This is a genomic window from Bacteroidia bacterium, assembly GCA_026932145.1.
In the GTDB taxonomy this organism is placed as follows: Bacteria; Bacteroidota; Bacteroidia; order J057; family JAIXKT01; genus JAIXKT01.
Genome location: JAIXKT010000057.1, coordinates 1 through 89240, shown reverse-complemented (window position 1 = coordinate 89240; position 89240 = coordinate 1). Strand labels below are relative to the sequence as shown.

61 protein-coding genes are annotated in these 89240 nt (G+C 39.2%); 44 read left to right on the top strand and 17 right to left on the bottom strand.

The genetic code is table 11. The features are described 5' to 3' along the window. The first annotated feature begins 2139 nt into the window (after positions 1 to 2139). The gene (locus LC115_13380) at positions 2140 to 3570 is read left to right on the top strand and encodes a PKD domain-containing protein (protein MCZ2357661.1); all 1431 of its coding nucleotides are present in this window, start codon (positions 2140 to 2142) and stop codon (positions 3568 to 3570) included. Between the two features lie 2321 nt (positions 3571 to 5891). After that, positions 5892 to 7538, top strand: a complete 1647-nt coding sequence (locus LC115_13375; protein ID MCZ2357660.1) for a PKD domain-containing protein — start codon at positions 5892 to 5894, stop codon at positions 7536 to 7538. 62 nt (positions 7539 to 7600) lie between these two features. Here LC115_13375 and kdsB read toward each other — a convergent pair whose 3' ends face one another. From kdsB to LC115_13360, 3 genes are all read right to left on the bottom strand, one after another. Further along, positions 7601 to 8356 (bottom strand): 3-deoxy-manno-octulosonate cytidylyltransferase, encoded by a 756-nt coding sequence (kdsB, locus tag LC115_13370; GenBank protein ID MCZ2357659.1) that lies wholly within the window; start codon positions 8354 to 8356, stop codon positions 7601 to 7603. Next, positions 8347 to 10980, bottom strand: coding sequence for an alanine--tRNA ligase (alaS, locus tag LC115_13365; GenBank protein ID MCZ2357658.1), 2634 nt, complete (start codon positions 10978 to 10980; stop codon positions 8347 to 8349). The genes kdsB and alaS overlap by 10 nt, the downstream gene beginning before the upstream one ends. 144 nt (positions 10981 to 11124) lie before the next feature. Further along, positions 11125 to 12501: a T9SS type A sorting domain-containing protein gene (locus LC115_13360; GenBank protein ID MCZ2357657.1), complete on the bottom strand. Its 1377-nt coding sequence runs from the start codon at positions 12499 to 12501 to the stop codon at positions 11125 to 11127. Positions 12502 to 12846: 345 nt separating this feature from the next. Between LC115_13360 and LC115_13355 the strand changes: the two genes are divergently transcribed. The 5 genes from LC115_13355 to LC115_13335 all read left to right on the top strand — a co-directional run bounded on the left by LC115_13355 (position 12847) and on the right by LC115_13335 (position 24675). Continuing rightward, positions 12847 to 13611, top strand: coding sequence for an IS5 family transposase (locus LC115_13355; protein ID MCZ2357656.1), 765 nt, complete (start codon positions 12847 to 12849; stop codon positions 13609 to 13611). 240 nt (positions 13612 to 13851) lie between these two features. After that, entirely contained in the window at positions 13852 to 21609 is a 7758-nt protein-coding gene (locus LC115_13350; GenBank protein MCZ2357655.1) for a proprotein convertase P-domain-containing protein, read from the top strand. Positions 21610 to 21679: 70 nt separating this feature from the next. Further along, positions 21680 to 22501: a hypothetical protein gene (locus LC115_13345; protein ID MCZ2357654.1), complete on the top strand. Its 822-nt coding sequence runs from the start codon at positions 21680 to 21682 to the stop codon at positions 22499 to 22501. Positions 22502 to 22517: 16 nt separating this feature from the next. Next, a complete protein-coding gene (locus tag LC115_13340; protein ID MCZ2357653.1) occupies positions 22518 to 23351 on the top strand; it encodes a hypothetical protein in 834 nt (277 codons plus the stop codon). A 94-nt stretch (positions 23352 to 23445) separates the two neighbouring features. Then, complete coding sequence (locus LC115_13335; GenBank protein MCZ2357652.1) at positions 23446 to 24675, top strand: tetratricopeptide repeat protein; 1230 nt, start codon at positions 23446 to 23448, stop codon at positions 24673 to 24675. A 70-nt stretch (positions 24676 to 24745) separates the two neighbouring features. Here the strand turns inward: LC115_13335 and LC115_13330 are convergent, their stop codons facing one another. Both LC115_13330 and LC115_13325 read right to left on the bottom strand, forming a co-directional pair. Then, a complete protein-coding gene (locus LC115_13330; GenBank protein ID MCZ2357651.1) occupies positions 24746 to 25732 on the bottom strand; it encodes a lytic transglycosylase domain-containing protein in 987 nt (328 codons plus the stop codon). Between the two features lie 5 nt (positions 25733 to 25737). Next, positions 25738 to 26424, bottom strand: coding sequence for a TIGR00730 family Rossman fold protein (locus LC115_13325; GenBank protein ID MCZ2357650.1), 687 nt, complete (start codon positions 26422 to 26424; stop codon positions 25738 to 25740). A 248-nt stretch (positions 26425 to 26672) separates the two neighbouring features. Here LC115_13325 and LC115_13320 point away from each other — a divergent pair, with 248 nt between their 5' ends. From LC115_13320 to LC115_13280, 9 genes are all read left to right on the top strand, one after another. Continuing rightward, positions 26673 to 28340 carry a S41 family peptidase gene (locus LC115_13320; GenBank protein ID MCZ2357649.1) on the top strand — a complete coding sequence of 556 codons (1668 nt, stop codon included), beginning with the start codon at positions 26673 to 26675 and terminating at the stop codon, positions 28338 to 28340. A gap of 50 nt (positions 28341 to 28390) precedes the next feature. Next, a complete protein-coding gene (locus LC115_13315; protein ID MCZ2357648.1) occupies positions 28391 to 28726 on the top strand; it encodes an STAS domain-containing protein in 336 nt (111 codons plus the stop codon). Positions 28727 to 28728: 2 nt separating this feature from the next. Next, a complete protein-coding gene (locus tag LC115_13310; protein MCZ2357647.1) occupies positions 28729 to 29151 on the top strand; it encodes an ATP-binding protein in 423 nt (140 codons plus the stop codon). 90 nt (positions 29152 to 29241) lie between these two features. Further along, positions 29242 to 30216, top strand: a complete 975-nt coding sequence (locus LC115_13305) for an NAD-dependent epimerase/dehydratase family protein (protein ID MCZ2357646.1) — start codon at positions 29242 to 29244, stop codon at positions 30214 to 30216. A 3-nt stretch (positions 30217 to 30219) separates the two neighbouring features. Further along, positions 30220 to 30897, top strand: coding sequence for a response regulator transcription factor (locus tag LC115_13300; protein MCZ2357645.1), 678 nt, complete (start codon positions 30220 to 30222; stop codon positions 30895 to 30897). 1 nt (position 30898) lies between these two features. After that, positions 30899 to 31525 carry a D-sedoheptulose 7-phosphate isomerase gene (lpcA, locus tag LC115_13295; protein MCZ2357644.1) on the top strand — a complete coding sequence of 209 codons (627 nt, stop codon included), beginning with the start codon at positions 30899 to 30901 and terminating at the stop codon, positions 31523 to 31525. 7 nt (positions 31526 to 31532) lie between these two features. Further along, positions 31533 to 31850: a DUF3467 domain-containing protein gene (locus LC115_13290; protein MCZ2357643.1), complete on the top strand. Its 318-nt coding sequence runs from the start codon at positions 31533 to 31535 to the stop codon at positions 31848 to 31850. A 59-nt stretch (positions 31851 to 31909) separates the two neighbouring features. Further along, positions 31910 to 34216, top strand: a complete 2307-nt coding sequence (locus LC115_13285) for a histidine kinase (protein ID MCZ2357642.1) — start codon at positions 31910 to 31912, stop codon at positions 34214 to 34216. A 167-nt stretch (positions 34217 to 34383) separates the two neighbouring features. After that, complete coding sequence (locus LC115_13280) at positions 34384 to 37485, top strand: DUF2723 domain-containing protein (protein MCZ2357641.1); 3102 nt, start codon at positions 34384 to 34386, stop codon at positions 37483 to 37485. Positions 37486 to 37676: 191 nt separating this feature from the next. Here LC115_13280 and LC115_13275 read toward each other — a convergent pair whose 3' ends face one another. Further along, positions 37677 to 38213 (bottom strand): GNAT family N-acetyltransferase, encoded by a 537-nt coding sequence (locus tag LC115_13275; GenBank protein ID MCZ2357640.1) that lies wholly within the window; start codon positions 38211 to 38213, stop codon positions 37677 to 37679. Between the two features lie 165 nt (positions 38214 to 38378). Between LC115_13275 and LC115_13270 the strand changes: the two genes are divergently transcribed. The 5 genes from LC115_13270 (at position 38379) to LC115_13250 (ending at position 48300) form a co-directional block, all read left to right on the top strand. Continuing rightward, the gene (locus LC115_13270) at positions 38379 to 41834 is read left to right on the top strand and encodes a hypothetical protein (protein ID MCZ2357639.1); all 3456 of its coding nucleotides are present in this window, start codon (positions 38379 to 38381) and stop codon (positions 41832 to 41834) included. Positions 41835 to 42126: 292 nt separating this feature from the next. Continuing rightward, a complete protein-coding gene (locus LC115_13265; protein ID MCZ2357638.1) occupies positions 42127 to 42516 on the top strand; it encodes a DUF1616 domain-containing protein in 390 nt (129 codons plus the stop codon). Between the two features lie 231 nt (positions 42517 to 42747). Beyond that, positions 42748 to 43731 carry a pyruvate dehydrogenase complex E1 component subunit beta gene (locus LC115_13260; GenBank protein MCZ2357637.1) on the top strand — a complete coding sequence of 328 codons (984 nt, stop codon included), beginning with the start codon at positions 42748 to 42750 and terminating at the stop codon, positions 43729 to 43731. 344 nt (positions 43732 to 44075) lie between these two features. Next, positions 44076 to 47786, top strand: coding sequence for a GEVED domain-containing protein (locus LC115_13255; protein ID MCZ2357636.1), 3711 nt, complete (start codon positions 44076 to 44078; stop codon positions 47784 to 47786). A 112-nt stretch (positions 47787 to 47898) separates the two neighbouring features. Then, the gene (locus LC115_13250) at positions 47899 to 48300 is read left to right on the top strand and encodes an STAS domain-containing protein (protein MCZ2357635.1); all 402 of its coding nucleotides are present in this window, start codon (positions 47899 to 47901) and stop codon (positions 48298 to 48300) included. A 2-nt stretch (positions 48301 to 48302) separates the two neighbouring features. Here LC115_13250 and LC115_13245 read toward each other — a convergent pair whose 3' ends face one another. Genes LC115_13245 through LC115_13230 form a run of 4 tightly spaced genes read right to left on the bottom strand, consistent with a single transcriptional unit; the run spans position 48303 to position 51819 of the window. Then, entirely contained in the window at positions 48303 to 49544 is a 1242-nt protein-coding gene (locus tag LC115_13245) for an ABC transporter permease (GenBank protein ID MCZ2357634.1), read from the bottom strand. Then, complete coding sequence (cdaA, locus tag LC115_13240; GenBank protein ID MCZ2357633.1) at positions 49541 to 50332, bottom strand: diadenylate cyclase CdaA; 792 nt, start codon at positions 50330 to 50332, stop codon at positions 49541 to 49543. The genes LC115_13245 and cdaA overlap by 4 nt, the downstream gene beginning before the upstream one ends. A gap of 9 nt (positions 50333 to 50341) precedes the next feature. After that, positions 50342 to 51082 carry an ATP-binding cassette domain-containing protein gene (locus LC115_13235; GenBank protein ID MCZ2357632.1) on the bottom strand — a complete coding sequence of 247 codons (741 nt, stop codon included), beginning with the start codon at positions 51080 to 51082 and terminating at the stop codon, positions 50342 to 50344. Further along, the gene (locus LC115_13230) at positions 51079 to 51819 is read right to left on the bottom strand and encodes an ABC transporter permease (GenBank protein ID MCZ2357631.1); all 741 of its coding nucleotides are present in this window, start codon (positions 51817 to 51819) and stop codon (positions 51079 to 51081) included. Before LC115_13230 ends, LC115_13235 begins: the two co-directional genes overlap by 4 nt. Positions 51820 to 51952: 133 nt before the next feature. On the opposite strand from LC115_13230, the gene LC115_13225 reads away from it, so the two are divergent. The 18 genes from LC115_13225 (at position 51953) to LC115_13140 (ending at position 75549) form a co-directional block, all read left to right on the top strand. Next, positions 51953 to 52783: a polysaccharide biosynthesis/export family protein gene (locus tag LC115_13225; protein ID MCZ2357630.1), complete on the top strand. Its 831-nt coding sequence runs from the start codon at positions 51953 to 51955 to the stop codon at positions 52781 to 52783. Positions 52784 to 52800: 17 nt separating this feature from the next. Next, positions 52801 to 55299 carry a polysaccharide biosynthesis tyrosine autokinase gene (locus tag LC115_13220; GenBank protein MCZ2357629.1) on the top strand — a complete coding sequence of 833 codons (2499 nt, stop codon included), beginning with the start codon at positions 52801 to 52803 and terminating at the stop codon, positions 55297 to 55299. Between the two features lie 225 nt (positions 55300 to 55524). Continuing rightward, positions 55525 to 56448, top strand: coding sequence for an SDR family oxidoreductase (locus tag LC115_13215; GenBank protein MCZ2357628.1), 924 nt, complete (start codon positions 55525 to 55527; stop codon positions 56446 to 56448). Positions 56449 to 56458: 10 nt separating this feature from the next. Continuing rightward, the gene (gene purD, locus LC115_13210; GenBank protein MCZ2357627.1) at positions 56459 to 57730 is read left to right on the top strand and encodes a phosphoribosylamine--glycine ligase; all 1272 of its coding nucleotides are present in this window, start codon (positions 56459 to 56461) and stop codon (positions 57728 to 57730) included. After that, positions 57720 to 58583 carry a sigma-70 family RNA polymerase sigma factor gene (locus tag LC115_13205; protein MCZ2357626.1) on the top strand — a complete coding sequence of 288 codons (864 nt, stop codon included), beginning with the start codon at positions 57720 to 57722 and terminating at the stop codon, positions 58581 to 58583. Before purD ends, LC115_13205 begins: the two co-directional genes overlap by 11 nt. A 2-nt stretch (positions 58584 to 58585) precedes the next feature. Beyond that, positions 58586 to 58903 (top strand): hypothetical protein, encoded by a 318-nt coding sequence (locus LC115_13200; protein MCZ2357625.1) that lies wholly within the window; start codon positions 58586 to 58588, stop codon positions 58901 to 58903. Positions 58904 to 59034: 131 nt separating this feature from the next. Beyond that, positions 59035 to 60261, top strand: coding sequence for a peptidoglycan DD-metalloendopeptidase family protein (locus tag LC115_13195; GenBank protein ID MCZ2357624.1), 1227 nt, complete (start codon positions 59035 to 59037; stop codon positions 60259 to 60261). Positions 60262 to 60347: 86 nt separating this feature from the next. After that, complete coding sequence (locus LC115_13190; GenBank protein MCZ2357623.1) at positions 60348 to 61328, top strand: DUF3078 domain-containing protein; 981 nt, start codon at positions 60348 to 60350, stop codon at positions 61326 to 61328. Between the two features lie 166 nt (positions 61329 to 61494). Then, positions 61495 to 62370, top strand: coding sequence for a cation diffusion facilitator family transporter (locus LC115_13185; protein ID MCZ2357622.1), 876 nt, complete (start codon positions 61495 to 61497; stop codon positions 62368 to 62370). Between the two features lie 260 nt (positions 62371 to 62630). Next, a complete protein-coding gene (locus LC115_13180) occupies positions 62631 to 63305 on the top strand; it encodes a response regulator transcription factor (GenBank protein MCZ2357621.1) in 675 nt (224 codons plus the stop codon). Next, complete coding sequence (locus LC115_13175) at positions 63293 to 64615, top strand: HAMP domain-containing histidine kinase (GenBank protein MCZ2357620.1); 1323 nt, start codon at positions 63293 to 63295, stop codon at positions 64613 to 64615. Before LC115_13180 ends, LC115_13175 begins: the two co-directional genes overlap by 13 nt. Positions 64616 to 64688: 73 nt before the next feature. Next, on the top strand, positions 64689 to 65129 hold the full coding sequence (locus LC115_13170; protein ID MCZ2357619.1) for a PepSY-like domain-containing protein: 441 nt from the start codon (positions 64689 to 64691) through the stop codon (positions 65127 to 65129). Next, complete coding sequence (locus LC115_13165) at positions 65122 to 67545, top strand: TonB-dependent receptor family protein (protein MCZ2357618.1); 2424 nt, start codon at positions 65122 to 65124, stop codon at positions 67543 to 67545. Before LC115_13170 ends, LC115_13165 begins: the two co-directional genes overlap by 8 nt. A 413-nt stretch (positions 67546 to 67958) precedes the next feature. Next, complete coding sequence (locus LC115_13160) at positions 67959 to 69212, top strand: TolC family protein (protein ID MCZ2357617.1); 1254 nt, start codon at positions 67959 to 67961, stop codon at positions 69210 to 69212. 12 nt (positions 69213 to 69224) lie between these two features. Beyond that, on the top strand, positions 69225 to 70007 hold the full coding sequence (locus LC115_13155) for a PorT family protein (GenBank protein ID MCZ2357616.1): 783 nt from the start codon (positions 69225 to 69227) through the stop codon (positions 70005 to 70007). 123 nt (positions 70008 to 70130) lie between these two features. Continuing rightward, the gene (locus LC115_13150; protein MCZ2357615.1) at positions 70131 to 70478 is read left to right on the top strand and encodes a YbaB/EbfC family nucleoid-associated protein; all 348 of its coding nucleotides are present in this window, start codon (positions 70131 to 70133) and stop codon (positions 70476 to 70478) included. Positions 70479 to 70544: 66 nt separating this feature from the next. Then, positions 70545 to 72716 (top strand): RNA-binding transcriptional accessory protein, encoded by a 2172-nt coding sequence (locus tag LC115_13145; protein MCZ2357614.1) that lies wholly within the window; start codon positions 70545 to 70547, stop codon positions 72714 to 72716. A 292-nt stretch (positions 72717 to 73008) separates the two neighbouring features. Further along, positions 73009 to 75549 (top strand): T9SS type A sorting domain-containing protein, encoded by a 2541-nt coding sequence (locus LC115_13140; GenBank protein MCZ2357613.1) that lies wholly within the window; start codon positions 73009 to 73011, stop codon positions 75547 to 75549. Between the two features lie 75 nt (positions 75550 to 75624). Here LC115_13140 and LC115_13135 read toward each other — a convergent pair whose 3' ends face one another. Then, on the bottom strand, positions 75625 to 76557 hold the full coding sequence (locus LC115_13135) for a magnesium transporter CorA family protein (GenBank protein ID MCZ2357612.1): 933 nt from the start codon (positions 76555 to 76557) through the stop codon (positions 75625 to 75627). On the opposite strand from LC115_13135, the gene LC115_13130 reads away from it, so the two are divergent. Then, positions 76556 to 78598, top strand: coding sequence for a hypothetical protein (locus LC115_13130; GenBank protein MCZ2357611.1), 2043 nt, complete (start codon positions 76556 to 76558; stop codon positions 78596 to 78598). The genes LC115_13135 and LC115_13130 overlap by 2 nt on opposite strands. Positions 78599 to 78738: 140 nt before the next feature. Here LC115_13130 and LC115_13125 read toward each other — a convergent pair whose 3' ends face one another. Then, positions 78739 to 79314 (bottom strand): GAF domain-containing protein, encoded by a 576-nt coding sequence (locus tag LC115_13125; GenBank protein ID MCZ2357610.1) that lies wholly within the window; start codon positions 79312 to 79314, stop codon positions 78739 to 78741. 6 nt (positions 79315 to 79320) lie between these two features. Then, on the bottom strand, positions 79321 to 79734 hold the full coding sequence (locus tag LC115_13120) for a hypothetical protein (protein ID MCZ2357609.1): 414 nt from the start codon (positions 79732 to 79734) through the stop codon (positions 79321 to 79323). A gap of 330 nt (positions 79735 to 80064) precedes the next feature. Here LC115_13120 and LC115_13115 point away from each other — a divergent pair, with 330 nt between their 5' ends. The 4 genes from LC115_13115 to LC115_13100 are packed head-to-tail and all read left to right on the top strand — an operon-like array spanning position 80065 to position 83813. Beyond that, entirely contained in the window at positions 80065 to 81546 is a 1482-nt protein-coding gene (locus LC115_13115; GenBank protein MCZ2357608.1) for an NADH-quinone oxidoreductase subunit N, read from the top strand. A gap of 3 nt (positions 81547 to 81549) precedes the next feature. Continuing rightward, positions 81550 to 82602 carry a M20/M25/M40 family metallo-hydrolase gene (locus LC115_13110; GenBank protein ID MCZ2357607.1) on the top strand — a complete coding sequence of 351 codons (1053 nt, stop codon included), beginning with the start codon at positions 81550 to 81552 and terminating at the stop codon, positions 82600 to 82602. Positions 82603 to 82614: 12 nt separating this feature from the next. Further along, entirely contained in the window at positions 82615 to 83364 is a 750-nt protein-coding gene (locus LC115_13105; GenBank protein ID MCZ2357606.1) for a hypothetical protein, read from the top strand. Continuing rightward, complete coding sequence (locus LC115_13100) at positions 83364 to 83813, top strand: hypothetical protein (GenBank protein MCZ2357605.1); 450 nt, start codon at positions 83364 to 83366, stop codon at positions 83811 to 83813. The genes LC115_13105 and LC115_13100 overlap by 1 nt, the downstream gene beginning before the upstream one ends. 9 nt (positions 83814 to 83822) lie before the next feature. On the opposite strand, the gene LC115_13095 is transcribed toward LC115_13100, so the two are convergent. Genes LC115_13095 through LC115_13080 form a run of 4 tightly spaced genes read right to left on the bottom strand, consistent with a single transcriptional unit; the run spans position 83823 to position 89122 of the window. Further along, the gene (locus LC115_13095) at positions 83823 to 84752 is read right to left on the bottom strand and encodes an FAD binding domain-containing protein (protein ID MCZ2357604.1); all 930 of its coding nucleotides are present in this window, start codon (positions 84750 to 84752) and stop codon (positions 83823 to 83825) included. A gap of 13 nt (positions 84753 to 84765) precedes the next feature. Continuing rightward, positions 84766 to 87600 carry a molybdopterin-dependent oxidoreductase gene (locus tag LC115_13090; protein MCZ2357603.1) on the bottom strand — a complete coding sequence of 945 codons (2835 nt, stop codon included), beginning with the start codon at positions 87598 to 87600 and terminating at the stop codon, positions 84766 to 84768. Between the two features lie 41 nt (positions 87601 to 87641). After that, positions 87642 to 88379: an SDR family oxidoreductase gene (locus tag LC115_13085; protein ID MCZ2357602.1), complete on the bottom strand. Its 738-nt coding sequence runs from the start codon at positions 88377 to 88379 to the stop codon at positions 87642 to 87644. Beyond that, positions 88376 to 89122, bottom strand: coding sequence for an XdhC/CoxI family protein (locus tag LC115_13080; protein MCZ2357601.1), 747 nt, complete (start codon positions 89120 to 89122; stop codon positions 88376 to 88378). The genes LC115_13085 and LC115_13080 overlap by 4 nt, the downstream gene beginning before the upstream one ends. Positions 89123 to 89240 lie beyond the last annotated feature (118 nt).

Below are 89240 nucleotides of genomic sequence, written 5' to 3'. Positions count from 1 at the left end.
AATTCAAAATCAAATAGTTAAATATTTTTATTCTTTTTGTCGTGCAACAGGCTCAATTTATTCTTTTTTGTTTTTTCTCTAAATTAACAAATTTAGGTTATATTGTTTTTGTGATTGGTATAATTTTCGCCAGAACCCAAAAAATCACTAAGAATGAGAAAAAAAACTCCACTCAACTAAGGAATTTTGACTAAAAAAGTTTTTTGTGAGAACTAAAAACAGTTTGTTTGTATTTTTACGCGGTTTCAATAGTTGAGTTTAAAATTACAAATGAGGCGATACTTCTTACTTATTTTTGGATGTTTATTGTGGTTGGCTTTCACAACACAAGTAAACGCGCAGCAGTGCTCCGTTATTTATGTAGCTCCTAATGGTGCTACATCGGGCATAGCCGGAACACGAAATAACCCGGCAGAAATTAACTACGCGGTAAATTCACTGATGAACAGCTCTATCAGAAAAATATTTTTAGCCGTTGGGGATTATATTTTGCATAACACTTTTCCGCTAAATGATAGTATGACCTTTGAAGGAGGCTTTGACCCTACATTGAATTGGGCAAAAACCAACGTTCGGGCTACCCGTGTTTTGCGAGATACTTCTAATATGGCTTCAAACCCCAATAGAATTATAGCTATTTCAGCATCAAATAGAAAATCTATCCGAATTCAAGATGTAGAAATCTATGTTCAAGATGCGACTCCGATGGGAAGAGGTGTTTCTGTTTATGGTGTTTATCTAAATGGATGCTCTAACTATACATTTAACAGATGCAAAGTAGTTGCGGGAAATGGGGCTAACGGAATTTCCGGCCAAATTGGTACAAACGGTTCAGGCGGTGCAGATGGTCAAAACGGACAAGACGGCAGCGAAGACGGTTCCGGCAATAACTTAGGAGGATCCGCCGGAAATGGCTGGTCAGGCGGTGCCAATAGAGGTGGAGCAGGAGGAAAAGGCGGAGACAAAGGCGGTTGTAACTGCTCTTGTGTATTCAGCCTCTGTACAAGAGTTTGCACCAATGACGGCAATCCGGGTAATGACGGAACCGGAAACGCCTCGCCTTCTTGCCCCTCCGGCAATGGTTGCGGCGGAATAAAAGGACTCGGAAATAAAGAGCCTCTGGTTTCTTTGGGTTGTTCCAACCAAGGTAATGAAGGCTATAATGGCAAAGATGGTAAGGCCGGCGTAAATGGAACGAATGGAAGCGGCGGAGCGAATGGCAATTATTCCCATAATAGCGGCTTTTTTCAGAATGGTGATGGATCTACTGGGGTTGCCGGTACTTCTGGCGGCGGCGGCGGCGGCGGCGGCGGCGGCGGAAGCCAAGGAGGTATGTTATGCGTAGGTAATACCGGCGGATCGGGTGCCGGCGGCGGTGGCGGCGGCGAAGGTGGACAAGGCGGACAGGGCGGGCAAGGCGGACAAGGCGGCGGCGGATCCTTTGCCGTCTATGTAGCAAATAATGGCGCTAATGGTTTTTTCCGTGATTGCAAACTGCAAGCAGGCCAGCCCGGCTTCGGCGGCAGTGGAGGACCAGGCGGCAGAGGCGGTAAAGGCGGCTACGGCGGTATCGGTGGACCAATAAACGTACCAGATAGCCCCTGCGACATCGGTGCCGGCGGCAGCGGAGCACCCGGAGGCAAAGGCGGAAACGGCGGAAATGGCGGAAACGGCGGAAACGGAATAGCAGATACATTATATGTAGCCGGACAACCAATAACTGTGCAACGACTTAAAAAAGATAATGAACCCGTCATCTATCTCGAATCAGGAGGATGCACCGGCACAAAAGTGAACGCAAAAGTTAGAACCAGCGGCAGCGTTGTATGGTTCTTTGGCGTTGGAGCAAACCCAACATCAGCAAACGGAGACTCCGTATTCGTAGAATATAACCTTACAGGAAGAAAAACAATAACAGTAGTCGTAAATGGAGAATCATTTACTTATAATGAATTTTTAGACATCCGCTTACCCGGAACACCTGACCCTGTTATTATCTCAACGGATTCAAGTATTTGTCAGGGGCAATCTCCAAACTTCTCGTCAAGTTTATCTGCAAATGTTTATTATTGGGATTTTGGAGGTGCTGCACCGGCACAGTCAGGAGCTAACCTTCAAACGATTAACAATATTCCGTTTATGACACCCGGTAACTATAAAGTTACCTTAAAGCTAAACACCGACTGCTGCGGTTTTTCTGATGTAGATACTTTTTCTGTAACGGTTCGCCCTACACCAATCCCAGCAGTTTCAATAGAAGCTGTTAATCAAGTATTAACGGCTTGTTCCGGAGATGTATTACGATTTGCTGCAACGGCATCAAATGCGGGAGTTTCACCAACTTATACTTGGAGTATTAACGGAGCAAATCTTCCTAATGCTAATGGGCCGCTTCTTATCGTGAATAATTTATCAAACGGAGATACCGTTACTTGTGCTGTTTTATCAACCCTCAACTGTGCAGGTGGCCAAACCGCATATTCCAATCCACTTACGGTAATTGTTTACAATCGTCCTACAATTACGGCAGGTTCGATTTCAGTACCGGCGTTTACCACACCTAATACAGTAATTCCAATAAGTGCAAGTGCTTCAGGCGGAGTACCTCCATACACCTTTTTCTGGGATTTCGGAAACGGGTCGGGTGGAACCGGTTCAAATACATCAACACTATTTTCAGCACCCGGAACTTACCACATAAAACTTAAAATTCGTGATGCTAACGGCTGTGAAAGCGTAACAGACTCTACTACAATTCAAGTTCAATTCAGCACGATTGCGAGTTTTGTTCCTTCGATAGTTTCCGGCTGCGAACCGCTGAATGTTGCTTTTGATAATCGTAGTTTATATGCAATCAGTTATTTGTGGGATTTTGGGGACGGTTCACTTGCTACCACAGAGCCTTCACCGATACATACTTTCCGCTTTACAAGCCCCGGTGTCTATAAGGTTAAACTCATTAGTATTGGAGGTGTAAATCAAGATACTGTAATTCAACAAGTTGTAGTATATCCGAAGCCAACTGCAGATTTTAGGGTTACGCCAAGCATCTTATGGCACGCAGAAGATACGGCATTTTTTGCCAATACATCATTTGGTGCCCGTCAATGGCTTTGGAATTTCGGAGATACTGCTTCTATCAACAATTCTTCAACTGAACCAAACCCATTCCATATCTATGAAAATATGGGAACTTATACCGTAAAGCTAATCGTTACCAATGAATTTGGATGTTCAGATACCATTACAAAAGAAAGTATTGTTCGTCAGACTTTAGATAGAGAGGAATTATTGAATAGTAACGGACTTATTATCAATCATGTTTATCCAAATCCATTTTCTTCTTTTTTTGATATAAGACTTACGGCAGAGCGCACTACTTCGTTAAAGATAGATTTAGCCGAAATGACGGGGAAGCGTATTGCTACCGTTTTTTCGGAAAATATTCAGCCCGGTAGCCATACCGTTCACTATACTACTCCCGAAAATCTCCCTGACGGGCTATACTTACTGCTTATTCAAACAGATAAACAACAACATTCAGCTAAACTGATACATATTCAACATTAAAAAACAATCAAATGATATTACGAAATAGGCTTTTTAGGATTAGCTGCATATTACTAACGTTATTTTGGGTTAATACTTGGAATACCCAAGCGCAGAATTGCGGTATTACTACGCCTTCATCGGAGATAGTTTACGTAACTCCAACGGGTACAGGCGTTGGTACACAAATAGATCCGGCCAGTTTAGCAACAGCATTAACTACAGCAAACTCATCTAATGGGTTTACAATCATTCGTTTAGCATCTGGAAACTATACAATCAATAATCCGATTGTGATGCAAGACTCTTTGATATTAGATGGAGATTATGATCCTTTGAATTGGGAGAAAAAATCAAATTTAGTAACTAAGATTTTACGAACAGCTCAAAATCCTCAAACAAACCCCAGCCGATTGGTCGCTTTTGAATGCATTGGAAAAAAAGATTTTTCGGTACGTGATATAGATATTTATGTAGCCAATGCAACGGGAAACGGGATGTCCACTTATGGCGTGTATCTAAATAATTGCCAGAATTATGATTTTTCCCGTTGTTATATTGAAGCCGGTAATGCTTCTGATGGTCAGAATGGGGTAGTAACACCAGTGGCTGCTAATGGCGTTGCAGGTGGTAATGGGCAATTAGGTTGCCGGAGATGTGCCGGCTCTAATCCAAATCAAAATAACGGTGCCGGTGCCGGCGGTGTTTCATGGTCAGTAGGCACTAATCGTGGGGGCGACGGTGGTAATGGTGGTATTGGTTTGGGTAGAACCAATGCTCCACTTTCCGGCTTATGTGACCCTCCGGCGATAGCCCAAGATGGCTTTGTTGGAAACCCCGGAATTGGTACCGGAGGCACAACACCCGGATACGGAGGAAACGGCGGAAGACATGATTATGTATGCCCTGTTCAGCTATCAGCTACCGAAGTGGCAAATTTCTTAGGAAACTTAGCTACATACTTTACGGTTTGCCCATCCAATGATGCCATTAACACTGGCAAAGATGGGGGAGACGGAGCAGACGGCTATCCGGGAACAAATGGTAATTCCGGTTATAATCAATTTTTAGGAGGATATTTTATGCCTGGTGATGGCTCAGATGGTCAAAATGGCTTACCCGGTGCCGGCGGCGGCGGCGGCGGCGGCGGCGGTTCTATTGGCCTAATACCAGAGTCTATTGATATTATCATAACCACAGTAAATGTTGGTACTTACAACAGCCATGGTGCTGGCGGCGGCGGCGGCGGTGAAGGTGGCCAAGGCGGCTTTGGCGGAAAAGCCGGAACCGGCGGCGGCTCATCATTTTCGGTATTTGTCTGGAATAATGGGCAAAATGGTTTTATCAGAGACTGCCAATTAGTTTCTGGGTTACCTGGTATCGGGGGCACTGCAGCATTGGGCACTGGCGGCGGTAATGGCGGAACCGGCGGAACCGGCGGCTTTGACGGCACTACCGTTGGTTCTAGCGGTTCAGGCTGTGAAGGCGGTAAAGGCGGCAATGGCGGTAAAGGCGGCAATGGCGGTAAAGGCGGCAACGGCGGCAATGGTGCCAACGGAGCAACATACTCACTATACCAAGACATCGTAAATGGAGGCCAACCCGTAAATACAATGTCCTTACGTTCACCCGTAGAACCAATTATCATCGTGTCAAATTCCGTATGCCAAAACGCAAAAGTAATCTGCATATTCCCCAATAGTTTGCCATCAGATATTATTGAATGGAGATTTGACGGCAACGCAAGACCCGCTTTCGCATTTGGAGATACAGTAGAAACCTATTTCACTACCAATGGAGAGAAAAATATCGTCATAAACTATAACGGAATTACATTTCGATACACAGCGTTTGTTCAAATTGGGTTGCCAAACCCACTACCAAACATACAGAACCCTACCAGCCGTGATACTTTCTGCGCAGGCGCGTCCCCACAGCTAAATGTCGTATATCCCAACGCACTTAACTATAACTGGCAAGTTTCTGGCCCAAATGGATTTTCTTTTTCTGGAACTAATGCTAACCTTTCTTTGCCTTCTTTAAGTAATGTAGGAACCTATGTAGTAACCTTACAAGTTGAAACTCCTTGCTGTGGCTGGTCGTTAGCAGATACTATGCGGTTGTATATTGTTCCAACACTGACTCCTGATGTTGTTGCTATAGCCACTAATCCGGCGAATTGCCCCGGTGTACCTGTTAATTTTCAGATAACCTCCATCGTTAATGGCGGTGCTAATCCAATTTTTATCTGGAAGAAAAATGGAGTTCCTTATCCCGGACAGCCACATGGTGCCGGATTTACAGCCACCGACTTGCAAAACGGCGATGTAGTAACTGTAACCATGATACCGGATTATCCTTGCCTTACCGTAGATTCTGTAACTGCAACGCCGGCTTACGGAATTTTACCCAAACCAGATATTCATGCGCTGCAAGCCCCAGATACAGTAGTAATTGGAAACCCCGTAACAATAACCACCTTTGTAGCTTCTGACGGAAATCCAAACCAATCCCTAACGTATTTCTGGAACTTTGGAAATAGTTTAACGAACCAATTTACCACTTCGGATACTATTGTGAGTTCTACAACGAGTTATGGAACAGAGGGGACTTACACCATAACGGTAATTGTTCAAAATATGCAAGGATGCCGTGATACAATTACCAGAACTCTTTATGCCGTAACTCCGCAGCCGTTAGCCGTTGATTTTACTTTTGCCCCTACACAAGAGTGTGGAAGTTTAACCGTTAATTTTACGGCACAAGTGTTGTTCGGGAACCCTACTATTTATCATTGGGATTTTGGGGACGGAGCCTCTGACTCTACTACTAATTTAACGATAAGCCATACATACGCCCCGGGTTCCTATTCCGTAACTGTACGGGCATCTAACCGGTTTTTTGCTGACACTGTTGTAAAGTACAGCATTGTACAGGTTTTTGAAAAACCCACTGCCGTGATTGCAATACATCAAATTCCCTGCGAAGATGTTCCTGTAGAATTTTTTGATGCCGGCTCCGGCGGTTATCAGCGTTTTTGGGATTTTGGAGACGGAACAACCAGCACACAATCTTCACCCTCTCATGTTTACACGCAAACAGGCCAATATACTGTTAAGTTGCGAGTCAAAAACTATAATGGACTTTGTGAAGACTCTACAAGTTTCAGCATTTTTGTAAATGCCAGACCACGTGCTTCCTTTACTGTAAATCAGGAGAAAATATGCAAGCCGGGTATCGTAAGTGTTACCAATACCACAGACGAGCGAGGAGACAATAACACAACCTATATTTGGGATTTCGGTTTAAGAGAAGGTTTTGCTGATACCTTAACTACAAGAGATGCTACGTTTACAAATTGGGAAGTAGGAACATATAACATTACTTTGGTGGCAACTTCTTCTTCAGGTTGCAGCGATACTTTCCGAATTGATAATGCTTATGAAGTTGCCCAGCAGCCGGAAGCCCAAATCTACGCAGAACCCAATGACGTAACACTTCCGAACACAACAGTAACCTTTAATAACAGCAGCCCACTCTCAGGCCAACTTTACGAATGGTGGATAGACGGAGATAGCACTATTGATTCAAGAGATCAAACACCTCCACCATTTACCTATGCCGTTCCCGGAGAATATCTTGTGCGTATGCGCACCTATGACCTAAATGGTTGCGAATCAACAGATTCTGTTCTCGTCATAGTTAGAGAAGCCGGCGGCTTGTTTATCCCTAATGTCTTTACGCCAAATGGAGACACTAAAAATGACCAATTAATGATTTCTCATGTTGGTTATGAATACACTATCGTGGTTTATGACCGATGGGGATTACCGGTGTTTTCCAATGCTGGAAATGGAATATTGTATTGGGATGGCCGTAACAATGGCGTAGATTGCCCTGAAGGAGTTTATACTTATCATATAAAAGCAACTTCTATTTCCGGTGAAAATCCAACAGAGCGTTTCGGTACAGTTGTATTATTGCGATAAATACCAAAATAACATAAGTGAAGCGGGCAGTTTTTTGAACTGCCCGCTTCACTTATAAATCTTTATAGCTCTTTTTGATGGTTTAAAATAGCTCGTTGTATATCTTCCGGCACGTCAATAGCCGTACTGTAGTTTTCTGTGATACCAACACGAATGGGAATACCCGCCTCTAACCAACGCAACTGCTCCAAGGATTCAGCTTTTTCTAATTCACTTACAGGGAGTTGAGAAATTTCTTGCAAAGAAATTCTATGGTAGCCATATAAGCCGATATGTTTTAAAAAGAAATTTTGGCTCATTAATTTTTGGGGTTCTTTGGAAAATGGTATCGGAGAACGGCTAAAATAAAGTGCTTGTTTCTGCTTATCTAACACTACTTTAACGCTATTTTCTTGGAAAAGCATTTGGCTATCTCGAATAGGGCTGGCCAAAGTAGCGACACAAGGATTATTGGTATCTTTCAAAATACCAACAACTTGTTCTATATCTTTCGGGTTAATAAAAGGTTCATCTCCTTGAATATTAATAAAATATGTACTATTTGGGAAATGCTGCATTACCTCGATAATTCTATCTGTACCGCTTTGGTGGTTTGGGTTTGTGAAAATATAGTTTCCTCCAAATTGTTTTACGGCTTGAGCTATTCTTTCGTCATCAGTAGCTACCACTAAGTAATTTAGGGTAGTAGCCATAGAGGCACGCTCATAGACACGCGCTATCATTGATTTTCCGGCAATATCGGCTAACGGTTTACCGGGAAATCTTGTGGAAGCGTATCGGGCAGGTATGATACCAACAATATGATTTGCTAAGACCATAGTTGGTGGGCGTTTTGTAGTGCTATTGGGATGCCGGCTATATTTTTCCCGCCGGCTGTGGCATAAAAAGGCTGCCCGCCGCCGCCACCTTGAATGTCTTTGGATAATACCTTTGCAAGCTGCACGGCACTTAATTCAGTTGTAGGTACAATATCTTCACTAAATACGATGCTCAACAACGGTTTTTCGTTAATGACTGCGCCAATAACGAATACAGATTGCTTTGAATTTTTTCGTAGTTCAAAACAAAGGTTTTTTACAGCATCAGCCGTATTTAACTTTGTTTCTTGGGAAACCAAAACCAACGGATACTTAGATGCTACAGGGGCTGTTTGCGCAATGGTTAATAATCTATCGCGCTCATGGAGCATCAATTCATGTTGGGCATTTTCTAAAAGAAATTGCTGGCGTTTGGTTAGATTTTGTAAATCTTGAATAGCTTTTTCAAGGTGTTGGGGATTGCCAAGAATGTTTTTTACTTGTTCAATTTGTTCTAACTGATTTTCATACCAGCTTCTGGCTTCTTCATGTGTAACGGCCTCTATACGTCTGATGCCTGCTGCAATAGCGGATTCACTGATTATCTTGAAGATACGGATTTCTTGGGTGTTGTTTACATGGCATCCGCCGCAAAGTTCTGTTGAAAACTCAGCCCCAAATCGGATAACTCGAACTCTATTTCCATATTTTTCCCCAAAAAGAGCAATAGCTCCCATGTTTTTAGCAACCTCCATAGCTACGCTACGGCGTTCTTCTAAAATAATTGCATCGGCTATTCTTTGGTTTACAAAGGTTTCTACTTGGGTTATTTCTTCTTTGGAGAGTTTATTGTAATGAGAAAAATCGAATCGTAATAGTTTATCTGAAACAAAAGAGCCGCGTTGTTCTACGTGTGTGCCCAACACTTTTCGCAAAGCGGCGTGTAGCAGATGGGTAGCAGAATGATTAGCACTAATTTTTGCCCTACGGTCTGAATCAATAGTTGCTATGCAGGTTTGGTCTTCTTGGGCAGGAACGGAATCCGTGATGTGCAAAATAGTGTCTAACTCTTTCTTCGTATCTAAAACATGGATAATCTGGTTTCCAATAACGATTGTGCCGGTATCGCCTACTTGCCCACCACTTTCTGCATAAAAAGGTGTTTCTGCCAGAATTATCTGATACTCAATGCCTTTTGTTGTTTTAACTTGCCGATGGCGCAAAATAGTGGTGGTAATAGAATGCTGCTCATAGCCCACAAAAGTTGTTTCTGCTTGCTTTATATTCCCTTGCCAATCAGATACTTGTATAAAAGCTGCATCTTTACTTCGATTTTTCTGCTCGTCTAATAACCGTTGAAATTGAATTTGATCTACTGACCAATTATTTTCTTTGGCCATGAGTTCGGTTAAATCTAATGGAAATCCGTAAGTATCATAAAGTTCAAAGGCAAAACTACCCTCAATAACTTTTTGTGGGCTGTTTTTTTCCATATATTCTTCAAACATCTGGGAGCCTCGAGCCAAACGATTCAGGAAGTTTTGCTCTTCTTCTTCAATAATTTTTTTGATAAAATCCTGTTGTTGAATAACTTCTGGAAATATATCTGCAAATTGATCGGCCAAAATAGGCACTAAACGGTGTAAAAATGGTCTTTTTTGATTTAAGTAACTAAAACCGTACCGAGAGGCTCTGCGCAGTATTCTTCTGATAACGTAACCTGCACCGGTATTGGAGGGTAATTGGCCGTCTGCAATTGCAAAAGTTATCATCCGAATATGGTCCATTACAACTCGCATCGCAATAGATTCTTTCTCAGACCTATCATAGTGGCAAGCAAGAGTTTCCTCTAAAAACGTTTTTAAGGGTAAAAAAATATCGGAATCATACGATGATTTTTTGTTTTGCAGCACCATACAAAGCCGTTCAAATCCCATTCCGGTATCTACGCTTTTTTTGCTCAGTGCTTCCAGATTTCCATTTGCTTTTCTGTTAAATTGAATAAAAACGATATTCCAGATTTCTATTACTTCCGGGTGTCCTATATTCACCATGAGATGCCCGGGTACTTTGGCTATATCCTCATCACTTCTTAAATCAATGTGAATTTCGGTACAAGGTCCGCAGGGGCCTTGGTCGCCCATTTCCCAGAAATTATCTTTTTTAGAAAATTTTAAAATTCTATCAATAGGTAAATATTGCTTCCATATCTCGATAGCTTCATTATCGCTCGCTAAGCCTTCTGAATCATCGCCGCCAAAAACGGTTACGTATAATTTTTCAGGATTGATTTTGTATATTTGGGTAATAAGCTCCCAACTCCAAGCAATAGCTTCCGGTTTAAAATAATCCCCAAAAGACCAATTTCCAAGCATTTCAAAGAAAGTGTGGTGGTAAGTATCGTAGCCAACTTCCTCTAAATCATTGTGTTTTCCGGAAACGCGAATACATTTTTGGGTATTGGCTACGCGGGGATGTTCGGGGGCTTTGTCGCCGGTAAAAATCAACTTAAACTGATTCATCCCTGCATTAGTGAAATGAAGTGTCGGGTCATCTCGGTTTACGGAGGGAGCAGAGGGAACAATTTGATGACCTTTGGAGGCAAAAAAGTCTAAAAATATTTTGCGTATTTGACTGCTATTCATAAAGTCCGCAAAATTACTAAGACTAACCAGAAAATTACCTTTTTTTTCAGTTTTATGCTAATCCTGAAACTGATCTGAAACTAAAAAGCGCAACCTACCGGAATTTAATCCGGTAAGTTGCGCTTTTTTTATGTAAGTGATTTTTTATTGGAACGATATTTTCCGTGTTCCAACGCCGGATGGAGTATAGATTTGTAAAGTATAAATACCTGCCGGTAAGTTATTTCGATAGATAACTTGTGTTTGGCTATGTGCCTCCGGATAGTATGAATAAACTATTTTTCCAGAAATATCAATCAATTCTATTTTTTGGATAGTTAATGCTTCTTGTTCAAGGGAAACATACAATTTGTCGTTTGCAGGATTTGGGAATACTGACCAAGTGTTTGCGGCGATTTCATGTTGGCGCCCGGATACGACATCCATCATAACGCTATCTAAGTGCAGAACTTTAAAAGAGCGTGGTAAGAAGAAACTCATCAGCGTATCGCAATATTTCTTAGCAGAATCTACGCCGACCGTTGAAGAGGCTGAGTGCCAATTCCATGGTTCAAAACCTACTCCGTTAAGTGGGTATAACCCGGCTGCCGGCTGGTCATTAAATCCGGCATTAATCAGGGGAGCTTGTATTCCCAAACGCTGAGCTGCTTTATTTAAGTCTAAGCTACCGCTTACTTCAATGATGGGCTGACCTGTTCCGGCGGTAGTTACCACAGCAGTTCCATACGGCGTGGTGGGATCTTGAACCCCATGCAAAGAAATCACCGGAACGTCTGTTGCCTCTAAAGCAACGGTATCTCCAACAGCACCGCCAAAGTTAAAAACTAATTGAATATTAGAAGGATAGCCAGGTGTTCCGCTATTTCCTTCTACGCCCCCTAAGGCTACGGTATCAATAAAAGGAACGCCTAATCCATCTAAAAATTTGGGGAGCAACGTTTCGGAGGATTTATTCAGATAAGCAACGTGAATGCCTACGTAAGCACCTGATGACGAACCGCCCATCGTGATTTTATCAGAATCTATACGATAAGTAGAGGCGTTTGCGCGGAAAAAGCGTACGCAAGCACGGCCATCTTGAATTGACCGCCAAACAGCTTGCATAATCCCCTTAGAACGAGCCTCTTGTGAAGCAGCTAACGGATTCCAACCCAAACGGTGATCCATAGATACAGCGACCCAGCCTCTACGAGCAAAACGCTTACACAACTCTACCATACAACTATCTGTCTTGCGCCCGTAGGTAGTTCCGGTTATATCCGGGCTGATAAAACTACCGGAATGTACTAATATTACTAATGGCCTCTTGGAAACTGTGTCTCCAATAGGCTCGTAAATATCCATCTTTAAATCTACTGGGGAAGAACTTGCATAAGGGATATTACTTCCATAAACAACATTGGGGGTTACTCGAACGCCCTCAAACACTTCTTGAATGTAACGCAACCGCTGCTGGCTATAACCAGACAGCGCATTTAGCACAAATAATGCAACTGCAACTTTGGATAATAATTGTTTCATAACAATTGGTAAAAACTGCTCGCAATATAATATTTTTTATGTGCCTTAGAAAAACATTTTTTACGAGGGGGCATAACCCTGTCTTAAACCGCTTAGCTATGGTTCGGAATAAAGAACAGAAAAAGGCGGTTAAGCCAGAGAGGTAAATCTTGCAAATAGCTCATTACAAGTTAGAAATAGGAAATTAGTCAGGAGAACTACTTGCCTTCCTAAGAAACTGAAAGGCCATTGTACCTTAGAGGTTGTTTAAAAATGGTGTAAAAATTGTTAAATTATTTAATATCACATGGTTAAATACATATTTATTTGTATATTGCTGATTATTAATCAGATAATTAAGCAAGTATGAAAGCCTACCCAACCAACCTAACTGATATTCAGTACGAAGCTATTGAAAAAATAGTAAATGATAACAGGAAAAGAAAGCATCCTTTAAGATGTATTGTAGACGCATTATTGTACATCACCAAAACTGGTGTTCAATGGAGATTGCTGCCTAAAGATTTCCCTAAGTGGCAACTCGTTTATTATTATTTCAGAAAATGGACAGCAGAAGGGCTTATTGAAGAAATACATGATTTTTTGCGTGATAAGTTAAGAAAGGAAAAAGGAAAACATGTTTCACCAAGTCTTGGATTAATTGATAGTCAAACTGTTAAAACTTGTTCTTTCTCGTTATCAAACGGTTATGACGGAAACAAGAAAATTAAAGGAAGAAAAAGACATATTATTACTGACACATTCGGATTTATTATAGCTATTGTGATTCATAACGCTGATATTCAGGACAGAGAAGGAGCTAAATATGTTCTTGAAGAATTAAGATATAAGTACCCTAGATTGACAAAAATATTGGCAGATCAAGGTTATACCGGTAACTTAGCTGAATGGATTTTAAAAAGTTTGAATTACACTTTGGAAATTGTAAAAAAAGTGGCAGGAATTAGTGGATTTAATGTCTTACCCAAGAGATGGATAGTTGAACGAACTTTTGGATGGCTTGGTTTTCAACGAAGATTGGTTAATGACTATGAATTCCACCCCGAATGCAGTACAAGCTTTGTGCACTTAGCTATGATTAGAATTATGCTTAACAGAATAAAAAAATAAATTTTAAACAACCTCTTAATTGCAATAATGTTCTAATAATGAAACTGTAGTTCATACTTTCAGAACTATAAGCCTAATTTTGCTAACCAAAATTCATAAAAAGCGATTTACTTTATTTTTTTTACCAAATAATTATATTTCTTTTTGCAGAATAAAAAATTGTATAAATTCGCAAGTTCGTGAATACTTTAAGTGTTATTAAGTATTTACGGTAGGTATAAATTTTTTAAGGGTAATTTTATGAAACAGATTTACAAAATCAGATTGCTTTTAGCGACAGTGTTTCTAAGTTCGTGCTTTTACGGACTCTATGCGCAACGTAACGGAAATGTTACAGATTTGGATGTTTTGGTAAAGAGGAAGCTGGCTTTAGTAGATAGCTTAAACAATTTACCGGATAATGTGAAACTTCCGGGTAACTTTTCATCATTTGTAACCGGCCCGGAACAAGACTGTAGAAGTGCTCTTCAGGTGTGTAATCAGTATTACATTCAGCCAAACTCCTATACAGGTTATGGCTCTACACGAGAATTTAATGGGGGAACATGTCTCTTAGCCGGCGAACGTCAATCTGTTTGGTACGTTTTTACGGTACAAAACAGTGGTACTTTTGGCTTTACTATCTCTACTACGTATGACTATGACTTTGCGTTATACAACCTAACGGCAATTGGTGGATGTTCGGCTGTTCCGGGAGCTACCCCGGTACGCTGTAATTTTGCTGCACCTCCCGGCACTACAGGCCTGCGCACACCCCAAAGCCCGCCCGGCCCTGCTAATGGAGCTACTTCTCCAGTCATCCCGCTAAATGAAGGCCCCGCCGGAAACCCTTGGATGCCAGGAATTAACGTAACCGCAGGAACAACTTATGCCCTTATTGTAGATAACTACACACAAGACCAAACAGGCTACCGAATAGACTTCTACGGAACTGCCCAAATCTTCGATAATACTCCACCTGCCTACAATGGCTCATTACCTCCTGTATTTAATTGCGCTACAAATCAAATTACAGTTAATATTAATGAAGATGTATTTTGTAGCTCAATAGCTGCTAATGGTTCTGACTTTTCAATCACCGGCCCCAGCTCAGTAACGATTTTGAGTGCCGTTGGTGTAGGGTGCGGCTCAGGAAATAACTGGACTCGTCAAATTATCTTAACCATTGATGCTTCTTCCCAAATTAATACCGGTGCTTACACAATTAGTTCAAAAGTCGGCACAGATGGCAACACCCTGTTAGACAAATGCGGAAATGCTTTTTCAGTAGGAGCTACTGCCGGATTTACCTTTACCCACACAATGCCAACCTTTACTTCTACCTCCGTTGCTTGTTCACCTTCTCGAACCATTAGAGTAAACCTAAGCAGCCCGGTAAAATGCTCGTCTATAGCTTCTAATGGCAGTGATTTTACATTAACCGGCCCCGGCTCAGCAACTGTTACCGCAGCATCCGGTGTGGGCTGCCCTGGTTCAGGATCAGTAACTGCCATAGATTTAACTTTTACTGCTCCCACTGTTAGCGGGTCATACACACTAAACTTAGCTTCAGGAACAGACGGTAATACGCTCTTAGCAGCTGCTTGTAATCCGGGATTTCAAATGACGACAGGCGCAATAGGAAGCGTAAATCTACTTGGAAACATAACCGTTACCGGTACAACCAGTATTTGTTCAGGAAGCAACACTACATTAACCTTAACCAATGTTCCTGCTGGTGCTACGGTATCATGGTCTCCTGCCTCTGGAACTCCCGGCGGCTCTCCCTCAGGAACTACCTATAATGTAACTCCATCTGTTACAACCAATTATACAGCAACGATTACCTACGGTACTTGTATTGTTGCTGTTACCCAAGCTGTTAGCATAGTTCCGCCACCGGTAGTTTCGGTTTCTCCCAAAAACCCAAAATTGTGTACAGGTGGTACGGTAAACTTAGTAGCTGCTGCTACCGGTGCTGCCGATAACCTCTATACCTTTATCTGGAGTATGTCTCCGGGAGGGGCTTCTGTTCAAACAAATACAGGTGTTGCTACCTCTACCTATGCAAATGCCGGAGCCGGAACTTACTACGTTCGTGTAACAGCAACAACAACTGGCTGCGTAGGTAACGAAACATCTACGCAAGTAACTACTACAGGCGCAGCCCCAACCCCAACTTGTAACGTTTATTATGTAACCACAGCAGGCGGTGGCAATGGACTCTCTTCAAGCAGCCCCACTGATATTGTTTCTGCCGTAAACGCAGCCCAGTGTACCGATGCTGTTATCAAGATGGCGGTAGGAGACTATACCATAGATGCACCACTTAATATAACAAGTTTTATGACCGTTGAAGGTGGCTACAACTCCACTTTTACTACCAAAACATCATCTACCTCAACAAGTGGTGCTTTTCCCAACCGTGGTACCAGAATCATCCGTAGAAACTCATCAAGTACCTCTACACGAACCTATTATGGATGGAGACCCGGTACAATGTTTGGCAGTGATGACTTTACCAATACCAACATTGCCACGATAACTCAAAAAATATACGTCTATGGCCAGCCAACCAGTTTGGACGTAACCAATATGACCCTTGCTTTTCGGGTTATACATACTTATTGCGCAGATATGCGTATTACCTTAACATCACCAGTCGGCACCACAATGAACCTTGTTTGGGATAATGGAGGCAGCTCCGCTGGCTTTAACGTTACTTTCGTAAACTCAGGTGGCAGTGGAACCACTGCTTCGTGGCCGGGGTCAGGAGCTATGATAACAGGCTCTTGGAGACCGCAAGCAGGTAGTTTTGCCGCATTCGCCGGTCAAAACCCAAACGGCTACTGGACAATTACTGTAAACGATAAAGATATTACAGTGGACTGGGGGCAAGTGATGGAGGCTATATTATCCTTTGGTGCTATACCAGTTCCAAACCTGTGTGACCCTGGAACAGCTACTGGGATGCTCTTACTACCTAATCCATATACACCCGTTAATAGTGGTCTAAGCCCAAGAGTAAGTGCTTTTACAACCTCTCCGGGTGCAAAATACTTTAGACTTCAAGACCTAACCGTAGATGTTGCCGAAGGCACACATGGCTATCGCATCACGAACTATGGAATATACATTGGACAAGGATCTTCTGATTATGATATTACCCGTTGTGTTTTTAATGTAGGCTCAGGCTCACCCGGCGTACCCGGCGAGAATGGCGTGCGTGGGCGCGGTAGAGGCTGGAATGGTGAAGCTGCAACAGATTATTCAGGGGTAAATGGCTATAGTAACTCATGGATGAATGGCGGTACACGAGGAAGTAGCCCTGTTAATGACGGTGGAGCCGGAGGTAACGGAACTGATGCGAGTGGTACCCCACAAAGACAAGATGGTGGTGCGGGTGCAGGCCCAGCCGGAGGTGCCGCCGGTGCCAAAGCAACAAATAATGCATTTTCAGGAAATTGCTGTGCCTGCACAAATACCAACACAGGAGGAGCTAATGCAGGTAGTAATGGCGGTGGTGCTACCGCAGCCGGTGCTAACGGGGCTTCTGCCGGAACAAACGGTTCAGCATATAGTTATGCCGGTTACTTTATAAACGGTACTAATGGTACGAACGGAGATAGTGGTGCAGATGGTTCCGGCGGCGGCGGCGGCGGCGGCGGTGCCAGAGACCAAGGGTGCGATTGTTTGGCTTGTTTCTGTACTTGCGCCGATGAAGGTAACGGCGGTGCCGGCGGCGGCGGCGGCGGTGAAGCAGGAACCGGCGGAAAAGGTGCCATAGCAGCCGGTGCCAGCTTCGGCGTATTCTCATGGAACAAAGGAGCAAATGCCAATGTAACAGACTGTATTATCAATGCTGGAACAGCTAATGGATCATTAGCAGCCGGTACTTCCGCTTTGGGAGGTACGGCTGGCATCGGTGGTACTCGCACTAACGGCAGCGACGACGGTGGCTGGGGCGGTAACGGCGGTAATGGCAGTAACGGCGGTAACGGCCAAGCCGGCGGATCCGCAGCAGGAGCTACTGTTGGGCAACTATGCGACCTAAATGCAGCCGGAAATACCGCAACCATAACTGCCTATACCAACTTCACAGCCTTAACTTCACAGCCTGTATTGCAAACAGATAACAAATCTTGCACACAGGTAACCAATAACTTTAATTTACTTTCTACCCAAATATGGAACAGTTTGGGCGGCGGAGATTCGCTAACAACTCCGGTACTTGGGTCTAATTCAGTAAATATTGCTACTCGATATAAATATAATCAACTTGGCTGGAAGTCCCCTGTTATTACCACAACTACAACAAACACATTATTAAGTGCTAACTTAGATGCAGCACCCAGTGGCTGGATTACTACCATAACCAATAATCCGAGGGGAACTGCGCCAGCAATTGATTATATCGGCACAACGGTTAATCCGGGTGGCTACGCTCCCGCACAAGGAACAGGAATGTTACGCTTTAACTCGTATTCCTGTGAAAACGGTGATGCTATCAGACTTAGAAGCAGCTCCTTCTCCACATCCGGCTATACCAACTTACAGTTAACTTTTAATTGGTTTCAAAACAACAGATACCCCGGTAGTAACGATAATGTTACTGTTCAATACTCAACGGATGGAGTTACCTTTACCAATATTAATACCTATTATCGTTACAATGCTGCAACCGGCTGGACTACCCAGACAATTACATTACCGGTTGCTTGCAATGGCCAAGCAACTCTCTATTTAGGTTTTCTCTTTAACTCTCTTTGGGGGGATGATTGCCACATGGATAATATTACACTGACTGGCCAAACTACCGCAACCCAAACATATACTGGTTTCAAGCAGTTGGCTACTAATCCGCCTATTAATGACAGTATTTCGGTAGATGTTCCGGCAGTTTGCCCGGGTGTGCCGGCTACCTTTACGAGTGTACGCTATAACGGCGTTACCGGGTATTCTTTTGCGTGGTCTGTACCTTCCCCTCCTGTAGGTGTTACGGCTCAAATTACCTCTCCTGCATCAGGTCAAACCGGCATTACTTTTACCAATGCTAACGCTACTCCTCAAACGGTTACGGTTCAGTTAATTACTACGTCTCAATGTTGTGGTCCCTTAACTACTATGACTAAAACGATTACGGTAAACCCGAGTGCAGGAGTTCCGGTTACGGTGAACGTACCGGCATGTGTAGGAGGTTCTTTTACGGCATCGGTAACTAGTTCTGGCAGAACGTTCTTTAACAGTTTACCGGCAGCGATACCGGATAATAGTTGCGTGGGAGCTACCAGCACGATAACGGTTTCTGGAATGGGTGCGGCAGTACCATCAGATAGAATTTCTGTGATGGTAAACCTTACCCACACATGGGACGGCGATTTAGAGTTGTTCTTAGTAACGCCGGGCGGCCAACGTCTTGGACTATCTAATAGACGTGGCGGTAGTGGTGATAACTATACGAATACTGTGTTTACGGACTCTGCCATAACCGCTATATCTTCAGGATCAGCACCATTCACGGGAGTTTATAGGCCGGAAACAGCTACTTATGGTGGCTGCACAGCTTCTACAATAACAACTTTTGGTGCTATTGGCGGAGGAACTATTGTACCTAACGGTAACTGGAGTTTGGTCGTTTACGACCGCGCCGGAGGCGATGTTGGCACCGTAATTTCATGGTACATCAGTTTCCCTGGTTCGGTAACGCCTGCAGGAGAAACCTACAACTGGTACACAACTTTAACCGGCGGAACTTCTATTAAAAATGGAAATTCATATACCATTCCTTCTATAGCTTCCGGAGCCAACGTTTACTATATAGAGGCACAAAGCTCCGAAGGTTGCCCAAGTCCTTATCGCCAGCCAATAGTAGTTTGGGGCGTTCCGATGATAGCTCCTACCGTTACAGTAACGACTACTCCTTGCTTGGGTAGCAATGCTGTATTGACGGTATCTAACGATGCAGCGATACAAACACAGTATCCCGGTGCAATTTACCGTTGGTGGGATGCAGCCTCAGGAGGAACCAACATAGGTACAGGAACGCCATTTACAACGGCTGCAACGATTTCTATTCCACAAAATTTCTGGGTTGAAGCAGTTTCCTCTAACGGTTGCGTTAGTCCACGAACACAAGTCGTAGTAACCCCAACCCAAACCAGCCCTACCATTGCTAATGGAACTGCCTGCGCACCGGGAATCGTTACCATGACCGTTACGAATCCTCCTCAAGCTTCCGTAGAATCCTTTAATTGGTACACAGCAAATATAGGAGGCACTTTATTGCAGTCTTCCCTCGTAAATACCTATGATACGTTACTAACCGGTATGACCACAGCTACTTTGTATGTTTCTGTAAAGATGCCGAGTTGTACGGAAGGCCCTCGTGTAGCGGTAACAGCTACCGTAACAGCTACACCTGGAACATTAACTTGGACTGGTAACGGGCTTACCGGAGCCAATAACTGGATTGACCCCAATAACTGGGGTGGTTGTGTGCCATCTTGCGCAACCAATGTAATAATCCCCAATACTGTTGGAAACCCTGTAAATAACCCCCCCAGAATTGGTTTTAACCCATCCGCTGCAGCTTGTAATTCTATAACAATTCAGAATGGAAACTCACTTCGTTTTGAAGACGATAAATCAGAACTAAATGTGTGTGGTGATTTCAACCATAATGGCCAAATTATAGCACTTGCCGGTGGAAAAATCAGATTTACCGGAGCTGTTACTCAAAACTATAATAAAGGTATATCCGCAACAGGCGATCTACCGGATGTAGTTATTAACAATACTGCGCCAAGTATAGCTAATCGGAAGATAATTGTAAATCAAACAATGCGCATTCAGTCAACAGCTATTTTAGCCTTTATCTCTGGCTGGATAAAAGTTGTTCCTGCTGCTGAAGTATATTTATTGAATAGTGATACCTCTGCAATTTCGGGATACAATATAAACTCCTATGTAGCAGGAAGTTTGAGACGGACTACGGTTGCAACAGGTAAATATGACTTCCCAGTTGGCTTAGACCATGAAGGTGCTGGTGGCGTTGGATACCAATTAATGACTCTAAACTTTACAGCTACCAATAATGCTGATAATATTCGGGTTGATTTCAAGCAATATATGACTCTACCGTCAGCTTTGGGAGTATCAGCATGCGGAGCAAACTTTAATATGCAGCCTCTAAACAATGGAATGTGGACAGCAGAGCCATTCAATGCTGCATTAGTTTTGATTCCAAATGCTTCATACACAGGTGTGTATAACGCAACTTTACGTGGGCGCAACTTTAATAATGCCGGTGGAGCTACTTCTTCTGCATTATCTAAAACTCCAACCGGAATGGGAACATGGGCACTAAGCGGAAGCTGTATATCAGGGTCTGTTCCTGGAAATACAATGTGCTCCGGATTAAATTCTTTCTCGGATTTTAATGAAAACCCATCTGCTGACCCGCTACCGGTAGTATTATTAGACTTACAGGCAGCTCCCAGAACAAACTTTATAGCAGTTACGTGGGAAACTTCTTCAGAATTTAATAATGCCGGTTTTGACTTAGAACGCAGCTTAGATGGTTCACATTTTACGAAGATAGCATGGAAAGATGGGCATGGAACTACAACAGCACCCCAAAAATACTTCCACGATGACTTAAATGTGAAACCTAATGTACGTTATTATTATCGGTTACGCCAAGTTGATTTAGATGGTAGATTTAGCTATTCTAATGTTGTGGAAGCTATCATTGCGGATGAACACGCTTTTTCAGCAATACTATATCCAAACCCAACCGAAAATGAACTGAATGTAGCTCTCGTACTACCGGAAGATGACCAAATTGACTTTACTATCTATAATAGCATTGGGCAGAAAGTTTATACTACTACTCGGAAACTTCGCGCAGGTACTCACGAGGTAAAACTTGACCTATCAGAACTTGCCGTAGCTACCTATCAGATTAAAATAAAAACCAGTTACCGTGAATTTATAGACAAATTAGTGAAAGTTAAATAAAATATTCAAAAACGATGCTAACTTAGCATCGTTTTTGTTTTAATTAAAAACATTAAAATTCATTAAAATCATGAAAACGAAGATTTTTCTTTTAGCTATTGGATTAGCTATGTTTTCTTGTAAAAAAGAAAGTAATATTGTGCTGAACCCGCAGGAAAATGTCAATGCAGCTATTGACAATGCTACTGCCGAAGACGAATCTAATAAGATTCGAGATTTAACCGGCCATTTGGCCGCAACTAACGGATATAAAGTTTCCGGAACCTTTGTTCCAGTATGCGCTACGGTAACTTTGGATAGACCAAACAAAAAAATGACAGTAGATTTTGGTACTTCTGGATGTGTCTGCACTAATTGGGACAACAGAACAAGAAAAGGTAAAGTATATATCCAATTTACCGGAAACTGGGGACAAGCCGGCTCAACCTATTCTGTAACTACTGAAAACTACTATGTTAATGGAAATCAGCATATTGTGCACGAAGTGGGTACCTATAAAGGGTTAAACTCAAATAGCCAACACTATTGGGAGGTTACTGCTGATGATTCGGTGAAATTAAATGGAACTTCTCCCATAGTTACTTGGAAATCAACACAAACCAGAACATGGATAGCAGGCAGCTCCACAGTAGCAGAATATTCTGACGATAAATATTCTGTTAAGGGAAATGCTTATGGCGTTAATCGTGACGGTAAAAATTATACAATTACTACAACCAAAGACGTTATTGTAGATTTAGGCTGCAGCCCAAGCACGGTCAAACTTACCACCGGCACTTTGGACATTAAAGTAGATAATAGATCAATTATCCTTGACTACGGTAACGGCGTTTGTGATAATAAAGTTTCCGTTACCGTAAATGGCCAAACTTTTGAAATCGTTATTCAATAAATTCATACCATAAACAATGAAACCATTACGTATTGCTTCCATCTTCTTGATACTCATAATGATAGTATCTTCGTTTAACTCTTGCAAAAAAGAAAAAGATAGCTTTGATGATAATATTCAACCGGCTACTGACCAAAGTTTAGCGGATAATGAGTTGAATAAAATAGGAGATATGATGGATAATGTCGCCCAGAATCAAAGCCTAAAAACCCAAAGTTCATTTCTACCAACTTGCGCTGTTGTAACTATTGATACTTCTTCTGCAACCCGCTTGATTACCGTAGATTTTGGCACAACCGGCTGTTTATGTACCAATTGGGATAGCAAAGTCCGCAAAGGCAAAGTCTATCTTTCTTACACAGGAAGATACCGCCAAACGGGATATTCTCATTCTATTTGGACTGAAAACTACTTTGTAAATAATAACCAGCACATTATCCATAAAACGGTTGAAAACCGTGGACTAAACGCATCTAACCAATCTACTTTCAATATAACCGTTGATGACACCATTATCTTTACTGCAAATGGAGGCGTATTTACATGGAAATCAAATAGATTACGTACTTGGATAGCCGGTGAATCAACTATTGGCCTTTATTCAGATGACATCTATTTAATTGAAGGCCAGGGTTCTGGAATTACCAGAAATGGCAAAAACTACACAGTTACAATAACAGAACCAATCCGTGTTGATTTAAGCTGCACAGGTAGCCACCGAACTGCCGGCAAGATTACCATTGATGTTTCCGGAAAAAGCCCTATCTACATAGATTACGGTAACGGAAATTGCGATAACGTAGCAACCTGCACCATAAACGGACGCACTTACACATTTGACCCAAGGTAGTTTATGATTAACCTACTCTGTAAAGGCGGAAAAGAAACTTCTTTTCCGCCTTTACTTTAAACTAATTTTGGCTATCAATATTTTTATTATCACTATGTTAAAAAAAATATTGACAATAGCAGGAGTTCTTTTTTATCTGACTTCATGTACTCGCACACCTGAATTTTATATCCAAAAAGCAAATATAGCGATGAACTCCCAAGATTATTATCATGCCGTAAAGTATTATGATAGAGTAAAAAAAGACAAACTAAATATTGAAGCTATTCAAAATCAAGGATATTGCTATATGAAACTGTATAGGTGGAAAGATGCGATAACTTGCTTAGATAAGGTTATTTTGCTGCAACCCACGCAAAAAACAGCCTATAACAATAGAGGTCTTTGCAGAAGAAATTTAAAGCAACATGAATCGGCGTTGCAGGATTTTACAACTGCATTGAGTTTAGACACTCAATTTTGGGCTGTTTATCTGAATAGGGGAACTCTGTATAAAGACTTAGAACGTTATGAAAAAGCCTTGGCAGATTTTAACAAACTTATCCAACACGATTCTACTTTGTATAAAGCATGGAATGCACGCGGAACAGTATTTTTGGCTCTGAAAGACTACAAATCTGCACTGACGGACTTTGATTTTAGCATTCGCATAAACCCTCAATATGCACCTGCATTTCATAACAAAGCGTTACTTTGTAAACAACAACAGGCTTATTCAGAGGCAATTAATTTTATCCAAACCGCAATTCAATTAGAGCCGAATGAGCCGGAACACTATAACTTACGGGGCTTAATTAAACAAAATAAACAAAACTATATCGCTGCCCACTCAGATTTCGACCAAGCTATTCGGCTAAACTCCCAAAAGGCAGCTTTTTACAATAATCGAGGCTTGAACTGGTACTATCGAACAAATTATTTTGCAGCACTTTCAGATTTTTCAATAGCACAATCTATTGACCCTGAAATGGTTAGTATCTATCTGAATCAAGGAGATTGCTATACAGAATTATTGGATTATCACACAGCAAAAATTTGTTTTGAAAAAGCAATTCAACTAAAACCCTCAATGTCAATTCCTTATAGTAAATTAGGAATCGTATTCTTTTACCTAAGAAAATACTCGGATTCATTGCGAAATTTAGAAAAAGGGATTAGCCTTGAACCATTTAATTACTTTGGATACAAAGCTCGCGCACTATACTATTTCGGGCTGGAAGATAATCTTTCCGGCTGTAAAGATGCCCAACAAGCATACGAACTCAGTGAAAATAGAGACACTGACTTAAAAGATTGGCTAATTAAATATTGTGCTAAAAATTAGATAATATATTCTGTATTAAATAATTATACTAATTTAACAAATATTGAAAATAATAGATAATCCTAAAGACTTACTCTGCTTCTGAATCTGAATCAGGAGTTGGGATGGGCGGATAAGCATCTTCATCTAATGCACTTTTAGGATAACCTTCCCCAGGTAGTAGCAGTGCATAACTTTTCCCGACACCAATAGGCAAAACATCTTTTAAAATCCAAGGATTTAGATATTTTATCGTTTTAAGACTTGTTCCATAATATTTTGCAAACTTTGATAAATCCGGAATCGTTTCAGTAATTAAAATGGATTTAGTCGGTAATTTTGGATATAAATCTCCTTCATAAATTTTATAGCCGTAGTTTTCTGAGTCAGAAAGGATTAATTTTAAGGCTAAAATTCTGAATAAGTACCGGGACGTTTCCTGATTTAGGAGCAAATCATAATAGTTACCTTGCTGTTGTTGATCCAAAACGCTTTTAACGCCGCCAACACCCATATTGTATGAAGCGGCAACGAGAGTCCAATTTCCGAACCGCTGGTAAGCATCTTTTAGGTAACGGCAGGCAGCTTTAGTGGCCAACGTTACATGACATCGTTCATCAACAAAATCAGAAACCTCTAATTGATAGTGCTTTGCAGTAGCCGGCATAAACTGCCAAAACCCTCTTGCCCCTTTAACAGACGTACCGTTTCCAAAATGACTCTCTGCTGCCATTAAATAAAAAAAGTCTTCAGGGATGTTTTCTTCCCGAAGTGTCTTTAAAACATCATCTTTCCAGCGGTTAGCACGCTTTAAAATGAATATTGTTTGTGCATAATTGTAAACCACGTTAAGTAGCTCTCTATCAAAACGTTCTCTTACTTCAAAATCTTGAAGAGGTACTTTTTCACCGGCAAAAGTTACTTTTGCCGGAATAGGAGGGGCTACTAATACCGAATTTTGACGCAGATCTTTGGTCTTAACAACCTTTAAACTATCTTTGAAAGAAAGCATCCATCCTGCAATAACCGCTAATAAAAGCCCCACACCAAATCCAATATGCCAGCCCGACCGCTTCATAATGTTTAAAAATTAGGTTGAAGAATATTTTTATTATAAAAATTATCAATAAACTCGCATACTTCTTCGGCAGTATCCACAAGGGTGATAAGTTCTCTATCTGTGGGAGATATGTAACCTTCTGATATTAAAGTAGTTTCAATCCATTCAAAAAGACCACTCCAGTATTTTCTGCCGACTACAATGATTGGGAACTTTCTGATTTTATGGGTTTGAATAAGCGTTAGGGCTTCAAACATTTCGTCTAAAGTTCCAAAGCCTCCGGGTAAAACCACAAAACCTTGTGCATATTTCACAAACATGACTTTTCGGACAAAAAAGTAGTCAAAATTAATGTTATGCGCCGAGTCTATGTATGGGTTATGGTGCTGCTCAAAAGGGAGTTTGATATTTAGGCCAACCGAAGTAGCACCGGATTCAAAAGCACCTTTATTACCGGCTTCCATGATGCCGGGACCTCCTCCGGTAATTACTCCATAGCCATGCTCCCCTAACTTTCTGGATATTTCGACTCCTAACTCATAGTAAGGCTGGCCGGCTTTAGCACGGGCAGACCCAAAAATAGACACACAAGGCCCCGTCTTTGACATCCGCTCAAACCCCTCCACAAACTCAGCGATAATTTTGAATATCTGCCACGTATCTACCATACGCTTTTCTTTCCAATCTTTAAGATTATGCGCTGTGCCCATCGGGTTTATTTCCTGTATCATAAATGATTAGCTTGATAATTAAGACTTTAAAAGATATTATGATTTTAACCCGCTAAGATAGTGCTTATTTGAGTAAATTCAGCTAAAAAAACGGATACATTTTAAATTTACAAAGCCACTAAATGTTATATACTGCAAAAAAAACATCATTTTTTTGAAAACTCTTTAACTTTATTTTGAAAAAAACTCCTTTGTTAAGTTAAAGCACTTAACTTTGCGAATCACTTATGAAGAATACCCGAAAAACCTTATATGCGATTTTCTTTGGGGCTATTTTCTTGGGAATTGTTGGCTTCCGCCAGCAAGATGTCTATTTTGAAATAGCTAAAAACTTAGATATACTAACCCGTTTATACCGTGAACTTCACAATAACTATGTTGATGAAATAGAACCCAATCAATTATTCAGAGAAGGCGTGGAAGCAATGCTATCCTCGTTAGATCCTTACACAAACTACATAAGCGCCTCAGAAGTAGAAGATTATAGATTTTTGAGCACCGGCCAATATGGCGGAATAGGAGCTACTATCGTAGAAAAAAATGGCTCTTATTTCATAACAGAAATCTATCAAGGAACACCAGCCCAAACCGGCGGCATAAATATAGGTGATGAAATTGTAAAAATAGATAACGAAGAATTGGCAAAAACAAAGTTAAAGTACGAACAAGTCAGAGACCTTTTACGCGGCCAACCTAAAACTAAAATCAATGTAACCGTTAAACGCTACAAAACTCCCCAACCGCTTAGCCTTACCCTAACAAGAGAAGAAATTAAAGTAAAAAATGTTCCGTTTTCAACTGTTTTTTCAGACAAAATCGGCTACCTACATCTCAATAGTTTCACCAATGACGCTTCGGCAGAGGTAAGATCAGCTATTGAAAGTTTTAAAAATAAAAATCCTGATTTAAAGGGAATTATCTTAGATTTACGCGGAAACCCCGGCGGACTGCTAAATGAAGCTATTCAAATAGCCAACTTGTTTATTCCACGTAACGAAAAAGTAGTAGAAACCAAAGGACGAATGGAGGGTTCTAATGTGATATACACCGCCAAAGACCACCCGTTAGATATTAATATTCCCTTAGCTGTACTTATTAACGGCCAAAGTGCCAGTGCTTCGGAGATAGTTTCCGGCGTAATGCAAGACTTGGATAGGGGCATTATCGTAGGGCAACGCTCCTATGGAAAAGGGTTGGTACAAAAAACAGTTCCATTAAGCTATAACTCTCAGTTAAAATTAACTACGGCTAAGTATTACACCCCAAGCGGTAGGTGTATCCAAGCACTTGATTATCAGCATCGTAACGCAGCAGGGGAAGCCGTTAAAATACCAGATAGCTTAATTCACGAATTTAAAACCAAAAATGGACGCATTGTAAAAGACGGCGCAGGAATCCTACCGGATATACAAACCCCCTTAGTAGAATACCACCCAATTACAAAAGAATTGGTAGAGCAAGGAATTGTATTTGAATTTGCTACCCAATTCTATTATAGCAATCCATCTATACTACCAGCCAAAGACTTTTCAATAACCCAAGAAGTATATCAGCAGTTTTCGCAATTCGCTCATAAAAAAGGATTTAAATACAAAACTAAAAGCGAAGAGGACTTAATTAACCTACGAGAATCTGTCAAAAAAGAATCTTACCATGAAAGTGTAAAACAACAGTTAGCTGTTTTGGAAGAACAAATACAGAAAGAAAAAGAAAACGATTTTACCGACTTTCAAAGTGAAATCAAAAATATCTTAGCACAAGAGATAACGCTGCGTTATTACTTACAGGCCGGGCGTACCGAAAATACCTTAGCACAAGATACAGAAGTACAAGAAGCCAGAAAGACACTCTTGAACCAAGAACGTTATGATAAAATACTTCAAAAAAGTAAATAAATACGGAAACAATTTAAACACGATAATCGTACAAACCGATACAGTTAAATATGACCATAACCGAAACATTAATAGATAAAAGATATGTCAAAATTTCTTTAGAAGGGGAGCTTGACGCTGCTTCTTCTATTCAAGTAGATGAGGTTATACAAAAATGGCTACAAGAAAATACTACATTTTTTCATATTGATTGTAGCAACCTTACCTATATATCCAGTGCCGGATTAGGAGTCTTTATGTCTTATGTAGAAGAAATAAACCAAAACGGCGGAAAAATGATTTTTTCAGATATGAGCCCCAAAGTATTCAATGTATTTGAACTATTAGGGCTTAATCAAGTAATGACAATAGTGGGAACAGTCCAAGAGGCTGAAAAATATTTATAATTATGAACTCATCCGGCATAAAAGTTCCCTGCACAAAGTCCAGCTTAGCTCTTATAAGAGAGTATATAGAAAACTCCCTTCAGAGTTTGCCGATTGATGATATTATCCGAAACCAAATTACGCTGGCTGTTGATGAAGCAAGTGCTAATTGTATTATTCATGGGAACAAATGCGATGAAACCCACTCAATAGAAGTTATTTTGACATTCATAGAGAATGAGATCAGGGTTGAGATTTTTGATTCTGCACCTCCCTACCAGATTCAAACCCACCAGCCTATTCCCATTCAAGAAAAAATAAAATGTGCTGCCAAAGGCGGTCTTGGTATTTCCCTAATTCTCAAAATAATGGATGAGGTAGATGTAAAAGACAACGGATTCGGCAGTACCTATAAACTAATTAAGCGGGTAGTTTTAGGCTTATAGCAATGCTGCTTAATAAGTTTAGAATACCTAAAAAAATATTGCTACTTTTGCGTTTTTTTGCAACTTTGCAGTGATTTTTAACATAGAAGAATGCGGCAGTCTGGAAACATTTTAGTCATTGGTGCCTGCGGGCAATTAGGTACAGAACTTGTCCCGTACTTGTGCGCACGTTATGGTAGCCATAAAATTATTGCTGCCGATATTCAGAAACCCTTAGCCCCGTTTCCTTCTGATTTTGTTTTGTTAGACGTTTTGGATAAACAATCTCTGGGAAAAATCATAAAACAGTATGATATTCAAGTAGTTTACCATTTAGCAGCTATTTTATCTGCTAAAGGCGAGCAAGACCCTGCATTTGCATGGAAACTAAATATGGATGGATTGTTTCATGTATTAGACACCTGCGTAGAATTACAAGTAAAGCAACTATTTTGGCCAAGTTCAATAGCCGTATTTGGCCCAACTACACCCAAAACGATGACTCCACAACGCTGCGTGATGGAGCCGACCTCGATGTATGGCATCACGAAGCTGGCCGGAGAACGCCTATGTGAATATTATTTCCAAAAGAAAAATTTAGACATCAGAAGTTTACGCTATCCTGGGCTAATTGGCTGCAAAGCAGCACCCGGCGGCGGCACAACAGATTATGCCGTAGAAATTTTTCACCACGCAATTTTGTATGGAACATACCAGTGCTTCTTAGAACCAGACACTTACCTCCCGATGATGTATATGGATGATGCCATACGCGCTACCGTAGAACTTATGGAGGCTGACCCAAAATGTATATCAATACGCTCCTCCTATAATATTCAAGGAATGACTTTTTCACCTGCCGAAATTTCAAAATCAATTCAGCAGCTACTCCCTGAATTTACAATAACGTATCAGCCAGACTTCCGCCAGCAAATTGCAGACTCATGGCCAAAAAGTTTAGATGACACAACTGCCCAAGAAGATTGGAACTGGAAATCAGATTTTGATATAACTAAGCTAACGCAAACTTTTTTACAGTACCTCCAACAAAACCAACCAACCCCAATAAGTAAATTAAATAACTAAACCATGTCAAAACCGATTCGTATTATTATTGTTGATGACCACCAAATTGTCAGAGACGGACTTCGCTTTCTTATTTCTGATGAACCCAATATGACCATTATAGCAGAGGCTGAAAATGGCCAAGATTTATTAGATAAGTTAGCGATTGAGCAGCCGGATATTGTCCTTTTGGATATTCGTATGCCCGTTCTGAATGGAATTCAAGTAACCGAAAAGATTCATAGACTATATCCGGATGTTAAAATCATCATTTTGTCAATGCATGATGAAGAAGAATATATCACAAAAGCATTGCAAGCCGGAGCACAAGGATATTTACTCAAAAAAACAGGTAAAGAAGAGCTTCTTAGAGCAATTCATACCGTAGTGGGGGGCACAAATTACTTTAGTAATGATGTGTCTGCCAAAATGTTAAGCCGGCTAATGAACCGTAAAAGCATGAATAAGCCAATGGATGGCCATAAAAGTTCCTCTACAAAAGAAATCCCCTTAACGTCCCGTGAAATTGAAATCATTCGCTTGATTGTTCAGGAATACACGAATGCAGAAATAGCAGAGCGTTTGACCATAAGCCCGCGTACCGTAGATACCCATAGACGAAACCTATTGCAAAAAACAGGCGTTAAAAATACAGCCGGCCTCGTTAAATTTGCGATGATGAACGGGTTATTAAACGATTAATATGGCTGTTGAAATGGTTCAGGCAGCCTTTGATGAAATGGCTGATGCCCTTAAACGTTTTTCTACTACAGATAGTTTTCAGAAAGTAGATATAGCAGCTACGATTATAGCTCGCGCCATAGTAGGAGGGAATCGAGTTTTTTCCTGCGGAAATGGCGGCTCAATGTGTGATGCAATGCACTTTGCAGAGGAACTCTCCGGAAAATTTCGTAGAAACCGCCCCGCTTTACCGGCAATAGCTATCTCTGACCCCAGCTATCTCTCCTGTGTGGCCAATGACTTCGGATACCAAGCCGTCTTTTCAAGGTACTTAGAGGCATTCGGAAAAGAAGGCGATATTTTACTAACCTTATCAACCAGTGGAAATAGCCAAAATGTCTTAGAAGCGGCAAAAGCAGCCCAAAAACTCGGTATATTTGTTATCTCTCTCACCGGAAATGACGGCGGAAGGCTTGCACTCCAAACTGACTTAGAAATAAGAGTTCCCCATAACGGCTATGCCGATAGAATCCAAGAAATTCATATTAAAATCATTCATACTCTTATTCAACTGATTGAGTATAAAATATTTGGGGACTTAAATCTTTATAACCCCACGTCTATTCCCAAAACATTACAGCATTCATAAAGAAATAATGGAAAATAAAGAGCAGCAGATAAATATTGAACTACCGGAGGAGATTTCTGAAGGTGTCTATTCTAATTTGGCGATTATATCTCATTCTCCTACCGAATTTATCATAGATTTTGTTCAGGTTTTACCCGGATTGCCCAAAGCAAAAGTTCGTTCACGCATTGTAACTACCCCAAGCCATGCCAAACGATTGTTATTGGCTCTTTCTGAAAATATAGATAGATACGAGAAGAGCTTTGGCACAATTAACGTAGGGCAAAATCAGGAAAATGATTTTCCGTTAGGGGGCTTCGGTGGGTCAAATACCGGCTACGCTTAATCCTAAATATAAGATTTGCGGATAGGGTTCGTATGAAATAAGTTGTTAAATTTTATGTAATGAGCCAAATATTGCGTTCAAACTTATGGAACGCGGGAGTTTTGCTCTGGGTATGCTGGATGTGCTGGGAAATACATCAGTATTTACCAATAGATATTTCTGGAAATATACCGGGTACAGATTGGATACATTGGATAAAAAAAGACAACCAAATAATTTCTAAGGAGGTACTCTATCCGGCCAAAGTCCATGAATCATGGCATATAGTTTATCCTGAACGTGGTAGTTCTATCAAAGCATTTGATTATCAAAATGTTATTGATATAGAACTGTTGCAAAAGCTGGTTCGAAATACACCGGTAGGTAGCTATCGGGTATATTCACTTGCGCAGCCTGAATCCCCTCAAAATATCCAAACCAAACTTATTCAGATACACTCTAAACCCTTATTAGAGCCAATTTCGAGTGAATTAAGTTGGAATATTCGGCTGTCTTTATACTGTATCTTGCTCGTTGGAGGGGCAATGCTTATTGCTTTACAATATCCTTTTTTAAGATACCAGCCGGAAACCTTTACTCCACTGTATATTCAAACATGGGTATTCACAATATTGATAAGCCTACATGGCTTACAATTAGGGCTTTGCCTAACTGATTTACCGGTGCAATTTGCTTGGATATGGCCTTTTTTGCTGGTATTACAATATATTTTGATATTTATTTTAACCACAGTTTGGCAATGGAACTTGCTACCTAAATGGCAGTTTGGATATGATTTACTTATTTGGGGAGCTTTAGGTGGGGTCGGAGTATATTTTTGGATGAACAACCGGTTTTTAGCAATAGAGCCAATTTTTGTACGAATTGTGGTTGGTTTTTCAGCATGGAAACAGTTGCAGTTTTTAAGTTCACTAACAAAGCCAAAATCTAAGTTAATCTTTGGGGCGGCTTTGCTTTTAGCGGCATTTTTTATTGCGATATTGACAATGTGTTCTGTTGATTTTGGGGGAGATTTTTATCAATATTTAGAGCAATCCCATCCTTTGACGTATGCTTTTCTGTTGGCAGGCGGTATGGGGCGCGTTATCCGTTTTGGTAATATCCGGCGCGTTTTGATACAATCCGGCGCAGTGTTGGTGGCATCTATTATCATTTTGTTCATTTGGGTAGGTATTCATAAGTTATTGAAACAGATAAACTTATCCGATGATAGCGGAGTAATAGACATCGTTTTACTGATACTATTACTGATTTTGGTAGAGCGTGTATTTTTAAGCGGAAACCCTAAAGGCTGGGATTCTATCTTGGATAAATTACAGTTATCTGACTCCAAAAAATGGGAACAGTTTTTGGCTGAAATTCCCAAAACACTGAATAAAAAGACACTTATTGGGGATTCCTGCAATAAAATCCAGTATTTGTTGGATGCAGAAAGTACCCAAATTATCTTGAAAGATGAAAATAGTGCTGATTTAACAGCTATATTTCAGGATATTCAAGAATGGAAAGATGATTCGCATTGGTCGGCTATTTCGGCGCTATCTACACAAGATTTACCCACAAAAGCAGCCCCATTATATTTCCAACAAAAAAATTATGTATTAGTTTTACCTATACGATTTAGCTCCGGAATAGCAGGATTTTTAGCATTAGGGAAAAAACGTATGGGTGAATATTCCATAACAGACTTAAGTTATTTAAAACAAGCGACTAAATCCATTCAATCTTTTCTGGAAATCATTCAGCTGTTAGAAAAAGAAGAGACCCTGAGTAAGAAAAACTTAGAGGCAGAACTAACAGCTCTACGTGCCAAGATTAATCCCCATTTTCTGTTCAACACATTAAATTCAATTTCTGAATTGATTCATACAGCCCCTGACCAAGCCGAAGACATTGTTCAAAAACTTGCCTTTGTTTTTCGGCATACATTGGAGTTTTCATCCCAAAACTTTGTTACATTAGAGTCTGAATTACAATTGGTTCAGAATTATCTTGAGATAGAAAAAATGCGTTTTGGAGAGAGACTTTCTTTTAGCATTGATACAAACAGCGATGCCAATGAATGTTTGATTCCTTCGATAATGATTCAGACTTTGGTAGAAAATTGCGTAAAGCACGGTATTTCTAAGTTGGTAAAGCAAGGTGTCATTACCCTAAGATTTTGGGTTGAAGAGGGCGTTTTGTTGGGAAAAGTTACTGATAATGGCCCCGGAATAGATAAAAGCAGAGTAAAAAAAGGAAATGGATTAAACAACGTTTTAACACGTTTAGAGACACTATTTCCCGGCCAAAATACCATTCAATTTGAAAATACCAATCAGGGAACGGTCGTTTTGTTTTCCATTCCCCAGCAATCAGAAAGCTAAAAGATTGTAGCCAAAAGGTAGGTATGCAAGGCTATCACATGGTTGTTAGGTATTTACAGCCGGCTAATTTTTTAAGAATAAGCCGTTATCCACAATCATTTATGGATGATTTATACAAGTTTTGCAGCAAAGAATAATATTTACTGTAACTTCGCGGCAGTTTAGTTATGATGAATTATCGGAAGTTAAATAACATAACTGGTTGGGTGGTTTTTGCTATTGCATTGTTATCGTATATGCTTACGGTAGCTCCTACGGCCAGTTTTTGGGATTGTGGTGAGTTTATTGCGGTAGCGAATGAATTAGAGGTGCCACACCCGCCGGGAGCACCTTTCTTTTTGTTGGTAGGCCGTATTTTTGCAATATTTGCGCCAAGCCCTGACAAAGTGGCTTACTTTGTAAATTTAGTAAGTGTTTTTAGTGGAGCATTCACCTCCTTGTTTGTTTGCTGGACTATCACAATGTTTGCCAAAAAGGTAATTGCCCCAGATGAGGAAAACCCTAGCCTTGACAAGATCTTAGCAATATTATTTTCGGGCGTTGTAGGTGGTTTAGCTTGTACCTATGCAGATTCAATTTGGTTTAGTACAGTTGAAGCAGAGGTTTATGCAATGAGTGCTTTTTTTACGGCAGTACTATTTTGGCTTATGCTAAAATGGGAAGCCCGAGCCAATGAACCCAATAATCTGCGTTGGATAATCCTGATTGCTTATACGATTGGGCTTTCTATTGGAGTTCACCTGTTAAACCTGCTGGCTATTCCGGCAATAGCCTTGATTTACTACAACAAAAAATACAACTTCAGCCCAATGGGAGCACTTGCTGCTATTGGCATTTCATTTGTAATCTTAGCTGTTATCTTATTTGGAGTCAATCAAGTAACATTTGATATAGCTTGGGGCTTTGAAAAGTTTTTTGTGGGCACCGAAAATACTGACGGCGAAACCTCCGGATTAGGAATGCCTTTTGGTACCGGAATAGTTGTTTTTATTATTATGTTATTGGCTTTGCTGGCTTTTGGGATTCATTATACCCACAAAAAGAAGTTCGTTTTGGCAAATACAGCAATATTAAGTTTAACAATGATTTATTTAGGATTTTCATCGTATGCAATCATTTTTATTCGTTCCAAAGCAAACACACCCATTGACGAAAATAACCCGGAAAATATAGTTGATTTTCTAAAGTTCTTAAAACGTGAACAATACGGTGAAACCCCGGCACTCATGTATGGCCCCATGTATAATGCACAGGCTGTTCAAGAAAAAGATGGTAAAATGAACTATGTAAAAATCTTACATAAAACTCGTTATACCGAAGAAGGCTACCGCAAAGAATATGAATACACACCCGGTTCCAAAAAACTTTTTCCACGTATGTATTCATCAGCTCATTATGATTCCCCTCTAAATGGATATAAAAACTTCGTTCGGGATAAAGGAGATGACGAAAATAGCCCTTATGACGATAACCCCACTCTGGGAGATAATATCCGATACTTTTTTCAATACCAATGTTATCATATGTATCTGCGGTATTTCTTATTCAATTTTGTGGGGCGCAGCAGCGATATTCAAGATAGTGATTGGGAGAGCGGCTTAAATTTTGTAAAGACAGCTAAGATGCCGGAGTCTATGCGTAAAGACCCTACCCGAAATCACTACTACGCTCTTCCCTTACTCTTAGGGCTACTGGGGCTTGTTTGGCAGTATAACTATGCCAAAAAAGACTTTTGGGTGGTTATGTTACTGTTTCTATTTACCGGCCTGATGATTATTGTGTATCTCAACACTCCGCCGGCACAGCCCAGAGAGCGAGATTATGCCTTTGCAGGATCATTCCAAACGTTTACAATTTGGATTGGGCTTGGCGTAGTCGGCTTAACCGAAATAATCCGAAAATTTTTGAAGGACAAAGCCTCCTTGGTTTCCGGAGTATTAAGCCTAATACTCGTTCCTGGAATTATGGCCAAAGAAAATTGGCACGACCATTCACGCGCAGGAAACTATGTTGCACCGGATTCCGCCTATAATATGCTTAATTCCTGTGCCGAAAATGCTATTATCTTTACCAATGGCGATAACGACACTTTCCCGCTTTGGTATATTCAAGAAGTAGAAAACGTCCGTCCGGATGTCCGCGTGGTAAACCTCAGCTTATTGAACACAGATTGGTATATTCATCAACTTAAAAACCAAAAAAGCAATCAATCTGACCCATTACCTATATCTTTACCAGAAAGTTATTATATCGGAGAACGTAATGCTTATGCTCCATTTAAGAAGCAGATAAAACGAGTACCCGTTGATAAAGAGTCATTTATCAAAAATCAAAAAATAGATATACCGAGTTTAGAAAGTGGTAATATGGAATGGGAAGTTGCCCCCAGAGGCGGAGGCGACCAAACCTACTTGTTAAAACAAGATTTACTGATTTTGGATATGGTTGAAACAAATGCAAAACAAGGTTGGAAACGCCCAATTTACTTTGCCATTACGATTCCTACATCCAGTTTTGTATCTCTTTCAGATTTCTTCCAGATGGAAGGAATGGCCTACCGCCTAACTCCAGTGCGTTTTTCAAAAAGCGGCAATCCTTATGGTGGACATATCGCACAGGATATTATGTACGAAAACCTCATGAAAAAATTCCGGTTTAGAAACTTAGATAATCCAGATATATTTTATGATGCAAACGTAGTGCGGATGGTTAGTAACTTCCGAAATAACTTTTACAGACTCGTTAATGACTATGTAGAAGAGGTTAACCGCTTAGAGAACGAAAATCTTGCATTGGCAGCAAGCGGAAATGCTGGGGCAGAGAGATTAGCCGCTAATAAATCCCGTATCGAATTTTTAAAACAACGCGGTATCGAAGTTAATGATTACTCCATGAAAGTTATTGACGATAGAGCCGTACAGGCAGAAGCCTATTTCTTAGCACTCATGGCAAGAAACTATAACCGCTTAGGCAGTAAAGATAAATCCGACAAACTGTACCAAATAGCAAAAGATAGAGCAATCGAAAAACTCAAGTATGCTAAAGATACAAAAACAGCACTACCGGAAGACGATTTGAACCTATATGCTCTGCAAGTAATGATGCAACTGCATAATGACGACCAAGAGTTTACCAAAGCTGCTGAAATGGCTAAACTATACGCAGAGTATAGCGGTGATGCTCAGTTCCTTGAATATGCCCGGCAAATAGAAGCACGAGCAAAACAAACGGATACAAGCAAAATTACAGATTCAACACAGAACAAATAACAACTATTCTGAAAGAATATTACCCACGCGAGAAAGACTAACCTCCTTTCTCGCGTTTATTTTTCCCGATAGCCAAAACGCAATTTTTAATTTTTAATTTTAATTTTTAAATTTTAATTTTAATTTTTAATTTTAATTTTAATTTTTAATTTTTAATTTTTAATTTTAATTTTAATTTTTAATTTTTAATTTTAATTTACTAAAGAAGGAGCGTATTTTACGTAGAAATATTCGTCTTTTACTTCATTTTCTTTAAAGATTCCAAATCGGTGTATTGCTTCTAAATGATAGCCTGATTTCTCTAAAATTCGCATAGAAGGTTCATTTCCGGCTATTACCGGTGCTTCTATACGAGTTAAATGATAGTTTTGGAAGCCCCATTCTGTTAGATGCTTTAAACAGGCAGTAGTGATTCCCAATCCCTGATAGCTTTGCCCAACCCAATACCCAATTTCTGCCCGAAGAGTATAGATATCATCTTTAAATATAATTCCAATACCACCTATGGCAATTTCCTCATACACAATAGCAAAGTTAAGTTGTGAAGAAGCATATTGTCCCGTTTCAACCCAAAAAGCTGCATCCGAATAAGTATAGGGATGGGGAAAAGTATTTCGTAACCACTTCCAAATTAAATAGTTATTTGCATTTAATGTTAGGGAGTCAATATCTGTAACCTTCCATTCCCGCAGGTATATTCGATCATTTATTGGAATTATCGGGTGCATAAAGTAGGTAGAAACACAAAGTAAAAACTTTCTGAGCTACAACCAAAATTCAACTCCTATTTTCACCGGAAAAGTATCATACCTTAAAAATATTGGCACCCACTATCCGGAAATGTTATTTCGGAATAAAACAAGTTAAGTTAGCTATTTTTGCAAAGTGTATGTATGCGGATTTTTGCAGGGCTGATTTTTTGTTGGGGAATAATTACAATACTGCCTGCGCAAGGGTTTTATGGCTCTGGTTCTGCAATAAGCATAGACACAATAGTTGTTTTTCAAGATTCTACACTACTAACCCACGCCGGAATTATCCCTGAAACAGTTCGGTTTTTGCAAGGAAATTCGGCGCATTATCAGGTTGATTTGATGCGCGGAATGTTAATCAAGCAACCCAATAGCCCCAAATCAGATACTCTCGTGGTTAGTTACCGCTACTTTGTTCCGGAAGTTTTTTCCTTACGCTCTCAGCATATTTTGCTAACCAAAGATTCCGTAGCTATTGATGAACTTTTGCCGGAAACAAAGCCTAATTCAGGGTTTGACTATTCGCAGTTACAACGCAGCGGCTCTATTGCCAGAGGAATAACGATTGGCACAAACCGAGATATTGCCATAAATTCGGCTTTTCGCCTAAATCTAAATGGCCGAATCAGCGATGACGTTAGCGTATTGGCATCCATTACAGATGAAAATATTCCGATTCAGCCAAGCGGAACTACACAGCAACTATCTGATTTTGACAAGGTTTTCTTGCAATTTAACCTCAAAAAAGCATCCGTAATGTTAGGAGACTTAGAACTAAGAGAAAGTAACAGTCGTTTTATGAGTTATGGTAGAAATGTTTTGGGGCTTCGGGCAGAATACCGTGATACTGCGCAAAAAATATATGTGATTGGCTCTGCTTCTAAGGGCAAGTTTAATTCCAATTCATTTATGGGTGAAAATGGAAAACAAGGCCCATATCGGCTATCAGGGAAAAATAACGAACGGTTTATCATCGTTTTAGCGGGTACCGAAAAGGTTTATGTGGATGGAAAACGTATGCTTCGCGGTGAAAATAATGATTATATCATCGAATACAACACCGGAGAGCTGCGGTTTACCTCTTTTCGGTTGATTACCAATAACAGCCGTATTGTGGTGGATTTTGAATATACAGATAGAAATTACAGCCGCTCTCTGATTGGGGTGGGGTATAGCTATACCGACACTGCCGGAAGATGGTCAATTAGAGCTACTTACGCACGGGAAGCAGATAACCCTTCCGCACCTATTGATGTACAACTATCGGATACCGTCCGCCGAATCGCAGCAGATGCCGGAGATGACCCTAACTTAGCAATACTCTTTGGCGGAGATTCAGTAGGCTGGAACCCAACCCAAATACGATACCAACGAAAAGACACCATAACAAACGGAACCTCTTTCCCGCAAATATTTGTATTCTCCAAAGACTCTACCAAAGCATATTGGCAAGTCTCCTTTGTGTATGCAGGCCCTAATTCTGGATACTATACCAAAGACCAATCCACCCTCAACGGAAATATATTCCGTTGGGTTGCACCGGATAGCTTAACCGGAAAATTAAATGGTGATTATCAGCCAATTCGGAAAATACCGCTACCAACTTCCACCCAAGTAGCTAACCTCTCAGGAAACGTCCAGCTCAATAAAATCTTTTCTATAGATGCCGAAATTGCGTATTCTTATTATGACAAAAATCGCCTTTCCAAAAAACAAGATGAAGACAATGGTGGCTTAGCTGCTTTTACCCAGCTAAACGCCCGTAAAATCCCTATTGGAAAAAAAATCGCACTAAACTCTTTTTTTAACAGCCGAATGGTAGAAGCACGCTTTCAAGGCTTAGATAGAGTTTATCAGATGGAATATGGACGGGAATGGAACTTTAATGACTTAGGCGAAAGAACCCGCGAATTTGTATCGGAAGGTATGACAGAATTAGTTGGCTACGGACACCGAATCCGCTATCAAGCTGGATTTCGAAATACTACTGACGCAAATTATGCCGTCAAACATACTTTACAGTGGGAAAGCCAAGATTCCAGCACAATACTTGGCAATATACAAACTACTTACATCACCACCCATAATGACTCCGCCAAAACCATATCCCGCTGGTTTCGTAGTAATTCAGACTTTTACCGACTCCTCTGGCTGAACAAACTGAAAATAGGCACAGAACTGTGGGGCGAAGATAAACGCATCAGCAATTCTGATTCCGTATTAAGCACAAGTTTCCAATTCCTATCTGTAAAACCATACTTAAAAATCAGCCCCAGCACTGCTTGGACTGTTGAAATAAACTACGACACCCGAACTGATAAAGAAGTAGTGCAAAGTTCTTATCTGAATAAATCTCTCTCCGGAACTACTACGGCCAAAATCAGCTATCAAAGTTTAGATAATCTCAGCATCTTAGCTACCGCTACCCACCGAAGCTTTCGTGTATTAGATACCACCTTTATCAGCAGAGGCTTGGTCAATCAAAATACTTTTTTGAGCAATTTGCAAGGTAATTGGCAAAGTAAATACCGCATTTTTCAGGTAAATATAATTTATGAAACCCTTACCGAACAGATTGCGCGTAGGCAAGTGTCTTATGTTGAGGTAAATGCAGGGCTTGGGCAGTATGAATGGATAGATTACAACAAAAACGGACTTCAAGACTTAGACGAATTTCAGATTGCCGTAAATCCCTTACAGGCAAACTTTGTCAAACTATTATTACCAACCCAGCAGCTATTCCCGACCATCAGCAGCTCTTTGAGTGGCGTTTGGCGTATAGAGCCGGGCAGCCGAATCAAAAAAATAGATGCCAATAAACAAAAATGGCTACAAGCTATCCAACTGCAAACAACAGCCCGAATTGAGCAAAAAAAAGATGCCCTAACAAATCAACTGTCTAATTATACTTTTTCCCTAAGACGAACAGCGTGGGATAGCACATTGCTTTCTGCACAATACCAATTTAGGCAAGAATTATTTTTGTTCCGAAACTCCCCCAAAGGAGATGCTTCCGTAGCTTACTCAACTAATGCGTACCGCCTTTTCTTAAATTCCGGCAATGAATACCGACAAAACAACCAGTGGCAAACCAAAGGACGTATCAACTTTTCAGCAAGTCGCAGCATTGAAACAGCAATTCAGCTTGGAAATAAGCAAAGTACAGCAGAATTACTCCCAGAAAGAAATTTTAACATCCATTATCTACAAATAAATCCCAGTTTTAACTGGCAGCTTTCACGTAAGATCCGCTGGAGTATTGGGTATATTCGGGCAGATAAAAAAGATAACTCTGTGGTTTCAAGCCAAGTAAAAACCAATAAAATAACTACTGACTTACGGGCAAACCTTGGAGGCAGAAACACCCTATTCGTTAAGTTAGATCTATTTAACCATAGCCTTACCGGAAATCCCAATACATCCACCCGTTTTGAACTATTAGAAGGAATGCAGCCCGGGAAAAACATAACAGCCAACGTTCAACTTGTTCAGTTCATTACCAAAATGTTAGAGCTTACCATCACCTATGATGCCAGAGTGAGTGAAAACAACCCGATTATCCACGCCGCCCGAATGCAACTTCGAGCACTGTTTTGAAAAATAACTATACTTGCGCCTCAGAAGGCATAAAAACTATGTTTCGTTAGTGAATTATTATTGCCATCATAGAAACACGGGGATTTTTGGTTTCTTGGAAAAGCAGGCGGTACACAAGTAAATCTAATCCCTGTTCTTTTTTTACCCATTTTTAGATATTTTTGCGTTTTGGAAATGAGGGTAGATAATCGTTATTTTGACTCTTGGCATAGACGATAAAGTTACTCATTATTGCCAAAAACTTCATCATACTTTCTGAACCACAACCGTATCAATACAAATTTGAAATAGTATGAAGGTTTTAAAGATTATACAAACAGGACTACTAACACTTTTGGGAACAGTTTCGGTATTTATGACTGTTTCTATCATCTTTGATTTATTTGGCATTCGAGAAAAGGAAGGAAATTACGTTTCATTTGTTGTATATGCTAACTTAGTTTGTGGAATCTTGTATTTATTTGCTGCATACAGTAGCTGGAAAATCCCTAAATGGAGTAATTATAGCCTGAGTTTCGCCTTAACTATTCTAATAGTTGCCTTTGTAGGCTTGCTACTGCATATCAATAGTGGCGGCATCTATGAAACACGAACCGTTAAAGCTATGATTTTTAGAACAGTATTTACTATTGTGATGCTTTCCATCGGAATTTTTATGTCTAAAAAAATCCCATTAAGCTAAAATAGCTACGAAACAAAAGTAGAAACTATTTACTGGCTGAAAAATCAGCATCAAAATGTCTAATTAAAGAGTTATGTTTCAACTATGTTCTGCTGGATTTTTCTAAAAACAGGATACTGAAAGAGTATAAGTATTCAGCTATTGAGTTATAGCTTTAAAAGTAGAAAAATAATATTGGCATAGACTTCAAGGATACTCGAATTTAGTTAGCTTTGCGGCAATTGTATTGAAATGGCAAGAGAGATTCAATTTCGGGAGGCACTTCGGGAAGCAATGAGCGAAGAGATGCGCAGAGACCCTGCTGTTTTTTTAATGGGCGAAGAAGTTGCAGAATATAATGGAGCTTACAAAGTCAGTGAAGGAATGTTGGCAGAATTTGGCCACGAACGTGTGATAGACACACCGATTGCTGAATTGGGTTTTGCCGGAATAGGCGTGGGTGCTGCAATGGCAGGACTACGGCCTATTATCGAATTTATGACGTTTAATTTTTCCTTAGTAGCTATTGATCAGGTCATTAACTCGGCAGCTAAAATTCTGTCTATGAGTGGCGGACAATACAACATCCCGATTGTATTTCGGGGAGCAAGCGGGTCTGCCGGCCAATTAGCCGCACAGCACTCACAGTGCTTTGAAAATTGGTATGCAAACTGCCCCGGCCTTAAAGTCCTCAGCCCTTCAACACCCGCAGATGCTAAAGGATTACTCAAAACAGCTATCAGAGACTCTGACCCAGTTATATTCATGGAATCCGAAGTTATGTATGGCTTAAAAGGAGATGTCCCTGAAAGCGATGAATTTCTAATCCCAATAGCTTCAGCAGATATTAAGCACGCCGGCGATGACGTTACCATCGTTTCCTTCGGGAAAATGGTGCACGTAGCATTAGATGCTTGCCACGAACTATCCAAAGAAGGAATTTCTGCCGAAATGATAGACCTAAGAAGCCTAAGACCTATTGATTACCAAACAGTTATCCAGTCAGTAAAAAAAACAAACCGCTTAGTAATTGTAGAGGAGTCTTGGCCATTAGCCAGCATTTCTTCAGAAATAACATTTATGGTTCAGAAATACGCCTTTGACTACTTGGATGCTCCCGTTTTACGAGTTACCGGCAGAGACGTTCCGCTACCCTATGCTCCAACACTCATCCAAGCCTACCTCCCCAATACCCACCGCACCATCGAGGCCGTAAAACACGTTATGTACCGCTAAGCCTAACGAAGATGTTTAGATGTTTGCTAAAATAGGACCAACAATAAAATATAAATTTTAGAGATTGATTTTAACTATAAAAGGCTTACCTTATAGTTAAAAAAAACAAGAAAATGTTTTGTCCATAGTCTCTAATAAGTACGTCAAATCACTCAAAAAAAGAAGGTGAGTGGGGAAATATTTTCACGCTTCCAAAGACTAAGTAATGATTTGAAATTAATTTATCAAATTAATTATTAGCATCTAATACAAAAACAGGATATTTTTTTAAAAAAAAGTCATGAAATACTTTATTTTGTATTAATTTTGGCGTATGGAGTTTCAAGTAACTCTGAATATTTTTTATGTATAGTTTTATTATTTCACGATTGCAAAGCTGGCGTTTGGTGCTGGTGCTTGCTGTGGTTGTGTGGAGCTTAGCTTCTTCCGCCACAGCTCAGGTAAATGCATATACCACTACTACCGGTACGGGAGGCACTTGGTATGATTTAAGCAGTGGAACAGTCATCATGTCTGCTGAAAATGATGACGACCCCTCCGCGGTTCAAGATATTGGCTTTGATTTTAGCCTTGGAGCTACTGTTTACACTCAGTATTCTGTTTCGCCGGACGGATTTTTGAGGTTTGGCGGAATAGCTGCTTCCTATCAGTTCAATAATACAAATTCCAGTAGAAACCAACCTAAACTATTTCCTTGGTGGAATAATCTATCGTTGGGAGCTTCTGGTCAAGGCGGGGAAATAAGGTATCAGCTTTTTGGTACTGCTCCTAACCGAGTGTTGGTAATCCAGTGGGGGGTTACTATCCCTTGGAGTTCTAATGCTGCCAATGCTACTTTTCAGGTTTCACTTTCAGAGGGTACTAACACCATTCAATATGTATATGGTTCACCGAATACGGCAACGGATGGAAGCTTTGGCGCTTCTATCGGGATTTCTACAAGCACTACTGATTTTATCACTTTAGATGCTGCTCGTGTACCCAGCACAACCGTTTTTACTACCAATATAACTAACTATGATGGGACAAATTATCCCTATGTGTTGTTTACCCCGCCACCACCATGTACAAATCCACCTACTGCCGGTACATCGACCAGCTCTGTGCCTAAGATTTGTGCTAACGTTGCGTTTTCCTTAGATTTAACTGGCCAGTCCGGAGGGTTATATCAGACATATCAATGGCAATCTTCGCCTGATGGCTCTACTTGGTCAGATATTAGTGGTGCTACGTCTGCATCTTATAGTGGGATAGAGCAAACTTCCGCTACGTATTATCATTGCAATGTAACCTGCGGTACAACAGTTGCTTCTTCATCTGTATTTGTAGATATGGAAGATATAGATAACTGCTACTGTACGCCTGAGTATTCAGACGGCTGTACTGATGATGATTATATTGCCAACTTTACTTTTGCCGGTATTAACAACACGACCACGTGTTCTCCCGACCCGTATTATACATATTATCCTAATTTAATAGCCAATGTTAATCAAGGAGGTTCCTATTCTGTATCTATTACATTGGGTAACAATCTTTATAGTGAGGTTTGCAGAATTTGGGTGGATTTCAACGATAATGGTAGCTTTGAAGATTCAGGAGAGATGATTTTAGCCCAGCGGGGAGTAGGTTCAATGAGCAATGCAATAATTATCTCGAATAATGCACCGCTGGGAACTCACCGGATGCGCGTTCGCGGTGTTTACAATAACTCTAATTTCACCTCTTGTGATTATCAATATTACGGAGAAACGGAAGATTATAAGATTAATATAACGCCAGCACCCCCTTGCCAAGATCCGCCTATTGCCGGCACTGCTAATAGCCTTTCAGCTAATGTTTGCAAGAATATTTCTTTTAAGCTATATCTTACTGGTAATTCTAACGGACTAAACCAGACTTACCAATGGCAATCTTCACCGGATAACTCTATATGGACGGATATTAGTAATGCTAATACTACAATATTCTATGCTACACAGGCTGCTGCTACTTATTATCGTTGTAATGTAACCTGCGGCACAACAGTTGCCTCTTCCGCTGTATTTGTGGGTATGAAAGATATAAATGATTGCTACTGTACTCCCTCATTTACAAGTGGATGCAGTGGAGGTGATGGAATTTTCAGATTTAAGTTTAGCGATATAAATAACGCCACAAGCTGTTCCCCATCACCTAACTATTATACAAATTACTCCGGCTTAACAGCTAATGTTCTTGCCGGATCTTCTTATAGCCTGTTTGTTGTATTTGGATATAGTGATGAGTTTTTAAAAATCTGGGTGGACTTTAATGATGATGGCGACTTTGACGACCCGGGTGAAGAGATATTTGCGCAGGCCGCCTCCGGTTACAGTATTAGTAAATTAGTAGCTATCCCGGGAAATGCTCCTGCTGGAGTTCATCGGATGCGTGTTAGATGTGTTTGGAACAATTCTGCTTTTACCACCTGTTCAAATCAAGCGTATGGAGAAACAGAAGACTATAAAATCAACATCATGATACCCCCTCCTTGCCAAAACCCACCTACTGCCGGAACTGCAAATAGCCCAGTAACAGTTATTTGCCCTAATATTTCTTTCCCTTTGAATTTAACTGGTAACTCTGCAGGGCTAAACCAAACCTATCAGTGGCAGTCTTCTCTGGACGGTTCTTCTTGGACAGATATTAGTAATGCTACTGATACCTTAATATATGTTTCCCAAACTGCAGCTACGTATTATCGCTGCAACGTAATTTGTGGAACAACTGTTGCCTCTACACCAGTGTTTGTAGATATGGAGATACCTACAAAATGCTATTGCCAACCCTCTCATAGCGTTGGTTGCGTTGTTGGAGATTATATAAGTAATGTTACTTTTGCCGGTATTAATAATACAACAGGCTGTTCTGATCAACCTTACTACTATACATACTACCAGAATTTAACAGCTAATGTCGTTACGGGAACAACCTACCCCATATCACTTAGTTTTCAACATGAAGTACAGTATTGTAAAATTTGGGTGGACTTTAACGATGATACTGACTTTGACGACCCGGGAGAAGTCCTTTTTGAAGACTTTGCTAATGCTAATTATTATCTTAATGGTTCTATAGCTATTCCGAACAATGCTAATCCCGGTGTTCATCGGATGCGTATTCGTACCACCCGATTTAATGCACCTGGGTCTTGTACCGAAGAATATTTTGGAGAAACGGAAGATTATAATATTAACGTAATGATACCCGTCTGCCCAACGCCCACTAATTTACGAGTTGTTAATCTAAGTGCTTATTCTGCAACTTTGGATTGGGACTTACCTACTGGCCCTCCTTACACAACTCCGGATTCTGTTGTTACCTACTTCCGCTTAGTAGGAGCTGTCAATTGGCAAAGACGTGTTTGGACAGACATAGATTCTATTCGTATCTTTAAGCTAAAACCAGATAACCAAGCTTATGAGTGGAAAATAGCTGTGTATTGCAATGGAACACCGCTACCCAGGGTATCTGGACCTAACTTTACAACCGCCATGGCTTGTGTTCCGGCAAGTAACTTAGTAGCTTCCGGTGTTACCAATAACCAAGCGACTATCACTTGGGACGCTGCCTCTATTGCCGATAGCTTCTATGTTAATTATAGAAAAACGGGCGGTATTTGGCTATTTAAAGTAGCAATGACCAATTCTGCCACCTTAACCGGATTATCTGCCAATACAACTTACGAAGTAAAAGTTAAAACTTTCTGCAACACAGGTGCATTTACCGGTTATGCAGCAATGGGTTCATTTACCACGAATGTTTCAAAAACAGATGATTTTGTTTCTGATATTTCTGCGTATCCAAACCCAATGCACGATATTTTGGTCATAACTGCTATGCCCGAAATAGATTCTAAATTGGAAGTTTCTTTTGTTAATATTCTGGGCGTTACCGTAAAACGTTACCAAGAAACAGTAACGACAGGTTCTATTGTTCGAGAAATTTCTGTTTCTGACTTAGAAACCGGAATTTATATGGTTGAGATTTCTTGCGGAGACGTTCGCAGGGTTGTCAAAATCGTAAAAGAATAATTTAACTTATTCCTTATACCAAAAAAAGCTGCCTAAAAAGGCAGCTTTTTTTGGTATAAAAAAGGTTTTTGAAGCGAAGTATTTCTCAACTTTGCCGATTCATAACTTTGCTATGCGAATCACCTTAGATAAACAAGAAAATTACACTATCCTAAAAGTTCTGGAAGAAAAATTAGACACCAGAAATGCGCCGGAACTAAAAAGTGATTTTTTGATGCTGAATGCAGAGGGAGTGCGGAATATCATATTAGATTTAGAAAAAACCCGACATATTGATAGCTCAGGATTAAGTTCTATTCTGATAGCCAATCGTTTATGTGGGCAGTTAAATGGATATTTAATTTTGTGTTGCATCAACCAGCATGTAGAAAAATTGATAAAAATATCTCAATTAGATAAGGTACTCAATATTTTACCTACTGTTCAGGAAGCAATAGAAGCAATCTTTTTATCTACACTGGAAGAAGAAGTTGCCGGAGAAGTTAGCAATGACGGAGAAAGCGAAGGAAGTTAAGTTTAACGGTATTGCAGGTTTTCAATAATAAGCCTTTTAGCGGCTTGCTTAGCCGGCCAATAGCTTGCTATTAAAGTAATAACGATTACTGTTCCCATAATCTGTACCAAATCTAAACTTTGTAAAGTTGCCGGGAAGGCATCTAATAAGAAAGTTTCTCCGCCATTTAGCTTTAGCAGTTTGTATTTGTCTTGTAGAACAACCAAAGTGCTGCCAAGCCCAATTCCGGTTAGGCTTCCTATTCCGGAAATTAAAAGCCCTAAACACAGAAATAGCTTTTGAATAGCTATTTGATTTGCACCAACTGTTTGTAAAACAGCTATTTCCCGTTTTTTAGAGATTATAGTCATCGTTAGGCTACTCACTAAGTTAAATGCAGCAATAATTAGCATCAGTAATATTACCAGAAAAGCTATTTGTTTTTCATTGCGCATAACGAGGTAAATAGTTTCGTGCTGCTCTATTGAGGTTCTTGCTATTGCTTTATTTCCAACAATTTGTTGTAATTTGAGTTTCGCTTTTAAGGGATTTGTTCCGGGTTTTAACCGAATTTCGATAGTTGTAGTAAGTGATGTATCTACTTGAAAGAGAGAATGAACGACAGAAAGCGGTGCTAATACTAATTGGTCGTCATATTCTTTTTGGATAGAAAAATATCCAGCAGGAAAGGCATTGATTTGCTGTAGAGCAGCTTCAGGATTTGTCAGGAGGTCTGCATTTTCTGAAATTGTGAATAGTTTTAGCGGGTGGAGTTTGTCTTCAAGGTTTGCTGCTAACTGGTATGCAACCCCTGCCCCCAGCAATACAGTAGGAAATTCTCCGGCAGAATCTAACTGCTTTTTTCCGTCATAAATCGCTTCTTGATAGCGGCTTACAAGTTGATATTGGTTGCTTACACCCCGCAAAACTACCATAACTTGTTTGTCTTGGTATTGAACTAACGCTCTATTTTCAAAAATAGGAGTGTGGTACTGGATAAAATCTTGCTGTAAATCTTTTTGAAAAATAGGATATTCCAAATATTTCCCATTACGCGGCGTTAGCTGAATATCTGCATCTATTTTGGCAAATAGCTCTTGCATGAGGGTTTCAAATCCATTAAATACAGAAAGAACCATTACCATAGCAGCAGTACATAAACAAATTCCGATGATGGATATTATCGTTATTAGATTGACTGCCGTAGGTAGTCTGGGAGATAAAATAAACTTTCGGGATAGCCAAAATAAGATTATTATTCTCACGATATGGGTGTTTTTTCCTTTTGGAATGTATGAATCATGTTTTTCAGATTGGAAAGTATTAAGTTATAATAGATTTTTCCAGCCCACGCTACCGATATATTTCCGGTTTCTTCTGAAACTATTATCACCAAGGAGTCTGATTGCTCACTCAAGCCCAACGAAGCTCGATGCCTCGTACCGTATTGAGCCGGTAAATTCATATTTTCACTCATCGGTAAAAGACATCGAGCAGCTATCATTTTATTTCGATGAATGATTAATGCTCCGTCATGCAACGGGCTGTTTTTCTGGAATATAGACAAGATAAGCCGGTGCGACACAGCAGCATTTAGCATATCTCCGGTGTCTATAATTTGGGATAATGGAGAGCTTCCCTGTAATGCAATAATTGCTCCTACACGGTTTCGGGCTAAATCTTCTACGGCTAACAAAACCTCTTTATGCGGAATAGCATCTTGGCTGCTCCAACGGAATGAGCGTTGTAATAAATCTAAAAATCTATTTTTAGTAAGTAAAATCAAAAAACGGCGTATTTCCGGAGAAAAAATAACCAACGTACCTAATAACCCTACGTTTAGTACCTGACCAAGTAGTGCTTTAAGTAAAGTTAAATCAAAAAAAACAACAAGTTCATATAAAATAAAGACACCCAAGATGATACTCAGCAGCCGAACAAAAGCAGTACCTTTAAAGATAGCTAAGGCTTCATAGATTAAAAACGAAACTATTCCGATGTCTAATAGATCTTTCCATGTAATGGACAAAATACCGATTCGGATTATCTCCATAAGTTATTGCTAATCATGGCGTATCCAGTCAGATACAAATACAAAGGCGTTTACAATTGGGTTATCTGTTTTTCGAATATCAAATCGGCTGCCTTCCCACGCTTTTTTCCCTTGGTGGATAAACATAATTTTATCCCCAATATTTACAACCGAGTTCATGTCATGAGAGATTACAACTGTTGTTGTTTTATACTCATAAGTAAGTTCTTGGATAAGTTTATCTATCAATGAGGCAGTTTGTGGGTCTAAGCCGGAGTTGGGTTCATCACAAAATAAGTAGCAGGGGTTATTGGCTATCGCTCTGGCAATACCGACCCGTTTTTTCATTCCGCCTGAAATTTCTGCCGGATATAAATGATCTACATTGTGTAGATTTACACGGGACAAACAAAATTGAACCCGTTGGTCAATTTCGTGCTGACTTTTATTGGTAAAGGTCTTTAAAGGAAAAGCTACGTTTTGGGCTACGGTCATAGAATCAAATAAGGCGGAAAATTGAAATAGCATTCCGATGTCTTTTCTGATTTCCCTACGTTCTTGTATCGGTAAGGCATAAAAATCACGGTCTTCAAAAAAAACCTGCCCTTGATTGGGTGTCATTAAGCCAACTACATTTTTAACTAAGACACTTTTTCCGCTTCCTGATGCCCCAATTACCATATTAACTTTTCCTTTTTCAAATTCAAAATCAATACCTTTTAACACATCATTGGTTCCAAACGACTTCCAGATATTGCGGATAACAATCATAACAGCAATTGGGCTAAAATATAATCACAAAAGACCACAAAGATACAACTATAAACTACGGCTAAGGTACTTGAACGGCCTACTTCTAAGGCTCCTCCCTTAACATAAAATCCTTGATAGGCTGAAATAGAGCTAATTACAAATCCAAAGGTTACAGCTTTAATAAGCATAAAAGTAACCTGAAACGGCTCAAAAAACTCTCTTGCTCCAAGCCCAAATTGTGCTGCGGTAACTTCGCCGGTCATATCTCCGGCTATTATACCGCCAATGTGTGTTAAAAAACAAGAAAAAATCACTAAGCACGGGAAAGCAATCATGGCACCGATAATCTTTGGTAAAATCAAATATGATGCGGAGTTTATTCCCATAACTTCCAGTGCATCAATTTGCTCTGTTACACGCATTGTCCCAAGCTCACCAGCAATATGTGAACCGATTTTTCCGGCAAGCACTAAAGAAAGTATTGTAGGAGCTAATTCTAAAATAGCAGAGGTCGAAACTATCGCTCCAATAGTGGACTTAGGAACTAAGTTACTCACCAATTGATAAGCAGTTTGAACCGTTGTAACAGCACCGATAAAAACAGAAATAATGAAAACGATAGACACACTCCCGATACCCATAGCTACTATTTCCTGCATTGTAAGTCTCCAATAGATTTTAAATTTTTCAGGAGACTCAAAGAACATTCGGAGAAGCATTAAGTAGCGCCCGAAATGATAAACTGCTTTCATCATACCGTGCAAAAGTAACTAAATTCAATACACACACCGGTATCTGATGGTTTTTGATACGTAGGTTCTTGGGCAGCAATAAAAAACATCTTTTGCTATCTATTTATCTCTACAAAGTTCCTATATTTGAAGCCGAATGCAAGTCGGTAATTCTATAACCATCTCAAAGACATCTGCAAAAGTATTTTTTTTTGGCTACATTTTGATTATTAGCGTATTAGCTAATCTTTCTGGATGCGTTTCAAACAAAAAAATAGTGCTTTTTCAAAATAAATCTATTCCCAAATCGCAGGACTACTCTCAAAATTCTGCAGTAGAACGGTCAAGTTATAGTTATCGAATACAAAAAGGAGATGTTCTTTCGATTCAGATGGGTTCTATTGCTACTTCTGCGATAATACCCTTTAACACAGAGCAGGAGGCAACTATTGGGCTTGGTACGAACCAGCATCCATACCTAAAAGGTTATATGGTTGATGACAGCGGGCGGGTAGATTTACCGACAATTGGCTACCAATATGTTTTGGGGAAAACGATTTCAGAGATGCAGCAAGAGCTAAAGATTATTGCCCGTAGGTATTTTTCAGACCCAAACGTTCGTATTTTTTTGATGAATTTTAACGTAACCGTTATGGGAGAGGTACTGCATCCTGGCTTGTATCCGGTATATCTTACTACACCAACGATTTATGACGCAATAGCCTTAGCAGGAGACTTTTCACCATGGGCAAACCGAGAAGTCATAAAAGTTGTGCGTACACACGGCAACCCCGGAGAAGCCAAAGTCTTATACATGGATATGACGAATCAAAGAACTTTGACAACAGAAGATTATTATCTTCGCCCAAACGATATTATCTACATAAAACCTATGAAAGCCAAAAAATTCGTTATGAATAACGCGATGTGGGTTTTACCACTTTTATCAACTTTAGCAATCATCTTGAATGTGCTTACGCGCAAGTAGCCTTTAGTTAAACATTCATGGCAGATTTTATTTCGCAACCCAATCAAGAAAGCCGAGATACTCAGGCATTTAAAAAGTTTTATCGCCGTATAAAAACCAATAAATACTGGATACTCTTTTCCCTAATATTTTTTATTTTCTTAGCGTGGCTTTTCTTACGGTACAGCATTCCCGTTTTTCAAGCAAAAACAACCCTATTAATCAAAGATAGTGGCGGCTTCCAAGACCCTTCCGAAATTTTATTCGGCGAAATCACTTTTCAAACAAAGGAAAAAGTATTCAACGAATCTACAATCATAACTTCACAGCCACTGATATTCCTATCATTAAGGCAGTTAGGATTCTGGGTATCATTCTACTCTAAGGGATTATTCAATAACATTGAATTATATGAAGACAACCCCTTTGCCATTGTTGTAGATACAGCAAAGGTATTTGCTTGTGATTCCTCATTACCTTATGGGGTTGATTTTAAAGTAACTTTGATTGATAGCAAAACCTACCAACTTACTGCTGAAAGTGAAGGAACGATATTTTATGGGCCGTTTTCGATAAACCAAAAAGTACAGTTTAATCAAATTGTTAAGGTCGGTAATTTTGAATTTGCACTACGATTGGTAAAGCCCGAAAAAATCGTTAAAGACATAGTTATTACAAATTATTCATTCAGAATACATAATTTGAAGCGGTTAGCTGCAGACTATAAACGCCGGTTAGTAGTAAATCCAGAACCTGTTGGCTCTACCATCATAGATGTTTCAATACAACAAAATGTACCGAGAAAGGCCGTCTATTTTTTGCAGACATTAGTCCGAAATTATGCCTCTCAAAATTTAGACCTAAAAAATGAAGTGTCAATTAAGACAATTGAGTTTATTGATAAAGAGCTCAAACAAACTAGTGATACTTTAGGCAGCGTAGAAGCCCAATTAGAGCAGTTTAAATCATCCTATCAAATTGCCGACCTTAGTATAGAAGCCAAAATGCTCTTGGAAGAACTCAGCAAGTTAGAAGAAGAGCGTGCAAAATATATAATCGCCCAGAAATATTACGAATACCTTAAAAATAACATTAATAACGAAGATTTCAACAACGGTATATTCCCATTTTCATTGGGAGAAAATCAAGATCCTATTCTGAATAAGTTAGTGATGGATTTAATCAGCCTTCAATTAGAAAAGAAAGTTTACTTAGATCAAGGAATGATACAAAGCCCGCAAGTAAAACTTTTGGAAGATAGAATAAAGACATTACGCAATAAAATTTTAGAAAATGTAAATAACTTACTTACTGCTAATAGCTTAGCTATGAATGATTTGAATAATCGGATAAAGCAAGTGGAGCAGTCTGTTAAGCAACTCCCCAAGTCAGAGCGGGAGTTAGTAAATATCCAGCGGAATTATAAACTGAGTGAGAATTTGTATGTGTTTTTGATGGAAAAACGGACGGAGGCAGCAATCAGTCGTTCTTCTAATACGCCTGATGTTCAGATTGTTGAGCCGGCTATGCTGGACCCTGACGATCCCGTTTTTCCAAAACCCGTTTTGGTTTATGCAGCAGCTATTTTTCTTGGGCTTTTTATCCCATTAGGCGTTATTTTAGCAAAACACTTTTCCCAAAATACGATTCTGGATAAAGTTGAGATTTCCCAAAAAACAGATGTTCCTTTCTTGGGGAGTATTCCGCATAACTATGATAGCAACAAACGTCATAAGCTAATCACTTTTGAAAAACCACGTAGCGGCGTATCAGAAGCCTTCCGAATCTTGCGCTCAAATATAAACTATTACAAAAGAACAGGACAAGATCAACAAGGTTCAGTTATTTTACTTACCTCTTCAATTGCAAACGAAGGCAAAACCTTTACTGCTACAAACTTAGCCGTTGCACTTTCTATGGCAGGAAAAAAGACCATTATCTTAGGCTTAGACCTACGAAAACCCAAAATCCATGAATACTTAAATGCAATGCCCGTAACTTCACCTGACTCAAAAGAGCGACTTGGACAATATACCGGAGTCAGAGGCTTACCCGGAATAACAGACTATTTGAAAGGAAATAAAGAAATTCAGGATGTAATCTACCAAACACAAGCAGATTATCTGTACGTAATCCCCTCTGGCTCAGATACTAACAATCCATCTGAATTACTGTTAGACAACAAGATGCCTGAACTTATAGAGTATTTAAAAGCAAATTTCTCCTTTGTTGTCTTAGATACTCCCCCAATAGGATTGGTAACTGATGCCCTTATATTATCAAAACTTTCAGATATAAATATTTTTGTTACCAGACAAAATATCACTAAGGTAGATTTTATAGACTATGTAGATGAACTGCACCAGAGTAAAAAAATTAGTAATCTGTGCATTTTGCTCAATGACGTAAGCAAAGACCATGGGTATGGATACGGCTACTACGGCTATGGGTATGGATATGGATATTATGAAGAGGATGAGCCTTGGTTTCAAAAAATTCGCAGAAAAATCAAATATTTTTTCCGAAAGAAAATCTAACATACTTAAAATGACTTTATAATTAGCAGAAAAAACTCCATTATTTACCTAACACAGTTAAATTTTATTTGTAAATTGCTCTCTAAAATATCATGATAAATAGTAAAGTAAAGATGTTTAGGCAGCGCGTTTTTGAGTGTTCTATGGGTTATCATTTTTTTAATCACCTATATTTAGAGGTTATTTTATTAGTTAAAAAATTATTTTTATTGAATTTACAATAATATGGCTCGTTATTTAATAACCGGAGGTGCTGGTTTTATTGGTTCACACATTGTTGAAGATCTATTAAAACGCGGAGAATTTGTTCGTGTGTTGGATAATTTCTCAACTGGGTATCGCCGAAACTTAGATCAGTTTATAAACGATATAGAGTTAATAGAGGGAGATATCCGCTATTATCATGTTGCATTGCAGGCAGTTAAGGGAATAGACTTTGTGTTACATCAAGCCGCATTGGGTTCTGTGCCACGCTCTATTAATGACCCGATTACTAGCAATGACATAAATGCAAACGGAACCCTAACGATGCTATATGCTGCCAAAGAAGCTCGTGTTAAACGGTTTATTTATGCTTCTTCATCCTCCGTTTATGGAGATAACCCTGAATCTCCTAAGATTGAAACCATGACACCCAGCCCGAAATCTCCTTATGCTGTAAGCAAGTTATCAGGGGAGCACTACTGCCAAGTGTTTCATAAAGTTTATGGCTTAGAAACCGTTGCCTTACGATACTTTAATGTTTTTGGCCCCAGACAAGACCCTAATTCTCAATATGCAGCGGTGATTCCGAAATTTCTAAGTGCTATGTTAAAGGCTCAAAAGCCTACTGTCCACGGAGACGGAACCCAAAGTAGAGATTTTACTTTTGTAAAAAATGTAGTTAATGCAAATCTTTTAGCCTGCGATTCTCCTAATGTTTCCGGTAAAGTTTTTAATATTGCTTGTAATTCCACCCATTCTTTGTTAGATCTCATTCAGCATCTAAATACCATTTTAGGAAAAAATATTGAGCCAAAGTTTGAACCACCACGTATTGGAGATATAAAGAACTCACTGGCATCTATCGTTCGTGCACAAACTGAATTGATGTATCAGCCGGAAACCAATTTTGTGAAAGGATTACAAATTTTGGTAGAGAAGTTTTAGGATTAAGAGTATGCGTGTACTATTGTTAGGTTCCGGCGGTCGAGAGCACGCAATGGCGTTAGCAATTCACAAAAGCCCGTCATGCACAGCCTTATTTACCTGCCCAGGAAACCCCGGAACGGCTACCTTAGGCACAAATATAACAATACAGCTCACTGATTTTGAGAAAATTGCTGAATTCATTCAGCAAGAACATATTGATTTGGTGATAGTAGGCCCCGAACAGCCCTTAGCTGCCGGAATTGCTGACTATCTGCGTCCATACTGCTTCGTATGTGGCCCCAATCAAGCCGCCGCTATGCTGGAAAGCAGTAAGTCTTTTGCCAAACACTTTTTCGCCAAAAACAACATACCCACAGCGCAATATCAAGTTTTTACAACCGGAGAATATGATAACGTGCTGGATTATGCTCATAAACTTGGGTTTCCTTGCGTACTCAAAGCTGACGGCTTGGCTGCCGGAAAAGGGGTAGCCATCTGCCAAAATGAACCCGAACTAAAAAGCACATTACAAGATTTTTGGGCTGATAAAACATTACAAGATGCAGCCTCAAAAGTTGTAGTAGAGCAATATTTAGCCGGTAAAGAAATTTCCTGTTTTATTTTGACCGACGGAAAAGAGTTTATCTGGCTTCCAGAAGCCAAAGACTATAAACGTGCCCAAAATAACGACTTAGGCCCTAATACCGGCGGAATGGGGGCAGTATCTCCGGTACCCTGGTTTAATGAAACATTAAAACAACAAATTATTGCCCAAATAATATACCCAACCCTAAAAGGGCTGCAACAAGAACAAATTGATTACTGTGGATTCCTGTTTTTAGGAATCATGGTTCTTGATAATCAGCCCTATATCTTGGAATACAACGTGCGTTTGGGAGATCCGGAAACCCAAGTTGTTCTGCCCAGAATCAAAGCTGACTTTGCTTATCTTTGTTATTTAGCTGCAGCTAAAAAAATTCAGCCAAATACACACATAGAAGTATCGCCAGAAACGATGTTAAATGTGGTTTGCACAAGTGCCGGATACCCCGGAAAGATAACAACAGGACACAAAATCGAAATAACACACACAGACGCACTGCTTTTTCATGCCGGAACAACCCTTGATGAAAATAAACAATTAATAACCGCAGGAGGTAGAGTCATAAATGTTACTGTTGCCGCTGAATCCCTAAAAAAAGCCATTTCCCATGCTTATCAAGCCGTTCAGTCCGTAAACTTTACCGGTAAAACTTATAGAACAGATATTGGATTAGATTTGCTCCCCGATGTCCACTGAATACCCTAAAAACTTAGATGATCCTACCATTATATCCCGAATAAAAGACGGAGATGATAGCCTCATTGAAATGCTATACCTTAAAATTATTCCCGCACTATTAGTTGAACTAAAAAAAGAAGAGACTGTTAAAAGACTACTCAAAGATGCCTTGCTGCAAGTAAGAAATTTAATCGTTAAAGGTAAATTTAAACCAACATTGGGTAGCAGCTTAGAAGAACATATTTTTAATCTATGCTGTGTTCGTTTTGAAAAAGAACAAGAAGAACTAACGCTTGACCACAAGATTATTAATAGCTTACTAAGCAATGATGGTTGGGGATATTATTATATCAATATGCAATATGCCCACAGTATCAAGAACTTTGTCAGAATCAACAGTGGAAATACCCAAGACGCAGAAGATTTGATTCAGGACGCTATTTTGGTCTTGTTAAATAATACCCGTGATGGTAAGTATAAACCACGGCATGATGTGAGTGTTAAAACATATTTTTATGCAATTTGCAAAAATCTTTGGTTAGAAAGAATCCGAAAACGAAAAAATAACCCATTTGAATATTTATATGACTTACCCGAAGAAGCAAATGAATTTGTAGATATTGAATTTCAAGAAGAACTTTTGAATGAACGACAACAGTTGGTTCAAGAACTTTTTGAGCAGGCTTCTGATGCTTGCAAAAAAGTACTGAGTTTGTTTTACAAACATCAGCTTTCACACGAGGAAATTGCACAACGGCTTGGATATGCAAATTCCGAAACCTCTAAGACACAAAAAAATAAATGCCTTTCTAAACTAAAAAAAGCTATACAACAAAGACTACCTAATACAAGATCAACAATGGATAATTAAGTATGGAAAATATAGAACTTTCTGATAAAGAAATAGAAATATTGATGGATAAATATCTAAAAAAGGAACTTTCTGAAGAAGACAGGGTTAATTTTGAAGAGTTTCTGGCTCAAAATCCGCAGATGCAGACCGAGATTTCTTTGCGCAGAGATATTATCATTGGCATCCACGCCGCCGAGAACCGCGCTATCCGCAACCGGTTAGAAATTGCCGGAAACCGACAAATGCATCAATTTAGCATTTCTACGCCTATCGTAATTGCAGCTACTATTGCCTTTGTCGCTGTCATCGCATTATTTTTAATTTGGATATTTTCTTAAATTATTTATATTGAATAAAATTCTACACCACAACCTCATTTAACAAACTTTTCTAAAGCTATAATTATCAGTCAGTTATGTTGCATTAATACTGATTATAGTTTTTTAAAATTTGCGTAAGTTTGCGCAGCATGGTTTATCGCAGTAGCATTGCACTAAAATGGATACTCTACCTCTACATTTTGGGGTTCGAAGCCTTGCTTTGCCCACTCGGTAGTTTCGCACAAAATATATCCAAAAACAGACAACTTCTTGAAAAAGAGCGAGAACGAATAGAGCAGGAGGTTACGCTTACCAATCAACTGATTAACGAAACACGTAACAGCCGTTCTCAATCTTTAAATGATATAGCACTGCTCAAAAAACAAATTTCCCTACGGGAACGCCTAATCTCTAATATTGAATTAGATATGGGCAGAATGGACGTAGAAATAGCCAGCACCAATTCCGTTGTGGGAGCTATGGAGCAAGATATTATCAAAATTCGAGAACAATATGGCAAAATGGCTTATCGCATCTATAAAACCCAAAATAACCTATCTATTTTACTGTGGATTTTAAGTGCTGAAAGTTTTAAACAAGCTTACTACCGAATGATGTATTTTAAAGAAGTAAGCAAATACCGAAGCCAGCAAATATCCCTACTAAGGCGTGCGCAACACTATCTTTATGAAAAAAAAGATGAAATTAACACCCAAAAAGCCCAAAAAGAAAAACTTTTGGGTAGAAGAAAGCAAGAAGCCGATAAATTAGTTCAGTCCAAAAAAGATAAAGATGACTTATACCTTGAATTAAGAAAAAAAGAACGAGAATACAGAGAAAAACTTAGAGAACACCAAAAATCATTAGCTCAAGTACAGGAAGCTATCGAAAAAATAATTCGAGAAGAAATAGCTAAGTCAAAAAAAGCAGATGAAAAAGATATATTGAACCCTCTTTCAGAGCAATTTGAAAAAAATAAAGGGAAATTACCTTGGCCTTTACCCAGTAACAAAGGGGTTATTACAGAAACCTTTGGCGTAAATGAAGTAGCCTCAGGCGGTAAAGTTAATAATAACGGCGTTTATATCTCTACTTCCAAAGACATGACCATACGAGCAATCTTTTCCGGAAAAGTAACCGCCGTTAGCACAATCCCCATGCACGGAAAAATTATCATTATCCAACATGGTGTGTATCGAAGCGTATATGCAAACCTAAAAGAAACCTCCGTAACCGTTGGCCAGGAAATAGACGCTCTCCAACCAATAGGAATCGTTAAAACCGAGTATGAAACAGGTGATACCAAACTTCATTTTTTGCTCTACAAAGACAAAACTCCCATTGACCCGATGCTCTGGATCGCAGAAAAAAACTAAGCTAAACGATTTTTTTAAAACTAAATCTATCCCAGAATAGTTATAGACTTCAAAATTCAACTTTAATATAGTCGAAAATCAACTACATGACTACAAAGATATTCTTATTAGCTACTATAACCAGCGTTTCATTAACAGTTTTTGCGCAGACAACCGAAAAAGAAAAAAATCTAAGAACCCAATCAGCAGATACCACACAAGGATGGCGAAAAGGCGGAATACTCGCCATTAATCTTGCTCAAACCTCCTTAACCAATTGGGCAGCAGGAGGGGATAACTCCATTTCCATAAACAGCCTCCTGAGTGTCTTTGCCAATTACAAAAAAGAAAAATCAGCTTGGGATAATTCCCTTGACCTTGGCTATGGCCTCCTAAAACAAGGAAAAAACGCAAAATTCATAAAAACAGATGATAAAATTGACCTTCTGTCTAAATATGGAAGGCAGGCTTTTAGCAATCATTGGTATTACGCAGGGCTCTTAAACTTCAAAACCCAAATGACACCCGGATACAATTATCCAAACGATTCCATAAAAATCTCAACCTTATTTGCCCCTGCCTATATTATTGGAGCTATTGGGCTTGATTACAAGCCAATTAGTTATTTCAGCTTATTCATAGCACCAATAACCACCAAAATCACCCTCGTAAATGACCAAACGCTTGCAAATGCCGGATCTTTTGGAGTCGAAAAAGCAACTTATGACACCCTGGGCAATGTTCTTACCAAAGGTAAAAAATCCAGAATTGAACTGGGAGGCTATCTGAGATTGATTTTCTCTAAAAATGACTTTAAAAATGAGTTCCTGAAAAACGTTTCCTTTACCACCAAACTCGATTTATTTTCAAACTATCTATACCACCCGGAAAATATAGATATTAGCTGGGAAACCCTAATCGCCCTGAAAGTAAATAAATATATATCCGTCAACCTAACTACCCATCTCTTGTATGATAATGATATTAACATCATTATAGATACCAACGGAGACGGCAAACCGGATGTATTGGGCCCCAGAACACAATTTAAAGAAATCCTCGGCGTTGGCTTCTCCTATAAATTCTGATTTTTGATAAAAATAAAAACAGGCTTCGTAAAACGCATTCAGAAACAAATTACTAAATTTGGGTTTTTAGTGCATAACTTCATCTCTAAATAATTAAATTACTGAATATCAATATAAAATGTTGATATTCAGTAATTTAATTATTAACTGTAATATAAAAATGGCTATCTCTCACGAACAAACAGCGATAAAAGCAACCTATTTTAGTATTCTGGGAAATATAAGTCTTGCTATTATAAAGGGACTTGCCGGTTTTTTCGGAAACTCTTATGCACTTATTGCAGATGCAATAGAGTCCACTACGGATATTTTTTCTTCTTTCTTAGTTTTATTTGGGCTTAAATATGCCAACAAGCCGGCTGATAAAGACCACCCTTATGGGCACGGGCGCGCTGAACCCTTAATCACTTTTTTAGTAGTTGGCTTCCTGATTACATCTGCAACCGTAATTGCCTACGAAAGCATACAAAATATCGGAACACCACACGACCTCCCCAAGTTCTGGACACTATTTGTGCTCATCCCGCTGATTATTTGGAAAGAAATCTCTTTTCAAATAGTAATGAAAAAAGCCAAAGAATCAAATAGCTCATCGCTAAAAGCGGATGCGTGGCATCATAGAAGTGATGCTATCACCTCCGTTGCTGCGCTAATTGGCATCTCTATTGCCTTATATTTTGGTAAAGGCTACGAAACAGCAGACGATTGGGCAGCCTTATTTGCCTCCGGATTTATATTTTACAATAGCTATAAAATTTTTAGACCTGCACTTGGCGAAATAATGGACGAACATTTATATGATGACCTCGTTGAAGACATCAGAAAAGTATCCCTAACAGTTGAGGGCGTTACCGGAACTGAAAAATGTTTTATCAGAAAAGCAGGAATGAAATATCACGTGGACCTACACGCAATCGTAAACGCTAATATTACCGTAAAAAAAGGACACGAAATCGCCCACAAACTCAAAGATACCTTGCGTAGCGAAATACCACAGTTAGGGCACGTCTTAATCCACGTTGAACCAAATGAATACGACTGATTAGCCTATAACAGAGTACAGAAATCCCCTTGTTATCAGCATATTATCTATAAAAATTAACCCTTAATGTAAGGATTATTAGAGCCTCTACACACAAAAAAATATCTATTTGTAGGTGTTTTTTTAAATCTTTATCGAAGTTCATTTGAGGTTATAAACAGAAGGATTTTTCTGAAAAAACTATCAAAAGAACCATTGAAAATCAGATAATTAATTACATATAAACTTTGCGTTCATGATTTCTATGGTAAATTTGGCGAATGAAAATTTTGATTGTAGAAGATGAAAAAGAATTAGCACAAGACATTGTAAAATACTTATCGGGACAAAACTATGTGTGTGAAGTAGCGGAAACCTACAATCAAGCAACCGATAAAATCTCTGTTTATCAATATGACTGTATTTTGTTGGACTTAATGCTTCCAGACGGAAGCGGGCTTGACCTTTTAGAACTTTTAAAGCAGCAAAATAAACAGGACGGCGTAATTATCATTTCTGCAAAAAATTCTATTGAAGACAAAGTAAAAGGGTTACAAATTGGGGCAGACGATTATCTGGCAAAACCGTTTCATCATTCAGAACTTTCAGCAAGAATACATTCCATTATTCGCAGGAAACAATTTAACAGTTCAAATATCATTCAGCAAAACGAAATAACGATCGACTTGTTAGCTAAGACAGTAAAAGTGAACGAATTTGAGATTTCATTGACGAAAAAAGAATTGGATTTATTGCTGTTTTTTATCGGAAATAAAAACCGAGTGATCTCAAAAAGTGCATTGGCAGAACATTTGTCGGGCGACATTGCCGATATGTTTGATAATCATGATTTCGTTTATGCCCACGTTAAAAACCTAAAAAAGAAATTAACAGAAGCGAGCTACGGCAATTATATCAAAACAATTTATGGAACAGGCTACAAATGGGAAGCGTAAAACTTTTAAATAGAACATTTTTTGTTTATATAGTATCAAGTATCATCGTTTTACTTGTTGCTGCACCAATCTTTTATTTTTCAATGGTCTATTTATACATAAATGATATTGATGAAACATTGCACTTGTACAAAAAAGAGTTTAAACATTATTATTTACCAAATTTCAAACAATCGGAAATTGAGAGTTGGAATAAATACAACCGAGATATGAAAATAGAGCCGAGTGATATTTATACCAATCAGCATACTGCTTATTTCTACAAAGATTTTTTCGATGTGCTTGATGATGAAAAAGAGCCCTATAGAGTAATGCAATCACCTATTGTGATTGAAAATAAACCATACATTTTTACTGCCCGAATTAGTTTAGTTGAAACAGAAGATTTAATTGAAAGCATTGCCGTCGTTTTTGTTGTTTTAATTGGCTTATTATTAGGTGTTTTAATTTTTGTTACCAATCGCTTTTCAAAGAAAATTTGGCAACCATTCCACAGCACCCTTGAAAAACTAAAATCGTTTGACTTAACTACACGACAAGGTATTTCATTTGATAAAACAAACATTAAAGAATTTGAAGAGCTAAATCAGTCGTTACAAAAACTGATTGATAAAAATATTTCAGTTTACAACCAACAAAAAACATTTATTGAAAATGCTTCACACGAATTACAAACGCCATTGGCGATTTTAAAATCAAAGTTAAATTTATTGTTACAAAACAAAAACATTACAAGCGAACAAGCAGAATTGCTAACTGCAATTGATTTACCACTGGCACGAATGACAAGAATAAATAAAAACTTGTTGTTATTAGCAAAGATTGAAAACAAACAGTTTTCAGAAGTTGAAACTATTGAACTAACCGAAGTAATAAACGAAACACTTGAATTGTTGTCTGACTATATTACAACAAAGCAAATTATTGTAGATAAAGGTTCTTCGACAAGCTCGGGACAAGCCTTTGCTGAAAAATTATCGGTTGTTTGCAACAAAACGTTACTTGAAATTCTGGTCAGTAATTTGCTTATCAATTCCATTATTCACAATTCTGAAAACGGAAAAATCAACATTTCAACTTCTTTCAGTGCAGATATTGATTTTCCGAACAAAACACTAACAGTTTCCAACACAGGAAAAACAGCATTGAACAACGAAAAATTATTTGAACGTTTTGCTGTTGCATCTTCACAAAATACCAACAGCGGTTTAGGGTTGGCGATAGTGAAAGAAATTTGCAACCGTTATCAATGGCAAATCAGCTACGCTTTTGAAAACGGGTTTCATTCGTTTACAATAAAATTTTTGTGATTGCTACGCAAATTCTAAATTTCTTCTAAATCAGGTTGCACCTTTGCCTTATTAAATTTAAAATTTTAAGAAAATGAAAAAGACAGTAATTTTATTGAGCGTAATGTTCACAGTATTATCCGCCAACGCACAAAAAATTTCGGACAAAGAAGTTCCGGCAGTTGTAAAATCAGCATTACAAAAAAACTACCCCAACGCAAAGGAGTTGAAATGGGAAAAAGAAAAAGGCAATTACGAAGCAGAATTTGAAGTTAATGAAACTGATTATTCGCTTTTGATTGACGCTTCAGGAAATATTTTAGAAACAGAAATAGAAATCAAAGTTGATGCGCTACCTGCAAAAGTGAAAGATTACATTACTAAAAACTACGCAGGGCAAAAAATCAAAGAAGCTACAAAAATTACCAGCAGCAAAGGTGTTGTTACATACGAAGCAGAGGTAAAAGGAAAAGACTTGATTTTTGACAGCAACGGAAATTTTATTAAAGAAGAACCAGAAAACGACAATGACTAAAACGTTATTAAGAGCAACACTTGTACTCAACATGTTGCTCTTATTTTCAACCAGTATTTCTTCAGCCCAAATATCATCTATTACACTTTCGGGAGTCGTAAAAGACAAAAATGAGAAAGCCGCTTTGCCATTTGTAAATGTTGTTTTGAAAGCCGAAAAAGATAGTTCCTTCGTAACCGGCACCATTACAGACGATGAAGGAAGATTTACCCTTACAGGTATCAAACCCAATAATTATTTTCTGGAACTTTCTTACATCGGTTATACTACTAAAAAACAAGCACTTTTTGTAGGAAATCTCTCAGCGTTTCTGAATATAGCAACTATTGAGTTGGAAGAAGAAAATAAAACCTTAGAAGAAATTGTGATAACCGGAAAAGCAGATGACGTAAGTGAAAAAATGGACAAAAAAACGTATTCTGTTGATGATAATATTAGCCAGGGAGGGGGCTCTGTCTTGCAAATCATGCAAAACTTACCCAGCATTACGGTTCAGGACGGAAAAGTGCAGCTAAGAGGCAACGAAAAAGTAATTATCTTGATTGACGGTAAACAAACTGCAATGACCGGCTTCGGTAGCCAAACCGGATTAGATAACATCCCCGCCTCTGCCATCGAAAAAATTGAAATCATAAACAACCCCTCATCAAAATACGATGCCAACGGTAATGCCGGAATTATCAATATTATAATGAAAAAAAACAAACAAGATGGCTTTAATGGAAAAGCTGGCTTCACAACGGGCTTAGGAGCTTTGTGGGTGCGTAAAGAAAATTTACCAACCATCAGGCCACAATATACTTTTACACCAAAGATAAACCCATCCCTCTCTTTCAATTACAGAAAAAGAAAAACAAACGTTTTTTTTCAGGCCGATAACTTATACACGCAAACGCTGAACAAAAACGAATTTGTAGCCAGAACTTATGATGATAAAACAATTATCAAACAACAATTAAAACGAAACAGGAATACGAACTTTTTTACTTCAAAAGCGGGAATTGATTGGTATATTAACGACCAAAATACCTTAACTGTCTCGGGTTTGTTTGGAAGTGAAAAAATAACTGACCGAGGAGACCAGCCTTTTTTTAACGCGGATTTATCAACACGGCTTCGCCTCTGGCAGTTTTTAGAAGATGAACTAAAAACAACCATAATGGCCTCAGCAATTTACCAGCATAAATTTAAAGAAGCCGGACATTTGTTAAATGCTGGGTTTAATTATACTTTTCACAGAGAAGATGAAAAGTATTTTTATGATAATTATTTGCCAAATTCAACAGGGACAGACGCTTTTAAGCTATTATCTGATGAACAAGTTTATGATTTTAATGTCGATTATATACAACCCTTGAAATATGGAAGAATTGAAACAGGTGTAAAATTGAGGAATAGGATTATCCCAACAAATATGAATTTTATTGCCGGAATAAATTCGGTTTTAGATATGGGTGCTGGCGGCTGGGCAACTTACAAAGAAGTGATACCGGCGTTATATGGAAACTATGTTCTGGAAAACGCCAAGTGGGAAGCTGAATTAGGTTTAAGAATCGAATATGTAAATATCAATTATGAAGTAAATCCCAATCACAATACCTACAAAAGTAGTGGTTATGACTATACTCAGCCATTTCCAAATTTTCGTTTAGCTTACAAAATTAATGACCACCATAAATTTTCACTTTTTTACAACCGAAGAGTAGATAGGCCAAATGAAGTGGACATTCGCATTTTCCCAAAATATGATGATGCAGAAATTATCAAAGTCGGTAATCCTGCATTACGCCCACAGTTTACCAACTCATTTGAATTGGGGTATAAAACAAGTTGGGAAAACGGCTATTTTTATTCGGCAGCATATTATCGCTTTGCAAACGCAACCATTACACGAATTTCAACCATTGTTCCGAACAGTACTTTAATTTACGCCATATTTCAAAATGCAGGAAAAAGCTACAATACAGGTATGGAATTTATACTAAACCAGGAAACTGCCAAATGGTATTCATTCAACGTCAATGCAACTATTTATCGCAGCCAAATCAATGCTTTCTCAATAGAAAACCTTTATCCTATTCCCCATACTTTTTCTGCCGAAAAACAGACAATTTTTTCAGGTAACGTAAAGCTAAACAATAACTTCCATTTACCCAAAAAAGTTGAATTGCAAATAATAGCCGTTTATTTAGCACCTGACATCATTCCGCAAGGAAAAATCGGACAACGTTTTTCGTTGGATTTAGGGCTAAAAAAATCTATCCAAAAAAGTAAAGGAGAATTATTTTTCAATGCAACTGATTTATTAAACACAATGGTCATCAAAAAAGAGATTCAGGGGAATGGATTTAGCTACACCAGTGCAGACTACTACGAAACACAGGTAATTCGGTTAGGCTATAACTATAAATTTTAGCTCATAGATAGAGCCAACAGGTAGTTATTTTTGTAAAAAAATAGCTGAAATACAAATTTTAATTATAGAAGATGACCAACGGGTAGCCGAGCTCATTCAAAGAGTATTCTGCCGAAAATAGACGGTAACAAATATTCAAAGTCACTTTCTGTTATACTTGTTTGATTTACTAACTTTCCTTTGCCTATTTTGAAGGCTGATTTTGATTTTGCCATACTGGAGCACATAGCTAATCATCTTTTTATTCTATTGAGCAAACTATTTCTGTTTTTATTAATATCTTTGTTCTCATAAAACATTAACTTATCTAAAGTCTATTATTTGCTGGAAAAGAAATTTGGCAATAATTTTGGCATCGAGACATCTTCTGAAGGATGAAAAGAACTTTATTTATATTGTGTATATGCCTTTTTGTGGCAAAAGCATTTACACAAAACAAACCTGAATTTATTGATACCTCTTTTGTACAAATTAAAATTGATTACACTGACTATTTAGCATTAGTTGGAAAAAATAATTTGAATTATGCGGCACAAAAATTCAATATCAATATTGCCAATGCGCAGATAGAAACTGCTAAAATCTTTCCTGACCCTCAAATTATTTTTGGCTATTTTGATAATGGACAGCGAAGGATGAATATGGGCTACGGGTTTAATTCAGGGCTTAATTGGACATTGGAGTTGGGGGGCAAACGCAAGGCAAGGATTAACTTAGCAAATAGCCAAGCAGAACTTGCCCACTATTTATTACAAGATTATTTCCGCAACCTTCGGGCAGATGCCACACTTGGTTTTTTAGCAGCAATGAAAGATAATTTGCTGCTGGATATATTATCTAATTCATATCTGCAAATGAGCAAATTGGCTCAATCTGACAGTATCCGGTTTAAATTGGCCTCAATCACACAAGTGGACGCAAGACAAAGTAAATTAGAAGCCGGAATGATGCTTAACAACGTGTATCAGGCAGATGCACAATTTAAAAACTCATTAATCAGCCTTTGGTTGTTATTAGGGGTAAAGCAAACCGACACACTATTTTTACCGCAAGGTGATTTTTCTAAGTTTGAACGAAACTTCATTTTATCCGATTTAGTAATAACGGCACAAAATAACCGCGCTGACCTATCCGTGGCCTTACAAAACAAAAATATATCGCAACACATCTTACAATTAGCCAAAGCAAACCGGATAATTGACTTAGGGATTGCCACTGGTATAACCTACTCTTCTTATGATAGAAACATTATTGCCCCAACACCCTCTTATGCACAGGTAGGCATAGGCATTTCTGTGCCGCTAAAGTTTTCTAATAACCATCCGGGTGAACTCAAAACAGCTTATTACAGTAGCTTGCAGGCAGAAACCCAATACCGACAAATTGAATTACAGATCCAAGATGAGGTAGTACAAGCCTATTTTAATTATCTCTCTATGCAAAAACAGGTGCAGCAATTTAACACAGGCTTGCTTACAGAAGCCCAAGCGGTCTTAGACGGAAAAATATACAGTTACAAACGGGGTGAAACTTCGCTACTTGAAGTGTTAAACGCACAAAGAACATTTAACGAAGTACAGCAAGATTATTATCAAACGCTTTATTCCTATGCTGCCGCTTTGGTGGAGTTAGAAAGAGCAGCCGGCATTTGGGATATTAACTTTTAAAAAATCAGCAAAATGAAACAGATAACCAACATACTTATTGCTTTTTGCTGTTGCAGTTTTGTATTCGCACAAAACAAACCCGAAACCCAAAATCCAAAACAAAATACAGAAATTGACACTACAACAAAATTTCGTAATACTTTATTTAAAAGCGGCAGCGTTTTATGGGGCATAAAAGCAGGCTTTAGCTTATCCAATATTTATGGCAGTGATATTGATTACGTTTTTGCCAATAACGAGACAAACTTTCAACCAGCCTTTCATCTTGGAATTTGGGTGGATACAAAAATCGAAAAACATCTTTACCTCAAACATGAACTACTTTTTAACCAGAAAGGTGCAGGCGTAACCCTAACTGACAGCATCAACGGAAACTATTCTGCACAATTTAAAACCTATTATTTAGACTTTTTCCCAATCAGCCCTACACTTTATTTCAAAGGTGTTCAGATTTATACAGGGCCTTATATCAGTGCATTGATAGATGCCCAAATAAATCGAAAAGATGAAACCGGAAAGACCTTTATTGACCACAGTATTTTTGGCAATCCAAGTCAATTTGAAGACAAATCAAAATATCTACAAAAAATGGATTTTGGAATTGAGGTAGGTTTAGCATATCAACTTCCCTATAGTTTATCCATTGGTGCAAAATATACGCATGGTTTTTTTGACATCTTTCAAAGTGCTAATGGCTACATAATAAGCGGTAATAAGCATGAAATAAAGATTTATAACCGCGCTTTTTGGCTGTCAGTAAGCTATTTATTTAACGGAAAAAGAAAAATAGAATAACCCTTTTTAGCAATAACACTGAATTAACGAACTTCCCAAAATGCTGTATTATTCCAAAGAGAAAGAAAATTCTCTGAACAAAATGTATTTAAACTTTGTAACTTTACCGAAAAATTATTCACGATGAATTTTGCAGATATGTTTGGCAAGGTTAGCCAAATGCAACAAGATATGGAGAAGGCAAAAGCTCACTTAGACGAGATCTTTGTGGAGGCCGAAGCAGGCGGAAATATGGTTCATGTAAAGATGTCTGCCTCAAAAAAAGTAAAGCAAATTACTATTAATCAAGAACTTTTAACGTCCGGTGATAAAGAGGGTTTAGAAGATTTATTATGCACCGCCTTAAATAAAGCCTTAACTCTTGCCGAAGAACGCCACCAGCAAGAGATGGGGCATTTTACCCAAAATATTCTGGGAGATATGAACCTACCCAACATCCCCGGCTTAAACTTAGGCAACCTCGGCCTCTAAATAAATACAAAATCATCATACAAAAACCTGTATCCTGCTAAATTAATTTAGCAAATAGGAAGATTTATGGAAATACAAGACCTCGCTATTAAAATAGCCAAGCAGATTTCTTTGCCTACGGCAAATATTCTATCCGTATTAAACCTCATAGAACAGGAGGCTACTGTTCCCTTTATAGCCCGATACCGCAAAGCCCAAACCGGCGGCTTAGATGAAGAGCAAATCCGCCAAATTATCAAGCTCTCTAACTACTTTCAGGAGTTAGAAGACAGAAAAAAAACCATTCTGAAATCAATTACAGAGCAAGGCAAACTCACCCCCGAACTCCAACTTCAAATAGAAAATTGTGAAGATGCTACTATTTTGGAGGACTTATACCTCCCCTTCAAAGTAAAAAGGAAAACAAAAGCCGTTATTGCCTTAGAAAACGGATTAGGCCCGTTAGTTGAAATTGTAAAAACAGCACGCACCGGAAACCCCACAGAAATCGTTTATCCCTTTTTAAAAGGAGATATTTGCACCCAAAAAGAAGCCTTAGATGGCGTACAATACATTATTGCAGAGGAAATTACCGAAAATACCGCATATAGGGCTTTGGTTAGAAAGCACTTGCAGGATTATGGAACTGTTTCCAGCACCGTCAAAGATACAGAGCACAAAGAAGCTACCAAATTTGAAATTTATCATGAATTTCAATGTAATTTAAAACGAATCAAGCCATATCAGATTTTAGCTCTAAATAGGGGCGAGTCTTTGGGGGTTTTATCTGTAAAAATAACCGGAGATTCAGAGTTTCTACTTCAGCAAATAATTCAGCAAGAAAAAGTATCATCTAACCTACTATTTGAAGAGACGTGGCATGGAGGCATTAAGTTAGGCTTAAATCGTTATTTATATCCTTCATTGGAGAGAGAAATCCGCAGTAATTTAACGGAAGTATCTGATAAACATGCAATTACAATTTTTGCTCAAAACCTAAAAAGTTTGTTGATGCAGCCGCCTTTAGCTGGTCACATTGTTATGGGAATTGACCCGGGATTTGCTTCTGGATGCAAAATTGCCGTAATCAATGAGTTAGGAACTTATTTAGAGGGAGATGTGATGTATCCGACTCCACCCAAAAAAGCCACTCAAGATGCCGAAAAAATCATGTTACGCTTAATTTATCGGTATCAAGTAACCCTTATTGCAATCGGAAATGGAACAGCATCTCGGGAAACCGAAGTATTTGTGGCATCGGTAATCCAAAAAAATAACCTCCCCATTCAATATCTGATAACTTCTGAAGCCGGTGCTTCTGTGTATTCTGTTTCTACGATTGCCCAAAAAGAATTTCCGAAGTTAGATGCTACTGAGCGCGGAAACATCTCCATTGCCAGACGAGTGTTAGACCCTTTAGCCGAACTTATTAAGATTGACCCGAAATCTATCGGAGTGGGGCTTTACCAACACGATGTAAACCAACGCCTATTGGAGCAGGAATTAGCCGCCGTTGTAGAATCCTGCGTAAATGAAGTGGGAGTAGAACTAAACAGCGCCTCTGCCGCTTTACTGTCTTATGTTTCCGGCTTAACGACCAGAGTAGCAGAAAATATCGTAGCTTATCGCGAAACAAATGGAAAATTTAAAAATCGTACTGAACTAAAACTTGTCAAAGGAGTTGGTGAAAAAGCCTTTGAGCAATCTGCCGGTTTCTTACGCATTAGAGATGGTAATGAACCTTTAGATAATACCGCAATTCACCCGGAGTCATACCCAAAAGTGTATCAACTTGCCGAGGTTTTGAAGCAGACCAAAACAGAATTACCCCGAATTGCGCTTGCCTTGAGCCAACAAAAAGAGCCTGAACGGGTTAAACTTTGCACGGCATTAGACCTCGACACACATACTTTAAACCTTATCCAAGAAAACTTAGCAAAGCCCGGCAGAGACCCACGTGAAAGTATCTCTAAACCAGTACTCCGGTCAGATGTTCTCAAACCGGAAGACCTACATACCGGAATGACCTTAAATGGAACCGTCAGAAATGTAGTGGATTTCGGAGCATTTGTAGATATTGGCTTAAAAAATGACGCTTTATTACATATATCTAAAATTCAACTTAATAAGCGGATTACTAAGCCAATGGACGTGCTGAAAACCGGACAAGTATTACAGGTAATTATTGATAGTATTGACCTTGAAAAAAACCGAATCAGTTTAGCTTGGGACGGAAAACTTGCCGAAGTCTCTCAATAGAATAAGTAACCAATTTCTAATCAGTTAGATAACTCAATATCATAGTACAGTAATTTTAAGCTCCGCTCTTTTTCAATCCCTTTTGGGATACTTTTATACTTTGGTAATGAAATGTAACTCTGAGTGATTCTTTACGCATAAATTGTAGAAATACGTCTTATTACTTAGCTTTTTCTCATATTTTCTAAACCGCAGTCCTAAATTAAAACAATTCCAGAAATTAGTTTTGGTCTTTTGAAATATTTAGATTAATTTTGTTAAAAAAATTGATTATTACATTTACGCACTGATTATGAAGAATATTTTTACATTATTTGTTTTTTTATACATCATTTCTTATTGGGTAGCTGATGCGCAGCCGAGTTGTACAGGGTCCGGTGTTTCGGTTATCAGAAGCAATGCTACAGGAAATTGGGATGTATGTGCAACATGGAATCCCTTAGATGTTTCATGTGCAGCTTGGCCGGGAACCATTAATGAGAATCGTTATCATAACATTTTAAATGGCTATACCGTTACAGTACCGGCTGCGCCGGTAAACCCCACTACTCTGCGTTCAAAAGGAATTTCCGTTCTATCTGGAGGGAAATTAGTAGTGAACAAAAAGATAGATCCGCCAACCAATACGGCAGCCAATATTTATGTAGCGGGAACTATGGACTTCCAAATTGGGTCAGGGAATACAATGGATTTTGCCCAAAATTCAAGTACAAGCTACTTAGTTGTTTGCTCAGGAGGTGTAGCCAACATCACCAGCGGTACACTGAAAGTTTCAAGTGTTACGGTAAAATCCGGCGGTACGCTTAATATGAGTGGCGGAACTATTATGCGGAAGTTAGGCGGTATTACTTTGGTGGTAGAATCCGGCGGAACAGTGAATATCAACTCTTCATCAGGTGGCTTTTCAACATGGTCTTCCGGAACTTTATATACGCAAATTGACGGTACTTTTGACTGCAAAAACTATCTTTCGTCTGATGCTACTGCCTCAAATTTTTCTTTAGGGCAGGTGTGTGTGGCGAGCAACACTACAAGCGGCAGAATCCGTACCCAGACAGCTTTTATTCCTGTTCCCAACGTAGCATCTTATATGGGTGCAACAAACAACTTTTTTGGTTTTAACAGCAATTATGGCGGAACTGTTGAGTATTACGGTTCTTCCAGTATTACCTTAAATAGTGGTATTACAAACGTTAATTCATGCCCGTATTACTATGATTTAGAGGTAAATTTGTCCAGTGGAGCAAAGTTAAATTTAGGGCATTCCAGTTGTACGCAAGTTATTGGGGCTTTGTACTTAAAATCAGGAAATATCAATTTAAACAGCCGTAAAATATTACTTCGTGGAACGGTTTCTTATACAGGGAGTAACTATATTGAGTCAAACTCAAGTTCAGACTTAACGATTGTTGGAAAACTTTCCTTCATAGGAACCCCGTGTGAAACTTATTCTACCTCTATTACTACCGATATTCCGTCTATTGGTGGAACCTCTATTCGTTCTCAATCAGGTTCTATTGATATTCAGTATCCACAGTTACGTTTTTCGGCATCTTCGGGTGGTTCTGCCACCATTGGCACTTTAAAAGTATATCGCTCTGATGTTGTGTTCTTACGTTCTAATTTGACGGTTACGAGTTTGTTGAGCGTAAAACAAGGTATTTTAAAGACTGACGAAACAAATTTGGTATATTTGAGCAACGCTTCTCCCAGTGCATTTGAGCACCAAACAACCGGATATTCAGCCATTCCCGGCTGGATTTCCGGGCCGCTAAAGCGAAAAATAGGCGTTGGATCCTATGATTTTGGGGTTGGTTATCAATCTGTTACAAGTTATTCGACAGTAGATAGACTTAGATACCGTCTCTTTACGATGGATATTTCAGCCTTATCAGGTTACACAGATTTAAAGGTTAAGTTTGTAACCCCACTTAGTCCTGATTGTGACGGATCTTTGGTTGCCGTAGATGGTTCTTTAAGCTACCTAAAACTGCATCCTGAAGGCTACTGGAATGTGGTAACTTACGGGTCAGGTACAATTACTTATGACGAAAAATTATATATCCATCAGTTTACGAGTCCGGCATTGGTAGATAACCAGTTCGGGCCTCTTAAACGTTCCGACGGTCTTACGGAATGTAAAGATTGGAGTACCGGCGGTGGAACGCTAAATGCCGCCTCAACTTCGGGGCGTATTCATGAAAACTCAGGCCCTTTGGAAATAGGTTATGCACAACGCAACGGATTAATAGATTTTTCTGATCACGGTATCGGAATTACTGATCCACCTCCAATGCTGGTAGAATTAGCTGATTTTCAGGTATCTATACTGCCAAATACCAACGTACTTTTAAAATGGGCTACAGCTAAAGAAGTTAGCAACCAGTTTTTTGTGATACAAAGATCCTCTGACGGGCAAGTTTTTGAAGATATTAAGACGATAGCCGGTGCCGGAAATTCCCATCAAATCTTAAATTATCAGATTACAGACTCTTCCCAAAAACGTGGATTAGTTTATTACCGCTTAAAAATGATTGATTATCAAGGAAAAAGTTCTCAATCAGAAATTAAATCTGTCTTTATCCCAGATAATGAATTTGTTAATGCGTATTTTTCTCAAGCGGATATTCTTACGATACAAACAAATTTTGTTGATGAAAGACCTGCAACCATTGAGATCTATAATTTAGCCGGAAAAGTAGTTTTTCACCAAAACATTAACATTTTGCAGGGATACAATACCACACCTTTGGCGATAACATTACCACAGGGAATTTATTATCTAAAACTAACAACTCCCAAATCAAGCTATCAAATCAAGTTTATTCGCTGACATCAGAAAAAATACTAAATTTAACTCGGCCTAATAACAACTTTGTGTGTTATTAGGCCGAAAATTTTGATGACATTAAAACAGTTTCCGAACACTCAGAACAACGATACCAAGGGACCCCATAAGAATACAAAATGTTGTTATGACTATAAAAATATATGGAGAATCCTGCCAAGGTAGCCCTACGTTCATGCCATAAAAACCGGTTACTAAAGTCGGAACCATCAAAATAATGGTAACAGTAGTAAGCGTTTTCATCTCTTGGTTCAGGTTATTTGAGATAATAGAAGAAAAAGTAGCCGCTAAATTTGATAAGATAGATTTATAGATGTTAGTCATCTCCAGAGCTTGTGTGTTGTCTATGGCAATGTCTTCCAGAAATTCTTTATCTTCAAGAGAAAGACGAAGGGTTTCGCTTTTGCGCAGCCTTTCCAGCATTAACTGATTGGTTCTGAGGGAGGCTAAGAAATAAACAAGACTTTTTTCATAACGCATCAAGCGAATTAAATCTTCATTTTTAAGAGCAGAATGTACCTGCCGTTCTAACAAAGCCGTTTGGTGGTTAATTTCCTTTAGATAATTTAGGTATTTAAGTACCGTTCTATTGACAATTTGCAGTACGAACCGGTTTTTGTTTTCTATTAAAAAATTACGAACTTTGGTTTCAATGAAGTCTGCTATTACTGAATTTGGTTTTGTGCAAACTGTTATGATAAATCTTGGTGCAATAATGATACTCAATGGTAAGGTCAAAAAAGGGATTTCGGCGTGTTCGTCATTTGGTAAGGGGATTCGCAGGAGTATTAGTGTGAAGTTATCTTCATGTTCGATTCTGGGTCTTTCGTCTGGGTCAAGGGCAGAGGTGATAAATTCAAGGGGCACGCCTCCTTGTTCGCAAAGGCGTTTTACCTCAGTATGGGACGGAGCGGTTACCTGTATCCATGTATCAAGCCCTATCTCTTGCACAGAGCGTAGCTCTTCTTTGATATGTTGATACACTGTAACCATGGATTTTCGTTTAGTTTGCAAAAGTAACGTAAGTTACGCATGGATATTCATCGGGTTGTTTTTTTTACAAACATCTGCACAATCTATTTCTGTAGCTTCTGAAAATGGGCGTTATTTACCAACTCGCGGCCATTTACCGGTATTGGTGATTTTTGCAGAATATATTTACCCGCCGGACCAGCCACAGAAACCAGACCACCCCGAATGGCAAGCCGGCCAGCTACCTAAATGGCATCATCTATTGTTTGAAAAAAAAACAAATACTAATCCGCAAGCATTGGTTAGCCGGTATTATCAAGAGGCTTCTTTTGGCCTGCTTCAAGTTACGGGAGATAGATTGCTGAACCCGGCAGGTAGAGATTTGCCAATTCAAGTTCCTGCCGGGAGCACACTTCCCAAAGTTTTACAGGAATACAAAGTATTTGAAACCGAAGGAGGCAGTAAAAATCCAGCAGATTTTGATATTTGGGATTTAGATGTAGTCCAGCCCGGCAGCCCTAAGCGTTTAAAGACACCCAATTCACCCCAAAGGTTTGACCATGTTATGGTTATCTGGCGAAACCATCCGAATCAAACATTTTATGCGCCAAATTCCGGAACAGCTTCAGCCGGAAATTTTTTCAACTTAATGGGCTTCGGAACAGATACCTACTCTCAATTTGGAGCTAACAGAATGACCCTGAAAGTGTTACTTCATGAGATAAATCACTTGTTACTTGGGGAAAACAATTTTCACGCTGGAGGTGGGCATCATCATCGGGATAACCAACTGACCTATTTCCCTGCTTTTGTTCAAGGAGGTTGGGGAATGGTTGGCGGCGCAAGTTCAAGCCTGATGACCCCAAATGCTTGGGATAGAAGACGGCTAAACTGGAAACCAGAATATAAAAAAATGATAATCAGTGGCTTAGATAGTATTGGAAAAAATGAAATAACAGCAGATATTATGGCAGATTCCGGAAGCTATATTTTTCGTTTACGCGACTTTGTGAAGACCGGAGATGCTATCCGAATCAAACTACCCACAGAAAAGGGTACCTTTCCGCAATGGCTTTGGCTCGAAAATCATTTAACCCAAACCTACAATCAATCGCCCTTTGATGTATTTCAATATCAACAAGATTTCTCCTGCACCAATAGAGCAACTTCCGGAATTTATGCCTATGTACAAGTTGATAAAGAGCAACTTACGGGAGAGTCGGCTTGGTCTGGCTATGCAGATTACTTGCGGGTACTGCCGGCAAATGGCTGTTGGGACTACGTTTATGATACAGTAGCAATCTGGAATCCCTGTGTCTCTGCAAGCCCTACATTTCCATTTCAACGTAACTTGCCCAATCCTTTTTCGGGCTATCATGACCAAGAACTTGCTCCTTATGATGCCAATAATGACAATTTAATAACGGTTCAGGAATACCATTTGCCTTATTCAGAGCGACTTCCAGATACTATTCTGAATGTATTGACATTTCATGGTCGTGCAGAGCACGCATTTATACCCGGCGATAGAATTGCTCTCGATACAAACCCCGCAGCAGTCAATTGTTTAACACTAACAGACAAAAATCAAACCCAGCACTTTTCCCAAGACAACCGTTCTATAATACTTTCCGGGCTCGAAATTTTAATTGATAGGCGTTTTTCAGATGGTAGTATTTTGGTTAAGATTAATGATAATCAACAAGTTATCAGAAAATCAATACGTTGGTGCGCCCCTCAAATCATTTTACCGTCAGGAAGCCTAACTATTGCAGAAAAAGCTACTTTAACCTTAGCACAAAGCAATTCACCTAATATCTGGAAAAAAGATAGTTTAAACACCTATTCTCCGCCCACAAAATTTATAGTTCGCCCAAAGGCTACCATAACGTTATTACCCAAATCTACTTGGCATATTGCCGAAAACTCCCATGTACAACTTGAAGCAGAAGCTACTATAATTTTAGAAAAAAACAGCCGTATTGTTATTGATAAACAAGCTAAATTGCTCTGTACCAAAGAGCAAATTGTATCAAGGGGTGGTAAAATTATCTACAGATAATAGCTACAAGTTTATATTTGATGATGACTTAGAGGGTATGAAAGTTATGGCTTTGTAGTTGAAGTATTATTGCAGTCAGTATGTTGGTTGGGGGCTTTCTATTCATTATACTGACTCATAAGCCAAATACAGAATAAATTTTACTGATAAAAAAACTCCTGCGACTGTGCATCTACGCCTTCGGTTACTTCAATTTTAGCTTTTTCTGCAAGAAGTCGTTGCATTTTGTCGGTATTAAGTAAACTCTGTAAGGTTACGGTGATACTATTGGATACAACTTGTAGGTAATTTAGGTAAGTTTCAGAGTAATTGCTTAAAGAAACCAATTCTAAGGCACCATAAACATTTTCATTGAATATTAATGGTATGATAATCAGTCCCTTAGGAGATAAATTAATGGTTAATGTTTGTGTGAATATAGATCCGGGGGCTAAGTCATTGAAGAGTAAAATTTGTTTAAGCCGGATGGCCTCGCCTGTAAGTCCCTCTCCTAAATGAATGACTGGGTAAGATAGCTTATCCAGATTAATGGCATAGCCTGCTTTAGCGTGGGCAACTTGGGTATCTTGATTTACTACGTAAAAAATCCCTCGTATAGAATTTGTTTGGGTGCAGATTTCGGTTAATGTTAAATCAACAAATTCATCAAGGTGCTTAGCGTAGTTTTGGCGTAAAAACTCTTCTAATTGAAGGATTTGTTGTTCTAAGTTATCCATATCGGTTTATTTTTCGGTAGCTGCTGTAGGAATCGGGGTAGTTTGGCCAATTTTTAACTGCTTTTCTAATAAATCAATATATTTTTCTTTTTGTACAATTAAGCGTTCTTTTTCAGCTACTAACATTTGTAGATACTGTATTGTTTCGTGTGAGGCTAACCCTTGCGCAAGAATTTCGGGAGCACTTTGCGGGGTATTATCCGCTAAAAAATATGTAGGTGATATTTCCAAAAATTTGGCTGCTCGAATGAGGTATTTGGTTTCTATAGAATCCCTTACAAAACAGCGATATAAATTGGACTCTGTCATTTGTATCGAGTGAGCTAACCGCTTAACGGTTATTTTACGCTCTTTAAGGATTGTCCGAATCTTATTAGCTATCATGGCACACAAACGTTGCAAATATTGGATTTTTTTCACAAAACTGCAAATTTTACTCCATTATTTTTAGGATTCTTACCTGTTTTTTGGCGGTAATTCAGAAAACATAAAAACCATAGTTCTGTATTGTAGAACCTAAAAACGCTTTCCTATCATCTTTTTGGCATATTTTTCTGAAACAAACCCAAAATCAAGTATATCATCAACCAAAAAGATACCCCAAACACCGGTTATATTGATAGAAGTAAAAATATTAACAAATTCAATTACTAAAAAATTAAAAAGACCTTACGCTGTTTTATACAAAAATCTAACTTTGCAGGCGAAGTTTGTAATTTTACCAACCTAAACTTTATTTAGAAAAAAGATATGATTAGCTTTATAGATGTTTTTCACTCAGTTCCGCTGATAATCCTTCTAATTTGCGGTCTCTTGTTAATGCTGGCAGATGGATTTAAGTTACATAAGATGCTGCCATCATTAGCCGGAGTAGGGATACTGCTTTCAGCTATTCTGTCTTATCTGTTTAATTACAGCGAAGAAATGTCCCCTCTCTATAATGGAATGATTTATTTTGGGGGGCTGGCTTCCATTATTCATATTTTTCTATGTTTATCCGGAGTTTTTGCACTATTTTTTATTCCGGATTATTTAAAAAGGTTTCAAGAAGATATTGGGGAGGTGTATGCCTTGGTTACGTTTTCTCTAATCGGAATGATTATGATGGCTACTGCTAATGATTTGATAATCATCTTTATTGGGTTAGAGGTCTTTTCAATTTGTTTATACATCATGGCAGGATTATTTCGCAAACAGATTCAATCTACCGAAGCCGGTCTAAAATATTTTTTATTAGGTGCATTTGCCTCTGCTTTCCTGCTTTATGGGATGGCTCTTTTGTACGGAATCTCCGGAACAACCAATCTCAAAAACTTAATAGAAATAGATTATGCTACCTTGCATGATTCTATTGTATTTTATCCTGCAATTGGTTTAATATTAGTAGGTTATTTATTTAAGACGGCGGCTTTTCCCTTTCATGCTTGGACACCGGACGTTTATACGGGTGCGCCAACTCCCTTAGCCGGTTTTATGGCTACTGCCAGTAAATTTGCTGTATTTATATCACTCACTTTTTTACTCTACTTCCTAAAAATCATTCCTACCGGAGAAACAGCACTAAGTAACGGCAAATTTATCGCCGTCTTGGGTATGTTAGCCTTTTTATCCATGCTTTATGGTAATATCGTAGCTGCCCAGCAAACTAATGTTAAAAGAATTTTAGCCTATTCATCTATTGCACATACCGGATACATATTTTTGGGATTATGTGCTGGTGCTCAAGCATTTGAAGCCGTAATGTTTTACTTAGTGGTGTACGTCCTTATGACAATAGGAGCTTTTGGCGTAATTGCTTTATTAGAGAACAAATTTAATGACAATGAGTTAGATACTTTCAAAGGCTTAGGTCAAAAAAATCCAATGCTGGCTATGTTGATGAGTATATTTTTATTCTCTTTAGCTGGGATTCCCCCATTAGCAGGTTTTATGGGAAAATACCAAGTTTTCTTGGCCGCAATCCAAGCAAAGCAAACTTTATTAGCTGTATTAGGTATCCTAACCTCCGTAATCGGTGCTTACTATTACATCCGGATAATCATGGTGATGTATTTTCAGAAACCTGTAGAATCCCAAACCGTACTTGACCCCATCCGAACAACTGCAACAACTCCGGTCGTTGCCTTAGCAGTTATCGCCGCCTTAGTGATTTTACTCGGGGTATATCCCTCAGTTATCATGAACTCCATAGATACTTTGTATAATTTATCATTTTCAATAGCCAGTAGATAAGCTATGGAAATAAATTTTGAATTACTCAAAAGACTATCTGAAATTCCGGGTATTTCTGGATTTGAGCAGCCAATTCGTTCTTTTGTTATTTCAGTTTTGAATGAATTGGGCTATCAATCTAAAATAGATTCACTTGGGAATCTATTGGTTGAGGTTAAAGGAATAGATAGTTCCCGAAAAGCCGTAGCTGCTGCCCATTTAGATGAAATTGGTTTTATAATAACTCATTTAAACGAGCAGGGATTTGCTCGCTTTCATACTGTTGGGGGTTTTGACCCTAAAACCTTAGTGGCACAGCGCGTTATTGCACACGGAAAACAACCTCTAATTGGCGTGATGGGATCCAAACCAATCCATGTCATGTCTGAAGAAGATAAAGCTAAGCGTCTTAAAACCACTGACTTTTATATTGACTTTGGCCTTCCCGGAGAAACAGTTAAAGAAAACCTATTTATCGGTACACCGGTTACTCGCGATAGAGAGCTGATTTGGCTGGGAAACTGCCTAAACGGAAAGTCGTTAGATAACCGCATTAGCGTCTATGTGCTGTTAGAAACATTGCGACTATTGAAAGAAACCCCTCCGGCAGTTGATTTTTGGGCAGTTTTTTCTGTTCAAGAAGAAGTTGGTACTCGTGGTGCATGGGTCGCCGCTCATACATTAAATCCAGATTTTGCTTTTGGAATAGATACTACAATTGCTTTTGACACCCCAGATGCAGCGGAGCACGAACGTATTACCTCGCTGGGAAAAGGAACAGCAATCAAAATCATGGACGGTGGCGTAATAGCCGATAGCCGTATGGTTGCATTTATGAAACAACAAGCTGATGAAGCCGGCATAGAGTGGCAGCCGGAGATTTTACCCGCAGGCGGCACCGATACTGCCCCGCTACAACGCGCCGGAAAATCGGGCGCTATCGCCGGATGTGTCTCTATACCTACCAGACATATCCATTCAACCATAGAAAGCGTTCATAAACACGATGTTATAGAAAGTATCAAGCTATTAACACGATGCTTACAACAACTACATACATTCTCTGCCCAATTTTAATTAACTTGTGCCGTGATTAACATCAAGTTACCCAAACTATACAGTAGTACCGGACTTATGATAACTAAACGGCTCTTTTTTTTGATTTTTATAGCTGCTTGCGCTACCCAATTTGCTCAAGCACAAGGAACGCATACCTCAAAAACACCCTCAGCAACCCAAAAGCCTACCTCTAAATTTGAAAATAACTTACTTCCGTTTATAGCTATTCAGTATGAATTTGTAACTGTTCAGTTCAAGTTTCCACGTCAGTCTTTTTTTGATAACGGTTATATCCCAAGCCTATGGGGGTTTTCCGGAGGTGTTAGCTATACCTTAGTACATTCTAACGATATGTTCAGCGTTTGCCCGCAGGCTGCAATTGCCGGAAATATCCAGATTGTTCCCAATAGCGGCATTGCGTATTTGGTGCAGGTGCCGGTTTCTATAATGGGACGAATAGGAGCAGGAGCTACTCCTTTTAACAGCCAACGTTTTGGCCTTGCTATAGGCGCTGGCATTAACACAGGCTACCTAAATTATCCATTCAGATACCAAGATGCCACAACCAATAACGTCTATAACAGTAAACTATCAAGTTTGCTTATCACCCCTCAAATCTTATTTGAAGTACTCTGGAGAACGGGCGGTACTGTTAGCTCCGTACAAATTCATGCAGATTTATCTCCAGCAACCAGTAAATGGGAGCCCGGCAGGGGCGTTGGTACTGTCCCGATATTGTTAAGCAACTTTGGCCTGAAATATATCTACTACCTAAAATAATGCTCCCTTTAAATCTCAACTTTGCTGACACTTGTTTGCTCTATGGGCCAACAATTTGGCAATTAGGCGGACAGATAATTGCGCTTTCCGGAAAAATACATTGGTATCCTAAGCCCAATAGCCGAATTACTTGCATATTGAGAAATGACGAGTTTGGTGATAAAAAACTGACAGACTTACTGAAGAAAATTATTACCGCTTTAAATATTCCTACAGACCATATTAGTTTTGGCCGGGCAGATGCACCATTTGAATCTGAACTAATTTCAAAAGCTCCCGATAATTACGTCATTATATTTAACCCAAATCTATGCCCAAATCTATCTACTGTGAACGAGTTATTCGCTAAACAAATTTTTGTTGTACCCTCACTACAAGATATGGAAATGAATGTAGCCTACAAAGCTAAGACTTGGGAAATCCTGAAACAGTTAAAAGAAAAAATATAACGAATTGGTTTACAATAATTTTTCAAAACTTTTGCGGAGGTGTGTCTGAATCATCTCTCGGCGATAGTTTCTGGAATACATATCGTTATCAATAGCTCTGGCGTTTTTTAATGCTTTTTTGATAAGCGTTTCTGGGTTTTCGGATATATTTGCTTCAATAACAACCGGTTTGGGATCCACACCGGATAATGCAATTTTTAACTTACCGGAATTATCCACCGTTACAGCCGTTGTCAGCGAAGTAAATTCAAGGCTTTGTCGCTCTCTCAGTTTGAAAAAAGTATATTTAAAGTCTCTATTTTTAGGTAACAACAAAGCTGTTACGATTGCTGTTTCAGGGAGTTTACGCGGTATTACTCCGTCTCCGGTATAAATAGTTTCTAATTTGGCTCGCTGAGTACCGTTAGTAGTAACCCATTCAATTTCAGCATCCATAGCAATAAGAGCAGGAGCTGTATCAGATACTAATTCAGAAAAACAGGCTTTTTTACCGCCGGTAGCTATGCAAATGTCTCCATCGCATTTCAGGCAATAACCCACAGAATCCCGCCACCATTCTGATTGATTATAGTAAATGCAGCGATTTTCACACAAAACATTTCCGCCGATTGTAGCTGTTTTTCTCAATAAAGGCGCACCCACAGATAGCGCAGCCTCTATCAATAATGGAAATTCGTGCTGAAGTATAGGATTTAATTTAAGATCTTCCAAAATCTCCAATGACCCGATACGTAGGTAAGTGCCTTCATCTTTGATACCTTTTATATCTGGAATCTTGGTAATATCAATTAAGCAAATAGGGTTATCGTTTCCTTGAAAACGATTCACCATAAGATCTGTACCACCGGCAATAAACCTGAATTTTCCTGCGTTATCTTGGGCAAACTGTAATGCCTCTGTTATCGTTTTGGGAACTAAATATGTTTTTTCGGCTATCATTTAGCAAGATTTTTTAGGGTTTAACAGATTGTTTTTGAGAAAGTTTGATGGCTTTTAATACTTCTTCGGCGTTAATAGGCAGAGAGGTTACGCGCACGCCTACGGCATCATAAATAGCATTTGCAACAGCCGGAATTACCGGATGTAAAGCCCCTTCACCACATTCTTTGGCACCAAACGGGCCTTCGGGATCCATTGACTCAATGATGTTTGTGTGAATAGGAGGTGTGTCTTTGGTGGTTGGTATTTTATAGTTCACAAAGTTACTGTTAAGCAGTAGCCCTTCGTGGTATTTCATTTGTTCTGAGAGGGCTTGGCCAAGCCCCATGTGCCAAGAGCCTTCTAATTGTCCTTCTACTGCAAGTGGGTTCAGGGCTTTGCCGGCATCATGTGCTCCCCAGATATTTAGAACCCGAACTTGCCCCGTTTCTGGATCTACTGATACTTCTGCAATGACGGCACCAAAACTATAAGAAGGACTTAAGCCGGCACCTGACCCTTTAAAATCACCTCCCAACTTAGGAGAATTGTAATATCCGCTGGTATTTAAAGCACCAACTTTTCGGGTAGCTATTTCAATAGCTTGCACCCAAGTTAAATCAATGGATTTATCGTTTGAAAAAACTTTTTCGCATTCTAAGTTTAATTCTAAAATATCAACATTTTGATTGGAAGCTACGGCAGTTAAAATTTGAGTACGGAGATTTTCGGCAGCCATTTTTGCGGCATTTCCAGCCATAAAAGTTACTCTACTGGAATAACTACCTAAGTCTATGGGCGTTAAAGTAGTGTCGGCAGCCACAACAAATATATTTTCTATACTTAAACCCAAAACCTCAGCTACAATAATAGCCAGCATAGTATCACTACCTTGCCCTATGTCGCTGGCTCCGGAGGTAATGAGTACACGTCCATCTAAATCTACTTTTAGGTGAACGACAGATTGTGGATATTCATTCCAATGGATTGGTAAAGCACTTCCGCTGATGAAGAAGCCACAGCCTACACCTATTCCGCGCCCATAAGGCAATTTTTGGAACTTATTTTTCCAGCCTGATTGCTCCATTACGGCTTTTAGGGATTGGGCACTTCCGTTGGAAGTAATCCTGTATTGCCCAACGGTAAGGGTATTTTCAGTTAGAAAATTCTTTAGACGAAGTTCGCAGGGGTCTATATTTATTTTTTCTGCCAACCTATCAATGATTGTTTCTACGGCGAATCGGGAATTAACGGCTCCATGCCCTCGCATAGCGCCACATTGCGGCTTATTGGTATAAACCCGGCGAGTTCTAAACCCAAAATTATCTAATTTATACGGTGCTTGCAGCAAAACCCCGTTGTAATACGTAGTAACAACGCCAAAACTCCCGTAAGCGCCACCGTCAATAATAACATCTGCGTCTAATGCTTGAAACGTCCCGTCTTTGTTAATGCCCATTTGTACAGACATTTTGGTTGGATGCCTGCCGTGGTTAGTTAGAAAGACTTCTTCTCTATTGAACTTTACTTTTACCGGCTGACCTAATATTCTGGAAAGGTGTGCAATGATGATTTCATGTGGGAATGGGTCGGATTTTCCGCCAAATCCACCGCCAACATAAGGTTTGATGACCCGCACACGGCTCATCGGTACTTCAAGCACCTTAGATAAGTAGCGATGCAGATAATGCGGAACTTGCGTTGCTGTGATGATAGTCAGGCCGTTTTCATCCCACCATGCAGTAGCAGCGTGAGGCTCCGTGAACCCATGGTTAATACCCTGAAAATCAAAATCAACTTTTACGGTATAATCAGATTTTTCAAAGCCTTCTGCTTGGTTTCCAAAACGAAGTTCAGCTTTTTTGTGGATGTTGTTATTATGTTTGACGTGTTCATGGATTTTTTCGGCAGTGCCTATGTCTTTGCAGGATTCCTCCATATCAAAGAAAGGGCGGAGCGGGGTGTAATCTACCTGAATCAGAGAGCAGGCATAGTTTGCTATAGCCGGAGAATCTGCTGCAACGGCGGCAACGATTTCACCGATGTAGCGTGTCTTTTCGATCGCTATTGCAGTTTCATCTTGCGAAATAGGTAGTACACCAAATTTAATGGGTAAATCTTTTCCGGTAATGACTCCACGCACCCCGGGAATAGCTACGGCGCGAGAAATGTCAATATTGTTAATCTTCGCATGTGCATGAGGGCTGCGTAAAAACCTACAATGTAAAACATTTTTTACTTGAATATCATCGGCATAGTCAGCACTTCCGGTTACTTTTTTGGCTGCTTCTAAGTAAGGGCGCGGCTCGCCAACCATTTTATATCGGTCAGATTGTTCGGCTACTGTAGGGCTGTTATTGTTTGTTTCTTGTACATAAGTATCCACTGCTTCGATAATTTTCACATAACCGGTACAGCGGCAGAGGTTTCCTGATAAGGCTTCTCGAATCTCATCTTGTGTGGGGTTTGAATTTTCTTTCAGGAAGTCTAAGGTAGTCATGATCATTCCCGGAGTGCAATATCCGCATTGGGTAGCTCCTTTTTGGACAAATAGTTCTTGTAGCCGATGTAACTTTCCGTTTTGGGCAATACCTTCAATGGTAGTGATGCTGCTGCCTGCGGCACGTAATGCAGGAGTTATACAACTTTGAGTTGCTTTTCCATCTATCCAAACAGTACAAGCACCGCAACTTGCTTGCTCACAACCTAATTTGGTTCCGGTAAGGTGTGCTTTTTCCCGAATAACATCAGCCAAAGTTTCATGTGGCTCAACGGCTAAATGGTATTTCTTGTCGTTTATTGTTAATTCTATTAAATGCATTATCAAGCGGATATTTTTGCAGGTATTCAGCAGTTTTTGGCTGAACATCGAGTTACAAAGTTACAAAAGAAAAAGGAGAATTTAGGTCATTAGATACCGGCACCGATACTTTTGCCGCCATCTAAGTAAATTGTTTGTCCCGTAATGAATTGTGTTTTTTCATCACTTAAAAAAATGACTGCTTGTGCAATGTCTTCGGGTTTACCCATAGTTCGGGTAGGTTGGGCTTGAATTAGTTTTTGCAGCACATCTGGAGGAAGTTTTTGGCTGAGCGGGGTATCTATTAAGCCGGGAGCTATTGCATTTACTAAAACACCGTATCTTCCTAACTCTAAGGCAAGTACACGAGTTAGACCTACAACGCCGGCTTTTGAAGCAGAATAATTAGATTGTCCCGGATTACCTAACCAAGCACGGGAGGTGATATTCACAATCCGTCCACTTTGCCGGCTTTTCATAATTTCCGAAGCATATTTGCACATCAGCCAAGTTCCACGCAAATTAACGTCAATTACTTGGTCAAAATCCTCAACAGGCATTTTCCAAATAACGTTATCTTTAATGATTCCTGCATTATTTACCAGAACATCTAAGCGTTGGTATTCATTGGTAATAGTTTGAAAAAGAGCTGATACAGATTCTTTATCACAAATATTACAGTATAAGAATCGGGCATTTTCGCCTAACTGGGCAGCCAATGAGCTCCCGTTTTCGGTATCTACATCTACCAGAATGGTAAAGTACCCTTCGGCTACTAATCCTTCTACAATAGCTTTGCCAATACCTTTGGCAGCTCCGGTTACAACGGATAATTTTCTATTAATCATAGCTTTGTTTTTTTAGGATGATTTTTGGTGGCTATTAATTTCGCCAGAATGCTGATAGCAATTTCTTCGGGGGTTTCGGCTCCAATATCCAACCCCATAGGCATATCTACGGTAGCTAATTGTTCTTGGGTAGCTACTTGTTTTGCCAGAAGCATTTTTTGGGTGATAGCAATTTTCCTACTGCTACCGATAAAGCCAAGATAAGCACGAGGTTGTTGAAGGCAGTAAGTTAATATTTCGCGGTCAATTTCGTGGTCATAGGTCATGATAGCGATATAACTATTTGAATGAAAGCGGATTTTTGGCAAAATATCTAAAAAATCGGATTGCAGTTTAGTTAGATTTTCGGCAAAAACATTATTTAGATATTCTGGGCGGTCGTCAATGAGAGTAATGGAGAAGTCTAACTGGGAGGCGTATCTGGTCAAGGCTGCCCCAACGTGCCCTGAACCAAAAATAATCAAATCATGTTGTAATTTTTCTGGCTCAATATAAACCAATATTGTACCTCCGCAGCACATTTGATGTTCCTGTAACAAGTTGTGTTCAAATAGTTTAGGTTCATTTAAATGGATTTGTTGTAGTGCTTGGTTGATGACTGATTTTTCAAAAGCGCCGCCGCCGATAGTTCCCAAAATCCGTCCGTCTTCAAACACCAGCATCTTAGCCCCCACTTTTCGGGGGGTTGAACCCTTAGTCTGAACGATAATGCACTGCGCAGAACGTAACTTCTTGGAATCCATGACTAAAAACGAAACTAACCTGCTTATGAGATATTACGCAACAAACATACCGCAAAAATCGGTGTAAGAGGTTGTTTAAAATTTATTTTTTTATTCTGTTAAGCATAATTCTAATCAT

What these genes read in the sequence shown, in the direction of transcription:
- LC115_13380 (MCZ2357661.1), top strand. Translation starts at nt 2,140, where the DNA reads ATGACACCCGGTAACTATAAAGTTACCTTAAAGCTAAACACCGACTGC.
- LC115_13375 (MCZ2357660.1), top strand. Translation starts at nt 5,892, where the DNA reads ATGATACCGGATTATCCTTGCCTTACCGTAGATTCTGTAACTGCAACG.
- kdsB (MCZ2357659.1), bottom strand. Translation starts at nt 8,356, where the DNA reads ATGGTCTTAGCAAATCATATTGTTGGTATCATACCTGCCCGATACGCT.
- alaS (MCZ2357658.1), bottom strand. Translation starts at nt 10,980, where the DNA reads ATGAATAGCAGTCAAATACGCAAAATATTTTTAGACTTTTTTGCCTCC.
- LC115_13360 (MCZ2357657.1), bottom strand. Translation starts at nt 12,501, where the DNA reads ATGAAACAATTATTATCCAAAGTTGCAGTTGCATTATTTGTGCTAAAT.
- LC115_13355 (MCZ2357656.1), top strand. Translation starts at nt 12,847, where the DNA reads ATGAAAGCCTACCCAACCAACCTAACTGATATTCAGTACGAAGCTATT.
- LC115_13350 (MCZ2357655.1), top strand. Translation starts at nt 13,852, where the DNA reads ATGAAACAGATTTACAAAATCAGATTGCTTTTAGCGACAGTGTTTCTA.
- LC115_13345 (MCZ2357654.1), top strand. Translation starts at nt 21,680, where the DNA reads ATGAAAACGAAGATTTTTCTTTTAGCTATTGGATTAGCTATGTTTTCT.
- LC115_13340 (MCZ2357653.1), top strand. Translation starts at nt 22,518, where the DNA reads ATGAAACCATTACGTATTGCTTCCATCTTCTTGATACTCATAATGATA.
- LC115_13335 (MCZ2357652.1), top strand. Translation starts at nt 23,446, where the DNA reads ATGTTAAAAAAAATATTGACAATAGCAGGAGTTCTTTTTTATCTGACT.
- LC115_13330 (MCZ2357651.1), bottom strand. Translation starts at nt 25,732, where the DNA reads ATGAAGCGGTCGGGCTGGCATATTGGATTTGGTGTGGGGCTTTTATTA.
- LC115_13325 (MCZ2357650.1), bottom strand. Translation starts at nt 26,424, where the DNA reads ATGGGCACAGCGCATAATCTTAAAGATTGGAAAGAAAAGCGTATGGTA.
- LC115_13320 (MCZ2357649.1), top strand. Translation starts at nt 26,673, where the DNA reads ATGAAGAATACCCGAAAAACCTTATATGCGATTTTCTTTGGGGCTATT.
- LC115_13315 (MCZ2357648.1), top strand. Translation starts at nt 28,391, where the DNA reads ATGACCATAACCGAAACATTAATAGATAAAAGATATGTCAAAATTTCT.
- LC115_13310 (MCZ2357647.1), top strand. Translation starts at nt 28,729, where the DNA reads ATGAACTCATCCGGCATAAAAGTTCCCTGCACAAAGTCCAGCTTAGCT.
- LC115_13305 (MCZ2357646.1), top strand. Translation starts at nt 29,242, where the DNA reads ATGCGGCAGTCTGGAAACATTTTAGTCATTGGTGCCTGCGGGCAATTA.
- LC115_13300 (MCZ2357645.1), top strand. Translation starts at nt 30,220, where the DNA reads ATGTCAAAACCGATTCGTATTATTATTGTTGATGACCACCAAATTGTC.
- lpcA (MCZ2357644.1), top strand. Translation starts at nt 30,899, where the DNA reads ATGGCTGTTGAAATGGTTCAGGCAGCCTTTGATGAAATGGCTGATGCC.
- LC115_13290 (MCZ2357643.1), top strand. Translation starts at nt 31,533, where the DNA reads ATGGAAAATAAAGAGCAGCAGATAAATATTGAACTACCGGAGGAGATT.
- LC115_13285 (MCZ2357642.1), top strand. Translation starts at nt 31,910, where the DNA reads ATGAGCCAAATATTGCGTTCAAACTTATGGAACGCGGGAGTTTTGCTC.
- LC115_13280 (MCZ2357641.1), top strand. Translation starts at nt 34,384, where the DNA reads ATGATGAATTATCGGAAGTTAAATAACATAACTGGTTGGGTGGTTTTT.
- LC115_13275 (MCZ2357640.1), bottom strand. Translation starts at nt 38,213, where the DNA reads ATGCACCCGATAATTCCAATAAATGATCGAATATACCTGCGGGAATGG.
- LC115_13270 (MCZ2357639.1), top strand. Translation starts at nt 38,379, where the DNA reads ATGCGGATTTTTGCAGGGCTGATTTTTTGTTGGGGAATAATTACAATA.
- LC115_13265 (MCZ2357638.1), top strand. Translation starts at nt 42,127, where the DNA reads ATGAAGGTTTTAAAGATTATACAAACAGGACTACTAACACTTTTGGGA.
- LC115_13260 (MCZ2357637.1), top strand. Translation starts at nt 42,748, where the DNA reads ATGGCAAGAGAGATTCAATTTCGGGAGGCACTTCGGGAAGCAATGAGC.
- LC115_13255 (MCZ2357636.1), top strand. Translation starts at nt 44,076, where the DNA reads ATGTATAGTTTTATTATTTCACGATTGCAAAGCTGGCGTTTGGTGCTG.
- LC115_13250 (MCZ2357635.1), top strand. Translation starts at nt 47,899, where the DNA reads ATGCGAATCACCTTAGATAAACAAGAAAATTACACTATCCTAAAAGTT.
- cdaA (MCZ2357633.1), bottom strand. Translation starts at nt 50,332, where the DNA reads ATGGAGATAATCCGAATCGGTATTTTGTCCATTACATGGAAAGATCTA.
- LC115_13235 (MCZ2357632.1), bottom strand. Translation starts at nt 51,082, where the DNA reads ATGATTGTTATCCGCAATATCTGGAAGTCGTTTGGAACCAATGATGTG.
- LC115_13230 (MCZ2357631.1), bottom strand. Translation starts at nt 51,819, where the DNA reads ATGATGAAAGCAGTTTATCATTTCGGGCGCTACTTAATGCTTCTCCGA.
- LC115_13225 (MCZ2357630.1), top strand. Translation starts at nt 51,953, where the DNA reads ATGCAAGTCGGTAATTCTATAACCATCTCAAAGACATCTGCAAAAGTA.
- LC115_13220 (MCZ2357629.1), top strand. Translation starts at nt 52,801, where the DNA reads ATGGCAGATTTTATTTCGCAACCCAATCAAGAAAGCCGAGATACTCAG.
- LC115_13215 (MCZ2357628.1), top strand. Translation starts at nt 55,525, where the DNA reads ATGGCTCGTTATTTAATAACCGGAGGTGCTGGTTTTATTGGTTCACAC.
- purD (MCZ2357627.1), top strand. Translation starts at nt 56,459, where the DNA reads ATGCGTGTACTATTGTTAGGTTCCGGCGGTCGAGAGCACGCAATGGCG.
- LC115_13205 (MCZ2357626.1), top strand. Translation starts at nt 57,720, where the DNA reads ATGTCCACTGAATACCCTAAAAACTTAGATGATCCTACCATTATATCC.
- LC115_13200 (MCZ2357625.1), top strand. Translation starts at nt 58,586, where the DNA reads ATGGAAAATATAGAACTTTCTGATAAAGAAATAGAAATATTGATGGAT.
- LC115_13195 (MCZ2357624.1), top strand. Translation starts at nt 59,035, where the DNA reads ATGGTTTATCGCAGTAGCATTGCACTAAAATGGATACTCTACCTCTAC.
- LC115_13190 (MCZ2357623.1), top strand. Translation starts at nt 60,348, where the DNA reads ATGACTACAAAGATATTCTTATTAGCTACTATAACCAGCGTTTCATTA.
- LC115_13180 (MCZ2357621.1), top strand. Translation starts at nt 62,631, where the DNA reads ATGAAAATTTTGATTGTAGAAGATGAAAAAGAATTAGCACAAGACATT.
- LC115_13175 (MCZ2357620.1), top strand. Translation starts at nt 63,293, where the DNA reads ATGGGAAGCGTAAAACTTTTAAATAGAACATTTTTTGTTTATATAGTA.
- LC115_13170 (MCZ2357619.1), top strand. Translation starts at nt 64,689, where the DNA reads ATGAAAAAGACAGTAATTTTATTGAGCGTAATGTTCACAGTATTATCC.
- LC115_13165 (MCZ2357618.1), top strand. Translation starts at nt 65,122, where the DNA reads ATGACTAAAACGTTATTAAGAGCAACACTTGTACTCAACATGTTGCTC.
- LC115_13155 (MCZ2357616.1), top strand. Translation starts at nt 69,225, where the DNA reads ATGAAACAGATAACCAACATACTTATTGCTTTTTGCTGTTGCAGTTTT.
- LC115_13150 (MCZ2357615.1), top strand. Translation starts at nt 70,131, where the DNA reads ATGAATTTTGCAGATATGTTTGGCAAGGTTAGCCAAATGCAACAAGAT.
- LC115_13145 (MCZ2357614.1), top strand. Translation starts at nt 70,545, where the DNA reads ATGGAAATACAAGACCTCGCTATTAAAATAGCCAAGCAGATTTCTTTG.
- LC115_13140 (MCZ2357613.1), top strand. Translation starts at nt 73,009, where the DNA reads ATGAAGAATATTTTTACATTATTTGTTTTTTTATACATCATTTCTTAT.
- LC115_13130 (MCZ2357611.1), top strand. Translation starts at nt 76,556, where the DNA reads ATGGATTTTCGTTTAGTTTGCAAAAGTAACGTAAGTTACGCATGGATA.
- LC115_13135 (MCZ2357612.1), bottom strand. Translation starts at nt 76,557, where the DNA reads ATGGTTACAGTGTATCAACATATCAAAGAAGAGCTACGCTCTGTGCAA.
- LC115_13125 (MCZ2357610.1), bottom strand. Translation starts at nt 79,314, where the DNA reads ATGGATAACTTAGAACAACAAATCCTTCAATTAGAAGAGTTTTTACGC.
- LC115_13115 (MCZ2357608.1), top strand. Translation starts at nt 80,065, where the DNA reads ATGATTAGCTTTATAGATGTTTTTCACTCAGTTCCGCTGATAATCCTT.
- LC115_13110 (MCZ2357607.1), top strand. Translation starts at nt 81,550, where the DNA reads ATGGAAATAAATTTTGAATTACTCAAAAGACTATCTGAAATTCCGGGT.
- LC115_13100 (MCZ2357605.1), top strand. Translation starts at nt 83,364, where the DNA reads ATGCTCCCTTTAAATCTCAACTTTGCTGACACTTGTTTGCTCTATGGG.
- LC115_13095 (MCZ2357604.1), bottom strand. Translation starts at nt 84,752, where the DNA reads ATGATAGCCGAAAAAACATATTTAGTTCCCAAAACGATAACAGAGGCA.
- LC115_13090 (MCZ2357603.1), bottom strand. Translation starts at nt 87,600, where the DNA reads ATGTTCAGCCAAAAACTGCTGAATACCTGCAAAAATATCCGCTTGATA.
- LC115_13085 (MCZ2357602.1), bottom strand. Translation starts at nt 88,379, where the DNA reads ATGATTAATAGAAAATTATCCGTTGTAACCGGAGCTGCCAAAGGTATT.
- LC115_13080 (MCZ2357601.1), bottom strand. Translation starts at nt 89,122, where the DNA reads ATGGATTCCAAGAAGTTACGTTCTGCGCAGTGCATTATCGTTCAGACT.